Source organism: Lentilactobacillus diolivorans DSM 14421, assembly GCF_001434255.1.
GTDB classification, from domain to species: Bacteria; Bacillota; Bacilli; order Lactobacillales; family Lactobacillaceae; genus Lentilactobacillus; species Lentilactobacillus diolivorans.
Window position 1 is genome coordinate 1 of the sequence record NZ_AZEY01000098.1, and the last position, 115343, is coordinate 115343.

105 protein-coding genes and 1 pseudogene (1 of these 106 running past the window's edge) are annotated in these 115343 nt (G+C 40.3%); 62 read left to right on the plus strand and 44 right to left on the minus strand.

Going from position 1 to position 115343, the window contains the following annotated elements:
* Window positions 1–124 precede the first annotated feature (124 nt).
* Window positions 125–655 carry an HdeD family acid-resistance protein gene (locus FC85_RS11810; protein WP_057865870.1) on the minus strand — a complete coding sequence of 177 codons (531 nt, stop codon included), beginning with the start codon at window positions 653–655 and terminating at the stop codon, window positions 125–127.
* 346 nt (window positions 656–1001) lie between these two features.
* Window positions 1002–2750, minus strand: coding sequence for an MFS transporter (locus tag FC85_RS11815; RefSeq protein ID WP_057865744.1), 1749 nt, complete (start codon window positions 2748–2750; stop codon window positions 1002–1004).
* A gap of 219 nt (window positions 2751–2969) precedes the next feature.
* On the opposite strand from FC85_RS11815, the gene FC85_RS11820 reads away from it, so the two are divergent.
* The 5 genes from FC85_RS11820 to FC85_RS11840 all read left to right on the plus strand — a co-directional run bounded on the left by FC85_RS11820 (window position 2970) and on the right by FC85_RS11840 (window position 6968).
* Window positions 2970–3533, plus strand: a complete 564-nt coding sequence (locus FC85_RS11820; protein ID WP_057865745.1) for a TetR/AcrR family transcriptional regulator — start codon at window positions 2970–2972, stop codon at window positions 3531–3533.
* A gap of 26 nt (window positions 3534–3559) precedes the next feature.
* Entirely contained in the window at window positions 3560–4312 is a 753-nt protein-coding gene (sfsA, locus tag FC85_RS11825; RefSeq protein ID WP_057865746.1) for a DNA/RNA nuclease SfsA, read from the plus strand.
* 34 nt (window positions 4313–4346) lie between these two features.
* Complete coding sequence (locus FC85_RS11830; protein ID WP_057865747.1) at window positions 4347–5381, plus strand: SDR family NAD(P)-dependent oxidoreductase; 1035 nt, start codon at window positions 4347–4349, stop codon at window positions 5379–5381.
* Between the two features lie 222 nt (window positions 5382–5603).
* Window positions 5604–6293: a glycerophosphodiester phosphodiesterase gene (locus FC85_RS11835; RefSeq protein ID WP_057865748.1), complete on the plus strand. Its 690-nt coding sequence runs from the start codon at window positions 5604–5606 to the stop codon at window positions 6291–6293.
* 144 nt (window positions 6294–6437) lie between these two features.
* The gene (locus tag FC85_RS11840; RefSeq protein ID WP_057865749.1) at window positions 6438–6968 is read left to right on the plus strand and encodes a hypothetical protein; all 531 of its coding nucleotides are present in this window, start codon (window positions 6438–6440) and stop codon (window positions 6966–6968) included.
* 184 nt (window positions 6969–7152) lie between these two features.
* On the opposite strand, the gene FC85_RS11845 is transcribed toward FC85_RS11840, so the two are convergent.
* Window positions 7153–8511: a hypothetical protein gene (locus FC85_RS11845; RefSeq protein ID WP_057865750.1), complete on the minus strand. Its 1359-nt coding sequence runs from the start codon at window positions 8509–8511 to the stop codon at window positions 7153–7155.
* 1050 nt (window positions 8512–9561) lie between these two features.
* Between FC85_RS11845 and cas9 the strand changes: the two genes are divergently transcribed.
* A complete protein-coding gene (cas9, locus tag FC85_RS11850) occupies window positions 9562–13692 on the plus strand; it encodes a type II CRISPR RNA-guided endonuclease Cas9 (RefSeq protein ID WP_057865751.1) in 4131 nt (1376 codons plus the stop codon).
* A 572-nt stretch (window positions 13693–14264) separates the two neighbouring features.
* Here the strand turns inward: cas9 and FC85_RS11855 are convergent.
* Window positions 14265–14696, minus strand: a complete 432-nt coding sequence (locus tag FC85_RS11855; protein WP_057865752.1) for a hypothetical protein — start codon at window positions 14694–14696, stop codon at window positions 14265–14267.
* Between the two features lie 492 nt (window positions 14697–15188).
* Between FC85_RS11855 and FC85_RS11865 the strand changes: the two genes are divergently transcribed.
* The 8 genes from FC85_RS11865 to FC85_RS11900 all read left to right on the plus strand — a co-directional run bounded on the left by FC85_RS11865 (window position 15189) and on the right by FC85_RS11900 (window position 23431).
* A complete protein-coding gene (locus FC85_RS11865; RefSeq protein WP_057865754.1) occupies window positions 15189–16277 on the plus strand; it encodes an ABC transporter ATP-binding protein in 1089 nt (362 codons plus the stop codon).
* The gene (locus tag FC85_RS11870; RefSeq protein ID WP_057865755.1) at window positions 16270–17220 is read left to right on the plus strand and encodes a carbohydrate ABC transporter permease; all 951 of its coding nucleotides are present in this window, start codon (window positions 16270–16272) and stop codon (window positions 17218–17220) included. Before FC85_RS11865 ends, FC85_RS11870 begins: the two co-directional genes overlap by 8 nt.
* Window positions 17220–18050, plus strand: a complete 831-nt coding sequence (locus FC85_RS11875; protein ID WP_057865756.1) for a carbohydrate ABC transporter permease — start codon at window positions 17220–17222, stop codon at window positions 18048–18050. The genes FC85_RS11870 and FC85_RS11875 overlap by 1 nt, the downstream gene beginning before the upstream one ends.
* A complete protein-coding gene (locus FC85_RS11880; protein ID WP_057865757.1) occupies window positions 18047–19414 on the plus strand; it encodes an extracellular solute-binding protein in 1368 nt (455 codons plus the stop codon). The genes FC85_RS11875 and FC85_RS11880 overlap by 4 nt, the downstream gene beginning before the upstream one ends.
* A 226-nt stretch (window positions 19415–19640) precedes the next feature.
* Window positions 19641–20351: a glycerophosphodiester phosphodiesterase family protein gene (locus tag FC85_RS11885; protein WP_057865758.1), complete on the plus strand. Its 711-nt coding sequence runs from the start codon at window positions 19641–19643 to the stop codon at window positions 20349–20351.
* 431 nt (window positions 20352–20782) lie between these two features.
* Window positions 20783–21169 carry an HsmA family protein gene (locus tag FC85_RS11890; protein WP_057865759.1) on the plus strand — a complete coding sequence of 129 codons (387 nt, stop codon included), beginning with the start codon at window positions 20783–20785 and terminating at the stop codon, window positions 21167–21169.
* A gap of 47 nt (window positions 21170–21216) precedes the next feature.
* Complete coding sequence (locus tag FC85_RS11895) at window positions 21217–22695, plus strand: MFS transporter (protein ID WP_057865760.1); 1479 nt, start codon at window positions 21217–21219, stop codon at window positions 22693–22695.
* Window positions 22696–22705: 10 nt separating this feature from the next.
* Complete coding sequence (locus FC85_RS11900) at window positions 22706–23431, plus strand: helveticin J family class III bacteriocin (RefSeq protein ID WP_263862684.1); 726 nt, start codon at window positions 22706–22708, stop codon at window positions 23429–23431.
* A 313-nt stretch (window positions 23432–23744) separates the two neighbouring features.
* On the opposite strand, the gene FC85_RS11905 is transcribed toward FC85_RS11900, so the two are convergent.
* Window positions 23745–24494: a hypothetical protein gene (locus tag FC85_RS11905; protein ID WP_057865762.1), complete on the minus strand. Its 750-nt coding sequence runs from the start codon at window positions 24492–24494 to the stop codon at window positions 23745–23747.
* Between the two features lie 248 nt (window positions 24495–24742).
* Entirely contained in the window at window positions 24743–25282 is a 540-nt protein-coding gene (locus FC85_RS11910) for a hypothetical protein (RefSeq protein ID WP_057865763.1), read from the minus strand.
* A gap of 136 nt (window positions 25283–25418) precedes the next feature.
* Here FC85_RS11910 and FC85_RS11915 point away from each other — a divergent pair, with 136 nt between their 5' ends.
* Window positions 25419–26054, plus strand: a complete 636-nt coding sequence (locus FC85_RS11915) for an NAD(P)H-binding protein (protein ID WP_057865764.1) — start codon at window positions 25419–25421, stop codon at window positions 26052–26054.
* Between the two features lie 258 nt (window positions 26055–26312).
* Here the strand turns inward: FC85_RS11915 and FC85_RS15565 are convergent, their stop codons facing one another.
* Together FC85_RS15565 and FC85_RS11930 are read right to left on the minus strand one after the other, a co-directional pair.
* On the minus strand, window positions 26313–27083 hold the full coding sequence (locus FC85_RS15565; RefSeq protein ID WP_083485132.1) for an ABC transporter permease: 771 nt from the start codon (window positions 27081–27083) through the stop codon (window positions 26313–26315).
* Window positions 27080–28003, minus strand: coding sequence for an ABC transporter ATP-binding protein (locus tag FC85_RS11930; RefSeq protein WP_057865765.1), 924 nt, complete (start codon window positions 28001–28003; stop codon window positions 27080–27082). The genes FC85_RS15565 and FC85_RS11930 overlap by 4 nt, the downstream gene beginning before the upstream one ends.
* A 134-nt stretch (window positions 28004–28137) precedes the next feature.
* On the opposite strand from FC85_RS11930, the gene FC85_RS11935 reads away from it, so the two are divergent.
* The 4 genes from FC85_RS11935 (at window position 28138) to FC85_RS11950 (ending at window position 32208) form a co-directional block, all read left to right on the plus strand.
* Window positions 28138–28815, plus strand: a complete 678-nt coding sequence (locus tag FC85_RS11935) for a response regulator transcription factor (RefSeq protein WP_057865766.1) — start codon at window positions 28138–28140, stop codon at window positions 28813–28815.
* Window positions 28816–28829: 14 nt separating this feature from the next.
* On the plus strand, window positions 28830–29720 hold the full coding sequence (locus FC85_RS11940) for a sensor histidine kinase (RefSeq protein ID WP_057865767.1): 891 nt from the start codon (window positions 28830–28832) through the stop codon (window positions 29718–29720).
* A 68-nt stretch (window positions 29721–29788) separates the two neighbouring features.
* Complete coding sequence (locus tag FC85_RS11945; protein WP_057865768.1) at window positions 29789–30658, plus strand: ATP-binding cassette domain-containing protein; 870 nt, start codon at window positions 29789–29791, stop codon at window positions 30656–30658.
* Window positions 30655–32208, plus strand: coding sequence for a hypothetical protein (locus tag FC85_RS11950; RefSeq protein WP_057865769.1), 1554 nt, complete (start codon window positions 30655–30657; stop codon window positions 32206–32208). The genes FC85_RS11945 and FC85_RS11950 overlap by 4 nt, the downstream gene beginning before the upstream one ends.
* 82 nt (window positions 32209–32290) lie before the next feature.
* On the opposite strand, the gene FC85_RS11955 is transcribed toward FC85_RS11950, so the two are convergent.
* Entirely contained in the window at window positions 32291–32683 is a 393-nt protein-coding gene (locus FC85_RS11955; RefSeq protein WP_057865770.1) for a hypothetical protein, read from the minus strand.
* Window positions 32684–33480: 797 nt separating this feature from the next.
* Between FC85_RS11955 and FC85_RS11965 the strand changes: the two genes are divergently transcribed.
* The 4 genes from FC85_RS11965 (at window position 33481) to FC85_RS11975 (ending at window position 35855) form a co-directional block, all read left to right on the plus strand.
* On the plus strand, window positions 33481–34071 hold the full coding sequence (locus FC85_RS11965; protein WP_057865772.1) for a hypothetical protein: 591 nt from the start codon (window positions 33481–33483) through the stop codon (window positions 34069–34071).
* Between the two features lie 77 nt (window positions 34072–34148).
* Window positions 34149–34481 carry a hypothetical protein gene (locus FC85_RS11970; protein WP_057865773.1) on the plus strand — a complete coding sequence of 111 codons (333 nt, stop codon included), beginning with the start codon at window positions 34149–34151 and terminating at the stop codon, window positions 34479–34481.
* A gap of 24 nt (window positions 34482–34505) precedes the next feature.
* Entirely contained in the window at window positions 34506–34667 is a 162-nt protein-coding gene (locus FC85_RS16280) for a S24 family peptidase (protein ID WP_225427569.1), read from the plus strand.
* Window positions 34668–34892: 225 nt separating this feature from the next.
* Entirely contained in the window at window positions 34893–35855 is a 963-nt protein-coding gene (locus FC85_RS11975) for a helveticin J family class III bacteriocin (RefSeq protein WP_057865774.1), read from the plus strand.
* A 46-nt stretch (window positions 35856–35901) separates the two neighbouring features.
* Here the strand turns inward: FC85_RS11975 and FC85_RS11980 are convergent, their stop codons facing one another.
* The 4 genes from FC85_RS11980 to FC85_RS11995 all read right to left on the minus strand — a co-directional run bounded on the left by FC85_RS11980 (window position 35902) and on the right by FC85_RS11995 (window position 39896).
* A complete protein-coding gene (locus FC85_RS11980) occupies window positions 35902–36750 on the minus strand; it encodes a D-alanyl-D-alanine carboxypeptidase (RefSeq protein ID WP_225427570.1) in 849 nt (282 codons plus the stop codon).
* Between the two features lie 447 nt (window positions 36751–37197).
* Window positions 37198–38016, minus strand: a complete 819-nt coding sequence (locus FC85_RS11985) for a hypothetical protein (protein ID WP_057865775.1) — start codon at window positions 38014–38016, stop codon at window positions 37198–37200.
* Between the two features lie 124 nt (window positions 38017–38140).
* On the minus strand, window positions 38141–38962 hold the full coding sequence (locus FC85_RS11990) for a hypothetical protein (protein ID WP_057865776.1): 822 nt from the start codon (window positions 38960–38962) through the stop codon (window positions 38141–38143).
* Between the two features lie 91 nt (window positions 38963–39053).
* Window positions 39054–39896 carry a hypothetical protein gene (locus FC85_RS11995; RefSeq protein WP_057865777.1) on the minus strand — a complete coding sequence of 281 codons (843 nt, stop codon included), beginning with the start codon at window positions 39894–39896 and terminating at the stop codon, window positions 39054–39056.
* A 549-nt stretch (window positions 39897–40445) separates the two neighbouring features.
* Here FC85_RS11995 and FC85_RS12000 point away from each other — a divergent pair.
* Entirely contained in the window at window positions 40446–41111 is a 666-nt protein-coding gene (locus tag FC85_RS12000; RefSeq protein WP_057865778.1) for a hypothetical protein, read from the plus strand.
* A gap of 47 nt (window positions 41112–41158) precedes the next feature.
* The gene (locus FC85_RS12005) at window positions 41159–41821 is read left to right on the plus strand and encodes a hypothetical protein (RefSeq protein WP_057865779.1); all 663 of its coding nucleotides are present in this window, start codon (window positions 41159–41161) and stop codon (window positions 41819–41821) included.
* Window positions 41822–42143: 322 nt separating this feature from the next.
* Here FC85_RS12005 and FC85_RS12010 read toward each other — a convergent pair whose 3' ends face one another.
* Together FC85_RS12010 and FC85_RS12015 are read right to left on the minus strand one after the other, a co-directional pair.
* Complete coding sequence (locus tag FC85_RS12010; protein WP_057865780.1) at window positions 42144–43307, minus strand: ABC transporter permease; 1164 nt, start codon at window positions 43305–43307, stop codon at window positions 42144–42146.
* The gene (locus FC85_RS12015; protein WP_225427571.1) at window positions 43304–43942 is read right to left on the minus strand and encodes an ATP-binding cassette domain-containing protein; all 639 of its coding nucleotides are present in this window, start codon (window positions 43940–43942) and stop codon (window positions 43304–43306) included. Before FC85_RS12015 ends, FC85_RS12010 begins: the two co-directional genes overlap by 4 nt.
* A gap of 279 nt (window positions 43943–44221) precedes the next feature.
* Here FC85_RS12015 and FC85_RS12020 point away from each other — a divergent pair, with 279 nt between their 5' ends.
* Window positions 44222–44539 carry an SdpI family protein gene (locus tag FC85_RS12020; RefSeq protein ID WP_057865781.1) on the plus strand — a complete coding sequence of 106 codons (318 nt, stop codon included), beginning with the start codon at window positions 44222–44224 and terminating at the stop codon, window positions 44537–44539.
* A 169-nt stretch (window positions 44540–44708) separates the two neighbouring features.
* Here the strand turns inward: FC85_RS12020 and FC85_RS12025 are convergent, their stop codons facing one another.
* Complete coding sequence (locus FC85_RS12025) at window positions 44709–45557, minus strand: aldo/keto reductase (RefSeq protein WP_057865782.1); 849 nt, start codon at window positions 45555–45557, stop codon at window positions 44709–44711.
* Between the two features lie 94 nt (window positions 45558–45651).
* Window positions 45652–45933, minus strand: a complete 282-nt coding sequence (locus FC85_RS12030; RefSeq protein ID WP_057865783.1) for a hypothetical protein — start codon at window positions 45931–45933, stop codon at window positions 45652–45654.
* A gap of 142 nt (window positions 45934–46075) precedes the next feature.
* Here FC85_RS12030 and FC85_RS12035 point away from each other — a divergent pair, with 142 nt between their 5' ends.
* From FC85_RS12035 to FC85_RS12055, 5 genes are all read left to right on the plus strand, one after another.
* Entirely contained in the window at window positions 46076–46345 is a 270-nt protein-coding gene (locus tag FC85_RS12035) for a hypothetical protein (protein WP_057865784.1), read from the plus strand.
* 9 nt (window positions 46346–46354) lie between these two features.
* Window positions 46355–46858 (plus strand): hypothetical protein, encoded by a 504-nt coding sequence (locus tag FC85_RS12040; protein ID WP_057865785.1) that lies wholly within the window; start codon window positions 46355–46357, stop codon window positions 46856–46858.
* Window positions 46859–47295: 437 nt separating this feature from the next.
* Window positions 47296–48267: a ferrochelatase gene (hemH, locus tag FC85_RS12045; protein ID WP_057865786.1), complete on the plus strand. Its 972-nt coding sequence runs from the start codon at window positions 47296–47298 to the stop codon at window positions 48265–48267.
* Window positions 48251–49573, plus strand: coding sequence for an Nramp family divalent metal transporter (locus FC85_RS12050; protein ID WP_057865787.1), 1323 nt, complete (start codon window positions 48251–48253; stop codon window positions 49571–49573). Before hemH ends, FC85_RS12050 begins: the two co-directional genes overlap by 17 nt.
* 50 nt (window positions 49574–49623) lie before the next feature.
* A complete protein-coding gene (locus FC85_RS12055; protein WP_057865788.1) occupies window positions 49624–50385 on the plus strand; it encodes a flavodoxin family protein in 762 nt (253 codons plus the stop codon).
* Here FC85_RS12055 and FC85_RS12060 read toward each other — a convergent pair.
* The 4 genes from FC85_RS12060 to FC85_RS12075 all read right to left on the minus strand — a co-directional run bounded on the left by FC85_RS12060 (window position 50382) and on the right by FC85_RS12075 (window position 54187).
* The gene (locus FC85_RS12060; RefSeq protein ID WP_057865789.1) at window positions 50382–51221 is read right to left on the minus strand and encodes an aminoglycoside 6-adenylyltransferase; all 840 of its coding nucleotides are present in this window, start codon (window positions 51219–51221) and stop codon (window positions 50382–50384) included. The genes FC85_RS12055 and FC85_RS12060 overlap by 4 nt on opposite strands.
* Window positions 51222–51272: 51 nt before the next feature.
* The gene (locus tag FC85_RS12065) at window positions 51273–52709 is read right to left on the minus strand and encodes a hypothetical protein (protein ID WP_057865790.1); all 1437 of its coding nucleotides are present in this window, start codon (window positions 52707–52709) and stop codon (window positions 51273–51275) included.
* Window positions 52710–52813: 104 nt separating this feature from the next.
* Window positions 52814–53287 (minus strand): hypothetical protein, encoded by a 474-nt coding sequence (locus FC85_RS12070; protein ID WP_057865791.1) that lies wholly within the window; start codon window positions 53285–53287, stop codon window positions 52814–52816.
* A 12-nt stretch (window positions 53288–53299) separates the two neighbouring features.
* Window positions 53300–54187 carry a hypothetical protein gene (locus FC85_RS12075; protein WP_057865792.1) on the minus strand — a complete coding sequence of 296 codons (888 nt, stop codon included), beginning with the start codon at window positions 54185–54187 and terminating at the stop codon, window positions 53300–53302.
* A gap of 180 nt (window positions 54188–54367) precedes the next feature.
* Between FC85_RS12075 and FC85_RS12080 the strand changes: the two genes are divergently transcribed.
* Window positions 54368–55291, plus strand: coding sequence for a nucleoside hydrolase (locus FC85_RS12080; RefSeq protein WP_057865793.1), 924 nt, complete (start codon window positions 54368–54370; stop codon window positions 55289–55291).
* A gap of 368 nt (window positions 55292–55659) precedes the next feature.
* On the opposite strand, the gene FC85_RS12085 is transcribed toward FC85_RS12080, so the two are convergent.
* On the minus strand, window positions 55660–56409 hold the full coding sequence (locus tag FC85_RS12085) for an exodeoxyribonuclease III (RefSeq protein WP_057865794.1): 750 nt from the start codon (window positions 56407–56409) through the stop codon (window positions 55660–55662).
* The gene (locus FC85_RS12090) at window positions 56406–56891 is read right to left on the minus strand and encodes a hypothetical protein (RefSeq protein WP_057865795.1); all 486 of its coding nucleotides are present in this window, start codon (window positions 56889–56891) and stop codon (window positions 56406–56408) included. The genes FC85_RS12085 and FC85_RS12090 overlap by 4 nt, the downstream gene beginning before the upstream one ends.
* Before the next feature lie 183 nt (window positions 56892–57074).
* Here FC85_RS12090 and FC85_RS12095 point away from each other — a divergent pair, with 183 nt between their 5' ends.
* Window positions 57075–58268, plus strand: a complete 1194-nt coding sequence (locus FC85_RS12095; RefSeq protein WP_057865796.1) for an oxidoreductase — start codon at window positions 57075–57077, stop codon at window positions 58266–58268.
* A 228-nt stretch (window positions 58269–58496) separates the two neighbouring features.
* Here the strand turns inward: FC85_RS12095 and FC85_RS12100 are convergent, their stop codons facing one another.
* The 5 genes and pseudogenes from FC85_RS12100 to FC85_RS12125 all read right to left on the minus strand — a co-directional run bounded on the left by FC85_RS12100 (window position 58497) and on the right by FC85_RS12125 (window position 65523).
* Window positions 58497–59180 carry a GTP pyrophosphokinase gene (locus FC85_RS12100; protein WP_057865797.1) on the minus strand — a complete coding sequence of 228 codons (684 nt, stop codon included), beginning with the start codon at window positions 59178–59180 and terminating at the stop codon, window positions 58497–58499.
* A gap of 186 nt (window positions 59181–59366) precedes the next feature.
* Window positions 59367–60323: a hypothetical protein gene (locus FC85_RS12105; protein ID WP_057865798.1), complete on the minus strand. Its 957-nt coding sequence runs from the start codon at window positions 60321–60323 to the stop codon at window positions 59367–59369.
* A 9-nt stretch (window positions 60324–60332) separates the two neighbouring features.
* On the minus strand, window positions 60333–62222 hold the full coding sequence (locus tag FC85_RS12110) for an ABC transporter ATP-binding protein (RefSeq protein ID WP_057865799.1): 1890 nt from the start codon (window positions 62220–62222) through the stop codon (window positions 60333–60335).
* Window positions 62222–63953: pseudogene (locus tag FC85_RS12115) on the minus strand (ABC transporter ATP-binding protein). Before FC85_RS12115 ends, FC85_RS12110 begins: the two are co-directional and overlap by 1 nt.
* Window positions 63954–64605: 652 nt before the next feature.
* On the minus strand, window positions 64606–65523 hold the full coding sequence (locus tag FC85_RS12125) for an aldo/keto reductase (protein ID WP_057865801.1): 918 nt from the start codon (window positions 65521–65523) through the stop codon (window positions 64606–64608).
* A gap of 184 nt (window positions 65524–65707) precedes the next feature.
* Between FC85_RS12125 and FC85_RS12130 the strand changes: the two genes are divergently transcribed.
* Entirely contained in the window at window positions 65708–66037 is a 330-nt protein-coding gene (locus FC85_RS12130) for a hypothetical protein (protein WP_057865802.1), read from the plus strand.
* 107 nt (window positions 66038–66144) lie between these two features.
* On the opposite strand, the gene FC85_RS12135 is transcribed toward FC85_RS12130, so the two are convergent.
* Entirely contained in the window at window positions 66145–66624 is a 480-nt protein-coding gene (locus FC85_RS12135; protein ID WP_057865803.1) for a Dps family protein, read from the minus strand.
* A gap of 197 nt (window positions 66625–66821) precedes the next feature.
* On the opposite strand from FC85_RS12135, the gene FC85_RS12140 reads away from it, so the two are divergent.
* Together FC85_RS12140 and FC85_RS12150 are read left to right on the plus strand one after the other, a co-directional pair.
* A complete protein-coding gene (locus FC85_RS12140) occupies window positions 66822–67259 on the plus strand; it encodes a hypothetical protein (protein WP_057865804.1) in 438 nt (145 codons plus the stop codon).
* Window positions 67260–67705: 446 nt separating this feature from the next.
* Window positions 67706–68086, plus strand: coding sequence for a hypothetical protein (locus tag FC85_RS12150; protein ID WP_225427572.1), 381 nt, complete (start codon window positions 67706–67708; stop codon window positions 68084–68086).
* A 147-nt stretch (window positions 68087–68233) separates the two neighbouring features.
* On the opposite strand, the gene FC85_RS12155 is transcribed toward FC85_RS12150, so the two are convergent.
* The 3 genes from FC85_RS12155 to gltB form a co-directional block, all read right to left on the minus strand.
* Window positions 68234–69568 (minus strand): MFS transporter, encoded by a 1335-nt coding sequence (locus FC85_RS12155; protein ID WP_057865806.1) that lies wholly within the window; start codon window positions 69566–69568, stop codon window positions 68234–68236.
* A gap of 183 nt (window positions 69569–69751) precedes the next feature.
* The gene (locus FC85_RS12160) at window positions 69752–71188 is read right to left on the minus strand and encodes a glutamate synthase subunit beta (protein ID WP_057865807.1); all 1437 of its coding nucleotides are present in this window, start codon (window positions 71186–71188) and stop codon (window positions 69752–69754) included.
* Window positions 71189–71193: 5 nt separating this feature from the next.
* Window positions 71194–75654, minus strand: coding sequence for a glutamate synthase large subunit (gene gltB, locus FC85_RS12165; protein ID WP_057865808.1), 4461 nt, complete (start codon window positions 75652–75654; stop codon window positions 71194–71196).
* A 524-nt stretch (window positions 75655–76178) separates the two neighbouring features.
* On the opposite strand from gltB, the gene sufC reads away from it, so the two are divergent.
* The 10 genes from sufC to FC85_RS12220 all read left to right on the plus strand — a co-directional run bounded on the left by sufC (window position 76179) and on the right by FC85_RS12220 (window position 85381).
* Window positions 76179–76997, plus strand: a complete 819-nt coding sequence (sufC, locus tag FC85_RS12170; protein WP_057865809.1) for a Fe-S cluster assembly ATPase SufC — start codon at window positions 76179–76181, stop codon at window positions 76995–76997.
* A gap of 1 nt (window position 76998) precedes the next feature.
* Complete coding sequence (gene sufD, locus FC85_RS12175; protein ID WP_057865810.1) at window positions 76999–78291, plus strand: Fe-S cluster assembly protein SufD; 1293 nt, start codon at window positions 76999–77001, stop codon at window positions 78289–78291.
* A complete protein-coding gene (locus FC85_RS12180) occupies window positions 78272–79510 on the plus strand; it encodes a cysteine desulfurase (RefSeq protein WP_057865811.1) in 1239 nt (412 codons plus the stop codon). The genes sufD and FC85_RS12180 overlap by 20 nt, the downstream gene beginning before the upstream one ends.
* Window positions 79497–79952, plus strand: a complete 456-nt coding sequence (gene sufU, locus FC85_RS12185; RefSeq protein WP_057865812.1) for a Fe-S cluster assembly sulfur transfer protein SufU — start codon at window positions 79497–79499, stop codon at window positions 79950–79952. Before FC85_RS12180 ends, sufU begins: the two co-directional genes overlap by 14 nt.
* A complete protein-coding gene (gene sufB / locus FC85_RS12190; protein WP_057865813.1) occupies window positions 79945–81348 on the plus strand; it encodes a Fe-S cluster assembly protein SufB in 1404 nt (467 codons plus the stop codon). The genes sufU and sufB overlap by 8 nt, the downstream gene beginning before the upstream one ends.
* Before the next feature lie 448 nt (window positions 81349–81796).
* Complete coding sequence (locus tag FC85_RS12195) at window positions 81797–82117, plus strand: metal-sulfur cluster assembly factor (RefSeq protein WP_057865814.1); 321 nt, start codon at window positions 81797–81799, stop codon at window positions 82115–82117.
* On the plus strand, window positions 82114–83400 hold the full coding sequence (locus tag FC85_RS12200) for an NRAMP family divalent metal transporter (protein ID WP_225427573.1): 1287 nt from the start codon (window positions 82114–82116) through the stop codon (window positions 83398–83400). Before FC85_RS12195 ends, FC85_RS12200 begins: the two co-directional genes overlap by 4 nt.
* Window positions 83401–83964: 564 nt before the next feature.
* Window positions 83965–84270 carry a hypothetical protein gene (locus FC85_RS12210; protein WP_057865816.1) on the plus strand — a complete coding sequence of 102 codons (306 nt, stop codon included), beginning with the start codon at window positions 83965–83967 and terminating at the stop codon, window positions 84268–84270.
* A 43-nt stretch (window positions 84271–84313) separates the two neighbouring features.
* The gene (locus FC85_RS12215; RefSeq protein WP_057865817.1) at window positions 84314–84745 is read left to right on the plus strand and encodes a hypothetical protein; all 432 of its coding nucleotides are present in this window, start codon (window positions 84314–84316) and stop codon (window positions 84743–84745) included.
* 279 nt (window positions 84746–85024) lie between these two features.
* A complete protein-coding gene (locus tag FC85_RS12220; protein WP_057865818.1) occupies window positions 85025–85381 on the plus strand; it encodes a hypothetical protein in 357 nt (118 codons plus the stop codon).
* A gap of 90 nt (window positions 85382–85471) precedes the next feature.
* Here the strand turns inward: FC85_RS12220 and FC85_RS12225 are convergent, their stop codons facing one another.
* A complete protein-coding gene (locus tag FC85_RS12225) occupies window positions 85472–86152 on the minus strand; it encodes a YjjG family noncanonical pyrimidine nucleotidase (protein WP_057865819.1) in 681 nt (226 codons plus the stop codon).
* 4 nt (window positions 86153–86156) lie between these two features.
* Window positions 86157–86585: a MarR family winged helix-turn-helix transcriptional regulator gene (locus FC85_RS12230; RefSeq protein ID WP_057865820.1), complete on the minus strand. Its 429-nt coding sequence runs from the start codon at window positions 86583–86585 to the stop codon at window positions 86157–86159.
* 312 nt (window positions 86586–86897) lie between these two features.
* On the opposite strand from FC85_RS12230, the gene alsS reads away from it, so the two are divergent.
* The 3 genes from alsS (at window position 86898) to FC85_RS12245 (ending at window position 91569) form a co-directional block, all read left to right on the plus strand.
* The gene (gene alsS, locus FC85_RS12235; RefSeq protein ID WP_057865821.1) at window positions 86898–88574 is read left to right on the plus strand and encodes an acetolactate synthase AlsS; all 1677 of its coding nucleotides are present in this window, start codon (window positions 86898–86900) and stop codon (window positions 88572–88574) included.
* Window positions 88575–88593: 19 nt separating this feature from the next.
* Window positions 88594–89304: an acetolactate decarboxylase gene (gene budA / locus FC85_RS12240; protein ID WP_057865822.1), complete on the plus strand. Its 711-nt coding sequence runs from the start codon at window positions 88594–88596 to the stop codon at window positions 89302–89304.
* Window positions 89305–90177: 873 nt separating this feature from the next.
* Window positions 90178–91569, plus strand: coding sequence for a sugar porter family MFS transporter (locus tag FC85_RS12245; RefSeq protein ID WP_057865823.1), 1392 nt, complete (start codon window positions 90178–90180; stop codon window positions 91567–91569).
* 148 nt (window positions 91570–91717) lie between these two features.
* Here the strand turns inward: FC85_RS12245 and FC85_RS12250 are convergent, their stop codons facing one another.
* Window positions 91718–93646 (minus strand): S53 family peptidase, encoded by a 1929-nt coding sequence (locus FC85_RS12250; protein WP_057865824.1) that lies wholly within the window; start codon window positions 93644–93646, stop codon window positions 91718–91720.
* A gap of 219 nt (window positions 93647–93865) precedes the next feature.
* On the opposite strand from FC85_RS12250, the gene FC85_RS12255 reads away from it, so the two are divergent.
* A complete protein-coding gene (locus FC85_RS12255) occupies window positions 93866–94696 on the plus strand; it encodes a C40 family peptidase (protein ID WP_057865825.1) in 831 nt (276 codons plus the stop codon).
* A 321-nt stretch (window positions 94697–95017) separates the two neighbouring features.
* On the opposite strand, the gene FC85_RS12260 is transcribed toward FC85_RS12255, so the two are convergent.
* Complete coding sequence (locus tag FC85_RS12260) at window positions 95018–95311, minus strand: hypothetical protein (RefSeq protein ID WP_057865826.1); 294 nt, start codon at window positions 95309–95311, stop codon at window positions 95018–95020.
* Between the two features lie 443 nt (window positions 95312–95754).
* Window positions 95755–96441: a type 1 glutamine amidotransferase domain-containing protein gene (locus tag FC85_RS12265; protein WP_057865827.1), complete on the minus strand. Its 687-nt coding sequence runs from the start codon at window positions 96439–96441 to the stop codon at window positions 95755–95757.
* 341 nt (window positions 96442–96782) lie between these two features.
* Here FC85_RS12265 and FC85_RS12270 point away from each other — a divergent pair, with 341 nt between their 5' ends.
* The gene (locus FC85_RS12270; RefSeq protein ID WP_057865828.1) at window positions 96783–97700 is read left to right on the plus strand and encodes an ABC transporter ATP-binding protein; all 918 of its coding nucleotides are present in this window, start codon (window positions 96783–96785) and stop codon (window positions 97698–97700) included.
* A gap of 6 nt (window positions 97701–97706) precedes the next feature.
* Window positions 97707–98480 carry an ABC transporter permease gene (locus FC85_RS12275; RefSeq protein ID WP_057865829.1) on the plus strand — a complete coding sequence of 258 codons (774 nt, stop codon included), beginning with the start codon at window positions 97707–97709 and terminating at the stop codon, window positions 98478–98480.
* A gap of 184 nt (window positions 98481–98664) precedes the next feature.
* On the opposite strand, the gene FC85_RS12280 is transcribed toward FC85_RS12275, so the two are convergent.
* A complete protein-coding gene (locus FC85_RS12280; protein WP_057865830.1) occupies window positions 98665–99195 on the minus strand; it encodes a hypothetical protein in 531 nt (176 codons plus the stop codon).
* A 310-nt stretch (window positions 99196–99505) separates the two neighbouring features.
* On the opposite strand from FC85_RS12280, the gene FC85_RS12285 reads away from it, so the two are divergent.
* On the plus strand, window positions 99506–99844 hold the full coding sequence (locus FC85_RS12285; protein ID WP_057865831.1) for a hypothetical protein: 339 nt from the start codon (window positions 99506–99508) through the stop codon (window positions 99842–99844).
* Window positions 99841–100272 (plus strand): SufD family Fe-S cluster assembly protein, encoded by a 432-nt coding sequence (locus FC85_RS12290; protein ID WP_057865832.1) that lies wholly within the window; start codon window positions 99841–99843, stop codon window positions 100270–100272. Before FC85_RS12285 ends, FC85_RS12290 begins: the two co-directional genes overlap by 4 nt.
* A 132-nt stretch (window positions 100273–100404) precedes the next feature.
* Here the strand turns inward: FC85_RS12290 and FC85_RS12295 are convergent, their stop codons facing one another.
* Window positions 100405–102108, minus strand: a complete 1704-nt coding sequence (locus FC85_RS12295) for an MFS transporter (protein ID WP_057865833.1) — start codon at window positions 102106–102108, stop codon at window positions 100405–100407.
* A gap of 140 nt (window positions 102109–102248) precedes the next feature.
* Here FC85_RS12295 and FC85_RS12300 point away from each other — a divergent pair, with 140 nt between their 5' ends.
* The 4 genes from FC85_RS12300 (at window position 102249) to FC85_RS12315 (ending at window position 105656) form a co-directional block, all read left to right on the plus strand.
* Window positions 102249–102758 (plus strand): TetR/AcrR family transcriptional regulator, encoded by a 510-nt coding sequence (locus tag FC85_RS12300; protein ID WP_057865834.1) that lies wholly within the window; start codon window positions 102249–102251, stop codon window positions 102756–102758.
* A 163-nt stretch (window positions 102759–102921) separates the two neighbouring features.
* Entirely contained in the window at window positions 102922–103371 is a 450-nt protein-coding gene (locus tag FC85_RS12305; RefSeq protein ID WP_057865835.1) for a DUF3290 domain-containing protein, read from the plus strand.
* Window positions 103371–104003, plus strand: a complete 633-nt coding sequence (locus FC85_RS12310; RefSeq protein WP_057865836.1) for a DUF421 domain-containing protein — start codon at window positions 103371–103373, stop codon at window positions 104001–104003. The genes FC85_RS12305 and FC85_RS12310 overlap by 1 nt, the downstream gene beginning before the upstream one ends.
* 480 nt (window positions 104004–104483) lie before the next feature.
* Complete coding sequence (locus FC85_RS12315) at window positions 104484–105656, plus strand: aminotransferase class I/II-fold pyridoxal phosphate-dependent enzyme (RefSeq protein ID WP_057865837.1); 1173 nt, start codon at window positions 104484–104486, stop codon at window positions 105654–105656.
* A 505-nt stretch (window positions 105657–106161) separates the two neighbouring features.
* On the opposite strand, the gene FC85_RS12320 is transcribed toward FC85_RS12315, so the two are convergent.
* From FC85_RS12320 to FC85_RS12345, 5 genes are all read right to left on the minus strand, one after another.
* Entirely contained in the window at window positions 106162–106920 is a 759-nt protein-coding gene (locus tag FC85_RS12320) for a hypothetical protein (protein ID WP_057865838.1), read from the minus strand.
* A gap of 308 nt (window positions 106921–107228) precedes the next feature.
* On the minus strand, window positions 107229–107546 hold the full coding sequence (locus FC85_RS12325) for a type II toxin-antitoxin system RelB/DinJ family antitoxin (protein ID WP_225427583.1): 318 nt from the start codon (window positions 107544–107546) through the stop codon (window positions 107229–107231).
* Window positions 107547–107673: 127 nt separating this feature from the next.
* Complete coding sequence (locus FC85_RS12330; protein ID WP_057865840.1) at window positions 107674–107949, minus strand: hypothetical protein; 276 nt, start codon at window positions 107947–107949, stop codon at window positions 107674–107676.
* 791 nt (window positions 107950–108740) lie between these two features.
* On the minus strand, window positions 108741–110075 hold the full coding sequence (locus tag FC85_RS12340) for a hypothetical protein (protein ID WP_057865842.1): 1335 nt from the start codon (window positions 110073–110075) through the stop codon (window positions 108741–108743).
* A 206-nt stretch (window positions 110076–110281) separates the two neighbouring features.
* Window positions 110282–111712: a DHA2 family efflux MFS transporter permease subunit gene (locus FC85_RS12345; RefSeq protein WP_057865843.1), complete on the minus strand. Its 1431-nt coding sequence runs from the start codon at window positions 111710–111712 to the stop codon at window positions 110282–110284.
* Window positions 111713–112350: 638 nt separating this feature from the next.
* Between FC85_RS12345 and FC85_RS12350 the strand changes: the two genes are divergently transcribed.
* The 4 genes from FC85_RS12350 to FC85_RS12360 all read left to right on the plus strand — a co-directional run.
* Window positions 112351–112923, plus strand: a complete 573-nt coding sequence (locus FC85_RS12350; protein ID WP_057865875.1) for a TetR/AcrR family transcriptional regulator — start codon at window positions 112351–112353, stop codon at window positions 112921–112923.
* Between the two features lie 108 nt (window positions 112924–113031).
* Window positions 113032–113163, plus strand: coding sequence for a hypothetical protein (locus tag FC85_RS16210; RefSeq protein WP_263862676.1), 132 nt, complete (start codon window positions 113032–113034; stop codon window positions 113161–113163).
* 14 nt (window positions 113164–113177) lie between these two features.
* Complete coding sequence (locus tag FC85_RS12355; RefSeq protein WP_057865844.1) at window positions 113178–114872, plus strand: oleate hydratase; 1695 nt, start codon at window positions 113178–113180, stop codon at window positions 114870–114872.
* A gap of 404 nt (window positions 114873–115276) precedes the next feature.
* On the plus strand, window positions 115277–115343 hold the 5' portion of the coding sequence (locus FC85_RS12360) for an MFS transporter (protein WP_057865845.1). Its footprint extends 1367 nt past the window's final position; only the first 67 of its 1434 coding nucleotides appear in the window; it begins with the start codon at window positions 115277–115279; the stop codon falls past the right edge of the window.

Here is a 115343-nt window from a genome sequence, read left to right on the forward strand (position 1 = left end):
CGAAATGATTAGAACTTTAATATTTGAATTCACCAACAACAGTTGACGAACAACCATTTTTATCGGCTTCTAACTGGATCTAATCTTAGATTGTTTTGATATAGAACCGATTCAATGGCAAAAATTACTTCCGCCATTCCCAAGCCATAACCATTTCCATGATTGCCATTACGACCATGGTGCCACCAAACAATCGCAAAACGACCAAGATGGTAATGTATGGGTTAAATGCTAAGATCGCGCCAACGACAGCAAGTAAAACACCATAAATGATAAATGGGATTGGTGATACATTTACAAATTGACGATTACGAATTGACTGGACGATCCGGGTAATGCCCAAGACCATTAAAGTGATTCCCAAGACGATCGGCAAGAATGCCAACAATGGTTTAGCTAAAATCATAATAATTGTGGCGATGATCAGTTGAAGAATGCCAACCGGTAAACCGAATCCGGGATCATCAATCCGGTTGCGTTGCCACAGATAACCAATGATATTGATCACACCGAACGCGGCCACAAATGAAGCTAATGTGATAATAAAAATATCCAACGTTGCGTCCGGTTCAAATAGGAAGAACAATCCAAAAATGATGTAAAGCAAGCTTTTAATCCAAACATATTTTCGAATTTGGTTAATGAATTTGTTCAAACCAAGCACCCCCAATTTAAATTGCAAATCAGCCACGTCATCATTTGGAAAGGCTGTTTTACAACTTCCAATTTTAATGGTAGTTGGTAATTCGTGAGCATTAACCAACTGCTGTATCATCTTAATTTTACGAGAAAAAATGGTAAAACAACAGTCTTTTGTTTCTGATTGGTACTTTTTTCAGAAAGCCATCAGGAAGGGACACAGCCAATCTTTGAAATATCGGCAGTTTTATCAAGGATTCATAGTCGGGTCATTGATAAAGTTGCCGATACTAAGGGGGCATCAGCTTAATTGGAGAAGAAAATCTAAAATTGATTATAATCTCTAACTTGCGTCAAAATAGCTATTTTAGAACTTCCCTACTGAACTTAAACATTGGAATAACTAATAGTGATAGGAATGGTAACCATATCATGCTGCCGTAAACCTTTAAAAAGGCATGATTTAATTGTTGCTTTAAATGATGTTTAATTTGATTAATGACGAGTTGGATTTGCCCGTTCAAATTGATTGCCTTTTTATGAACCTGCTGCTGCACCGCCTGTGAAACAGCTGTCTTTAACTGATGCTTAACTGACAGAGGGACTTTGGATACCGGCACTTTTATTTTCTGGCTCACTATTTGTAGTTTGTGGTGATAGACTTTCTGAGATAAACGCTGGATTGTTTCCCGTGAAACGTGAATGGAATTGAATTTGACACTATGGTTACTTTCAGCCACGTTGGTATTCTTAGGATTCAACTTTTTCTGCAATCGGTGTTGAACTGCTGCTTTACTTTTAGCTGGTAGGGATAACGCTGTCACTTGCCCTTCGCTATAAGTAAGTGTTTTTTGTTTGGCAGAATCGATATTATTTGAAAGGATCGTCATAAAGACAGCAATTGCCAAAACCATCCCAACTTGACGAAGGACGTTGGCGACACTTTGGGAGTCGGTCAATTTACTGCCATGAAAGTCGGCAACGGCTAAAATATTTGCGGTTGCGGCGACTAATCCGTAACCAATGCCCAACATAATGGCGGCAATAATCAGGTCAGTGTAATGATGATCGATATTCATTGTTGCCAACAGATAGTAGCTGCTGCCGATTAAGATAAATCCCAGACTAATTAAGACTTTATTGTTGATTTTTTTCACAAATAAAGAAGTGATGATCACCGATATCATGACAGCAATTGAATAGGGGGTAATTAGTAAGGCCGCGTGCAGCTCACTCTCACCATGTACCCGGGTTAAAAATGTGGGAATGATAATGGCCATACCACCCAGAAAAAAATTGCACAGAACTAATGAAATGCCGGCACCGTCAAAATTACGACTTTCAAACAGGGACATATTAATCATCGGCGATTTTAGTCGCTGTTCAAGTAAAATAAAGAGGATCAGCGAACAACCAGCCGTTATAAATAGTCCAAGAATACCAGTAGAATGCCATCCCCAACTATTTCCTTTGATCAGTCCCAGAGAAAGTGAGAACAGCATAATGATACTTAAACCGGCACCAAACCAATCGATTGATAGGGTATCTTTTGATTCATTTCGCATTGATAATGCCAGCGGGTAAAGCAGCAGATCCAAAACAACTAATGGGACGTTAATGAAAAAAACCCAACGCCAACCCCAGTATTGTGAGACAAATCCGCCGATACTTGGTCCCAACGCAACTGCCAGTCCCTGAACACCCGCTAATGCTGCCACGATTTTGTGCCGATTTTGCTGATTACTAATTTCGAGACCAATTACCATACTGGTCGGGATGATATTTGCTGCCCCGATGCTTTGAATCGTTCGCGCGATTAACATCAATACAAGATTGGTTGAAGCTCCGGTTAAAAGCGAACCAATCCCAAAGATAATTAAACCCATAAATACGAATTTATTTCTGCCGATTTTTTCGGCAAGTCGGCCAAATGGGATAATAAACGTCGCAAATACAATGGTGTAAATATTTAAAGTCCACGATAAGTTTGTTAGGCTAACCTTGAACGCCGTTTGAATTTCCGGCAGGACGATCGTCATAATAGACACATCCATCATGCACAGCAAGTTACCGAGTAACAGGATGGGAAGTACATATTTAATTTGTTTCATCAATATCCTCCTAGAGGCATTTGCAAACAAAGTTGATTGAAATGCCACCTTTCTAGGCAATGATAATTGCGCAATATCATCTGTCACACAAATGGCCGTTTGCTACACATGTGACAGATCACCTGCTTTTTAGTATACTAACCCTAAGAGAAAAAACCAGCCTTTAACGACAAGTGCTACATATAGCTGAAGACGTGACAGGAAGGACAATGAATTTAAATGAATGGAAAAGAACGGATGGCGGAACAGTCACGAACATGGCTAATGGACGCCTTTTTTGAGCTATTGCAGACGAAACCTTATGAAATGATCACGGTAAAGGATATTTCTGAACGGGCACAATTATCAAGGCGAACTTTTTATCGTGCATTTAAGGATAAGAATGATTTATTAAACGTTTATGGCGATGGATTAATTCGGGATTATATTGCAGCCCTTCAATCGGTTACAGCCGATAAGTTGAACTTTGAACGGGTGTTAAAGCTCTTTTTTAACTTTTGGTGGATCAAGCGAGATCGGGTGCGTATTTTAATTCATCAAAACTTATTCATGAATTTATTGAATCGGATGAATCCGGAAGCACCGCGATTATACGATTTATTTGATGCTCCTTGGCATATTGAGGGCAGCCAACAGGAAATTGCCTATATTATGAGCTTTTCGGTCGGTGGGTTCTGGAACGTGTTGAATACATGGCTGGCTAAAGATGATGATCAAGCACAATCACCGGCGTTGGTAGCGGACTCACTCGTTCAAGCTTTAAATAAGCTTTCACGTTCGTAAGGATCTTTTTAAGAAGGGGATAAAATATGCGATATCCGAATAGTCATCTTGCGAGATTCATCGATCGGCCCAACCGATTTATTTCCCATTGTCGCTTAATTGAAACAGGGGAGGTTGTGACCGTTCATGTTAAAAACACCGGTCGGACAACAATTCTGCAGCCCAATGTAACAACAGCGCTGGTTAAAAGCGATAATCCGGCCCGAAAAACCCAATATGATTTAGTGGCCGCAAAAAAATATGATCAGTTTTGGATTAATGTTGATTCGCAGGCGCCCAACAAAATTGTTAAAACCGGTTTGGGAAATAATGTGATTCAATTACCCGGTATTCAACAAATTACCCAAGTGACTCCTGAGGTTACTTTTCTGGATTCCAGATTAGACTTTTCAGGAATTGGCGATCACAGCAAAAAGTTTTTCTTGGAAGTGAAAGGTGTTACATTGGAAAACCGTGGTATTGCGGCGTTTCCAGACGTACCAACAACACGGGGATTAAAACACGTGAAAACTTTACAAAAAGCCCTTGACAAAGGGTACCTGTCCTATCTATTATTTATTATTCAGATGGAGAAAATCACTGCTATGACAATTGACACAGATATTTTCGAACCCCTCGCTGTTGAGATTTCCAAGGCTCAAAAAAGAGGGGTTCACGTTTTAGCTTATGATTGCCAGGTGACCCAAGATTCATTGAATTTGGATCAGCCGGTGCCATTTGATTTAAATCAAAAATTCGTGAGTGATGGGTTGCCATCCTCGATTAAAAAACGACAGTAAACATTAGAGTAACAACTAAAGAGGTAATCAATTAATGCTTCAAACATCAAAACAAACACCAATCAAGAGTCCATTTAACAATGCCACAACGGCTGAGAAAGTGATGAAGGGAATTGATTTAAGAGGCAAGAATGTCATTGTGACCGGTGGATACAGTGGAATTGGACTAAGAACAACTGAAGCTTTAGCTAATGCTGGCGCGCATGTCATTGTTCCGGCAAGGACGATTTCAAAAGCGCAGCCGGTTACTGAACGGATTCGCAATGCTGAACTCGGGGTTCTTGATTTGATGGATCCGGCATCCATTGACCGATTTGCCGAAGGATTTTTAAATTCTGGTCGACCGTTGGATCTGTTGATCGAATGTGCCGGGATTATGTTTCCACCATTAAACCGTGATCGGCGTGGTAATGAGTCTCAATTTTCAACTAATTATTTAGGCCATTTTCAATTAACGGCTAAGTTGTATCCGGCTTTAAAGAAGGCACAAAATGCACGAGTGATTGTCATGTCTTCACGTGCGCAAAGTTGGAATGGTGTTGATTTTGCTGATCCCAATTTTAATGGGCGTCAATATGATCCTAAGGTGGCTTATGCCCAATCTAAAGTCGCAGATGCGTTATTTGCCGTTGAATTGAATAAACGGGCTGAGACAGACGGCGTTCAAGCCTTTGCTGTTCACCCGGGATTAGTTCCCGGAACCGGCTTGGGACGTTATACAACGCATAATGGGGCAGTTCGACAGGCAGTATCATTTGTATTAAATGGGATGCATATGACCCACTTAGTCAATGCCCAGCATGTGATTCATGCTAAACTGCAGCATCAAGATGAATATGATTATTTCAAAACAGCTGATCAGGGAGCCGCAAGTACGCTTTGGGCAGCCACGAGTCCGTTGTTAACTAATAGGGGCGGCGTATTCATTGAAGATTGTAATATTAGCCAAGAGGTGTCGGCTGACAGTGATTCCAAATATGGTGTCCGACCTTGGTCGATTGATCCACAGGCTGCTGAAAGGTTATGGGGAATTGGCGAAAAATTAACGGGATGCCGATTTTTGGACTAGTTATTGAAACTGGTATCAAAATAGGTTAAAAAATCCCACGGAGCGCAATCAATTTGTTACAATCATTTCACAAAGAATGACAATTCAGTACCAAATGATCTGACCCCCTTGAAATTCAATTTTGACATGCTAACATAAGCGATAATGCATTAGTGTGAGTGCATCATAGTTTGAGTTGATCGCACATTTACAGGTTTGTTGGAAGGAAGCAACATACAAATAATGATAAACAAAACATTGATCTTCGGCCATCGTGGCTATCCTCAGAAGTTTCCAGAAAACTCATTAGACGGCTTTGCGTATGCCATTAATCACGGAATTGATGGCTTGGAATTTGATGTTCATTTGACTAAGGACAATGTTCCAGTTATTATGCACGATGAAAAGATTGACCGAACCACCAATGGAACTGGCGAAATTCGTTCGTATACTTTCAAAGCTTTACGAACTTTTCAGCTTAGTGATGGTCAAACAATCCCAACCTTAAAAGAATTACTTGATCTTGCTGAAAATAAGCCGGTTCATTTAAACTTGGAATTTAAGACAAATGAAATTCACTATCCCAATATTGAACAGATTGTCCTTGATATGGTGAAAAATTACGATTTGGTTTATCCTGTGATCTACTCATCATTTAACTTGGATTCACTCAAGGTGGCTTATAAAATTGATCCAACGCAGCAGTATTGCTTACTTGCTGATCACGATATTAAGAATCCACGTGATCTAATGGCTAAGGAACATTTGGCCGGGTTGCATTTGAGCCATTATCAACCTTTGAGAAACGTTAAAGAACGGATTTGGACCGTTGATGATCCCAAGAAACAGAAAGCTTTGTTAAGCCAAAATGTTGCCGGTATTTTTACCGATGACTTTGAATCTGCTGAACAGGTGGCAAGTTCATTGGCTTAGCTGTTTAACCGATTAATATTTAAGTATTGTTTGAAGTAAAATAGTTGGTGTCGTTTCTGGCACTGGCTATTTTTTATGTTGCGGTAGAAGAGCTTGTTGTTTGACGTATAATAAAAATATCTTTTGGATATCTGGAGGGGTATTATGAAAAAACTGATAATCTCGTTATTATGTTTTGGTGGATTACTATTTGGTGGTGTAATAAATCCGCAGTCATCACACGCAGCCGCTTATTCTTTAAAAGTTTTTCCAAAGGTATTGCGGCATACTTGGTATCACTATGATGGTCATGGCAGGTATGATCAAATTACATTTGGTTATAAGCATTATCGAATGCATAATTTCTATGAAAAGTGGGATGTTTATAACGGCAAAATCCATTATCGTAATTTGAAGGCAACGCGAATTAGTCATCACCCTAATTGGACTTTTGCAACGCCGGTTTACTACCACCGGATGCATTGGACTAACATATATGGGTGGAACCAAAGTGCTGGCGATGGCGATTATTATGGTGTTAAGATTCGCCGCTATCATGGACACCGTGTCCGAGTAATGAGCGAGGCTGGTGGGGCAGATATTTGGACAGATTCCCATTATTATGCAACCAGAAAAGTTGCCAAGGCATTGGGGAATAAACATTTTCCAGGTGTTTTATACTATCCTAAAATTTAGGTCATGATAAGTTGATAAAAAAATAGAGAGTGGGACGAAAGGCGGTTACGCGGCAGGAAGTTGCCTTTTGGCGCACGGTTCCACTCGGTAATAATCGTGATTACACAAAACGGGACTGGGACAAAATCGCTTTTGTCCCAGCCCCTATCACTATTTAGTAAGTATTTAAAAGGAGATTATTCTTTTATTTGCTTGCTGATGCGTTAGCAGTCTTGGTGCTTGAAGATGTTGATGCTGGTGTTTTAGCAGGTGTCGTTGTGGGTGTCTTGACTGAAGATTGTTGCTTATCAACGACTTTGCCCTTGGCATCATAATAGGCTTTTGCATAAGCAACTTGGGCAACCGTATTTGTACTATAATCCGGATTATAGGCTTTACCAGCCGCAAAATCTTTCGTTGCTTGAGCTTGAGCCTTATTGGTGATAAAGGTATTGTCAAGGTTAGTACCCTTGGCATCATAATAAGTTTGCGCATAGACGGTTTGACCTAAAGTGTCATTACTATAATTAGGGTTGTACTCCTTACCGTTTTGATAGTCGGTTTGGGCTTGTGTAGTGGCGTCATCAATGACTTTGCCCTTGGCGTTATAGTAAGCTTCCGCATAAGCAACTTGGGCAACTGTATTTGTACTGTAAGTCGGATCATAGGCTTTGCCAGCCGCAAAATCCTGTGCTGCTTGGGTTTGGGCCCGATCGGTAATGAAGTCGTTGTCAAGATCACTACCCTTGGCACCATAATAAGTTTGTGCATAAACGGTTTGACCGACACTGTTGTTGCTATAATTAGGATTGTAGCTCTTACCGTTTTGATAATCTGTTTGGGCTTGTTTAATCGCTGCATCAACGACTTTACCCTTAGCGGCATAGTAAGCTTGGGCATATGCTACTTGTGCTGCACTGTCGCTACTGTAATTAGCGTTGTAATCCTTCCCGGCAGCGAAATCCTTTTCTGCCTGAGACTTGGCAATTGTAGCCGGATCAGTTGGTGTTACCGGAGTAGTCGGTGTTGAACTGGAACTACTGGATGACCCAGGTGTTGTAGCTGTAGAATTATTTGAGGCTGCCGGAGTCGATGAATTGTTATCTGAGGAGCTGGAGCTTGTTGGGGTGGAACTTGATGTTGGCGTTGTTGTGGTGGTTTGGGTTGATGTTGTTGCGGTTACCTTAGCCTTGTTGATTTTGCCAAACCTGACGTTCTTTTTATTCACCCAACCAGAGATTGATTTTGCATTAACATGTGCTTTAACGTAATAATAGATGGTGCCACCCTTTACCTCCATGTGGCGGTATGTATAGAAAGTGGTATGTTTATAGTTGTTCATATTGTGAACTTTCTTAACTTTTTTTGCAGTCTTATATGGATGATTTAACAGGACAGATTTGTTGTTTTTGTAGTGAACAGCATATTTCTTGGCGGTTGGTTTATTCCATAATACATAATGAGAATAGGAAGTTGTTTTGGCAGAAGCGGTTGCAGCGCCAAAACCTCCCAGCATCGTTAAAGCAGCTAATGATGATAGTGCAAGTTGATTGATTCTTTTCATAAAAGATCCCTCCAGATAGTTATTATTTCGGTGTTTCCCTCAATAAGACGGATAAAATAAAATTGACTTTTAGTTAAGTCAACAAGTTGAAACATACTTTTGACTATCATCTTCTTTCCTATTTTTATTAATAGTTATCAAAAAAGCCAGGCCAAAGAAATTGATGACAAACCACCCTAAGTAGGGCAAGATGGATTTAGGAATGCAATTATCCATTGCTGAATTCATCTCTCAGCTTTAATGACTAATAGTTTGACAGGTAATTCATTCTCTTAAGAAGCGGACGATGCTTATCTAACAGCTTAATTTTCCGTTTAAGCAGACCAATTCCGTTAACGGTTTTGATTGATGTCTCACCGTCTCTCAAAACATAATCTGAATTGGTAAAGCTAACCTGTCTTTTTTATCATTTGAGTATCCTTAACGTATTGAGTTTAAATTATCAATAAAAGGAGTGAAAGACAATTTTTATTGATTAAAAAATAAATTTGGTTATCTATGATAATAGTCTGAGGCTTAAGCCGGATGTTGAGGGGAACCAAATCCCTCGTGTATGTTTCCAGAATTTTAGCATCAAGTGGTCTTTATGATGCCACTTGTTTAAATACCAAGTACCATCGGGATTTTCACCGCTAATTTTTCAATCGTTTTCAGAATAGTGATACCTAACGATGAACAGTTTAGGTTGATGACCGACTGCTAAAAAATTTTTCTCGAAACGCCTTGGTTAGCGGACTATTTGTGTCCATTTTGATAACCAGCAACGTCAACAGCGTCGATTTATGATTTGAAGCCATTGTGTGTTTTGCTTTTCATTTGGTGTTATTCAAATATCTTTTAATGGGACAGATGTTTTAGTTTCACGGTCACGCTTTTCCTGAATTTGGTCATTGTTGATAATAGCTAAATCAATCCTGAGGGCAAAGCAGCGTATGGCTATTGATCGCATAACCTTTTTGAGGCGGATTCTTTTTCACAATATCCCACAATTTTCGACAGGTAAACTAAAGGTCTTTGATACAGTTTCAATAGTATTACAAAAAGGAGTGAATGACAACGAAAAATCGAGAAAAAAATAATAAATTTCATAAAGCTTCGCCGTTATATACTCTTGGACTTGATATCGGCACTACTTCTGTTGGGTTCACTGCTATTGATGAAGCGCAGCGACCTATGCGTGCAAAAGGGAAGACAGTGATTGGTGTGCGGCTCTTTCAAGAAGGTCAGTCAGCCGTTGGTCGAAAGAATTTCCGAACGACCCGCCGGCGATTGAAACGACGCCGGCGACGTCTCAACTTACTTAAGCAGTTTTTTAGTGCACCTTTGAGAAAAATTGATCCTACTTTTTTTAAGCGTTTGAAAGCTTCAAGTTTATCGCCTGCAGATAAGCGGCGATATTTGGCACCGGGGTTGTTTCCAAATGGTGGCGACATCAAGTTTTATCAAAAATATCCGACAATTTATCACTTGAGACTGGCACTGATGACTGAAAAGCGGCCATTTGACCTTCGCGAAGTGTATTTAGCGATTCATCATATTGTCAAATATCGTGGAAACTTTTTAAATCCACTACCGGTTTCAGCTTTTAGAGGTCGAAACCAGCGTTTTGAAGATCAGTTTTCTGAATTAAATCAGCTATACAAATCGTTAGAGGGCGAGTCGCCATTTCAATTTGATGAAAAAATTTTTTCCGAGTTGGACAAGCAACTTTTAGTTAATGACGGTCGAAAAATCGATCGCCAAAAACAACTAGCAAAAAGGGTGTTCATAAAGACAAATGAAAAAAGGATTGATTCCCATCATCAAAAAATTGCGTCAGCGTTTTCAAAGGCTGTTTTCGGCTATAAGTTTCGGCCGGATGTGCTCTTAAATAGTGATCCTAATGAATCAATTGACGAATTTATTAAATTTGGAGATGAAGATTTTGATGATAAACTGGTCATCTTACGCGAGTCACTTAATGCCACGCAAAAAGAAATTTTGGCTGTCACCCAACGAATTTATTCGCAGATCATCCTTAATGAAATAGTCCCAAGTCGGGAAACTTTATCTGAAGCAATGGTTAGTCGTTATCAAAAACACCATTCTGACTTGCAATTGCTGACTGAGGCCTGCAAAAAGATGACCAAAGCTAAGGCGGCGCGGATTCAAGCAGCCTATACCGACTACATTGGTAAAGGGGACGGACATAAGCTAGTTCACGATCAGTTTGTTGCACTTATTAAAAAGAACTTGGACCCGTCGGAAGAAGGGCGGGATTTGGCAGAACGGTTGGCTCAGGATGACTTTATGCCATTGCAACGAACGCCTTTAAATCGGGTTATTCCGCATCAGCTGCAACAGGAAGAATTGGACCGGATTATTGAAAATCAGGGCGAGTACTATCCTTTTCTAAAAACGTTAAATCCCAATCGTTCACGAGCTGGGGTTGCCAACTATCAGTTGGACGAGTTGGTGAGTTTTCGCATTCCGTATTATGTTGGTCCGTTGATCACGGCAACTGATCAGCTGCATACTTCCGGAGCCAAATTTGCGTGGATGACGCGTCGGGCTGCCGGAGAAATCACGCCGTGGAACTTTGATCAAAAAGTTGATCGGCTTGCTTCAGCAAATCAGTTTATTCGTCAAAATATGCCTAAGGATAATCATTTGCTTGAGGCTGACGTTTTACCGGCCAATAGTTTGACTTATCAACGGTACCTGGTTTTGGATGAGTTGAATGCTGTTAAGGTAAACCATAAGTCATTGACGGTTTCACAAAAGCAGCGCATCTTTAATGACTTGTTTAAAAGGCAAAGAACAGTGACGGTTCTAAATCTTCAAAATTATTTAAAGTCGATTGAAAAGCTGCCGACACTTCCGGTAATTACCGGAGTCTCTGATAGTGAGCGTTTTAAAACAACCTTATCAACCTATCTTGATTTTAAAAACATTTTTGGTGGTAAAGTGGATGATTCCTCCCAGAAAGAGAAATTTGAAAAGATTATTTTATATGCGACTATTTTTGAAGATCATGCTGTTTATAAAGCCAAGTTGGATCAGATCGATTGGCTAGGGCAACAGCAAAAAACGGATCTTCTTTCTAAGAATTATCAAGGGTGGGGACAACTTTCTGAAAAGCTCTTATTAGGATTAAAAAATCAAGCCGGTCAATCAATTCTGGATGAACTTTGGCAAACAAATAAACGGTTTCGGGAAATAATGAATGAAGCTCATTTTGCGAAACAAATCATGGCATCCAATGCGGCCCTATTGAGAAAAAAAGGGCTTGATGATGTTTTATCCACCGCGTTTCTATCACCCCAAAATAAGAAAGCAATTCGGCAGACGGTCGAAGTTGTTGACGACATTGTGAAGGCAATCGGGTGCCCACCTCAGAAAATATCGTTGCATTTTTCCAAAGCACCTGCCGATGCAATTCGACATGAGCGGGATAATGCCAATATCATTCTTCGAACATATCGAAATTTACCTGCCAAAATGGTGGATGACCAATTAAAAGCTGAATTACAGGCAACGGCGGAAAAGCATCAGGTGTTGTCGGACAAGTTGTACCTGTACTTTACTCAGCTTGGCCGGGACTTATACACTGGTGAAATGCTTAAAATGAGTGAGTTGGAAAATGATATGATTGATCATATTATGCCCCAAACGTTTGCTTACGATGATTCGGTTAATAACCGTGTGTTGGTGTCTCAAAACCATTCGTCACAATTGGGGAAGACGTCTGGCGAAAAATCTGATGCCAAGATGATTCGGTTTTGGCAAGTGCTGCGCGACAATAAATTGATTAGCGAACAGAAGTATCAAAATCTAACTTTGGACTCTGATCATTTATCTAAGTCGACCCGTGAACAATTGTTGAATCGCTACCTGGTCGAAAAGAATCCGATTACGCAGTGGGTTGCCAGTGTCTTAACCGAAAAGTATGGTGATAATGGGACTCGGGTTTTAACAATTAATCCAAGAATGGTTTATCAAATGCGACGCCAATTTAATTTGGTTAATTTGCCTGAAGTTAATGATTATGATCACGGTCTTGATGCTTATTTGGCGGCGTTTATTGGAAACTATGTGGATCGCCGATATCCGCGGTTGCGATCCTACTTTGTCTATGGTGATTTTAGTTCATCCAAAGAGATTGTTTTTAGACTCAATCGGTTCAACTTTTTGTTTGACTTAGGGCAGGCTGAACCGAATGAGTTGACGGATTGGGAAACCGGTGAAATGATTTGGGATAAGGCAGCGGCAAACAGTGTGTTGCGTGACGTATACCAATATAAATTCATGTTGATCTCTCAGGCGGTATACTCTCGGCAGGGTGCGATGTTTAATCAAACAATTTATCCGGCAAGTCAAGCTGCTGGACGACAGTTGATTCCCGTTAAGAAAAATCGGGCAACCAAGCTTTATGGTGGCTACAGTGGTAATGTTGATGCATATCTGGCTATTGTGCGCTTGGGTGGTCCAAAATCCGATCAGTACAGAGTAGTTGGGATTCCAACGAGAATGGTGGGCCGCTTGCAAAGCGCGATGAAACAAGGGGCCGATACTTATGCCAATACGTTGCATAAAATCCTTCAGCCGCAGTTTACCAAGCGAAAGAAAAATCGTCAGACAGGTTATTATGAAGAAACAACTGAACCCTTTGCGGTTATTCTGGATAAAGTTTATTATCGGCAGTTGATTATTGATGGTCAGCAGAAGTTCATGCTGGGAAGTTCCACCTATCAATTTAATGCCAAGCAACTGGTACTGTCTTCAAGGGCGCGACAAATATTGAGTGGTGAAGAACGGTTAACCGATGAAAATGGCAGTCAGGATTTGATTGATGTTTATGATGAAATTTTAACCAAAATCGATCGTTATTTTGAATTGTATGATCAACGACACTTCAGGCAATCGCTGCATGACGGCAGGAAGCAATTCATTTCTTTGCCAATTCACAATGTTTATCGTGCCAACCGGCTGATTGAACACGGAAAGTACGAAACATTATCTCAGATTTTGAATGGTCTCCATGCTAACACGATGATGACCAATTTACGTTATCTGGGGATTTCGTCTCCATTTGGTAAATTTCAGTCGCCCAATGGGATTAAACTATCCAAGGATGCGGTCTTGGTTTACCAATCACCAAGTGGCTTGTTTGAAAGAAGAGTTCGCTTGCGAGATCTTTAATGGTGGTGCTATTGAAGCCTTTGATTGAACATGTAGGCATGATAAAATAAGAAGTAGACCTTTTCGACAGAGAAATGATTCAAAAGTTTTGCCCTGTCGAGGAGTGAGTTTTAGCGTTAAGTCAGATTAATGAGGATAAACTTACTTCAATAAACAGTGGTCCTTAGCGTCACGGTTTATTAAAGGTTAGAATCAGAGGCTGGGACAATGTCATTTGTTCCAGCCTCTATTCGTGTAAACACGATTGTTACCGAGCAAAAACGCGGGACAAAAGGCAACTTCCGGCCGTGTAACCGAATTATCCAAATATTCAAGTTCAGAATATTCGAATAATCCGGTTACACTCTGGAAGTTAAGCACCTTTTGTCCCGCTCTGGTTCGTTATGTAGGCCCATATAATGGGTCAGAAAGTTAAACTCGATAAAACTATCTTGCTTGATTTTAAGTTGTTAAGTCAGATTAATAAGGACAAGCCTCAGCTAAATATTAAGCTAAAATGTTACGGAATTCAAGCAAAGTTGGGCCGGCAATCAGGAACTTTCTGTTTAAGTCTGGGTCAAATTAGAGTGTATTTATTTAAACGAGTGCCGGGTTTTATCAATTGTTAATTGAATTAATAAGATGAGTGGCCCCAAAAGTGCCTTTAATAGGCTGGTTGCTAACGTGAGGACAATGCCCAATTGATCATCGCGGCGTTTAATATCTTCAAACATGAGTTCATTATGTATTTTTTCACGATTGGTTAAGTAATGGTGTTGATACTGACTTTGATGATTTTCTGCTTTTAGCTTTTTTAGTGAGGCTTGGCCGAGTGACACGTTTTTGACAAAGAAATGTTGAGATGTGACTAATTTTATTTGGGAAATGGCTGATAAGAGCAGCCAAATGTTAAACCAGTTTAAGGTTGGCCGAAATCGGTATCGACAATCCAGGCTAACAAAAATGAACAAAATCAAAATGATTCCTAATTGCCAAAATAAGTAAAGGTAGTTTTTGATTCTCATTTAAATTTGTTCTCCTTCCTTTATTCAATGAGGAACTAATAGTGAAGTTTTCTGTAGCTGATCGAAAGTAGTGACTTAAATAACATGGGTCATCAACTTTGGTAAAATATTTTTGCTTTCATTATAAAAGATATTTTTCAGAAATAAATAGTAATCGGTAAAATAACGATCCACTTAGTAGCAGCGATTATCCCCAGTTAAAACGAGAAATGAAAGCTAGTTTTCGAGCTGTGTAAGCGTGTCGATGGCGGATAGTGGAATGGCGCGATATTCCTCAGCCAAAACGTGCAAAGTAACCGCAGCTTCCGGCCATATAAGCCCCACAAACAATATTCCCAAACCAGGAATATTGTTTGTGGGGCTTATATTCTGGAAGCTAACCGCGGTTCTTTGCACTCTTTTTACATTAGTTTTACATTCCTTCAACCAACAATTTACATTCACCTGCAACAATGAAAATGTACTTAAATAAAACAAGTTGAGGTGAGATATTTGTCAATTACATTAAGAAATATCCGTAAAGATTACGACCAAAACACCGAAGTTCTCAAAGATGTCTCGGTTAAAGTTGAAACGGGAGAGTTCTTCGTTATTGTTGGCCCTTCTGGTTGTGGTAAGAGTACGTTACTTCGAATGATTGCAGGTTTAACACCGATTACTGGTGGTGAAGTTCAAATTGACGATCAAGTTGTTAATGAGTTGCCTCCAAAAGCACGAAAGTTAACAATGGTTTTTCAAAATTATGCTTTGTACCCATTTCTAAGTGTTTGGGATAACGTTGCGTTTGGTTTAAAAGCACGAAAGCTCGACAGTGCTGATATTAAGCAACGGGTTGATAATGCACTGAAGATGGTTAGTTTAACAAAGTTGCGAAAACGAAAGCCTCGTGAATTATCCGGTGGGCAGCGTCAACGAGTGGCATTGGCTCGGGCAGTTGCCAGTGATGCCAAGATTTGCCTGATGGATGAACCATTATCTAACTTGGATGCCCAGCTGCGAATTAAAATGCGTCAGGAAATTTATGCTTTGCAACGGAAACTGGGTTTAACTTTGATTTATGTCACCCATGACCAGGTTGAGGCAATGACGATGGCCGACCACATTATGGTGTTGCATGACAAACATGTTCAACAGATTGGTACGCCATCAGAAATTTATCAGACACCGGCAAATGACTTTGTTGCCAAATTCTTCGGGACACCACAAATTAATATTTTGCCGGCTAAACGATCTGCCGATAATGATCATATCTTAAATGTTTCCTCTGATTTGGAAATTGCCCTTAATCAACCAGTGCCTGCTGAGAACCTTAAAATTGGTGTTCGTCCCGACGACTTTAAAATTGAACGGGCTGATGGTGTCAGTTCAAATGCGGTTGTGAAAAATACTGAGTTCTTGGGGAATGAAACGATTGTTTATGCCACGATGAATAGCGGGAGCGACATTCACGTTGTCGTTGACGGTCAGGTTGCCTTTAGAAGCTACGAACCGGTGAAAGTAACGGCTAGTTCAAAATTGCTGTTCTTTGATCAAAATGGTAACCGGATTAACTTAGCAAAGGAGGCCTTGGTACATGCTTAAATCACCAGCATCCAGTCAAACAAAACCACTGGCAGTTAACCAAACAAAGCAGAGAACAAAAACGACCTTTGCTTTAAACGCGAAGGATAAGTATTACGCTTGGATATTTTTGGGTCCATCATTATTAATTTTAAGCGTCTTTATTTTCTATCCAATGATCAAGACGTTGTATCTGAGCTTATTCTTAACCAATACGGTTGGCAAACCAACTGTTTTTGTTGGCTTGTCAAATTACATTAGTTTGCTGACATCAGCTGATTATTTATCAAGTTTAGGGGTCACAATGGTTTACGTTTTCGCGGTTACAATTTTAACCATTGCGATCGGATTAGTTTTGGCTAATTACGCTAGTAAAGAGTTAGCTGGAATTGGGATTTTTAGAACATTATTCTCGGCAACCATGGGTGTTTCAGTATCTGTTGCCGCCATCTTCTGGCTATTTATTTTCAATCCGTCGACTGGTTTCCTATCACTAATCAGTACGTGGCTGCATTTACCACAAATCGGTTGGTTGACTGATCCGACGGCTGCAATGATTGCCGTTACGATTACAACTGTTTGGATGAATTTAGGATTTACTTTTTTGATTTTACTTGGTGCGATTCAATCCGTCCCAACCACTTTGTATGAAGCCGCCAACGTTGAGGGTGCTTCCCCGCGGTATCAATTTTTACATATCACGATTCCAATGATTTCCCCAACGCTGTTTTTCGTGTCAATCATCACTTTAATTGAAGCCTTTAAGAGCTTTGGCCTGATTGATTTGATGACGAAAGGCGGTCCAACCAATGCAACAAATATGTTGGTTTACCGAATTTACAAAGATGCCTTTTACAGTGGGAACTTTGCCCAGGCCAGTGCCGAATCAATTATCCTGACAGCGATTATTGCATTGTTTACGTGGTTGCAATTTAAAATCTTGGAAAAGCGGGTGAACTACTAATGAATATTGTTGCGAAGCCGAAGTTGTCTCACACTATTTTGAATTATATTTTGTTGATTGTCTTGGCAGCTGTTGTTTTAGGACCTTTTCTGATTGGTCTATGGACCAGTTTTCTGCCAACGATGGATATTGCGAAAGGGAACTTTTTAAGCTTGCATCTTTCCCTTCAAAATTATATTGATGCATTTACCCAAACACCGATTATCCGGTATCTTGGTAACAGTTTGTTTATTTCAGTGGCAACAATGATCGCGCAACTGATCTTCTGTTCAATGAGTGCTTATGCCTTTGTCTTTCTGAAATTTAAGTATCGTAATTTTCTGTTTGGTCTGTTCTTGGCTACCATGATGCTGCCATTTGAAGCTGAAATTATTCCCAACTTTACAACTGTTAAAGCATTAGGGTTACTAAACACTTACTCAGTTATGATTATTCCGTTTTTAACATCGGCTTTTGGAACGTTTATGTTACGACAGTCATTTCTTCAAATGCCGGCTGAGTTAAAAGAAGCCGCTGATATCGAGGGTCTTGGCCACTTCCAATTCTATTGGAAAATTGCGTTGCCGTATAACAAAATAAGTCTGTTGACGTTGGGTGCATACAGCTTCCTGGGTGCTTGGAATCAGTATCTCTGGCCAATGTTAACCACCTTTAGTAATGCTTATCGACCAGTTCAAAATGGGTTACGTCAACTTCAATCCGAAGAAACATTTAATGATTGGGGCATGATTCAAGCAACCGCTGCGATTGTGGTTATTCCAACATTGATTGTCTTGTTTGTTGGCCAACATTACTTCAAGTCAGGAATGAATGAAGGTGCCGTCAAATGATTAAAAATTGGATTACCTTTATTAAAAAGCATTGGTTTCCGGTTGTTGCAGCCGTTGTTATTGTTTTAGGGGTTGTGGTTGTTGGATCTGCTAGAAATGCTACCACTGCCAAAGCCGGTCGAACCCCAATTGTCTTCTGGCATGAAATGGGCGGCCCGGCTGAGCAGGCATTGGATAAAATGGTTGATTCATTTAACAAGTCACAAGATAAATATGAAGTCATTCCTCAATATGAGGGCGTCTACGATGAAGCAGTTCAAAAGATTATTCAGAGTCACGGTACCAGCGCGTCACCAGCGGTCTTTCAATCGTTTGATATCTCGACCGCGCAAATGATGCACAGTAAATATACAACACCGGTTCAAAAGTTTATGAATGAAGATAAGAGTTTTGATGCAAGTAAGATTTCACCGGTTGCCCGTTCATTTTACTCAAATAAAGGCCAACAATTGGCGTTACCATTCAATACATCGCAACCGGTCCTGTACTATAATGCCACGCTATTAAAGAAATATAAGATTACACCACCATCCAAGTCACCCAGTTATAGTGACGTCACTCGGGTGGCTGAACAGCTGTATAAACGTTCCCATCATCAGGTTAAGGGAATGACGATAGAAATTTATGGTTGGTTGATGGAAGAGGCGCTTGCCAACGCTCATACATCATTAATTAATCACGGGGATGGTCATGCAGGAAACCCAACCAAAATCAATTTAAAAAATCCAACAACGGTTAAATTCTTAAAGTGGATCCGAACGAACATCAAGTCTGGTGATTTCGTCAACTACGGTTCCGGTGCGAGCGCTGAAACCAACGAAATCGCGGCCTTCTTAGCTGGTAAATTAGGGATTTTTGTTCAGTCTTCTGCTTATATTGGGCAGTTGACGACTGGTAATAAAGATAAACTGGGAATTTCCTACTTCCCACATCCCGATGGTGTCAAGGCTAATGGTGTCGGAATTGGGGGTGCTGCTCTTTGGATTTCAAATGATAAACCGAAGAAGGTTCAAAAGGGTGCCTATGAATTTATGAAGTTTGCCTTAAATGCAAAGAACCAAGCTAATTGGCAGGCGGCAACCGGCTACTTGGCATTGAATAAGGACTCACAGAAGCAGGCGGCTTTGAAGAAGCTCTATGCAAAGCAACCTGAAGCACGGGTTCCGGGTGAGCAATTGGCCAGTGCCAAGCCAAACGATACAAACTCCGGTATTTTAATGGAGGGGATGCAGCTAACAAGAGAGTTGGAACAAACCGCAATGGAATCTGTTTATGAGGGCGGCAGTATTAACAAGGCGTTAACAACGGCGAGCCAGTCGATGAATGCCAGTTTGAAGACGACGAATAGGGCGGACAAAAAATAGAGTGGTCCAGAAATCGGTTAGATCCCAGAGTATAAGGCAACCAGCCGAATATTCTGGTCCTGAATATTTGGCTGGTTGCCTTATACGGCCGGGATCTGATTTCTTGACCACGTTTCGGCCAAATAACGCACAGAACCCCCCGTACCAAATTATGTTAGTACCCAATTAACTTCACAAACCGTTTTGTTGACTTAATTTTGAATGAGTTTTAAAGGAGAAAGAGATTATGACAAATAAAACATTGATTTTCGGTCATCGCGGTTACCCGTTTAAGTTTCCAGAAAATTCATTAGATGGTTTTGAATATGCGATTGATCATGGTGCTGATGGATTGGAGTTTGATGTTCATTTAACCAAAGACAATGTGCCTGTTATTATGCACGATGAGAAGATTAATCGGACAACCAACGGAAAGGGAAAGATTCAAGCATATACTTACGCGGAATTGCAACAATTTCACCTAAGTGATGATGAAAAAATCCCGGCTTTGAAGGAATTGCTTGCGCTTGCCAGTCAAAAGCCAATTCATCTTAATCTTGAATTTAAAACCAACAAGATTCACTATCCAAATATTGAACGAATTGTCCTTGATATGGTCAAAGAATTTGATTTGGTTTACCCGGTTATCTATTCATCGTTTAACCTGGATTCGTTGAAGATCGCTAATAAAATTGATGCAACCCAGCAGTATTGTCTGCTTTCGGACCATCAAATTGACCATCCGCGTGAATTGATGATTAAAGATCATCTGGCTGGATTTCATTTGAGTCACTATCAACCGCTTCGAAATGTCAAAGAGCGGATCTGGACGATTGATGATCCAGTTAAGCAGCGAAATTTGTTTGCCATGCACGTTGCTGGGATTATTACCGATAATTTCGAAATGGCTAAACAGGTTGAAGCCAGCTTGGGTGCGGTTGTTCAACAGCGTGTGTAATTAATTATTGTGAATCACTAGGTAGTTCCAATCAAGAAATAGTAATAACATCCTCCAATATTTCTCGATAAATATGAAGCCAGAGCGGGACAAAAGGTGTTTAACTTCCAAAGTGTAATTGGATTATCCGAATATTCTGAACTTGAATATTTGGATAATTTAGTTACACGACCGGAAGTTGCCTTTTGTCCCGCGTTTTCGCTCGGTAACAATTGTGTTTGCACGAACAGAGGATGGGATAAATGACTATTGTCCCATCCTCGCTCTTTTGGATACCCTGAAATTACAGAGGCGTTAATGAAGTGGTCTCATTTTTAGTGACACAGTGTCATTTTTGTGATATGCTTTCTAAGATGAATTAGTGACACAGTGTCATACCACTGGGTATATCCAACCACCCTCATTGTGATTATAAAATTGGAGGAATAGTCATGACTATCAAATTAATTTTCGCGATCGTTACAATTACTTTGGCACTTGTTTTTTACACAATTGGTGTGTTTTCGGAGCGGCACTCTGGATCGTTAAGGATCAAACACATTGTGATGTTTGGCCTTGGACTGGTCTTTGATACAACTGGGACGACAATTATGTCTGCAATTGCTAAGAACGAAGTGGCGGCATCCAATTTCTCTCTGCATCAAGTAACGGGGATGGCCGCAATTATTTTGATGGCGTTTCACTTCTTATGGGCGATCTATGTTCTAATGAAAGGGACTGAAAAAGCCAAAAGTAGGTTTCATAAATTCAGCTTGGTAGTTTGGCTATTTTGGTTGATTCCATATATTGTGGGAATGGTTATTGGAATTGGCGTGTAAATTGAAAAATTTTCATTATTAAATTGTTCCGAGAAAGGAATTGTTTCATGGGAAAAAGGAATTCAACATTCGCGATGATCATCTTGATTATTGGCGTGTTTATGTCGGCTTTGGATAACGGCATTATTGCCAGCGCGCTTTCAACAATCAATTATTCATTTCAAGTTAGTGAGGTTCAAGGAACGTGGGGAATTACCGGCTATACGCTGGGGATGGCGATTTCCACCCCGATTATTGGCAAGTTGGCCGATAAATTTGGTCGGCGAAAATTATTCCTGATTGAAATTAGTATTTTTGCGCTTGGATCATTACTAGTGGCACTGAGTTCGTCATTCATTCTCTTTTTAGCTGCCAGATTAATTCAGTCAGTTGGTGGCGGTGGGATTTTTATCATTGCTTCCAGTCATGTATTATCGACATATCCAAAGGACAAGCAGGGTGGCTTACTTGGTGCACTGGGCGCAGTTAATGGGATTGCTTCAGTAGTAGGTCCCAATCTTGGGAGTTTGATTTTAAATCTGACCGGTCGCTGGAATTGGCTCTTTTTAATTAATCTGCCGATTGCACTATTTGTGGTTATTAGCGGTTATTTGGCAATTCCTGAGACGAAAGCCAGTAATATCAAAACAATTGATTTTAAAGGATTGGTTCTATTAAGCCTGGGTATTTTAAGCTTTATGTTGGCCATTACCAACTTACAAAGTAATGCTTTAGTTGGTAGCTTGTTAAAAATCCAGGCTTGGGGTTTGTTTGGGTTAGGCATTATTCTGTTTATTATGTTCATTCGAGTTGAAAAACGGGTTTCAGATCGGGTGGATCCCTTTCTGCCTTACCAGTTATTACGCAGCCAAGGATTTGTTTTAACACTATTAATGGGCCTTTTGTCTGGGGCGTTAATCGGAATCTTTGTCTTCATCCCAAGTTTCGTTGAACAGCGTTATGGGATTTCAGCTGATAATAGTGGGATTTGGATGAGTGGTATCGGATTAGGTTCGATTGTTGGTGCAGCGGTTGGGGGATCATTGACCTCTAAACTTGGCTCAACCAAAACGATTGTTATTTCCGGATCTTTATCGACAGTCGGCTTTGCCCTAATTGCTTATTTAAGTCCCAATCCGCTTTGGTTTATCGTGTCCTCGACAATTGCCGGAATTGGCTTTGGGATGTTAATGGGAGCGCCATTGTCCGTATTGATGGCTGAAGTTGCCAGTAAAAAGGATAACGGGGTTGCCCTTGGAACTTTGTCCGTTAGTCGGCAAGTCGGCATTACGATTGCCCCCATCATTTACGCAACGATTATTCAAAGCGGATTCAGCAGCATTCAAATGAACACGTCCATTGAACAGTATTACCGAGGCCTTCAGCGAATGACAGGCAGCAATCAACACCAACTATTAAAGGTTTTTTTCGCAACAGCTCAGCAGGCATACCAACAGATGTTTTGGCTGGCAATCATTGCTTCGGTTGTGATTGCGCTGGTTGGCTGGTATTTGATGAGGCGGAAACATAGATTGTTAAGTTCATGATGCTCCTGATATTTATTACAATAACGAAGCCTTGGATCGGTTTATTGCGATTCAAGGCTTTGTTGGTTCAACGTATGTTTACGCACTTCAATTATTTAACAGTAATAGGGATGTTGTAATCTCACGTGTTCGTAAAGATTCTGTCACGAATACGTATGATCTTGATTTTACTAATGCAGCATCCATGTATTTAAAGAATTTTGGTCATGGTCAAACATTTGAATATTTCAAGCATGCGAATAAGGATTATTGGTGGGTTGTAACTAAAGGTGATAATACTGAAGAAAATTGGGGAAGCCAGATTGCGCGAATCCAGTTTAGTCCAAACACTTATGACACAACGCCGTATGATGGTAATACTAGTGTTACACGGCTATCTAGTGTCAGCAGTGCGACTAAGAATGGCAAGCCCTATGGTAAGATTCTTCGGGTAGAAGCAGCCTTATCTTCAACCAATGCGCCCGTATCAGGCAGTAGCACTAATAGACTATTACTCATCGCTGGTGTAGATACCAATTACAATGCTCATTTTACGTTATATGATAACGATAAAGTTAATGATGCGTTGGATAACGTTGATGCAACGCATGGATTTGTTTCTTGTGGAACATTAACGTCGGCACTTGTTAGTGATCCTTACAAAAAGATTGATGATGTCCGTAGTAAACTAACGAGTAAATCAATTCAAGGATTTGATATTTCAGATGGACGCGCGGTTTATATTTCAAGCGGATAAGCAAAAAGTGAAACACATAGCAAAGACGATACTCCAGGAATTGCAAAATATTATTGGGGAAATAAATTTGTTTCAAAGCTTTTAAATAATACCAATTGGTCAAGCAAGAATGTTGAAACAGAAGGAATCCAGATTTCGAATGATCTTTATGTGGGAATTTCTTATCATGATACTTTGGCTACTAAAACTCTTGAAAACAGGTTATACGTAACCGCAAAAGCTTCTTGGTAAAACAGACTATAATTTATTAAGTTAAATTTATAAAGGATCCTAAGACAAAATTCCGTGTGAATTTTGCCTTAAGACCCTTTTTTTAGTTTTCAGGTGGTAATAAAAAGATAATGCCATATCCATACAGCGAACTATTTTTAGAGTATACATCTGCTGCAATTTTCCATCCAGAGAAATCTTTCATGGTATAGCCTTCAAACCCTGTTGCATTCTTAAATCCTGCAGGTATTGCTCTTTGGATGTATTGCCTGTAGGACATTTGGCCTGATTCGAGTTGTTTAATTTGAGCTTTAGTACCATCGATTGAACTCATTTTTAATTCATCAAGTTGTGATCCTAATTTTTTCCGTAAATATTCGCCCTGTTCATCTGGTGTTCCATTCATATCGTCTAAGGTTTTTTGTAACTTGGGATCGTGAATTGTCCCTGGAAACGCGTCGATAACTTGTTTCTGTAAAGGTAAGCTGGTTTCGGCAAAGTTGTATCTTCTTAGATATCCTCGCCAAATATAGCCCTTAACTGTTTGTGCACTATTTGATACGTAATAAAAGATACCGATTTTCTTTCCGTTAGTCATTTTGAAACTTTTCGAAACAGACCAAACGGTTTTAGGATAATTTTTGAGGTTATGAAGCTTTTTAGTAAGATTACGATTCCAGATATATGCATTTCGTTGTGTTTTCGCCTGAAACTTTGGCATGCTTGTAGAATAGTTTTTTGATTTAATAATGCGGTAAGCAGCTCGAGTAGTATCGGGATTGGTGGTGAAATTTATGCAACTAATGAGCAAGCCAAGAATACCGATAAAAAACATTTTTTTCATTATCTTCATTGTCAAAACATCTCCCTATTACTTATAAACTAATTGTTTAAACACAACTCTTTATGGTTCCAGAAAGTTCACAAATCCATACCCATTATATTTACTACGCTTATTTGACAACCATACAGCAACTTTCCAATTTTCAAAATTATTGAGGGAATATGCTTCGCTGCGAAAATCAGGAGATTGTTTAATTGTTTGTGGCAGTGATCTTTGAAGATAAGCGTTAAACGAGATCCTTTTGTCTTGTAAGTCGATTAAAGCAGCTTTACTTCCCGTAATCCCGGTAACCTTATATTTGTTAAATTCAGTACCAAGTTTATCTCGCATATATTCATTACGTTCATCGAGATTTCCAGATAATCCATCAATATTTTTTGAAGATGGGCATCATAAATTGTTCCAGGTAGCGAATTTAAAACTTCTTGCTTGCGTATCAAATTTCTTTGCCTTGATAAATAGCCACGCCAGACTAATCCTGTAATAGTTTTACCGGGATTCTCGATTCGATAGAAAATGCCAGTCCTTTTTCCATTGGTCATTTTGTAGCTTTTGGTGACATACCAATTTGCATTGGGACTATTTTTCATGTTATAGCGCTTTTGGGTTAAATTGTTATTCCAAACATAGACAGGTTTAATTGACGCGCGACTGCGGTAAGTCGGCAGGATGTTTGCATAACTTTTGGACTTGATGGTGTGATAGGGAACATTATTAGCACTTGCACTTTTTGGTAATGCAGCCCCTGATAGGCTGACGCAAACGACTAACATTAAAAATAACACCCATTTTTTCATTTGAATATTCCTTCTCTTCACTCGATTATACTAAAAAGGCCCATTTAATGTTTATTGCGAATGTGTCAATGAATTTTTTGACTTAAAGTGCACTTTAAGTAGTAAACTACATAAAGTTAAGAAAGGAATGAAGATATTGACAAATGGATTAATTTTAGGCGCCCATGGCCAAATTGCACAACTTGTCCGGCAAAGATTGCTAACCGAAACTGATGTTCATCTTACTTTATATTTAAGAAATTCGGATCGGATTAAAAAGACTAATCCGCAAAGAGAGACAATAATTGATGGGGATGTTAATGATTATCATAGGTTGACAACCGCGATGAAAAGCCAAGACATTGTTTATGCTAATTTAGGTGGTCGATTTGAACCAATGGCCAAAAACATTGTTAAAGCAATGACGGCAAATAACATTAATAGATTGATCTATGTTACCGGGTTGGGGCTTTATCATGAGGTACCTAATCCATTTGGTCAGTGGGTTGAAGACTCAGTTGGCCACGATGTGATGACAGACACCCGCCGTGCTGCCCAGATAATCGAGGAATCGAAAATTAATGCCACGATTATTCGCGCAGCTTACATGGACAATAACGATGAGATCGATTATGAATTAACTGAGAGAGGGACTCCCTTCAAAGGCACCGTTATATCACGAAAAAGTATCGCGGACTTGATCGTAAAAGTGATTAAGAATCCGAAATTGTACGAAAATAGTAGTTTGGGAATTGCCAAGCCGGGTACGAATGGTGATCGACCAATGTTTTAAATAATTTACTTTTTTGGTGACAATCAGCAATCGTGATTACACTAAAGGGGGATGGGACAAAAGTAATCTTGTCCCAGTCCCTATTTGTGTAATCACGATTATTACCGAGTCGAAGTCCCTCAGAGTATGAACGGCCTTTAGCTTCATCTCCAGTGTAACGAAAAAGATCCAGTCAGGAGCTGATTTTTATCAGTTTCTAACTGGATCTAATCTTAGATTGTTTAAAATTGATAATTTCCAACCCTCTTGTTCAGTCTTCTACAATTCCTTTCGCTTAATAATGGTTAATGCTAGTCCAAAACAAACAGCTAGAATTGCGAAGCTTGTCCAGATGTACGGTTGAAATTGATTAACTGTAATTTCTTTTAAACTGATTTTAACGGTAACACTAAAGAAATCGATGTATTTTAACCAGTTCCATTTAGTGATCATACTAAGAATTGAGATAAGCATCGGAAAGGCAACGATAAAAATCGCACTTCCAATCAATGAACTGGTTAACATGAGAATCACAATTGCCATACTGAAAACGACGCCGATAAAGAACGTCACGATGACTGCGGTTAATAAGGTTGTACTAAAAAGATTTCCCCAGCTGGTGCCAATTTTGCGGCCCAATGCGATACCGGTTAGAATGCCTGCAAGATAAAATGCAATGACTTGAATGAAAATATCTAAAAGCATTGTTACGAATTTAGCGATAATGAATCCTGAACGGGAAATTCCTGAAACAAGGGTGTTTTTATAAGTTTGCTGGCTAAATTCATAACCGATTACCATGACGAAAATACTAATGAAGGCATACATTAACACGCTGGAAGAAATGGTTAGTCCTCGAGTCCCAGATAATAAGGTCCATTGCATATTGGCCAGCCGGCCTAAGAAGTCCGCGGGTGCGCTAACCATAATCCCGCCAACGTTTTTAGAATAAACGGTGATCACACTAAAGAGGATGACTAAGATTAGCAACAAGTAATGGCCAAAAGTGTGAGTTTGTCGATAAAAATCAGCTCTTAATTGATTAATCATTGTTGGTTGCCTCCTTGATGCTGCAATAAGTTGGTATAGTATTGCTCCAATGAGCCTTCCTGCCGTGTGATATTGGTAACCGCAACGCCGTTTGTGACCAGTGTTTGATTAAGCTTGGCCGTATCAATTGAAAAATTGTGAATCAGGATTTGATGATCGTTGAGGACCGTAAATGAACCGATATTGTCATTATCCAATAGTTGGGCAGCCAGCTTAACATCGCTAACCCCCAAGAGAATGCCGGATTCATTTTCCTTATCTAAAGTTTCTTTGGTAACCTCTTTAATAAATTTACCGTGATGGATAAACCCAAATTTTGTTGAGACTTGATACAGTTCGGTTAAAATATGACTGGAAATTAGAATTGTGGTGTTTCGTTCTTGATTAAGCTGTTTTAATAACTTTCGAAACGCAACGATTCCTGATGGATCCAAGCCGTTAATTGGTTCATCCAAAATCAAAAAATCTGGTTGTGGTAAGAGTGCCAAGGCAAGCCCAAGTCGTTGACGTTGTCCCAATGACAGATGGCTGGCTTTGGTTTTTTGTTTGGCTGATAGGCCGACGAAATCAATCGTTTGATCAATCAGGTGCTTATCTTGAATACCATGTTGGATCGCGGTTAATTTGAGATTTTGGCGAACAGTTAATTTTTTAAACGCAGCTGGTGTTTCAATAACCGCACCGACGTGTTTAAGTGCCTGTTGATAATGAGTGGCTGATTCACCGAGTAACGTGATCTTGCCATCAGCCAGCGGTGACAGGTGGGTAATGAGGCGCATCAGAGTTGTTTTTCCAGCGCCGTTTTCACCGATTAGTCCATAGATATCGCCACGGTTAATCGAAAACGTGACGTCATTTAATGCTTGAAAATGACCAAAATGTTTACTGACGTGGTCGACCGTCAAAATTGTGGTGGTCATGTTGCTCATCTCCTTTTCATGATTAACAATACATGGCAATCCTTAAGTACCGACATAAGTAAACCTTAATTAAACCTAAATTGTGGCCGCTGGCTTGACGCGGTACACTTAACTTATATAAGGAGGGTTTGGTTATGGCAGCTGCAACCATTTTAATTGTTGAAGATCATGAGGATATTCGGACTTTATTAAGGGATGTTTTGGCTCCCGACTACACGATTGTTGAGGCTGTCGATGGGGTTAGTGCGCTTTCCAAATTTCATGACTCTCAGCCGGACTTGGTAATTTTGGATCTCATGCTACCGGGAATTATGGGGGAGAGTGTCCTTAAAACACTCCGCAAGACGTCGCAAGTTCCCGTTCTGGTTTTAACGGCGATTCAAGATAAACAAAAAATCGTTGAGCTGCTGGAAAATGGGGCTAATGATTATTTAACCAAACCGTTTGATATTGATGAGTTGATTGCCCGCGTCAAGGTTCAATTACGAGCCAATCAACCTTCCCAGCCGCAAGCTAAAATGCTTACTTATGGCAAAGTCTCGCTTAACCAGGAAACCCATCAAATCTTGGTGGCCGATCACGAACTGGTTTTACCTAAGAAAGAGTTCGCACTTCTACAAATTTTAATGACCCATCCCCACCAGGTTTTTCAAAAAGCACAACTTTATGAAACCGTCTGGGGTGAGCCCTATATTAATGCTGAAAATACTTTAAATGTCCATCTCAGTAATTTACGAACAAAAATTAGTGCTTTGTCGATTGATTCCCAATATGTCAACTCTATTTGGGGCATCGGCGTCCGATTTGATTAGGGGGGATAACGACGATGGTAGTAGTATTTCTAAGTATGCTTTGTTTGCTGTTGGCTGGTGTTTTGCTGTTAATTGTTATCGACATTCGACGGGTAACCAAAGAGTTAATTTACATTAATGAGCATACGACAAATGGGTTTGTGACGGCCAACACAAATTTTCCCTTAATTCGAAAACTAATCAGTGCCAGTAACCTTAGTCTCAAGGTTAGTCGAAAGTTGCAGCAGGCTCAGGCTCATCAGGAAAATCAGATTCGAAAGATGTTAACTAATTTAACCCATGATATTAAGACGCCATTAACCGTTTCAATGGGTTATGTTCAATTGATGGTTAAATCAGCAACGCAAGCACAACAACCACGGCTAAAGCGGATTGAACGCAACTTGGATTCAGTGAATTACTATCTTCGGTATTTAATGGACTTTAATCTTATGCAGGAAAAAAGTACCACCCTTAAGGTTAAGCAGGTGAATGTTTCGCATCTGTTGGAAAACGAATTGTTCAACTATTATGATGAATTTACTAAACAATCGTTGGAAATGACACCAGTTATTGAACCGGATGTGATGTTACAGACTGATGCAACCTTGCTAATTCGAGTTTGCCAAAATCTAATTGGCAATATTTTAAAGTATGGTCAAAAGCAGGCCCAGGTAACTTTGGCACCCATTGATGATACCCATATTAAAATTGAATTTGCGAATCGGGGAAACCAACTGCCCAAAGATCCAGCCCAGTTATTAAATCGGTTCTACACTGCCGATCAATCGCGATCGGATCAAAGCGTTGGCTTGGGGTTCAGTATTGTTCAATCATTGGTGACAACGCTGGGTGGTCGATTACACTTATCAACAGAAGATGGCTGGTTTCGGGTGGCGGTGATTTTGAAACCATTGAAGGATTGAATGTGGGGAAGTGATTTCATTAATTTTTATGCCAATTAAATGTATTTAGAGGGAAGGAATAAGTTGTTTTGGAACTAATCATAAAAAACTTACAAATGAATTTTAAAAATAAAGTTGCGTTGAAGGATGTCTCAATGAAACTAGAATCAGGCAGTGTTATCGGGTTAATTGGGCCTAATGGTGCTGGGAAGTCAACGTTGTTAAAAATCCTTTCAACAACACTGTTACCCTCTTCTGGCAGCGTGTCACTTAATGGTATTGACATTGTCAAGCATCCTAATCAAATGCGACGTGTCTTGGGATATTTACCTCAGCAAGTTCCATCCTATCCACAGTTAACGGCTTTTGAATATTTGGAATATATTGCTTCTTTAAAGGGATTACCTAAAAAACAGGTAACTTCCCAGATTAGAGGTTTATTGGAAAGATTCAGTCTGAACACAACCGGAAAACGGCGACTAAAAGATTTTTCGGGCGGCATGTTGCAGCGGGTTGGCATTATTGCAACATTGCTGGGTGACCCGAAAGTCATCATTGTTGATGAGCCCACCGTTGGTCTGGATCCGATTCAACGGGTTGTTTTAAGAGATGTCCTAAGCGAATTAGCCAAGAATCGGATTGTCGTAATGTCAACCCATATTATTTCAGACGTTGAAGCCGTTTCCTCAAATTTGGTCATGTTAAATCACGGTCGGTTGGCTTTTCAGGGAACCACGGATACGTTACTGGCAAGTGCCGCAGGTAAGGTTTGGGAGTACGTTGTTCCAACTAATCAAGCACCCAAAAATCTAACTGGTATTAGTTCTTTAGTTCAAAGATCGGATGGTGTTCATATCAGAATGGTTGCGGATACGCCACCCAGTAAAACAGCTAAAGAAGTTTCGCCTAATTTGGAAGATGCCAGTTTAGCTATTTTGGAAGGTTCGATGAAAAAGTGATTCGAGTATTTAAAGCGAGTTTGTTCGAAAGAACTCGAAGTAAGTCGTTTTGGATGTTAGTAATAGCTGTCTTATTTATTTCGGTTATCTGTACGCCGCAACACCACGCGTCTATTCAGGTTTTAGCCATTGACCCGGGAACGTTCAAACAGGATGACAATCCGTCGTGGATTCCGATGGGTGCTGCGCTTATATTGGGGCTTTTTCAACCGATATTCGGATATGCATTTATTAAGAATGCAATTGGTATGGATCAAATTTATGGCGTTTATCAATTGATTAACACGATGGACTTTCACAGTTTCCGATATGCTTGGGGGAAGTTTGCGGCCAACTTTACGATTCTCTTAGCTTTTTGGATAACGACCGTTATTGGTACGTTTGGGATGCTATTGATCAGATTTCCTGGTAAGTGGTTACCTGTTTGGCAGTTTGCCGGACCATTCTTAGTCCTGTTACCGGGAATGGCATTTATTGCGGTATTTTCGATGGTTATTGATTCATTTCCAGCTTTGCAGAAATCTGCGGGGACCGTGTTGGGGACGTTTGGCTTATTAATTTTATACGCATTTAGTTTTATTCGCCAAGCCACTTGGTTAAGGCTATTTGATGTGTCTGGAACCTCTTATCTTGGTAAAACGATTTCTCAATCAGTTGCGACTGCTGCTGATGGTAAGACACTAAAAAGTTTAATGATCTTTGCAAATATGAATGATCAAGCACATATAGGAACCAAGGAACTGCTTATTTTACCTATTAAATTAAAAGAAATCGATTTACTGTTCATGCTTGGTGAACTTGTCTTAATCGGTTTAATGGTTATCTTAGTGGCTGGGTTAGTTAAACGAAGAAAAGGGTTTGCCGATAGTCGGTTAATGAGGGATTTAAGGGCGCGTTCTAATACAAGCCCTGAAGTAGTGGTACCAACTCGAGAGAGTAATCAATTCAACTTTGTACCGATTAAAACTAGTCATTTTAACTACATGCATCATATTGGTCTTGAATTCAATCGAGTTAGGAAATCAGTTTCTAAAAAAGTTCAGTTTTTCATAGTAGTTGTGTGGATAATTAGCTGGTTGGTTTCCGTTTTGGCCGAAAGAAATATGATGGTTCCCTTAATTTTCTTATTGTCGATTCCGTTACTTTCAGAACTTGGAGTTGCTTCACAATCGAATCATTTATTTAATTGGCTTAAGACGATTCCTAAAGGTCAAAGACATCAAATAAATGCTGAAAGTGTTGCTGGCATTCTTGTTTTGATTGGTTTGACAATTCCAATTTTTGTGAAGTTACCGGAAGATTCTTTGCTGTTAATTGCATTTGAAATGGTGATTGTCTTGTTAGCTCAGTTACTGGGTTTGTTAACGAAAAATAGTCGATTGTTAACTGTTTTGGCAGCCCTTTTCTGGTTCGTTTATTTAAATGGGATGACAGCCATTTTACCGATTGGAAAGCCAGGAGCATTCTTCATGACAACTTTTTATGGTGGATTAGCAATTGTTATGTGGTTTTGTCTTCAAGGTGTTGTTTTGAAAAAATTCGAGAAATGATTGTATTAAAAACGTTTCTTCAAAATTTGACTAAGTAATCCCAATATCCTTTCAGATTTGAAGGGATATTGGGATTATTTAGTCAACTGGTTTGTTTTCGGTGCAAATACCAAGTTGCCAGTCGATAGGCGATACAAAATATGGTCAGAAAGCAACCAACTTCACAAATAATATCGGTAACGTGCCAAATTGCCAAGAAGATACTTGGCAGGGCAGTTGGAAATAAGAATTGGGGAATAAAAAAAGTCACACAGCCGGCAATTAAGCTCGCAGAATCTTCCTTGGTGAATATTTCAGTCGGTTTCCTAAATCTGGTAAAGGAGAAAATTGATCGTGAAAAGTGAATCCCGATGACGTTACCGCAACTGGCCAAAACTAGCAACAGTAATTTGAGTCCGATGGTGGTTGCGGTAAACAAAGAAAGGTAGACAGCACATGCAATGCCTAAACCATCAAAAATTGAGAGCCATTTCATTTTTGATTTGGAAGATCACCTTTCGTTAATTTGGAAGTGACTTGATCTTTTAGGAGTGCTGATGGTTTTTAATACCATGATAAATGGTTTCAACCAGAAATGTTGTGATATGCAGCGAAATATAGACACTCGCGATCAAGCCGAAGATAGCGAGCAAAAAATTGTTTTGATATATTAAGCCCAAGATTCCTACGATTAAATCAATCGATGTTACTGGTCCCAAAAAATGTTCCAAAAATTGAAACCATTTTGAATATTTTGAAAGAAATGCTTTATAACGTTGCCGATTCAACTCGTATCCTTCTTATGTTAAATAATGGGATCAGCCTTATTTTGTGAATGATGGATATAGATTTGATTTCTAATTGGTTATAACTAACCATTTCAAGTTATCATGGCTGCTTTTTAATGTCAATATTGTCAGCGACGAAAAAAATGGATTAGACTTTTGTGAATTAAATCAATGATTTCTCTTTTTTACTGATTTATCGGTTCACAATGTAATCGGCGAACACGCTGCAATAATGATTGTGGCTGCTAAATATGTTCGACTAAAGGTTTTGTTGAATTATTGGTCTTTATCGTAGCTGATATAGGCCCCTTGAAATCCGACAGTGGGTTATGTATAATTTACCCCAAGAAAAATCTTATAATAATATACATAAATTCATTGATTCGGGCTATTCAATGACCGATTCATTATGGTGAACTTTCGATTAGTGTTTAAGAAAGCGCGCTTAATAATTTATAGTAGCGAGTAGTTTTGTGGAAACTTAATAAGACGAGGGAGATATTCGATGTTAGATCGGTTGGTCAAAGTAAGGAATCAATTAAGAACTCAACATCCCGTTGCGACTATTTGGTTGATATTTATGCTTGTGGATGGGGGTAATTTGTTAATGCAACTTGCTGCTCATCGCAATGGTAGGGATTTGGTTAGCCGTTTTATCTCTCAAGGAATTATTATCACGGTTGGTGCGTGCTTAATATGGGTTTGGATAAATCGGAAAGGTGGCCGTATTTATTTGGTAAATAACATGGTAAAAGGCATTGCGCAGCATCCCATCATCACTGTGTGGTTTGTATTTATGATTGGAAACAGCATTCCGTCGCTAATTCAATGGTCAATTGACGGGTTTATTTTCCAAGAAGCAGTCGTGACCGTTGCCATGTATTTGATGTGGGTCTGGGCCAATCGAAAAGAATTACTCCGGAATAAATTTAGTATCTCTGCCTTAATGCTTCTGTTTGGCATTTTACTGGTTGGAATTGCCCTTCACGTGATCGCCGGTAAATATGTCATATTAACTTATTTGATTGCCGGCTGTTGCTGGTTAGGATCATTTAGTCTAGCAGTTAAAGAAATGAGAAAAAATTCAAATGCATAGAAATCGTCAGTCCGATGACTTCCATCTGTAATTGCTGGAATAATAAGCTTTGATATTGAAGGAGTGATTCTGGGCAAATGAAAGAATTAACATATTATGTCCAACCAAATGAGCAAAGTCCCTTGTTTAAAGCTTTCCAGACGCTAATCTCTTTAAGAAAAGAAGGGCGTTTAAAGAAATCATTAGCGGGATATCACTTATCTATCGTGAAAATTGGCGCAGATATGGATATTCCGAAAGTGACTAATAAACAGCTATTGGATCTGCTTAAGAATCATAGAAATGATGCGCTACCGATCGTCACATTAGACGACCGAATCATCAAAATTGGTGGATTTTTAACACCGAGTGAAATTTCACAACGGTTTGAAGGCTTATCGTTACAAATAAACGATGATAGTGATCGATAACTATACGCTAAAAATGGCTAAATTGTGATTGCTTATGTCGACGGTCGCAGTTACATTAAACAATTCGAACATACGGAACGAACCTGCCAACTAATTAGCTTAAATCGAAAGTATGCCCCCATTGAGGTTCAAGATAATCCCAGTTTTCAAATTAAGGGTATTGTAATCGGCACCCTTAGTAATTAGACAGGTTATTTAAAAGCCCCCACATCAGGAAATTCTTGATGAGGGGGCTTTTTTCTATCCAAATTGTCAATACTCTGGCGTTAAGTGGTCGTAGGGATGACGCACTATTTAGCTGAAATGACGATATGCTATAAGCGTCAAATCGATTTGATACAGAAAATCTTTTAATTCCGGAGTTAGAAGATTTAAATCAAAAAACATTAAATTTAGAAAAAGGTAATTATTATGGCAGAAGCCACAAAAAGATTTGAATTAAAAATGCCGGGTAACCAAGTGGTACAAAAATTTTATTTAGATTCTGACAACACGGCATACGCTTTACAAATGTACGGGAACAGCGGAAAGGATATGAAGTTGTGCTACGGAACTATTGATCCTAACCAAGCAGTTATTGACTTTACCAAACCTGGCTTTACACAAATAAACTTGTATAATTTTGGGCATGGTCAAACTTTTGAGCCATTCACTGATTCAGCTGGTAATAAGTGGGCTTGGGTGGCAACTTATGCTAGCTCAACCGAAAAAGACAACTTGGGTGCTTCCTGGGCAAGTCGCATTGGCGTTATTAAGCTTGATGGTCAAGCTAAGAATGCCAGTGATGTGCCAGCAATTACGTATTTAAACTATTTGGGTACTGGGAAAACCAAAAATATGAGTATGCATAGAGTTGATGCAGCTTTGTCCAGTGACAAAACCCGCTTAGCGATCTGGACACAAGCCGCTGGTGACACACAAACTACAAACAAACAAATTACGGCTTTGAATGCTCAGCCGCTGTTTGAGGCATTGCAGTCAGGCAATGTTAATGCTAAGACAGACCCAAGGATGGTTAAGGGCGGTAGCTTTTACGTCTCTAGTCGGAACATTACAAAATATGTTTATCCGCAAAAATCTTGGCAAGGAATGGAACTATCTGATAAACGATCACCAGAAAATGGCGGTTACAATTGGTTGTATTTCACCAGTGGACAAGCAGTCAAAGGTTCAAAACCAATGATTATTCGCGCACCCTGGAATGTTTTTAGTGCCACTCCTGTCGAACGTGTCATGACCTTTTCGGATCTATCCGGAGCGGTAGAAATCGAGGCACCACAATTGACTGGTAACGATATTCTGTTTGGGATTGAGCAAGGCCCATCTGGTCATAAAACCCATTATATTTACAGCGTTAAAAAATCTATTTTTTAGATAAAAAAGCCCTTCCTGAGTAAGGAAGGGGTACATATTATTTGCTTTATTTGGGAATTCCAAGCTGAATGGCACACGCTTGATAATCTACCATGTCGCGAAAGCCTGGCAGAGTGACTGGATATCGGTACTGATTAGCTAAGTTAAAGCCTCTTTGGTCATCATAAGAGTCCGCATAGCCGACAATGTCTAAGCCAATGTCGTAATCAGACATACTATTTCTTTTATTCTGATCATACCCCAACTCCGTAAGCCGTTGGTCAATTAAGTTAATAGCTTTAGAGGGCGCCATACGTTCATATTCACTAACGGACCACTTACCAGTTTGTTTATTTAAATCCAGCTCTTTAGTATTTGTAAAACTATTTAGTAGATAAGCGTTTTGAGGCTGAGTGAGGTACAGGCTCTTAGACAGATTTAGATTAATTTTAGAATTAGGAAACAGCTTAGCAACCATTCGAGTTAACTTTAGCGCTTTATTGCTATTTAGGTCGTTAAGGTAGGCCTGTTGGCTATTAAAGAGAACCGGCAACTTAATAATGCTTTTTTTGAAATAACCGTACCAGGCAATCCCTTTAACTTTTTTATTGTATGCCGAATATAACTTGTAATACACTTCGTTTTTGCCTTTAACGGGTTTCACAAATGCCTTGGAAACCAACCAGACAGTGTTAGGATAGTTTTTTAAATTATGAATTCGTTTGGTTTGGGTATTATTCCAAATATAAGCTTTCTGACTTTTGGTGCTTGAATAATACGGAATCGGCCCTGTAAATTTGGAGCCATCAAAAGAATAGTTGCTTGGAATGGTGTTGGCAGATACCGAGCCAACACTTGCTAGACTAAGAAAAATAGCCCCTAACAGTAACAGAAATGACAAACTCTTTTTTAGCATATTAAATACCTCCACTACATGCATTATAACAAAAAAGATTACATATTTAGAAAGTCCTGTCCATGAAAAGAAAAGATTCAATATCAGTAACTTAATCGCTAAACCGATCAATAATATCCTCTTCATTTACTTAAAACTGTATCAGTGACCGTTATCATTTGCCAATAACTTTGGCTGAAGTTAAGCATCTATCACGTTTATTGAAGATTGTTTTACCAAGTGCTAGCTCGGATTCAAGCTTTGAGTTGACCCAAAATAGAACCTAAGTGTTGTTGAAATGATCATTAAAGCCCAAAACAGCCAATCATTTTAACAGATTCGTTAAAATAATTGGCTGTTTTGAAGCTATGAATAATTCGGGTAAATATAAGATTCCGTAGAGTATCAAAAAATACTAATTCTACGAGATCTTTTAGTAATTTGCCCCGGAAGTGATTAGATTTTGGATTATTTAGATTTTCCAATGACAATTGTTTGGCCATTAAGACCATCGCTAATTGGCAGATATTTATTTGAGAGGTATATCCCAATGATAAACTTTTGGTGGCGCGTCTCAGCACCATAACCATTCGCGTTTAGAAGCCGTTTGATCTTTACATATCGCTGATTAATTGAGAGATGATCGGAATACATATTCAAAAAGTCATTTAACTTACTTACTTTATCGTATGGTAAAACAACATTACTTATATGATACGTAGCTGAATTTAATCCTAAGCCAGCCTTGGCTAAATCAAGTGAAATGGTACTATTTGGAAATAAGGCCATTACTTTGCGGGTTAGCACTTGCGAGGGGGATAATTTAACATATCGCTGATACTCGTGATTATTATAAAAGTTCAAAATATCGACCGTACTGATGTTTTGAAAATTTGGATTGTGTCCCTGTCTCAAGTAACCATGCCAAACGTAACCGATCGCTTTTACTGGCTTATTGTCGGCAACAACTTGATTCACATGATAATAAACGGATTTTTTACCATGATGTTCAAAGATTGCAACTGCATTTCTGAGCCAAGTCGTATTCGGATAATTTTTTAGATTATGTCTTACTTTACTGTGGTTTGAATTCCAAATGGCAGCTGAATGTTTTGGATTTCTTGCGTAGTATAACGGGCCGTTATGCGTTGTCGTTTCTTTCAGTGTTTTTTGGCTATCATATTTGATACTGACTAACTTATATGAAGAACTTGCAACCGCTGGGGAACCACTGTAAATACCGGTTCCAATAATGATGCCAATTATTAGCCAAAAAAGTTTTTTCATTATTTTTTCTCCATTTCTCTGGATTATAGCGGTTAATATGTTTTAAATGTGGATTTGCGGTTGCTTTTGCTTACCTGTTAGATGAATCGGACGAGAACTAGGATTGTTCGGCTTTCATGTTAAATTATTTTTGTTTTGCAATCACAAATGCCATGTTATTTTGAATTGATGACTTAAAACTAATCGTACTAGGGTACCCGGATTTACCAACCGAAGTCGCCGCACCATCATTGACATAAATACCAACTTGATAGCCCTGATTCATTAATGAAGCTAATTTCCGACTTGTGTATCCTTTGGCAGCAAGCATTTTTCCAACAGTTTTTGCTTTTTGGGCATTAGTAGCAGCAGGTCCCATTAGGAAATCATGAACGATTGTTTTATGGGTTATTAATCCCTCCGTCACAGTGCCGCTTACTTTCCCCAAATCGATCACAGATTGGTAATTAGTGATCTTATTCATAGCAGCTTGTTTAGATAAATTAAGGCTTATGTTAGCATTCGGGATTAATCGTAGCAATGCTCGAGATAATTTTTGGGACTTGTCAGTGTTCAGATAATTGAGATAATCACTATCACGATTAAAACTGTTGATATTTTTAACAACGGCTGGGGTCACGTAACCGTGCCAAACGTAGCCTTTAACCTTGCCACCATAATTACTGATTGCGTAATAGACGCTGTTCTTACGGACAAATGAACGGGTGATATACCAAGTTGTGTACTGGTAGTTTTTCAAATTATGCAATTTCTTGGTAAACCGCGAGTTCCAAATATACGCATTCTTGTTTGTGTCAGTGTAATAAATTGCGGCATCGGCTTTTCCAGAAGTCCAAGTGTACTTGTTAACAGCTGTCCAAGCATGAGAAGTCACCGGGTAGGCACTTACGCTAATCCCCAACGTTAATAAGCCGATAGATAAAAATTGAACGATTCTTTTATTCATTGCGAGTTCTCCTTTGAAGATGCTATTATCTAATATCAAAAAGTTTTGCAAAATAACCAGTTATACAATATGTGATCATGCAATAGTTGATTTATAGCGGTTTAGCTAAATTAATACTCCAGACAAATTCTTCCCATGCCATATTCGGATTAGGGGCATAAATACCAATGACATAGTTACGCATTGCATTTCGTTTGCTGGTTGTGTAACCTTCAGAAGCCAATGTTTGTTTAATTTTGGCAATTCTTTGCTGATTTGTCAATTTCGCCTTGGTCGGGCCCAAATAAGCAGCCGCTTTTTGTAAATTGATTCGGTCCGTGAAGAATTCTTCAAAAGGCTTGTTAGTTGAATCTACATCTGAATTAAACTGGCCGAGGTTTGATAACCTCAGTGAAAGTTTACTGTTTGGAAAGAGTTTTAAAACTGCACGCGCAACAACTTGCGATGGTGATCTCTTAATGTAATTAAGGTAGTCTTGATTATTAGTGAAGCCAACTGTACTTAAATAGTTCAGTTTTTGATAATTACGATTATATCCTTTGGTTAAATAACCATGCCAGACGCGACCATATCTTGAGGAATTGCCTTTGGGGGTCACGATGAATGTTGCATAGTACAGACTTTTATGACCATTATGAAGATAAGTTTGCTTAGTTAAGGCTGAAAGATAGGAATTAGGAAAGTCTTTCAAATTGTAAAGAACCTTGGTGTGTTTCTTGTTCCAAACGGGCACATTCTTGTTCTTATACTGATTTTTAACATGAAGGATGCCGTTATTATTGAATGAATTGAGCGTTTGATAGGTGTTAACATTTTTACTGGTAATTATTTGGTAATTGGTATCACTTTTAGCATGGACTTGATCGTTAGCCAAGCTGACTAAACCAATAATTAGGCTACATATGGATAGAACAATGGTTAAATATTTTTTCATGTTTTCCTCCTAAACAGGTCATCTTCAGTATACTAAACTGAAATACAAAGTAAAAATTATTAAAGTGGTTATTTCTGGAGTTTAAATAGTTAGTTTATGCCAAAAAAATGAAAACGAATTATTCTTTAATTAATCCCGTAATCGTGTATGGAAAGGATGATCGTGGTCAGGTGTTACCGTTATATTTTAATTATTATTTTACCCGCAATTTTAATGGATTTGATTGATCATTACTCTTTATTGGGATCTGCCATGTTACTAAAAATTACCTAGATAGGTATCTGGCAACCGTTGGTATTTGCAGCTACAAGCTGGTTGTTCATTGGAATGACAACATACAATTATAAATACTGCATTATTTTCAGCGATTAAATATTTGGGAAGAAGTATTTGTGGCAAATTAAATAAGTCATGGCTTAGCTTTTGCCTAAAAATTTGGATAATCGGATTAAAAGAATATAAAGGTGGCAGGGGATTACTTGTAACTTGGGAACAGAGAATTACACTGGAGGCGATTTAAGGAATTAAATCTATGAGGAGATTATCGATATGAAACTATCACAAACAGGAATTGTTTTATTATCTGGCTTAGTTTTAGGCGGATTAGGGATGGTTACTCTTGATAATTCGGATGTTTATGCTAAACAGGAAAATGGTTATAGTGTTCACACCGGCTATGATAAGCCCTGGGGTTCCCAGCTAGCTAAGGAAGGCTATGTGTTTAGATTGGAAAACGATCAAAATAACAACGGACTTTGGAGCCAACCGATCGGCAAAAATGGTCATAATTTAATTAGTCGGAAAGCATTTCAGCAAGTCATAAAAAATAAGGTTGATTTTAAGATTTATCGCGTTTGGCAGTATAAAAACGGATTGCAATATAAAATCGTTTCGCGATCGGGTAAATATCGGGGTTGGATTGATAATGCGGGTGTTTACAATAAATATAGTCTCGATAAGCAGTTGCAACCGATCATTGAACAAGAGCAAAAAGTTGTTAACAGCATTAATTCCAAATACCCTTATACAACGCATTACAATAAAGCCGACTTAATGGACTATCGAAACGATTTAGCAAAGGCAAATAAAGAAGCCAGTGGCCTCAGCGGAAATAAAAGGGCAATTGCTTTGAGTTCAGTGAAAGAAGTTAACCGCTATCTTAGAAGTCATAACGCTGACCTGGTACCAACTTTATTGTGGCAGAAAGTGAAATGATACTGGAGGCGAATTAAGGAAGTTAAACTTATAGGGAGATTATCGATATGGAACTATCAAAAACAGGAATTGTTTTATTATCTGGCTTAGTTTTAGGCGGATTAGTTACTCTTGATAATCCGGTTGTTTATGCAAAGCAGGAAACCGGCTATGGTGTTCAAGCTGGCAACATTAATAGAGCACGTGGTTCTCAGTTGGTTAAAGAAGGTTATGTGTTTAGGTTGGATGGTGATAAGCATAATAGTGGGCTTTGGAGTCAACCAACTGGAAATAATAGATCCAGATTAACCGGCCATAAAGAATTACGAAGAATTATCAAGGATCGAATTAACTTTAAGATTTATCGCGTTTGGCAGTATAAAAACGGATTGCAATATAAAATCGTTTCGCAATCGGGTAAATATCAAGGTTGGATTGATAATGCAGGTATTTACAATAAATATAGTCTCGATAAGCAGTTGCAGCCGATTATTAGCCAGGAACAGAAAGTGGTAAACAGTATTAACGCGAAATACGTGGGTGCGGCACATCAACATTATGAAAAGAAGGATTTATTAGCTTATCAGGACGAATTAACCAAGGCGTCTGAATATGCTGGTCGTCTTTCCGGTGATAAACGGTTAGTCGCCTTAAAATCAATCGGCCAAGTTAGGAACTATATTAAAAGTCGAAATTCTAATTCAATTCCAACATTACTATGGCCTGTTTAAAATGATTTTTTCATGAATATGTTTAAAAAATAGAATGAGACAAAGTCGGTTAACTTCCAGAGTACAATTGGATTATCCCAATATTCCGGGTGGCATAGTGGGATAATTCGGTTGTACTCTGGAAGTTGCCTTTTGTCACACGTTTTTTACTTGGTAATAGTTATGATTACAAAAATGGGGCTGGACAAAATCACTTTTGTCGCAACCCCTTTTCTATGGGAAAATAATTGTTTAATTCAGAAGATTGGAAAATAAGTAAGTTGTGGTTGCTGTTTTTTGAGAACGGTATTTTTTCTAAAATAGTTCTGCAAAATATCGCATTTTATTTCTTATATGAATTGGCAATTAGTCCGGTACTATGATAGCGTTGACGAACTCGCAGAACGATATAAGCTGCTGCTATAAATGCAATTGTCCAGGCGAGTAGGGTCACAATTCCATGAGGATAGCTAAACTGAATGTTTCTAGTTTGATGAGCAAGTTGCCCCGAAACCACGTTGGCTCCATTAAAATAACTGGTAGGTAAAAATTGACCTGCCTTGGCGAGTGGTTTGAGAAAGGGGGTTACCAAGCTAGTTCCGATTAAAGCCAAAGTACCAATTAAGATAGTTGGCAATACCTGCTTAGTTAAAGTTGCAATAAAGTAAATGCATGTCACGATAAAACAAGTGCTTAGAATTCGAAGGACAAGAATTGGGAATACCAAAGAGCCCTGAGAAATGTAGATATTGAATGGAAATTTTGGTGTGAAGAACGCGATTGGATAACGCCAGTTTCCAATGCCGGAAATGATAGATGAAGTTAAAAAGCTGGTAATAATTGCGATAATAACAAATAAGATGGCAACTGCGTAGCCGGTTGAGATACTTTGGATCATATTGTTTTGGGTGCTCATTGGTAATAGGTTGTCCTTATCGATATTGTGGCCAAAGCGTTTAGTATATAATAAACCAAAGTTGAAAATAAGTAATAGTGGAATTAACACGGACGAGATAACCTGATCGACAAAAATAGAAAATGAAATGCCGGTTGTGGGGCTGGTTCGTGATTGTTCGGGAAGGTTTAATTTAAACAGATAATGACATCGATAAGTTTCACTCATTAAAAAGTTCACCAAGGTCCGATCAATCACTTTATCATTACTTGCGGCCGGCAACTGCCAGTTATTATATTTAATTTGAGATTGATAAGCAGCTCGCCATTTCTTAGTTTTGGCCAGGTTCTGTACGCGGTGATTCATTCGGCGATCTTTTTTTATTAACCGAATATCATCCTGATTAGCTTTAGTTTTATCTGAAGCGCTGCGGTTGATTTGTTGCGTATCAAATGTGATTTGTCTTCCTGAGTTAGAAGCCAAAGTTTGATCGTTTTGATTTCGCAAGTTGAAAGCCAAGCAAGCGATTATAATAATGACGATAATGGAAACTGAAATAATAAATAGTTTTGATTTAATGACTTTTTTTAATAAAAAAGTTGCATAACTCATTTACTTACCTCCTTCATCACTTGATCCTTCAATTCGAGAATGTGATCGACGATTGGTGTCATGTCAGATCGGTAGTGAGAAGAGATAATAATGCATTTTTGCTTCTGTTTTGCGGTTGTCTGTAACTTGCTATAAAGGAGCTTACGGCTATTTTCGTCGAGACCATTACTTATTTCATCCATGACTAAATAATCTGCATTGCTAATAAAATACATAGCGATTAATACATGTTGCTTCATACCCAGGGAATATTTTTTAATCGGAACTTTAATATACTCGGTCATCCCCCAATCCGAAATGATGTCGGTTATCTTTTGGTTGGAATGCCATTGTTGCTTCACAAATTTGAGATAATCTAATCCCGATAAATTGCCATCAAACCAGTCTGAGGATTCGTAGAAAAAGACACGACGTTTACCCTGGTTAAATGGTTGATTATCGAAATAGACTTCACCTTGTTCCCGCTTAACTAAATTGGTAATGGTTCTAAAAAAAGTTGTTTTTCCGGTACCATTAGTCGCAACGATCAAATAAATCTGTCCTTGTTTAAATTGATAGCTAAATTCTCTGAGGATTGGGTGACGCATTTTAATAGATAATTTGTTGACAGTTAAAATTCTATCAGCCTCTTTCATAGATTGATTTCATAACAATACAGTTTGCTTATTTCCCATTTCAAGCTACCATTTTCTTATAAACGTGTCAATGAGGCAACTATAAGCAACAAATCCCGTTTGTCAGTGGCTAATTTGGTGATTGACGGGCTGTTGGCAAGATATGCGCTATGATTTCAAAATTATTGAATTCTCTAAATACTAGACCTACACTCTTAGTAAGATCCCAATTCACTGAGGTTTCAAATAAAAATCCGGGATTTGATTGTTTCAGATTACCAATGAAAGCGAGTGATCATCATGAATGGATTGGCATCAAGTGTTGGGATTCTAATTGTATTAGTTGTAGTTTGTTTATTCTATGTAATGGATCCTGATAAAAAGCGATCTAACTTTATTGGTTATCGAACTAAGCTGAGTAGGTCCTCTGAAGCGAACTGGCGATTATCGCAAAAGCTGTTTTATATCTTGGCAATATCCTGCCAGTTGGTTTTGGTGCTTGCCAACGTCCTGATCGACATTTCTGCTTCCCTTAATTTCTGGATATTACTGGGCTATATGCTAATTGTGGTTGCGATTATTCAATCGATTTTACATAATAAACAGAAACGCTCGTAAGATGATTGCTAAAAATAGTCAAGAATTGAAAGTCCACATCATGAAATATAAAAGGCACCACTTTCTAGTTGATAACGATGAGGTTACCAAATAAAAAGTGATGCTTATTTAGATCTTTCAGTTTATATCGAAGAAACTTTCAATCAACAAAAAATTGTGACTGATCTCGTTATTCAAATTCTTCATATTCATTAGGATCCTGACCATCAATTCTGCCATCCGGCTTACTTAACGAATTAATCGATTTGATTTCATCAGGTGTTAGTTCGAAATCAAAGAGGTCGAGATTGGCTCGTTGATGATTTAAGTTGCGTGACTTTGGAATTGGGACAATGCCACGTTGATTGTGCCATCTTAAAATAATTTGGCCGACATTTTTATTGTACTTTTTGGCAAGGTCTTTAATGATCGGTTCCTTCAAAGCGGCACTTCCGCGACCTAATGGACTCCAAGCTTCAGTGACAATCCCACGTTTCTTATCTTCAGCCAACATGCGCTCTTGAACCCAATAAGGGTGGATTTCAAGTTGGTTGACGGCTGGTGTCACGCCAGTCTCTTCAATCAGTCGATCCAAGTGTTTCGGTTCAAAATTAGAAACACCAATTGATCGAATGAACCCCCGTTTTTTCGCATCAATCATGGCTTGAAATGCCTCAACATAGTGATTGCGTTTAGGTAGGGGCCAGTGAATGAGGTAGAGGTCAAAGTAATCTAAGCCCATCCGATATAGTGATTCTTGGATAGCCATGGTTGCATCATCATATTTATGATATTTGCCAGGTAGTTTAGTTGTCACGATAAACCGCGAACGAGGAATTCCGGATTGACGAATTGCTTCGCCAACCAATCCTTCGTTATCGTAGTTAGTGGCGGTATCTAAGGCGCGGTAACCGTCTTTAATTGCGGCGAGGATCTGTTGGAGACCGTCGCCGCCACGGATTTGATAAGTTCCCAAGCCGATTGCCGGTAGTTTATAGCCATCATTTAAAATTAAATTTGGAACTGTTCCATTTGCCATTTAATTGATAACCTCCATTTGGTGTTAGATAATATAACGTGTTCTTTTACCGTAACGCGATTTTTCTTGATTTTCAAATGATATGTTCGCAAAATTATTTTTTAGAATTATCGGTTTGATCATCCGATGGTTTTGCAACGACTTTTCGGACAGTGATGTACCAGCCAACCTGCATTGATTGGTTTGGATTAATATATTCCACGCTTAATTCGTATTGTTTAGCATGAGGACTGCGGGTTTGCAGCATATTTTTAACTTCAAGCGCATCAGAACGGCTTTCAAAACGAAAATTACTATTGGTACTATATGCGCTGTGCGTGCTGGGGTCTTTATACTCATGATTGAAGAAATCTAGGTACTCCTTGGAGTTATTCAAGGTATCACATCCTTCCTCATTCTCTATTGTAACCAACCATGGCGGTAAATTCATCGTTATGACTTAATTTTAAGTTGTTTTGATTTTGAAAAGCCTATAGGATAATAGTTAAGTTAATGATAGCACTAAGGAGTTGACTAATATGAAAAATGAACTGCCGAAAAGCGGCATTGTTCGTCGCAAAATTAATGAACACTATCTAATTTATGATGGTGATAATCATGAGGCCGTTCAAGCGTTTGTGAAACCGTTTGACAGCCATGTTACCAAAAAGAAGAATAAGATGCAGATTGTGACTAGTCGGGGGGCCACTGCGGTTGAGCCTGGCGAAGTAATTATCAAGGGGTTTGAAAATCGAATTGAAATATTTAGTCAAAGTGAATTTGAAGAGACCTATCAGCTTACGGATTAGAGGTAGTTTATGAGTAGACGGCAAAAAGTTCAATTATGTTACTGGTTAACATTTATTGTTGGGATGGCACTGGCGCTTTACATTAATAGTCGGGAAGTATTGCGGATTGCACCCCATACGACAAATGCAGTGCCATTATCCAGATCATTGATTGGGACAATGTTAGTGAGTGATTTTGGTGAATTATTAATAGTTAGTATCTTTTTTGGCTGGCTGGCAACCAGGTTTCTTACAAGGGGTCTACTGCATCAGGATAAAACAATGTGGGCAAGCCTGGTTTTAATGATCATGATGACGGTTATGTTAATGACGCTGGTTGTCTATCAGACTGCCATGCCGTCATGGTTGGACATCCCTTGGACGCTATGTTTGTTTGGTGGGCCGATTTTGATTCTGATCAACGCTTTGAAAGTGGATGCAACGATGATCGATCAACATTACCTTGTTGGAATCATGGTGGGTATTGGATACATATTGATGATGCTGACTGGTTTGAATACGTCGACGATGTGAGGTTATGGGGTGTTGTTGGCGGGTGGTTGAAGGACTTTATCATTAAGCTAAAACGTGGTGCGAGAGGCAGCTTCCAGCCCTGGAAAATATTTTCCCAGAGTAGATTTAGAAGTGGCTACTTAGCTGAAATGTGGATTCAGAAGCAACTCCCGGCCATATAAGTGAATCAAGAAGTTGAGGGGTTAACTATGTTGAAATCTTGAAATTAGTAAGTCCCCCAGAGCAGATGGATTTGGTACTTAGTCTAAAACGTGGTCTAATGAGCAGCTTCCGGCCATATAAGGCACTTAACCCAATATTCCTGCTCTTGGAATATTGGGTTAAGTGCCTTATATTCTGGAAGCTAAGCGCTCATTAGACCACTCTCTTGTAATTACCCCCACAACCCCCTAAAATAAAACTTATAACGTTATTCGAATTAGGGGGAGATGCGTTTCATGGCACATAATGGGTTATTACTGGTTAATTTGGGGTCACCGGTTTCACCGACCAACAAAGATGTCCGCGCCTACTTGAAGGAATTCTTAAGTGATCAAAACGTTGTCGAGTTACCCAAATGGTTTTGGCAGCCACTTTTACGGGGGATCATTTTGCCTGCCCGGACTTGGCGTTCCGCGACCTTTTATCAACATATGTGGACGAAAGCCGGCTCGCCATTAATTGTTTACACGCAGATTTTACGAGATAAAGTTCAGAAAATCTTGCCTGACTGGGACATTCAAATGGCAATGACATACGGGCAGCCGGATATTTCTGAAACCTTACATAAGATGGCTGCCCACGATGATGAAATCGTTGTGTTACCACTGTTTCCGCAATATACCCAGAGTACTCATGATTCAATTTTCCAGCAAGTGCGTGCTTCCGGCGTAAAAACAAAATTGATTAAGAGTTTCTATCAAGAGCCCCGTTATTTGAAATTACTGGCCAGCGGGGTTGATCGCTGTTATCCCCAAAAGAAATATGATGCAGTTTTATTCAGTTATCATGGGATTCCAACTTCAATGGTTAAAAAGGGCGATCCTTATCGGAAGGAGTGTTTGGCAACTACCGCTGGAGCCACTCAATATTTGAAGTTGCCGCATGAAAAGGTTCGAACCGTTTTTCAATCTAAATTTGGCCCAATGCCATGGCTAAAACCGTATTTAAAAAATACTTTAATGGAATTAGCCGAAATGGGGAAACGAAACGTTCTGATTGTTACACCGTCGTTTGTGGAAGATTGTTTGGAAACGATTGAAGAGAATAACGTTCAGAATTATCAGCAGTTCCGGGCAACCGGTGGTCAAATTTTTGATGCGGTTCCACCGATGAATGCAAACGATGACTTTTGCCAATTTGTTGCCGATCTTAGCATGAAACAAATCAATCCCGATCGGGGGAAGGCTGATCATGACACCAAATACTAAAAAGAGTCTCGATGAAATTAACCAAAGTGTTGCTGTTCCCAGCGTTTATGAAACCTCGTTTTTCCAAAAGTTTCTAGCTTATAGTGGTCCCGGTGCCTTGGTTGCTGTCGGGTATATGGATCCTGGTAACTGGTTGACGTCACTTTCCGGCGGAAGTAAATACCGTTATGCGTTATTATCGGTTTTGCTGATGTCAATCTTGGTTGCGATGTTCATGCAAACGCTGGCGATTAAATTAGGGGTTGTTGCCAGATTGGATTTGGCACAGGCGATCGCACAAAAGATTCCCAGAGGCGGTCGATACGTGCTTTGGATCATTAACGAAATTGCAATGATGGCCACTGATATGACTGGTGTGGTTGGCACAGCCATTGCGCTCAAATTATTGTTTAGGATACCATTAGTTTACGGAATTCTGTTTACGATTTTTGATGTCTTGTTAGTCCTGCTGTTTTTACGGTTTGGGATTCGGCGGATTGAATTTATTGTGTTGTTCTCGATATTGACCGTTGGCATTATATTTGGTATTGAAGTTTTTCGAGCCTGCCCCAGTGTACCAGCCATTTTTAAGGGATTGGTCCCCACTCCCGGGATTATCACAAATCACGAGATGCTGATTATGAGCCTCGGAATTGTCGGCGCGACGATCATGCCGCATAACGTATATTTACATTCTTCCTTGGCCCAGAGCCGCCGATACGATTATCATAACCCCAAGCAGGTCGATGAAGCGCTGCGTTTCGCGAAATGGGATTCCAACGTCCATTTAATTGCGGCATTTCTGATTAACGCGTTGCTGTTGGTATTGGGCGGAACCTTATTTTTTCAGAAAAATAGCAACTTGTCAGCCTTCCAAGATGTGTATAATGGTTTGAAAAATACGGCAATCGTTGGCAATCTGGCAAGCCCGTTAATGAGTACGCTATTTGCGTTTGCCTTATTAATTACGGGAATGATTTCATCAATCACGAGTACCTTGGCCGGCCAAATTGTTATGGAAGGGTATTTGAATATTCGATTACCGTTGTGGGAGCGCCGTTTGCTAACCCGATTTGTAACGTTGATTCCGATTTTGATAATTGGTTATTTGGTTGGTTTTAGTGATCAGTCGTTTGAACAAATGATTGTTTTTGCTCAGATCGCGTTGTCAATTGCACTGCCGTTTACCTTGTTTCCAATGGTTGCTTTGACCAGTAATCGTGACTTGATGGGTCGGCACACGAATAATCTGTTCATCACAGTTCTTGGGTACGCGTTAACAGCTGTGATTACGGTATTGAATCTGCAGTTTATGTTTAGCATTTGAAGACTTTTTAGTTTAAATGAAATCAATTTTCAATCAGGGGGGATTGGCTTTTGAAAGTTTTGGGAATTCTTGGTGCCCATCGTCGAAACGGGATTACTGAGAAAATGCTTGAAACGGTTTTAGCGGGTGTCAAAGCACCCAATGAAACTGAAACGATCTATTTAGAAGATTATTCATTTAAGCCGGATCAAGGGGATCAACATGATTCAGTATTGGATGAATTAGAACAAAAAATGCTTGATAGTGATGTATGGGTTATCGCGGCACCGACTTATTGGGGTGGTTTGGCCGGTAAAATGAAGGACTTTTTTGACTGTATGCGTGAGCGATTGGTCCGAATTGATCATCTCGGTGGCACTCACCCTGACCGGTTTGCTGATAAGCATTACGTCAGTATCACGGATTGTTATACCGGCGCGTTCGAAAATTGGGTAACCGGAGTCACCGATCAGTCATTTCGAACGATCGATAAAGTGATGTCCGCGGCAGGAGTGATTAAACTACATGAACTGGTTTTAACCAATACTTACGGGATGAAGGCATTACCGGAAAATAAAAAACAGACCTGCCTCAAATGGGGACAGCGTCTGAATTCAGTGAAGAAGCGAGATGACAGTACATTGAAACGGTATATCGAATTATTCTTTATGATTGCATTTATGGCATTATTAACGATGGGCATTCAAGTTGGGTTGAAAATGCTGCCAACGGAACACTTTTGGTTAAGCTATCTTTCATTTGTCGTTATTTTTTATGTGCTGTTGGGATTTATTCTTCATTTCTTTACAGTCGTGAAACATCGTCGGCGTTAATCTGGTAATTCCTGCAACCACGAGAGAAGCTGAGATTCAGCTTGTGAAACATAGGCTGGAATTTGTAATGCTTTTAGGGTTGATAAGGAACTAAGGGTTACCCTCATTAACTGGATCTCATCCAAGAGACTCGCTTTGGTTTGAGCCAAGGTGTCTTGGCGATAAGTTTTAAAAAGGTCAATTTGTTGCTGGTTTGATAAGCAGTTCGCTAAGAATTTATAATTAGCGCCCGCGTCAAACTGGCCTTTTCTTTTGATTGAAACGCGCCAAGCCAATATTTTCAGTAATTGGGGTCGAACCGTTTGATTGTTGGTTTCATTGGCATAAATGAGGTTATGGCGGGCCAGGCCCTTGACGACATTTCCGGCTGTCCAATAAAATTCATTAAGGGAATTTTCAAAATCCGATTGGGTTGGAATACCGATAAAGTGAGTTTTGGCACTGGTTTGCCTCGGTGTTACCTGCTGACCCCGCCGCCAAACGATGGTGTTGAGCGAGTCGGCTCTTAAATAGGTTGGCAAGTCGGAAAGAGGGGCGATCTTTAAGTCAATGCGCTGGTGATGGTCAAACCGGACCAGGTAAGTGTTCCATGGCTTGGTTGCCTTGCCGAATAAATGGTTGTTGGCAAAGTGCTGCCAAATCGTGGGCGTCCCAAACTTTGGCCACCAGTCCTGAAAACGAAACCGTTGTAGATCCGTGGAAAAGTAAGTGACATCAATATCCTGCCAAGGGTCACTGTGAATCTTGGCGTTATTAATTGAGCCTTCCGTACCAACGGCTTCGATGAAATCGTGATCTTTGGCATATTGAATTAATTTAGTGAGGGTTGGATGCATTACGATCATCTCTTTTAAGGTTGATTGATTAATTGGGATACTTGCCGGAAGTTAACTTGGGGTTTGTTTAGCTTCTTCGATTATTTCTTGAATGTTATCCCGGGTGCTCATGAGTTGCTCTTGCATAGCTGATCGGTATGGATACTTCTTTTGCAGCCAGCTAATCCAAGTTAAGGCTTGATGGGGATTGGCAACTTTTGCAAAATAGATAAGTTTGTCTCCGACCCGTTTATAGGCCGCTTTGTTGGCATAATGATCGTTAATAATTAAATAGTCGTAATAAGATTGGCTTATTTCTTCAGGAAATTGCTGGTAGAGGACAGGTGTATATTGATAAATTAAATAACTGGTATCGGCAATGACGGCTAATAGTTTAGCGTATTCGTGTTCGATGTTAAGAACGAATGCGTTATTTTCGGTTGTTAGTTGTTGTTGGCAATCTTTCAGTAGATCGGAGCGGATCCTTTGCCATTTGTTTTGTCTAATGTAAAGCTGTTTTAATGGTTGATAAGCATCCGTGTTATTGGTTAATAGCCGTCTTCTAAGAATTTTCTCCAGATCTTGATCTTGATGAGTTGTTGAATAAATTTGAATGAGTTGTTTTTGCCAAATATCTTTCCATGACATGTTACGCCAGTCACCCTCTTGGCATAGCTTTGCCGCGAGTTGATAATCTTTATCATTCAGAGCGAACTTAACGCGTTCTAAACGGACGTTTGAATCATCCAAATTTTTGTCAAGAAGTGCTCTTGCTTGATCAATTCTTCCGAAATGGTGTTTTAGTCGGGCTTTAATAATTATTTCCATTGCTTGGGCATCAGGAAGATCGTTTCCGATATAACCGTCATAACCACCATCACTGATTCTAGCGATTGAATTCGTCATTGTTTGGGTGACGATTGTTAACATCGATTCTGGAATTAATGGGATAATACTGCTGATAATTTTGTAACGGGTCTTTTCTTTTCCATCCCAAATTTTACGATTGAATATCTTCAGTGTTTCCTGAATCATGTTTTGTTTGGTGGAGGCGTTAACCTGATCTTTAATTTGTTGAACCAAAGCGGTTAATTTCTTAAGTGCCGTATTAATCGTGGTTTTAAAGGTGTCATCAAATGGAAGGATAGTTGATTGAATTTTTCCCGCATTCAGCAAAACGAAAAGGATTCCGTGAAAAGCGTAAGCATAGTAACCTTGTTGGCCGCGTCGTGTAAAGCGTTGCAGGTCAGCAAGCAGCAACTCGTTAACAACAATAACAGTACTGTTGCTCCAAAGGCCTTCATCATTAACATGCTTTTTGATCGTTGTTTTAATTGTCTGTTTGATATCGTTAAATTCTGCTTTAAAGTCTAGTTTTCCCGATTGCGCGGTCAACTCATAGTATAAGGAAGGTGTGATCTGAGCGGCACTGACTGCAAAATCTTGTAACTGTTTTTTTGACAACTGAGAAACGAATTGTGTTAACGCTGTTTGCTGTTTTTTATCCATTGTGAATGCCTCTTTTTAGACTTTCTCTAAGTTCAATATCACATAGTAAACAGATTTAGTTGTGCCGGGATAACGGAATGCAGATGCTACAGTTTGAGTTAAAGTTAACGCAAAAATTCATTCAAAACAACTGATAACTCTTCAATCATGGCTCGTCTTCTGGGATACATCATAATGAGCTTATTAATCCAAGCCTTCGCTAGATCAATGCTGCCAAAATCAGCATATTCACGAATCTTATTAGCAAGTCGACGATAACCATTTCGATTAGTTTCGGGTTTATTAAGGACAACAACATGATAATATAAGCTGCTAATTTCACCAGGATATCTTGGGTAAAGTGACCGGGCAAAGGCGACATCTAAGATACGTGGCTTGATTCTGATTAATGTCATTAATTTATCAATTTCATGTTCATTATCCAAGATGGATGAATATTCCCATGGTGTGAGTCGATTTTCGCATTTCTTTAGTAATTTCGGATATTTCTTTTTCCAAGAGCCATCCTCTGTGATGAGCTTTTTTAGCGATTGATATGCAGATAGATCGTGGTTATCCAAAAGCCTTTTTTCAAACATGTCTTGGAGCTTTTATCGTTGGTTGGTCATTTTATATATTTTGATGAGGTAGTTTTTCCAAGAATCGTTTCTTTTAGAGTCATCAGCGTCAAGGCAGTATTGTGCGGCTAATTCGAAATCTTTTTCTTCAATTGCCAAATCAATACGCATTTTGCGAATGTCGTTAATTTGAATGTGTTTTTCCATGTATGCTTTTGCTTGTTGCAAGTGATTAAGTTGGAGGAGAATTTTCGTGTTTAAAATGCAACTTTTGCTGACATAGTAACTGTTGGGGTCTGAATTATGAACCGATGAGTATTTGGTAGTCTTTTGAATAACATCGAATGATTTATCTGTAATTATTGGTAGCATACTGGCCAGAGCATTAAAACAATACTCATACCAGTCATTAAATTTTTGGCCGTTAAACGTTTTAATGATTTGACGAGTATAATCGATCTTTTTGTCTTCGGACTTATTTAAAACTGTATCACTAAATTCGACAAGCGCGTTGTCTACCATTGAAAAAAGATAGTCTAGAGAGTTTGAATCATCAAATGCTGTTGTTAACATGCTACCACCTGCCTGATAAATAAGAAGAAACCCATTTAATGCATGCTGATGGTAACCTTGTTTCAAACGATGTCGATATTTGTCTATAATCGGCCACAGCTTGTTGCAAATTACTTGACATTCTTTATCGGAAATAAAATTATTTAATTCAGTATTATTCAGTATTGATCCGATTTCTTCTTTTGTTTTAGCAAGCTCATAGTCCGTATTCAGTTCACCGAATTGAGCTGTGAAGTCTTTATAAAAATCGGTATCTAACTGGCATCGGTGGATAATAAACTGACGCAGATCATTGGTAGAAGTTTTTGTAACGAGTTTAATAATCGAATTTGTTTGATTGTTTTTCATAGACGTTCTCCGTTAAATCAAAGATGTGAGGGGATTTGACGTATTAAATAAGTTTCAATAGTCATTTCTTTGTCAAGAGGATACCACATCAATCTTTACTGTGCGACCTGATTCTTAATCTAATGGACGCCGCGCCCTTATTCAGGTATCATCAAGTTAAACTAATTAGGGGTGTTTAGCTTGCAAAACGTTTATTTTGATCATGATGGCAATGTTGACGATTTAGTATCACTGTTGCTTCTGTTACAAATGCCGGACGTTCATTTAACTGGTGTGGGTGTTATCGATGCAGATGGTTTTATTGAGGGATCAGTACCGGCTTCCCAGAAAATCATTGCGAAATTTGGGCATGATTCGAAGGTTCGGGTGGCTGCTTCAAACTCACGTGCCGTTCACCAATTTCCTAAAGAATGGCGCTTAAGTTCATTTTCATTCGATGCCTTTCCGATTTTAAATGAAGGTGATCCTGAATTAGCGCCTCAGGCTGATAAACCGGCTCACCTTGATATGATTGAAAAATTAAAACAGGAACCTGAAAAAACGGTATTGGTAATGACCGGGCCATTGACAGATCTAGCTCGCGCGCTGGAAGTTGATCCAAGCATCGTTGATCATATTGAACGATTATATTGGATGGGTGGGACCATGCGAACGACTGGAAACGTCATTGAGCCCAAACATGATGGCACTGCTGAATGGAATGCTTATTGGGATGCCGAAGCGGTTAAAACCGTTTTTGATGCCAAAATTGATATTCAAATGGTTGGTTTGGAAAGTACCAATCAAGTTCCATTGAATGCCGATGTTCAACAGCACTGGGCCGACTTGCGACGTTATCCGATGATGGATTTGATTGGTCAAGGCTATGCATTGGTATCATCATATGAAGCAAACTCCACGTATTATTTGTGGGATGTTTTGACAACGGTTGCCAGCCAGTATCCAGAGATTGTTGAAACAAAAGATATTCGCGGTGACGTGATTGTTTCCGGCGAAGGTGCCGGTCGAACCTTTGAAACGGCTGATGGCCGCCCAATTAATTTGGTAACTAAAGTCAAGGCTGATAAGTTCTTTGATAAATTGGATGACCTGTTAACAAAATAGCGTTTTTTAAGGTTTGAGTCGTTAAATCTGAAATTATTGAAAAGAGTGAAACGGAGTGTCTTTTGGCTTAAGTGGCTTCGATTCATTCTTTTTGTGATAGATACAAATTGTTTGACCGGTGTGTGTCTTGGTTGCTACTAATCTGAAACGTGGTTTAGCAAGCAGCTCCCGGAAGATGAATATTTTAATTGGCTTGAACAAAATATCATTTGGACCGAATTCTTCTAGTCTAATCACAATAATTACCGAGTGGAGACGTGGGAAGAAAGGCAACTTCCGGCCGTATAGTCGGGTTAGCTCAATATTCAAACCCGGAATATTAAGCTAACCCGACTACACTCTGGAAGTTAACCGCCTTTCGTCCCACTTTACTTTAATTCCAACATCACCGGACAATGATCCGACCCATAAATATCGGTTAAGATATCAGCTGATTTAATTTGATCCTTCAAATCATTTGAAACGACAAAATAGTCAATCCGCCAGCCCGCGTTGTGTTCTCTTGCATGGGAGCGATAACTCCACCATGAATATTTGACTTCGTCGGGATGTAGAAATCTGAAAGTGTCAATGAAGCCGTTATTTAATAATTCCGTGAAGTCTTCACGTTCTTCATCCGAGAAACCGGGGTTATGGTGGTTGGTTGCGTCATTTTTTAAATCAATGGGTTGGTGAGCAACATTCAAGTCACCACAAAAGATAACCGATTTGTTTGTTTTAAGCTGGTTGATATAATTTAAAAAGGCTCGGTTATACGCGCGTTTAAAGGCTAGTCGCTTTAACTTTGGCTGCGAATTTGGCGTATAGCTGACAATGACGTAGTAGTTATCGTATTCCAATGTAATGGTTCGGCCTTCATGATCAAGTTCATCGACGCCAAGCCCGTTGGTAACATGAAGGGGTTCTTGTTTCGTGAAAATAGCGGTTCCGGAGTACCCCTTTTTGTCAGCGTAATTCCAATACTGGTGGTAGCCGGGAAGATCGACTTTAATTTGTCCGGGTTGAAGCTTGGTCTCGCCAATACAAAAGATATCAGCGTCTAAATTTTTGAACGTTGTCATAAAGTCGTGTCTAATCGCGGCTCGTAAGCCATTAACATTCCATGCAATTAATTTCATTTACTCGAATCCTCTTTTACTAGTTTTATTAATTTCGCGCGATTCCCTTTAACACTAAAGGGGAGCTGGTTGAGTTGATCAAAGATGACTTGGACCAACTGTTTGATTTGATCAGGTTGGGCACTACGATTCAAAAAATCACTTACCGCTTGGTCGTAGTTGTTTTTATGCGCTAAATTCAACTTTTTCCAATTAATATCCTTAAATGCGGCTAATAATTCCTTTGAATGATTTGGAAGGACAAGTTTACCCTGCTTAATGAGGACTGCGACAATTGGGTAGCCGGCATAGTGCTGCCAATAAGTCGCGTTGTCATTGGATGAATACAAATCGTCTGAAATCCTGACGGTGTAGCGTTTTGAGTAGTTTGATGAGGTTACCAATGCGTCTGTGTCCCGCATTGTGATCCGATTATCTGCGATTGCACTCAGAGCTTCATAAACTTTAGCAATGGGTGTTTGCTTTCTTGTGGTGTCAGTCATTAAATCCCTCCCGAAAACTCATCTACGTCTAATTTACCGCAACAGGGTGGATTGTGCTACTTTTCCAAGCTTTGTTTCACGTGAAACATTAAAAGGGGAGTTGTTGAAAGTGACTCTTCCAGCTAAAATTGAATCAAACTTAACGTTAATTTGGTCATCATTTAAAATGGAGGTGCCTTTTAGATGAGTTATTTACAAGTTGGAAAATCGTTAACGTTGCCCTGTGGGATGACGGTTAAAAACCGCTTCTTTAAGTCGGCGATGAGCGAAACTTTTGCGGACAACGATCATCAGCCCAACGCGCTTCACGTTAACTTATATCGAAAATGGGCGAACGGTGGTGCTGGTATCGTTGTGACCGGCAATGTGATGGTTGATCATCATGCGATGGCCGAGCCAGGAAATGTTGTGATTGAAGACGACCGCAGCTTGCCAATTTTAAAAAAGTGGGCGGAGGCGGGCACTCAAAATAATACCCAGCTTTGGCTGCAATTAAATCATCCTGGAAAACAATCACCACGAATTTTTTCAGAACAGCCGGTTGCACCGAGTGCCATTCCGATTAGTGGTCAGAATCACCATGCATTTAATCAGCCGCGGGAATTGCGAACGGCTGAAGTTAAAGAATTAGTTGCAAAATTTGTGCGGGCGGCCGAGATTGCGCAGTCCGCCGGATTTACGGGCGTTCAAATTCACGGTGCGTTTGGTTACCTGGTTAATCAGTTTCTCTCACGTAAGGACAATCGTCGAACGGATGAATATGGTGGGTCATTGGAAAACCGGATGCACTTTTTGGTTGAAATTTATGAGGGTATTCGTGAAAGTTGCGGGCCGCAATTTGCAATTTCTCTAAAATTGAGCGTTACTGATTTAGATCTGGATGGTTTTTCAGAAGCAGATTCAATTCAGGTAGCGAAAAAGATGGCTGCTCTGGGAATTGATTTGATTGAGATAGCAGGAGATAATTATGAGAATTCGGAATTGGGCTTTTCAGGTTATGCCCACATGCTGAATCAATTGGTTAATGTTCCAATTGTGCTAAGTGGTGGTTTTCGTCGGGTGTCAACGATGGAGGAAGCACTTGGCCGAAACGATGCGGCTTTAATTGGTATTTGTACGCCAATGCTGGTGATTCCGGACTTACCAAACCAAGTTTTAAACGATCAGTACCGTGCATTTGACCTACCATTAACAACTGGAAATAAACATCTCGATGCCAAATTGATGTCAGCAATGGTGACCAGCTATTGTGAAGAACAGGCGAAACGGCTTGCCGAGAATAAGCAACCTCAGGTTTATTCAAACGGATGGCGGGCGTTGGCTGCCAGTGTGGCGTTGCACGGACCAAAGGGGCTGGTGCCCAGAAGAAAGGTGTGAGAACAGTCTGAGTTGGAATGCGGTGGACGTTTGAAGACCTATCTTTTCGAAATTATTAATTTGTCTATTTATAGACAAACCGAAGTGGTTATCACTTGAATCTTGGCTGCCACTAAGTTATTATAAGTGTAGGTATTAGACAAATGTCCAACTATTGACATAAGTATACAAAACAAACAACAGCACCGGTTGACGGGTCCCCTCCCATTAACCGGTGCTGTTGTTTGTTTATTGCAGGTCTTTGAAAATCTCTTGCATGCGACTCTCAATATCATACAATTCGGTGGCGTATTTCTGGAGATTACCAGTGTGCTCTTTAACTTTTTTAGGATCGACATTGGTTTTATAGCGCAGCTTGTGCTCCAAGCTGGCCCACATATCCATCCCGATTGTCCGAATCTGAACTTCCACGGGGACGTCTTCAACACCAGTTGACTGAAAAACCGGTATCGAAACAACAATGTGTAGGCTACGATAACCACTGGGTTTGGGATTCTTAATATAGTCTTTTCGCCTAATTAGAGTAACATCGGATTGATCAATTAGGGCTTCCTCAATTCGATAAATATCATCGATGTAGTTGGTAATGACCCGGATTCCGGCAATGTCATAAATATGATTCCGGACATTTTCAATGGTCAGATCAAGCCCTTTGCGATCTAATTTACCGATTAGACTACCAATTGATTTCATTCGTTCTTCCATGTGGTGAATTGGATTATGATCATAATTCATTGAATACTCATCATCCAGATTTTCCAGCTTGGTTCCAATCTCGTTGGCCCCGGAATGGCACAATTGGAAAATTTTGACTAGCGCTTTAAAATCATCAATTCTACTTTTCTGCTGTGATTGTTTTAATTGCTGCTCAATTTGTTTGACGTTTAAAAAATTATTTCGCTCTAATATCATAAAGAGACTCCTTTGGTGGTTAGTGTTTTGTCAATACTATTAGGATAACTTTATTTTAGCAGAGTAAGTGATTTTCCCAAAAATAGTTATGAGTTCTTAGTAAAAACCTCCTTTGACTCATGGATTTTGAAAGAGTATCAAAATCATGAGCCAAAGGAGGTTTTTAGTTAAATCAGGATGGGTCACTTACTTGGTGATATAAATATATAACGTGGTTGTTGAATAACCAATTCTAAAGTCAACACCATTTGAATGGAGTGCCTTGGTGGTTGTTTTAGTGGTTTTCTTTGATTTGGCCTGCTTTTGGAAATCTTTCATAATCTGTTTTGCGTCAGCACCAACGCTGTTGGCTAAAATAGAGAACGAGAGGCCAAAGTTCTTAGCCCGGACTTTGTCTTTCATCGCGGCAACCGGTACCAGCATTGCGATTCCGGTTACCTGTTGACGATCTTGATTCATTCGGATGGTGACGTCTTTAGTGGTCACTAAATTATGAATACCGTCTTTGGACTTTGTGGGTAATAATTGATTGGCAACTTTGGATTTAGCATCCTTCATCGCTGCTTCAACCATCTGCTGAGTTTGCTTCATCGCAGTGGCCTGCTGTTTTAAGGCAGCAGCCTTTTTAGCTTGAGCTTGCAAAGTTGCGGCCGCAGAAGTATCACCCTTGGCCAACTTTTTTCTAGCCACGGCAACTGCCTGCTGAATCGCAACTTGCTCGCGTTTCAGCTTGGTGCCTTGAGTTTGCAAGGCAGCAGCTCTTTTTTGATCAGCTTTTGAAAGGGCGGTCGCAATCGTTGCTTGATTATAGGCGCGTTGCAGTTTTGGATAAGTTGTTAGGGAATTTACTTTGCCAACTTTAACTGTTTGTTTGACACCACCAGCTGATAAGACGACCCGTTGTGATTGGGTGGTTGCTGGAATCGTCAGCGCGAAGCTACCGTTGTTGGTTGATTCGGTTTTTGCCGAGCCGTTGTTAATCCGATAACTAATTTGTTTGTGGCTGCTCTGTCCCTTGATGATGGCTGCCAGACCATCAGGCTTGAGCTGGTGGCTTTTTACCGATAAAGTCGGTCGACCACAACCAGCCAAGCCCAAAAGAAGTAGGGCAACGATCGAAGCAATCCTAATTAATTTTTTCACGGTGTCCTCCTAACTAAACGAGACATTGTCTGAGAATTGACTGTTGTAAAGATCAGCGTAGAATCCATTTTTAGCCAGTAGTTCATTATGGGTACCAGTTTCAACCACCGAACCGTTATTCATCACAATGATGTTGTCAGCGTTTTGAATGGTTGATAATCGGTGCGCCACAACAAAACTGGTCCGATTCTTCAGTAGTTCGCTCATGGCGTGCTGAATTTGAACTTCGGTTCGCGTATCAACTGAGCTGGTGGCTTCATCAAGAATCAAAATTTCCGGATCAGCCACAAAGGCTCTGGCAATTGTGACTAACTGACGTTGACCTTGAGAAATATTGGAGGCGGCCTCGTTTAAAACGGTGTCGTAACCGTTGGGCAATTTTCTGACAAATTCGTCTACGTGGGCGGCCTTGGCGGCTTCGATAATATCATCGTGGGTGGCCTTTTCACGGCCATACTTAATATTATCGTAAATTGTTCCGGTAAACAGCCAAGTATCTTGTAAAACCATGGCAAAATGTGATCGGAGATCTTCACGGTCAATGTCTCTGGTATCAACACCCTTTAAGCGAATGGCACCACCTTTTACATCATAGAAACGTTCCAATAAATTAATGATGGTTGTTTTACCCGCTCCGGTTGGGCCAACAATGGCAACCTGCTGACCAGGTTTAACCGTTAAGTTATAATCGGTCATTAATAAATCTTGATCCTCATAGCCAAATTGAACGTGTTCCAATGAAATAACGTCATCGGTTTCTTTGACTTCACGATTGGCCTTGGTGTTCTTCATTTCTTCTTCGTCAATCACTTCAAAGACCCGTTCAGCAGAGGCAATTGTTGATTGAATCGTGTTCATGAGGTTTGCCAATTGAGAAATAGGTTGTGAAAATTGATTGGTGTATTGCAGAAAGGCTTGAACATTTCCCAGTGTTACCGTTCCGTTAGCCACCTGAATACCACCAATTACGGCTACAAACACATAACCAATGTTATTCATGAAGATCATAAGCGGCATGATAATGCCCGAAATGAACTGGGCCTTCCAAGCGGCTTGATAATATTTATCGTTTTGATCTTCAAACTTCTCGATCGTATCGGCTTCTTTACGGAAGCTCTTGAGCACTTGCTGGCCGGCATAGTTTTCTTCCACTTGATTGTTTAACAGGCCAAGACTTTTTTGCTGGGCCGCAAAGAACCTTTGTGATTTGGGAGCAACAATTCCCACAACAATTAAGCTCAGCGGGATAGTCACAAAGGCAATTAAGGTTAATTTCCAACTAATCGAAAACATCATCCAAAGGGTTCCAATAAAAGTCACAAAACTGGTTACCGCTTGGGTCAGACTTTGCTGAAGCGTGCTGGCTATATTATCCATATCATTAACTGCTCGGCTCATAATGTCACCGTTACTATGAGTGTCGTAGTATCTAATTGGCACAACCCGCATTTTCTGTTTCATTTGACGACGCAAACGATAAACGGTTCGCTGAGAGATCAGGGTCATGATGAATTGCTGCAGATAACTGAAGATAGCGGCAGCTAAGTACATGATGGCAACCACGATGATAATGTGGACAATTTTGTCGAAATTAATGGGTAAATTACCAATGTTGAAACCAGCCTTTTGTTCGGCAGTTCCCTTCATAACTCCCTTATAAATTTCGGTCGTTGCCTGCCCAAGTATTTTAGGGGTTCGAATTTGGAAGATCACACTGGTAATTGCAAAAATCAGGACTAAGATTAAGCCAACAATTCGGTCTGACATATAGTGCATGAGACGGGCAGTCGTGCCCCAGAAATTCTTTGGCTTTTCAACGACACCTTGATAACCACCAGGACCTCCCCGACGACCACCTGGGCCAGCTGTTGACTGGTTTTCAGATTTATCTTCTGCCATTATTTGTCAGCCTCCTTCCTGATTTGAGATTTGATGATTTCTTGATAAACTTTGTTAGTCTTTCGTAATTCGTCGTGAGTACCTTTACCAACTAATTTCCCATTATCCAGGACAAGGATGAGGTCGGCATCAGCAACGGTTGCAATTCGCTGGGCAACGATAATGGTGATACTTTTTTGAATATGGGGATCGTTTCGCAATTCACCCCGTAGTTCAGCATCAGTTTTAAAATCAAGGGCTGAGAAAGAATCATCAAAAATATAAACGATCGCTTGTTTGACCAATGCTCTGGCAATCGCCAGTCGTTGCCGCTGGCCGCCTGAGAAGTTGCCGCCGCCTTGTTCAACGTGTAAATCCAACCCTTCTGGATCTTCGGCAACAAAGTCCTTGGCGCGGGCTAACTCTAAAGCGTGCCAGATCTCATCATCTGTGGCGTCATCTTTTCCGTATCTCATGTTGTCATGTTCCGGTGAATAGAGTTGCTTTTTGGGGAACCAGAGAAACGGCTTTTCGAAGTTGATCTAATGACATATCAGCAACGTTGGTGTTATCCAATTTGATAGCACCATCTTCAACGTCGTAAAAACGGGGAATCAGGTTGATTAATGATGTTTTTCCAGACCCCGTCCCACCGATAATGGCAACTGTCTGGCCACTTTTTGCTTGAAAATCAATATCGTTTAGCGCGGGCATTTCAGCTTTTCGATATCGATACGTGACATGATCAAAAGAAAGGGTGTGGGTTGTGGCATCAGGATTGATTTTCTCAGGGGTATCAGCCACTTTAAGTGCGGAATGTAAGTTTAAGACTTCTTGAATTCGTTTAGCGGATGCTTGAGCTCTGGGAATGAAAACAAAGACCATTGACATCATCATAAAGCTCATTAGAATCTGCATGGCGTAAGTCATAAAGGCAATTAAGTTACCAACCTGCATTGATTGGGTGCCAATTAATTTTGCCCCGAACCAGATAATGGCGATATTGGTCCCGCTCATAATCATGGTCATGACCGGAAAGGCAAGCGCCATTAAAACGTTGACGTTAATGGCATTTTTGGTATAGTCTTGGTTGGCATCTTCAAATCGATCCTGTTCAAACTGATCTTGTCGGAAGGCTCGGATGACTCGAACACCAGTTAAACCCTCACGAAAAATCCGGTTGATTCTATCAGTCTTTGTCTGCATTGCCCGAAACATGGGAACGGCAAAGTAAAGTAGAAAACCGATAAAGAGCGCCATAATTGGTAGGACAACCAGGAAGACAGTTGTTAATTGATGATCCTTGTTGTAGGCCAGAAAGCTCGCACCAATCAGCATGATCGGTGCCATTAACATCATTCGTAACATGATGATCCCAACGTTTTGAATTTGGACCACGTCATTGGTAGTTCGAGTGATCAAAGAAGACGTTTCGATCTGATCATATTCATCATTTGAGAAATTGATGACCTTGTGGTAAATGTCGGTTCGCAAATTTTTCCCAAGCATCTGAGAGGTTCGGGCAGCGAGAAAAACGTTGCAGATCGCCGCGGCAATGCTGATCAGAGAAAAGCCAACCATTTGAATCCCGATTTTCCAAATGTAGCCAATGTCACCGGTGGCAACCCCGTTATTAACAATGTTGGAAGTTAAACTGGGCAAGGTTAAATTGGCAGTCACTTGAATGGCCATAAAAAAGACAGCCCCGAGGACTGCGAGATAGGATATTCGGCCCTTAGCAATTTTTAGCAATGCAGAAAGCTCCTTTCGATTTTCCTTCATTTTTAGAAACCCTATAATGAAGAAAATTTGTTAAACAATAAGCTAGTTTACTACCAAAATGGGAAAAAGAAAATCATTTTGGTACAAAGAGTGCGAAAAGCCGCGTTTAGCTTCCAGAATATAAGAGCCTTACCCCAATATCCCCGAACCTGGGATATTGGGGTAAGGCTCTTATATGGCCGGAAGCTGCGGCTTTTCGCACGTTTAGGCTCGGTAAAATTGGTGACTTTTGTAAAGAATGGGCAACCAAGTAATTTTATATGGCCGGAAGTTGCGGCTTTTCGCACGTTTAGGCTCGGTAAATTGGTGACTTCTGTAAAGAATGGGCAGCCAAGTAATTTTATATCCCCGGAAGCTGCGGCTTTTCGCATGTTTAAACTAGGTAATATTGATGATTGCTGGCATGAACAAGTAATTAAGGGATTCATATGGCCAAAAACTACGGCGATACACTTATTTGAACTTAGTAACCTTGAGGAAGTTGGCACGAATCTAGAAAACAGGCACCTAATATAACCAATATTTATCCTAATTCAATGAGGCTCATTTTTCCGTAAAAAAACGCCCATTAGTCGCAACCAATCTGCAACTGATGGGCGAATGTTTAGTTTCTGATTCAATATTAGAATTCTGAAAATAAGCTGTCGATTTGTTCAAATTCAGCTTTGCTTAATTGAACATCTAAGGCCTTGACGTTACTTTTAACTTGATCAGCAATTCGAGCGCCGGGAATGACAACACTAATGTCTGGGTCGGCGATGTACCAGGCAAGAATTGCTTGAGCAACTGTGGCTGAGTGTTTGTCGGCAATTTGCTTCACTTGATCAAGGGCCTTCATGATCTTGGTATATTGATCGGCGGAAAATTGGCTGAACTTCCCTTGGTCGCCTTGGGTATATTTACCGGTCAACAAGCCTGAAGCAAGTGGAAAGTATGGGACAAATGAAATCTGGTTTTGCTTTAAGTATGGGAATAATGCTTTTTCAGCATGTCGATGAGTTAGGCTGTAATTGTCTTCAACAATATCGACTTGGCCATCAGCGTTAGCTTCTCTGATTTGGTCCAAGGAAAAGTTGGAAACACCAATCGCCTTAATCTTACCAGCCTTCTTTTCCTCGGCTAAAGCGGCGACGGCTTCGGCTTTAGGTGTTTTATCATCTGGAAAATGAATGTAGAAAATATCGATATAGTCAGTTTGCAGACGATTTAACGCATCGTCAACCGATTTTTTCAAAAATGCCGGATCGTTATTGGGCTCTAAGTGATTATTGGGATCCTGGGCAGCCTTTGAAGCAATCACAAATTTTGAACGATCATAGTTTTGAGTTACTTCGCCAATAATTTCCTCGGAACGACCAAGTCCGTACATATACGCAGTGTCAAGTAACGAGATGCCGCTATCTAAGGCTGCTTTAACAACTTGTTTACCGTTCTCATCTTTTAAGCCATCAAACAAATTGTGACCACCAACTTTGTTAGTTCCCAGACCAAGTGGGGTGGTTGTGACATCACTTTTGCCAATTTTAACTGATTCTGCCATTGAGAAATTCCTCCTTATTTTTAATAAGTGTAACTAAGGTCATTTTAGCAGAGATGTCAATTAAGAAAAAAATAATTTAGTGGTTAAGAATTACCTTACAGTTATGGTTAATGAGATTGCGAATCGTTAAATAGTATGGCATAACAGATATAGAATAAGTAACGGGAAGGGAAGTGAAGCAGCAGTGAACTCTAGAAAAGGTAAATTGAAGAAGTGGTTATGGTCGTTAGGAATTCTTGTTGGGATTTTGATCTTGGCGGTCCTATCACTATCATTATCGCCTCAGGGGGCAGTTCGACTCAGAGCTTTGGTTGATGGTCATCCGATGGTGGCACTGACCTGCCGTCCCTATCACGATAAAGATGAAGGTTGCTATATTAATGCAACGGTTTATGATATTTCTACCAAAGATCAATATCTTTCAGTAGATGGTAGCTTTTACGTTAATATGTACCGGATTCATCACGCTACTTTTCTGTATTTTGCAACCGCGCAACCGGATATTTTAAAGTGATCTGCCCTTATTAAGCCTGTATCTGGTTGGTTTTCCATGGTTAAATACGATAAATAAAAATGAAGCCACGTTAAGTTCCTTCGGTGGCTTCATATCCATAAATTTAGTTATTCATCGTACGGCCCTTTTCCCAGGTAAGCATTGATCATCCAAATATTCTTATCAGTTTCGTCCTTGAAGCCGTTTAACATATCCTGAGTTGGAAAGTCTTTCTCAGCGTCAGTGATTTCGATACCCTTTTGATATTGATCGCGCAAATATTTGAATTGATCGGACAACCGTTGCATAAAATCACGCATGGTTAATTGATCCCAAGTGACCTTATCATCGGGCAGGCCGGTGTTATCAATGAACTCATGGGTGGTTGAAAAAGGGGAACCGTTGATGGCAATGAGCCGCTCGGCAGCTTGATCAAGTTGGTCAGCCAGCTGATCATTATAATCGTCCATTAAGGGATGTAGTCTAAAGAAATTCTCGCCACGCATATACCAGTGGGTTTGCTGAATATTAACCTGTAATTGGCTTAAATCTGCGACCAACTGATTCAACTGAGCACGAGTCTTTGGAAAATCGTATTGTTCTGCCATTTAAATAGCCTCCTATACTGTTATAAACGAATTCGCTTACATTACTAGTGTATCGGTTCTCCCTGGTGGATAGCAAGTGAAGTGATTTGCTTTACTGATAAGTATTTGAACAGAAAACATTCAAGGATAATTGGAACTTCAAGTTATAAAAACTATTACTGGCACAAATATGATTAGTGAAGGGAGTGCGAAGATCGATGAAGAAGGTTTTAACCAGTGTATTATTTCTTGTTGTGATGTTTTTAATAATAGGTATATGTCAATGGTCTTATACAGATTCTGCATATGCTAGCACATGGCATAAGTATAGTTCAAATATATTTGGAGTTGCAAAAAGGCAGCGAATACTAAAATATGCTGGAGCAAATTGGGGACAGTATGATGACTATGATCAAAAAGTGTATTTCAAGGATAATAAAGCAACGCAGTACAAGTATAGTAGGAAGACTCGAGTGATGCTTATTAGATATGTTAATAAATCAAAGCGCCTCATGTCAGAATATAATTATCGTAAGTTAATTTTTACACACGGCTATAAAGAGCCAATTATTAAGTATTATTACAAACTTGGACAAGAAAAGTATAGCTATTTGTACACTGTAAAGTTTTGGATGATTCATCCTATTCGTTTTTAGAAAGATAGATACATTGGTCAATATAGTACTAGTGATAGACTGTATTGGCTAATATATAGTGGATTTGTGTTTGGGGTGATAATTATTTTTACTTTCGATGTTTTACACGATTTATTACTAACTTGTTTAGAGAGTATCCCGGTGAAAAGAAAATCGAAATAAATAACGCAAAGGAAATTATTCCCCAGAATAAAATTTGATTTCTCCTAACAGTAAACCAAGCAAGTATTATAACTAAGATTACACTGCACCAAGAAAGATTGCTTATTAGTTTAGCCAATTTCTTATTATCCATTTGATTTCTTCCTTCCCAAATTAGTGAGGATAACTATAATATAAGTATAACTCCAGGGGTGTAAACAAAGATTTCACGGGGGATGTCAGCAACGGTTATAAAAAAGTGGTTTAATATATATCTTTCGCTGGTAATAGCAGTAGTTTTTGGAATGTTGTTTTTCACCCAAGTTAATACTAACGTGGAAGCAAGTTGGCGACACTTTAATGAAGGTGTTTTGGGTTATGCAAGCAGGCGAAAGGTATTAAAATATAGTCCCAGTGGCTGGGGAAATTTTGAAGCTGGGTATAAGAATGATTATTTTAAAAGTAATCGATATACACAGTATGTTTATTCAAAGAAAAGTCGAACAATGATCATCAGGTATAAGAATCGTGATAAAACCCTCAATGTTAAGTATAATTTCAGAAAAATAATCCTAAGACATGGTCATAAAACACCAACTTTTACTTACTACTACAAGGTTGGAAAGGATCGGTGGACCTATTGTTATACAATTAAGTATTGGCTTGATAAACCAACAAGATTTTGAAGAATACAAAGGTGTTCAATTAATATCTTTCACATCGTTCTTTATAAATTAACGGCTGAATTTTAGACACTTAAAAATAAACGTGGTAAACATCCAATAAATCTAGTCAGGATGTTTACCACGTTTATTTTTAGTGGATACTTTTAGCTACATCACATGTTCCTCTGGTTCGGTTTCACCAGTAGCTTTAGTCTCTTCGGTAGTGGTATCATTCAACGCTGAATGTTTAGATGTTTCCAACATTCGGACATAAACCAGGAAGCTGACAAAGGCAGCTGCTGAAACGTAATAGAAGAACCAATCTTCGTGACCGATGTGCTTTAACCAAAGGGCCACGTACTCAACGGTGCCGCCAAAGATTGCCACGGTTAAGCCGTAAGGAAAGCCCACTCCCAAAGCCCGGATTTCAGTTGGAAATAATTCGGCCTTAACAATTGCATTGATTGACGTGTAACCACTAACGATTAAGAGGCCACCCAACATAAGCAGGAACGCTGCAATTGGGCTGTCGAAGAATTGTAAGCCCATGAAAATTGGAACCGTCAATAGCGTACCGCCAATCCCGAACCAGTAGAGCAATGGTTTACGACCGATTTTATCGGAAATATGGCCAAATAATGGTTGAACTGACATAAAGATCAGCAGTGCCAAGAAATTAATCATGGTAACCAGCTTGGGTGCTAATCCTAATGAATTAATCATGTATTTCTGCATATAGGTTGTATACGTATAGAAGGCAATGGTACCACCAAAGGTTAGTCCCATAACCGTTAATACTTGATTAGGGTACTTTGCCAATTCACGCAGTGTGCCACGAGCAGAAGTCTTTTTCGCTGTGCTTTTAAATTGATTTGTTTCATCCATTGAAAGTCGCAGGTACAAGACGATCAGCGCACCGACCGCACCGATGGCAAACGGAATTCGCCAACCAAACGCGCGAAGTTGTGCGTCGGTGAAAACAAGTTGCAAGACGATTTGAACGACCAATGCCAGAAGCTGGCCACTAATCAATGTGACATATTGAAAGGAAGCGTAGTAGCCACGTCGGTTGGCCGTTGCCATTTCAGACAAATAAGTTGCAGAAATCCCATATTCGCCGCCCAGTGAAAGACCCTGGACCAAACGAATCAGAATTAATAAAATTGGTGAAAAGATGCCCACCATTCCATAAGTCGGAATCAAAGCAATCAGTAAAGAACCACCGGCCATGATACTGACTGATAACGTTAAGGCGGAGCGGCGCCCATGCTGGTCAGCATACTTCCCCATGATGAAACTACCAAATGGTCGCATCAAGAAACCGACTGCGAAAACGGCGGCGGTACTCAATAATTCAACCGTCTGATCACCATCTGGAAAGAAAGAATTTGCAAAATAGATTGCAAATGATGCATAAATATACCAATCAAACCATTCAATCATGTTACCTAAAGATCCTTTAATAATATTGCTCGTAATTCGTTTTTGACTTAACGATTGCATGTTAGCTACCTCCCTGTGGCGATCGAAACGGACATTATGATGTGAACATATCTAATTAGATTCATATTATAATTTAATATTTAGTAAAATACAACGTTACTTGTCATTAAAGGTAACATGAATAATCATTCGAATCGCCGTAAGTAGCTAACCCCATTGCGTTTTTAGCTTTCAAAACTTTTTTCAAATTGTTTCAGTATTTGCTAATATTTTCAGAGAAGCGTCAACTTTTTCAGCACACATCCTGCCTTCATGGATTCCCCAAATCACTAAACTTTGGCCACGGCGACAATCGCCCGCCAGGAAAATTTGGCCGTCATTGGTTGCGTAACTGTGAGCCTTTTTTATCACGCCAAATTCGTCAAACAACCACTGCTCTGCACCGGTAAATCCCATGGCTAAAAGGACCAGATCAGCCTTAATTTGTTTTTGAGTGCCGGCAATTGGCTTGTAGTGGTCAACTGTGCTCATTTCGGCTTCCTGGACGTGACCGTTTTTGCCAAAGAAGGCCGTTGCGGTGGCATCATACGTGGTGACGTCACCAAATAAAGTGCGGGCCTCTTTTTGACCGTAACCATTCTTTTGAACCATTGGCCATTCCGGCCACTGATTCTCTGGGCGTCGTTCATGAGGTAGGGCGGGATTGATTTCCAACTGGGTAATCCCGGCACATCCCTGACGAATCACAGTGCCGATGCAGTCATTTCCCGTATCACCACCACCGAGAACCAAAACGTGTTTGCCCTTTAGTTTAGTTGTTGCATGAACGCCGTCATTAATAACTGATTGGGTTGCCAGTCTTAAATAATCAACGGCTTGATAAATACCATCTAATTGACGGCCAGAAACGTCGATGTCACGGGCTTGACGGGCTCCCGTACAGATAACAATTCGATCAAATTGTTCTTTCAGATCTGCAGCTGAAATATCGGTGCCCACCTCGGTGTTGGCAACTAATTCAATGCCGACTTTTCGTAGGGTATTGATCCGGCGTTCAACAATTTCCTTAGGCAGTTTCATGTTGGGAATGCCGTACATGAGTAATCCGCCGAATCGGTCGTCCCGCTCGAAAATGGTAACGGAGTGGCCAAGCTGATTAAGTCGCCAAGCAGCTGAAATGCCGGCCGGACCACTGCCGATAACAGCAATCTTTTTACCGGTTCGATGGAGTGGTTTGCCTGAGTCAACGACCCAACCGTTTTTGAACGCCTGCTCGATAATGAACTTTTCATTGTTACGAATTGTGATCCCGGGGCCATTTAACGCTTGAACACAGGAAACTTCACAGGGAGCTGGGCATACACGACCCGTCATTTCCGGTAAATAATTGGTTTTGGTAAGTCGTTCAAAGGCCTGTTGATCCCGTTGCTGATAGACCAGATCATTCCACTCGGGAATCAAGTTGTCATTGGGGCAGCCACTGACTGCCCGGCCGCCGCTATAAAAAATGCCGTGATGACAGAAGGGAATCCCGCAATTCATACAGCGGGCCGCTTGCTGACGGCGATCAGTATCGCCTAAATTCAATTCCATCACGTTGAAATCTTTAATCCGCTGCATAATTGGCCGCATTGGATTGTCTTTACGTGGATATTTTAAAAAACCTTTTGGGTCTGCCATTTTGCTCACTCCTTTGTTGCGGTATAAAATGCTTTTTCAATAACAGCCTCTTTATCGATTCCCGGTTGCGTGTATTTAGCGATCAGATCTCGCATCTTATGGAAATCGCGTGGATAGACTTTAACAAACTTTTGTTTTTCACTGTCCCAGTTATCCAGGATTTCTTTGGCAGTTTCCGAATGGGTGTAGTCGTAATGTTTTTTAAGCAGATCCTTTAGGATGCTGTCATCGCCAGTTTCTCCCAGTTTGTAGAGGTCGACCAGTTCTTCATTACATTTTTGCCTGAAGTCATGGGTCCAGTCATAAACGTAGGCAACCCCACCAGACATGCCGGCTGCGAAGTTGCGACCTGTCCGGCCTAGAATAACCGCGACACCGCCGGTCATGTATTCGCAGCCATTGTTACCAATACCTTCAACAACGACCTTGGCACCTGAGTTACGGACACAGAAACGTTCACCTGCGCGACCATTGAAGTAGGCTTCACCACCGGTGGCACCAAAACAGGCAACGTTACCGATAATTGGTGAGTGCGTATATAAGACTCTGGCCTGGCGAGGCGATGTGACGATTAATCGACCACCTGATAATCCTTTACCAACGTAATCGTTTGCTTCACCGACTAATTGGATTTCCATTCCTTGAGTAATAAAGGCGCCAAAGCTTTGGCCGGCTGTCCCACGATAGTGAAATTTCATCGCACCGGGTTTAAGGCCGTAGTTGCCAAAGTGAGCCCCAATCCAACCGCCCATTCTGGTACCGACTGCCCGCATGGTGTTATTGATCGGCAGGCTGACAGTTGTTGAATTACCGTTTTGCAAGCTTGTTTTGGCGAACTGGTCAAGATCCGGCCAGTTGTATTTTGGCTTAAATGGATTGGTGACTTTTCGCTCAATTGGAATGGTTTTATTGATAATTCGGTCGTAGTTCAGGGTTTTAGCCTTACCTGCCGGTACATATCGTGGTTGGAGGTGCTCACCATGACCAACCATTTCGTCGATTGTCCGGTAACCCAAAGCGGCCATTTGTTCACGCAAATCCTGAGCTAAGAAATGCATCATATTGATGATATAGTCGGGCTTGCCCGCATATAGTTTCCGTAATGCCGGATTTTGGCTGGTGATGCCAACTGGGCAAGTGTTTAGGTTACATTTCCGCATCATGATGCAGCCAATTGAGACCATCGTTAGGGTGCCAAAACTAAATTCTTCAGCACCGAGCATGATGGCTACCGCAATATCCCGGCCGGTTAGCAGTTTGCCGTCAACTTCCAGAGTTGTTCGTTGTCGTAAGTGATTGAGGGCCAATGTTTGGTGCGCATCTGCCAAGCCCATTTCCCAAGGTAGGCCACAATCTCGGGTTGAATTTCGGGGTGCCGCACCGGTTCCGCCATCGTAGCCGGCGATGACAACCGTATTTGCCCCAGCCTTAACCACACCTGCGGCGACGGTTCCCACACCTGTCGATGATACTAGTTTGACGTTAATTTTGGCATACGGATTGACCTGCTTGAGATCATAAATAAGTTGGGCTAAATCCTCAATTGAGTAAATATCATGATGAGGCGGTGGTGAAATTAATTGAACCCCGGCAATTGAACCTCGGATACTGGCAACCCACGGATAAGCCTTCCCGGCTGGCAGCTGACCGCCTTCACCAGGCTTGGCACCTTGGGCCATTTTAATTTGAATTTCTTCGGCGCTCATCAAGTATTCCGTGTTGACGCCAAAGCGGGCTGTCGAGACCTGTTTGATTTTGCTATTGCGATCCAAACCGTCGGCCCCGACTTTAAACCGTCGCCGGTCCTCGCCACCCTCACCAGTGTTGCTGCGGGCGCCAAGTTTGTTCATCGCGATCGCAATCGTTTCGTGGGCTTCTTGCGAAAGAGCACCAAAGCTCATCGCGCCGGCTTTAAACCGCTTGACGATGGTACTGACCGGCTCGACTTCACTCAAAGGAACCGGTTGTTTGCCCGTCGCCTTGATGTCCCACATTGAGCGAAGGGTAACCGGATTTTCAGATGCCTCCTGATTCATTTGGGCGGCGTATTTTTGATAGTCATGGTAGCTGCCAACGCGGACAGCCTTTTGGAATTGATAAATTGATTTTGGATTATATAGGTGATGTTCACCGTCAACTTTGTATTGGAAACTACCACCGGATTGAAGGTCATCAATGGCATGATTACCATAGGCCGACTGATATTTTTGTTCGTATTCGGCTTCAATTTGATTGAGGTTAATTCCCTCGATTCGGCTTGGTGTGCCAGTGAAATACTGGTTAATGACGTTATCAGCCAAACCAACGGCTTCAAACAGTTGGGCACCCTTATAACCGGCGACTGTCGAAATCCCCATCCGGCTCATAATTTTGATAATGCCTTTGGTGGAAGCTTTGCAATAGCTGTCAAGTTGTTTGCCATAGCCGCGTTCTGTAAGGGTTGCAAAAGCACCATAGGGATGAATGGCAGCTGCGCCATAACCAACCAGGCAGGCAAAATGGTGAATTTCACACGCTTCGGCAGTATCAACCACAATTGAGGCGTCGGTTCCCTTTCCTTGGCGAACCAAGTAGTTATTAAGGCCGGCAACTGCCAAAAGAACGGGAATTGTCATCTGATTTTTGGTTACTGGCCGATCGGATAGAATTAAAATTGTTGCGCCATCGTCGATCGCATTTTCAGCTTGTTTAAATAACCGTTCGAGAACGTGAGCGAGTCGGTCCGGCGTTTCTGTCAATTCATAGGCTAATGAAAGTTTGACAACCTTGAGAGCGGGTAAGTCCAAACTTGTTATTTTTGCATACTGCTGATCATCAAGAATGGGACTGCTGATCTTTAGTTTTTGACAGTTTTTAGCAACATCTTTGGTGACATCAGCATCCCGGCCGAGGAATAGGGTCGTGCTAATGACGATCTTTTCACGTAAAGGATCAATTGGCGGATTGGTAACTTGAGCAAAGGACTGTTTAAAGTAAGTAAAAAGGGATTCTGATTTATGACTTAAGACGGCTAGTGGGGAATCAAATCCCATTGCCACGACTGGTTCACCACCATTTTCAGCCATCGGGATTAAGGCTGTTTCAATGACTTCGTGAGTATAACCATTTCGCCGCCAAAGCTTTTCCAATTGATCACCGGCAACTTTTTCTTCCGGCTTGACATCTGGCAAATGATCTAAAGTGAGCCGATTAGCAGCGAGCCATTGTTGATACGGATGGGCTTTGGCATATTGATGTTTTAAATCAGCTGACTTATAAATATGACCGTTACTGGTATCAACCAGCAGCATTTCCGCCGGGGCTAGAATGCCCTTATCAACAATATCTTGGGGAGCGATGTCGACCACGCCCGATTCTGAAGCGACGACCAATTGATTATTTTTGGTTAACGTGTAACGGGAAGGCCGCAAGCCGTTTCGATCCAGAAAAGCGCCAACTTGGATCCCGTCGGTAAAACAGAGTGCTGCCGGGCCGTCCCATGGTGCCATAAATGACGTATTGTATTCATCAAAGGCCCGCTGGTTGTCAGGCATGTCGGTGCCCTTACCGGATGCCTCGGGAATCATCATCATTAATGATTGTGGGATGCTGCGGCCATGACGGTACAGATACTCCATGCAGTTTTCCAGCTTGGCCGAGTCGGAGTCGTCTTCATCATAAATTTCGATTTGATGACTGGTCATCCAATTTTCAGCACCCTTTAGCGTATTAATTTCGCCGTTATGAGCGAGAAATCTGAACGGTTGGGCCCGATCCCAGCTTGGAAATGTGTTGGTTGAAAATCGGGAATGGATTAAACAAATGGCGCTCTTCATTTCGGGATCATGTAAGTCCGGATAGAAGTGGGCAACCTGATAAGCGTGTAGCATACCCTTGTAAATCAGCGTTCGGCTGGATAATGAGCAAATATACATGGCTTGTCGATCGAACGTTTTTTCTAAAGAACGGCGGAGTTCATACAACCGATCTTCAAAATCCTGACCGGATTGCATGTCAACAGACCGCTGTAAAATGACTTGGACAAAGCCCGGCATTGATTTTTGAGCGGCTGGGCCACAACTTTCGTAAACAAAGGGAACCGATCGGCAAAAAAGGACGGTAAATCCAGCTGCTTCAATTCGTTCTGTGACGGCTTTTAACATCGCTGCCTTTTTATCCGGTTCATGTGGCAGGAATAATTGAGCTACCGCGTAATCACCGGCTTTAGGTAATGAAATGTCATTTTTAGCCAGTTCATTGCGAAAGAAGGCATCCGGCATTGCCATTAAAATTCCTGCACCATCACCGGTATCCGGCTCAGCACCAGTTCCACCACGATGGTTCATTCGTTGTAACATCGTCAGGGCCTTTTCAACAAGTTCGTGGCTTGGTTGGCCGTCAACCTGAGTGATAAAGCCCATTCCACAAGCGTCGTGTTCAAATTTAGGATCATACATTAATTTTTCTGAGTGTGCTAAATGACTCATGAGGTCACCTACTTTCAAAAGTTTAGATTAAAAAAGGCAAATATATTTATCATGATATTCTCATTTTGTGACAAAGCAATGTTTTTTTGTATTTTTTTCAGGGAAAAGCAGGAGAAGCTAATCAAAATTGGTTGAATTTTCTGGATGAAACAAGGTATTAGGAAATATTTTTATTGATTTTAATAATTGAAAAAATTATGAATAAATATCCGACTGGAAAATCAAAAAACGATTTTGGTCTATTTTATAGTTTTCCTTTTGTTAAGGGGATTGTCGATTGTTTTGTTAAGATTGGTTGAACGTTATGATTTAGTCGATATCCTGAATTTTCCTAAGAAGTTTTCTTATATTATTAGAGTTTGCCATTGCATCGTGATGTTAATGGGGGTAAAGTAAAAATAATTTTTTAGAGTGTTCTGGAAGCCAACCGGCTGATATTTGGTTTTACTGATCAGCTTGTAAGGATTGTGTCTTCCAGTGATGAATGATTGTTAGAACGTCACCATCAGAAAGGAACGAACATTATGGCAACTTTAAAAGTAACGGACCTACACGTCAGCGTAACTGATGAAGAGGCCAAAACGAGCAAGGAAATTCTTAAAGGGGTAAATTTAACCATGAATACCGGGGAAACTCACGCAATCATGGGCCCCAACGGAACCGGTAAATCAACCTTGTCGGAAACCATTATGGGAAATCCCCATTATCAGGTCACCCAAGGCAATATCATGCTGGACGGTGTCAGCCTGCTTGGAAAAACTGTTGACGCTCGGGCTCGGGCCGGGTTGTTTTTAGCCATGCAGTATCCAGCAGAAATCAAAGGCATTACCAACATGGAATTTATGCGGGCAGCGGTAAACGCAACCCGACCGGCGGATGATCCAATTTCAGTTCGGGCATTCTTAAAAGAGCTGGATAAGAACCTTGAAGTCCTTAATATGTCGGATGATATGGCCGAACGCTACTTAAATGAAGGATTCTCTGGCGGTGAAAAAAAGCGAAATGAAATTCTTCAATTGATGATGATTAAGCCGAAATTTGCTATTTTGGATGAAATCGATTCTGGTTTGGATATTGATGCGTTACAAGTGGTGGCCAAAGGCGTTAATCAAATGCAGAGCCCGGATTTTGGCGTTCTGATGATTACCCACTATCAACGGCTGCTTAACTACATTCACCCCGATCAGGTTCATGTCATGATGGGTGGTCGAATTGTTAAGACTGGGGATGCAACGCTGGCAACGGAACTCGAAGCCAAGGGATACGCTGGTTTGCGCGATGAACTTGGGTTGGATGTTGATTTGGTTGATGAGGATGTGACTACCGGAAACGGGGGTCGATAAGATGGTTAAATCAATGACGTTGACGATGAATCCAGCCCTATTGGAAAATGCTAAACTGGCTAATGAACCAAGATGGTTAAGCGATCTTCGTCAACAAGCCTGGCAGAAAATCGCAACGCTTCCGATGCCAATTTTTGCAAAGATTAATTATCATCACTGGCCACTGTTGGATTTTGCTTCGGAATCAGTGGTTAACGTCACAGTTCCCGAAAGTGTGCAGTCCCAGCTGGCAAGTTATCAATTTGCCAGTGTTGGCCAAGTGGTTGCAAAGATTGCTCTAGATGAGGATTTGATGGCGAAGGGCGTGATCTTGTGCGATTTGCAGACAGCGATCCGTCAGCATAGTGACCTGGTAGCCAATTACTTTTTCAAGCAAGCCATTCAGTTTGATGAGAATCGACTAACGGCCATTAACGCCGCGTTGGTTAATGGCGGTGCATTTCTTTACGTTCCGGCAAATGTAGAAGTTACTGAACCAATCAATTTACTGCAAGTTCAAGATAGCCGACAGTCAACGAATTTTGTGAATCACACGTTAATTGTTGCTGGAGCAAACAGTCGGTTTAAAGTTCTTCAGCGATCCCAGACAGTTGGTGAGGTTGCCAATCCAGCTCATACTATGGTAGAGATCGTTGCCGAGGCCGGCAGTTACGTCAAATTTTCAGCGTTGGATTCGTTTGCGAAACAAACGCACGCTTACATTAATCGGCGTGGTTATTTAGCAAATGATGCCCGCATTGATTGGGCAGTCGGTGTGATGAACGATGGTAATACGATTGCCGATTTTGATTCTAATTTAGTTGGTAACGGTTCCCATACGGAAATGCAGACTGTGGCCATTTCAACGGATCAACAAACTCAGGGCATTGACACGCAGGTGACCAATTATGGTCGTCATTCCGAGGGTAATATCCTGCAACGTGGGATTTTGCTTGGAAAATCAGCATTGGTTTTTAACGGTATTGGCAAGATTATCAAGGGTGCCCATGGCGCGAAGGCGCAACAGGAGAATCGGGTATTGATGCTATCCCCCAAAGCCCGGGGTGATGCCAACCCAATTTTGCTGATTGACGAAAATGACGTGATTGCCGGCCATGCTGCCAGTGTTGGTCGAATTAACCAAGACCAGTTATATTATTTGATGAGTCGCGGGTTGACAAAGGAAATGGCGCAGCGGTTGGTTGCTCGAGGCTTTCTCGGCGTTGTTCTGCGTGATATTCCAGTCGCTGAGGTTCGAAGTCAGTTAGTTGATATGATTGAAAGGAAGCTTGCAAATGGACAGGGGACTGAATAATTCAAGGGATGATTTCCCGATTTTAGACCAACAGGTAAATGATGAACCGCTGGTTTATCTGGATAACGCCGCGACAACCCAAAAACCAATGCAAGTTCTAAATGCGATCATGCACTATTACGAAACTGATAATGCAAATGTTCATCGTGGCGTGCACACGTTGGCAGAACGCGCAACTGAAAGCTATGAGGCGGCGCGCGATAAGGTGGCTGAGTTTATTAATGCAGCTAGTCGAAAATCAATTATCTACACGCGATCAACGACCGAAAGTTTAAATTGGATTGCCGCCAGTTTTGGTAATCAGGTTGTCCGGGAAGGCGATGAAATTGTGATTTCCCAGTTGGAACATCACAGTAATATTGTTCCTTGGCAGCAGGTGGCGCAGAAGCAACACGCTGTCTTGAAATATATTGATTTAACGCCGGACGGTCAGCTGGATATGGATAGTGCCCGCAAGCAAATTACTGATAAGACAAAAATTGTTTCAATTGCCCATGCCGCAAATGTGGTTGGGGTGGTAAATCCCATTAAGCAGTTAGCCCGATTGGCCCATCAGCACGGTGCTTATATGATTGCTGACGGCGCTCAGGCTGCACCACATATGAAAGTCGATGTCCAAGATCTTGATGTGGATTTTTATGCTTTTTCCGGGCATAAACTACTGGCACCAACCGGGATTGGCGTTCTATATGGCAAGGAAGAGTTATTAAATGCCATGGCACCGGCTCAATTTGGCGGTGAGATGATCGATTTTGTTCACCATCAAACTGCCTCATGGAAGCAATTGCCTTGGAAGTTTGAGGCCGGGACACCCAATATTAGCGGTGCAATTGCCCTGGGTAGTGCGATTGATTACTTAAATCAATTGGGGATGGCTAACATCCAAGCCTATGAACATGAATTAGTGGCAGCAACGTTGCCAAGACTGTTGAAAATTGAAGGTCTGACGGTTTATGGCCCTCACGATCCCAATCAGCATACCGGCGTGATTGCGTTTAATCTGGATGGGCTACATCCACATGATTTGGCAACCGGGTTGGATATGGAAGGCATCGCGGTTCGGGCCGGCCACCATTGTGCACAGCCATTAATGACCTATTTAAACGTTAACGCGACTGCCCGAGCAAGCTTTTATTTTTACAATACGTTTGAAGATGCCGATAGATTAGTTAGTGGTATTCAAGCAGTAAAGGAGTTTTTCGCCGATGGGATTAGCTAAATTAAATCAGTTATATCGGGAGGTTATTTTGGACCATGCCCAGAATCCCCGGCACCACGGCGATTTAACCAAAGCGTCCGGAACACTGACATTAAGGAATCCGACTTGTGGTGATGTGATCAACGTGAGTGTGTTGATCCGAGATAACCAAATTGCCGACGTGACATTTTCCGGAACCGGCTGCACGATTTCACAAGCTTCGGCGAGTTTGATGACGACAGTTTTAATTCACCAGCCGGTTGATCAGGCCCGACAATTAATTCTGGCATTCTCGCATTTAATTACGGGACAACCAATTAGTGAGCAACTCGAAGAGCAGCTTGGGGATGCCGTCTTGGTTGGTTCCGTTGCGGAATTTCCGACCCGAATCAAATGTGCGGCACTGGCTTGGCACGCGTTGGATAATCTACTTGCCCAGAAAGGAGTTGGCAATCATGACTGATGTTTCAGAAATTGTTAAGGATACTGATTATGAATATGGTTTTCATGATGATGTCAAGCCGGTTTATTCGACCGGTAAAGGCTTAACAGAGGCGATCGTTCGTGAAATTTCTGCCGAAAAGCATGAACCTAAATGGATGCTGGATTACCGACTAGCAGCTTATCGGACTTATTTAAAGATGGCCGAGCCGGATTTTGGCCCCGACCTAACCAAATTGGATCTGGATAATATGACCTATTACCAAAAGGCAACCGATAAAAAGTATCGGGACTGGGATGATGTTCCAGAGAAAATTAAGACCACTTTTGATCGATTAGGGGTCCCAGAAGCCGAAAGAAAGTATTTAGCCGGTTCTTCCGCCCAGTATGAATCGGAAGTGGTTTATCACAATATGATGGACCAATTCGAAAAGCTGGGAATTATCTTTACGGATACGGATACGGCGCTGCAGAAGTATCCTAAACTATTTAAAAAGTGGTTTGGTAAATTAGTTAAGCCGACTAATAATAAATATGCCGCGCTAAATTCGGCGGTTTGGTCTGGTGGGACTTTTATTTATGTTCCAAAGGGGGTCACGGTTACCACGCCAATTCAGGCCTATTTCCGGCTAAATGCTGAAAAGTCTGGCCAATTTGAACGTACTTTAATTATTGTCGATGAAGGGGCTCATGTGGAATACGTTGAGGGATGTACCGCGCCAACCTACAAGAGTGATAGTTTGCACGCGGCGGTCGTTGAGGTAAATGTATTGCCTCACGCGTATTGTCGGTATACCACCATTCAAAATTGGTCCAACAATGTTTATAGCTTGGAAACTAAACGTGCCCAAGCTTTGGAAGGTGCCATTATGGAATGGGTCGATGGTAATTTGGGGTCTAAAATTACGATGAAATACCCCTCTGTTTATTTGAACGGTGAGGGCGCCCGGGGAACGATGCTGTCGATCGCGGTGGCCGGAAAGAATATTGATTCGGATACGGGTGCTCAAATGATTCATAACGCGCCAAATACGTCTTCGTCTGTTATTTCAAAATCAATTGCCAAGGACGGTGGGGCGGTGGATTACCGTGGCAAGATTAAATTCGGTCGTCATTCGGATGGTTCATTTGCGCATGTGGAATGTGACACGATTATTATGGATGACCAATCGTCCAGCGATACAATTCCGTATAATGAAATTTTGAATAATAACGTTTCGATGGAGCATGAGGCAAAGGTTTCAAAAATTTCTGAGGAGCAACTCTATTATCTAATGAGCAGGGGAATCCCGGAGGCCAAGGCAACGGAAATGATTATTATGAGCTTTGTGGAACCTTTTACAAAGGAGTTGCCAATGGAGTATGCGGTGGAATTGAACCGGTTGATTAGCTTTGAGATGGAGGGGAGCATTGGATAGTAGACAGAGTGCGCCAACAAGCGGTTAGATCCCAGAATATAAGCACCCTAAACCCAATATTTCGGGTTTGAATATTGGGTTTAGGGTGCTTATATGGCCGGGATCTGCTTGTTGGCACACGTTTCAGCTAGATAGCAGTGATAAATTCCGGTTCTGAATAGTAGGCTTAACTGCCTTATATGGCCGGGATCTGCTTGTTGGCACACGTTTCGGCTAGATAGCAGTGATAAATTCCGGTTCTGAATAGTAGGCTTAACTGCCTTATATGGCCGGGATCTGCCTTCTTTCACACGTTTCAGCTAGGTAGCAGGGATAAAAAAATATTCCGGGTTAAAATATTGGGCCTAGGGTGTTTATATGGCCGGGATCTGCCGTCCTTCACAGTTTTTGATTGAGCAGAAACTGTTTCATAAATTGTATAACTATCAGTCACGCTAAGAGAAAGGAAATGATCAAAATGGCTGAACAACGCGCCTTCAAAGAACAAGCCATGATGGCATTGGAAAATGTGGTCGATCCAGAATTGGCGGTCGATATTGTTAATTTGGGATTGATTTATAACGTTGAACTAGACGATCAAGGATTATGTACAGTGACGATGACATTAACAATCGCGGGATGCCCACTGACCGATTATCTATATGAAGCGATCAATGAAGAATTAATGGGATTTGATCAGGTTGACAAAGTTAAAATTAATTTGGTGTGGGAACCAGCATGGTCGATTGATAAAATGTCCCGAGAAGCGAGATTGGAGCTTGGCGTATGAAAGAAAAAGAGCTTTTGATGGATCCGGCAGCTACTAATTCAAACATTGCTGAAAAAGTGGGCCATTGGTTAAAAATCTGGGGACCTGGGTTAATTGTGATGCTGGCTGATACTGATGCGGGTTGTTTAATTACAGCGGCACAGTCTGGTGCTCAGTGGGGTTACGCAATGGTATTACCCCAAGTTCTGCTGATCCCTATTTTATATATGGCTCAAGAAATGACTGTTCGCCTGGGAATTGTGACTGGTAAAGGTCATGGTGAGCTTATCCGGGAGAATTTTGGTAAAGGTTGGGCTTGGTTATCGGCCGGAACGTTAGCCGTTTCATCAATTGGCGCGTTATTGACCGAGTTTGTCGGGGTCGCCGGCGTTGGTGAATTGTTTGGCATTTCTAAATGGATTACGATTCCAATTGCAACGGTTTTACTGATTGGGATTGCTTTTAGCGGCAGTTATCGGCGGACAGAACGGGCCGGCGTTATTATTGGCTTGGCTGAACTGGCTTTTATTGGAGCAGTTTTCCTAATCCATCCCAACACCTCTGACATGATCCAAGGTCTATTCACGGTTCCGTGGCAACATTCTTCATACATATATTTGGTTGCGGCAAATGTTGGAGCGGTCGTTATGCCGTGGATGATTTTTTACCAACAGAGTGCCGTAGTTGATAAACAGTTAACGACTGATTCAATTAAAAAAGAGAAACATGATACGTTAGTTGGTACGTTTATGACCCAAGGCATTATGATCCTCTTTGTGGTCGTTTTTGCAGCGACAGTTGGCAGCCACGGCAATCACGCACCGCTTAACACGGTCGGTGATTTGGCATCTGCCTTGAGCCCATTTATGGGTGTTTTCAATTCTAAATTATTAGTTGGTGTCAGCCTGTTAGGTGGTTCGTTAGTGGCAGCATTAGTGGTTGCATTAGCCGGAACATGGGGAATTACCGAAGTTTTAAACTGGAAACATAGTTTAAATGAACCGTTCGATAGGAAAAACATGGGCTTTTACATCATTTATTGTTTAGCACATATTGTTGGTGCTGTCCTTGTATTGGCAAATGTTCAATTAGTTGCAATGGCAGTGGCTGTTGAAGTAATGAATGCGTTATTGTTGCCGATTGTGTTGGGATTGCTGCTGATGCTGGAAGCGAAGGCGCTGCCGAAGAAGTATCAAATGCATGGATTTTATAAGTACTTGGTGACAAGTCTTTGCTTAGTGGTATGGCGTTTGGTCTGTATATGGTGGGGCCAACGACAGGGTTATGGTGAATGTAGCAGTTGAAAGTAGCTGGGACATAAGTCAAAAATTTCATCTCAATTCAAAATAAAGATCCTGTCAATCAGCTTTTCTATGAACTGGTTGAAAGGATCTTTTTGAAAATGCTTTTTTTCGGACATTTGTCCCAACCGCTTTAGTTTTATAAGTTGAAATAAGGAAATATAGTCCAAAAGTCAGATTACTCCAAAAATATGGGTAAAAATTGGACTATACTTTGAAATAGAAATGTTATTAAGTTGGGGTGTGATTTATGATGAAACTGAAAAAAAGGATAATGTTTGTTTCGTGGTTAATCTCACTAATTATAGTTGGAGGTGGCGTTTATCTTTTGGCCCAGATTGATCATACAGGCATAACGAGTTCTGCGTTTGCGTTATTGATCATATTTATTTTGCCATCTTTTAGAGTTGGACATCCAATGAACAGCAAATGTTATCAAATATTAGTTAAGAGAACTGGAAGACGGTTCTTCAAATACTGGATTTTAAAACTAATCAGTTTTTCCGTGATAACACTGTAATTATCATATAAGGCAATATAAATCTTGATATGTAAATTTGAAAGAAGATGGTCATTAAATTATTTAAACTTTCAGGTATTATATGGGTTGTCTTTATCATTTTTGCAGCGACAATCTCTGTTTCTAAAAATGAATCTGTTCGTTTGCGGATTGCGATGGATGGTCATCCGGTAATTGCTTTGAAATATAATCCTACGCGGAGTCCGTTTCTTAGCCAGCAAATGAATGCCGATATTTACATGATTGCTTATAAGTATAATTATGATCACTTAGGAATGGCGCACGTTGTTTTGTTTAAAATTAAAACAATTTTTATCTTCCATAATGCGACCAGCACCTACCGATATGCTTAATTATTTGCAGCTGAATCAGCCTGAGTAAGGGGGATAAAGGCTAATGAAAAAGATCTTATTAAGAGTGTTCTTTTTAACTATTGGTATGTATACATTATTACTATTCACATCATCGTTGACAACTCATGCAGCAATTTGGCATCGATATAATCCAAGCCTTTTAGGTGTTGCAAGAGACCAGCGGATTCTTAAATATGCAGGGGCTAATTGGGGGCAGTACGAAGGCTATGATCAAAAAAGGTATTTTAAGGATTCCAATACCACTTGTTATCGTTATGATGCACGAAGACGACTCATGGTTATTCGGTACGTCAACCATGATAAACGACTGAAGGTGAACTATAATTATCGAAAATTGGTGTTTAGACATGGCCAAAAAACCCCAATTATTGCATATTACTACAGACTTGGACATCAAGCGTTTGCCTATCTTTACACGATAAAGTTTTGGATGATTCACCCAATTCGATTTTGAACCTGAAATTTTCCTGGTGAACGAGTTATTTTACGATAACATAGAAAATTTTGATATTTCAAAAAGAAGGAGCCATATATCATTATTTAAATCGATAAGCTGTCGATAGTGATTTATGGTATCGCAAAAGAAAAAATAACATATTTTGGTGTCATGTTGGAGCAACCTTGGTTTCCGGGCTACTTGATGTCCTTTCTTAGTTCTTGATATATTTCAAGTTATCTTGGTTTGTCATAGACGATGACTATAAATAGTTAAAATGAAGGTGACGGAAGAGCAATGTTCAGAAGAAAGAACCGGAACAGAAGTTTTAATGGTGTTTCCTCGGATGATAACCTTAAAAGGTTTGGAAATATTTTAGCAAAAATAACCGGGGTTATTGTTTTGATATTCCTTTTAATCTCAGTCTCTCCCACAAATGCCATTAGAATGACAATGATGTTAACAGGTGCCGGCCCTGTGCAAGCCATAAAAAGTACACCAACCCATTGTGAAGAGGGGAGCTATAATGCAGGAGCCGATATGTATGGCCTTCCCGAAAAACAGGCATACACCTTTGATGTTGATAAGATTCAATACTTTAGAGTTTATACGTTTCTTATTTTTCACTTTGCTTTTCCCACACCAGTGTATTAGTTGATTTAATAAACGAAAAAAGAGACCTAACTGCCCGCGTAATTGCGTACAAGTAGGTCTTTTTAAAATTACAAGTATCCTTAAAATTTATTAGACAATGTTTTCTAATTCCATTAAACCGGCAATTTCATAAGTGGGATTTATCAGGGTCGAATTTTGCTGATGAGCTGGATTGAACCACACTGAATCAAGGCCATAATTGGCGGCACCAAGAATGTCTGAGGTTAATGAATCACCGACAACTAATGATTGCTGCTTATCAAAATGATCAATACTTTCAGCTACGTAGTCAAAGAATTGAGGTTCGGGTTTAGGATGGCCAACTGTTTCTGAGACAAACATTTTTGTGATATATTTTGTCATTCTGGATTCACGAAGTCGGCGTTTTTGAGTCGCTGCGATTCCGTTGGTTACAATATAGAGTTGATGGTGATGACTCAAATCGTTTAGCAATTGGACAGCGTTTGGGATTGGATCATGACCTGCCGATAAAAATTGGCGATATTGTTTCTCATAGGCCACGCCATCAACATCCAAACCGTATTGGCTGAAGAATATTTGGAATCGGGTATTCAGTAATGTCTCTCGTGAAATCTCGCCACGCTCTAAACGGCGCCAAAGCCCTTCATTCATTTGATGATAGTTTTGATAGGCTTTGGAAGTTAGTGGTCGATTGATTTGGTTAAACAGTTTTTGAATGGCCTGATGTTCTGATGCCTGAAAGTTAAGCAGGGTATCGTCAACATCGAATAAAAGGGTCGGATAGTTCACAAAATCACTCCTTGTCGTCACTAGTAATGACTTTGACTACTTTTTCGATGGCTGCAACTAAAGGACTGTCTGGTGAAATACCAGTTTCGGAAAAACGGGATTGCCACCATTCTTTACGAATATCATTGATAATGGGAACAATTTTCTTACCGGTACCGGTTAAATTTAAATTAATTGCCTTACCGGTGCCGGAAGTCTTGGTGAGGTAGTCTAATTGCTCCATCTTTTTTATTTCTCGGGTTGCCAGACCCTTATCAATAACCAGCGATTTAGCAACCTGATTTTGGTTAATGTCTGGATGATCGCGGACAGTTAACAAAATACAGGCAGCAGTTGGATTTAGATGATGTTTTTTGAATTGTTTCCCAGTATCTTTGTAGTATTGACGATGTAAAATCGAAATATCTTGTGCCAGGTAACCGATATCTTTCAATGTAAAAGTCCTTTCAAATTAGTGTTTAAAAATAAGGGAATAAAATCGATCATTATTGACACTTTGTAAGCTGTGTAAATTTCTTTCAAAGTGGGAATCTGTCGAAACTTCAGTTAATTTAAACAATTCTAGAATAATATATCAGCACGGTTAGCGCTTTCATTGCGATACCACCGCTGAATTTGTTGAAAATTATTTATTACTTACTTGATAAAGTCTACTGTTTTTTTGTTGACAATTCAACATAACGTGTCTATTATTTTGGTAAAGATTAAGTTGAATTGTCAACATAGAAAAGATGAGGTGCTTGATATGAGTAATGAAAAACGTGGATCCCAAGCTTTAATTCAAACGATGATTAACCAGGGTGTTAAATATGTTTTTGGTATTCCGGGTGCTAAGGTTGACCAATTATTTGAGGATTTAACATATAGTGATGATCCCAGAACGCCCAAGCTAATTGTGGCGCGTCATGAACAAAATGCCGCCTTTATTGCGGCGGGAATTGGGCGATTGACTGGTAAACCGGGAGTGGTTGCCACCACATCGGGACCAGGGGTTTCCAACCTTGTAACGGGTTTAATTACGGCTACCACTGAGGCTGATCCCGTAGTCGCTTTGGGAGGCCAAGTGCCTCGTGACGATCTTGCACGATTAACTCATCAAAGTATTCCCAGTAAGGAACTAATGGCTAACGCAACTAAGAGCAGTGTTGAAGTTCAGGATGCAAATAATTTATCAGAAGCATTTGCCAACGCTTATCAATCAGCCATTTCACCCAAAGCAGGGGCTGCCTTCATCTCATTACCTGCTGATGTATTGAGCGATAAGGTAGATCGGCCTGAGGTAAAGCCGTTGACGAAACATGAAAATGGTCGGGCTGCAGATGCAACTCTTGATCAAATTATTGAGTTGTTGAAACACGCGAAGTTACCGGTTATCTTGGCCGGCATGCGGGCTTCAACACCGGAAAACACGGCTGCAATTCGCAGTTTGCTTAAGAAGTTTCCGTTACCGGTTGTTGAAACTTATCAGGGTGCGGGGATTATCTCTCATGAGCTTGAAGATGATTTCTTTGGCCGGGTGGGCCTCTTTAGAAACCAAATTGGTGATACACTCCTCAAACGAAGCGATTTAGTTGTTTCGATTGGTTACGATCCGGTTGAGTATGAAGCCCGTAATTGGAATGTTGATCGAACTGGTAAAGTGGTTAATATTGACGATGTTGCCCCCGAAATTAGTAAAGATTATCAACCGGATGTAATTGTGGTTGCAGATATTGCGGGTAGTCTGGATGCTTTGGCCGACCGCTTACCTGGCGAATTCAAATTATCAGCAGATACTTCCAAAACGTTGGATAATTTACGACAGGAATTTGATTCTGAAAACAAAGTACCAACCGATGTCAAACCGGGAACGGTTCATCCATTGGCAATCGTCCGGGCACTTCAGGAACGGGTTGACGATGATACGACTGTTACGGTTGATGTTGGTAGTCATTATATTTGGATGGCAAGGCATTTCCGGATTTATGAACCACGTCATTTGCTATTCAGCAATGGAATGCAAACCTTAGGTGTTTCTTTACCATGGGCGATTGCAGCAGCATTGGTTCGGCCCGGCAAGCCTGTCGTTTCCGTTTCCGGTGATGGGGGTTTCCTGTTTTCGGGTCAGGAATTGGAAACCGCAGTGCGTCTTAATCTAAATATTGTGCAGTTGATCTGGAACGACGGTTACTACGACATGGTTAAATTTCAAGAAATTGCCAAGTACGGGAAACCAGCCGGTGTTCAATTTGGTCCGGTTGACTACGTTAAATACGCCGAAAGTTTTGGTGCTCGTGGCTTGCGGGTAACCAGTCCGGATGATCTTGGTACAACCTTGGATCAAGCATTTAAGACAAAGGGTCCGGTAATTGTTGACATTCCAGTCGATTATAGTGATAACATTAAGTTAAAGTCAGCTTTATTGAAAGATATTTTAAACTAAACGATAAGGAAGTCTTACGATGGCAAAACACACAACTTTATATCAACATGGCACGCTGGCCTTACTAGTACCAGGCTTGTTAACCGGGACGATTACGATGGCCGATTTACTGAAGCACGGTGATACGGGAATTGGAACCGGTGATGGCCTCGACGGTGAGCTTATTATTTTGGATGGTAAGCCGTATCAAGTCGATCATAGCGGCAAGGTGAATGTTGTCCCAAAGTCGTTTACGCTGCCATTTGCTAATAGTCATTTTGCAAGATATGCGCCACTTGCCGAATTAGAAAATGTTGATCAGGATGAATTGGATAAGCAAATGCTCTCGTTAAGTCGAGCGGCCAATACCTTCTTTTCTGTTGAAGTGAAGGGGACGTTCGCTAATATCAAAACACGGGCAGTCGAAAAGTCGACGCCGCCTTACGATACATTGGCTAAAACTGCGGAGAATCAAAGCATTTTTACTCGCGATCAAATTGACGGCACACTATTAGGCTACTACTCGCCACAACTGTTCGATGGTGCGGCTGTTGCCGGTTTTCATGAACACTTCTTATCAGACGACCATTCTTTCGGTGGTCATGTCTTGGGCTTTCATTTAGTCAAGGGTGAAGTCACCTACCAGCTATTTGATACGCTTGAACAACATTTACCAGTCAATAACAAAGCCTATATGGCCCATGATTTTTCGAAAGATGATATTCTTGGAAGCATTCATAAAGCTGAGTAACAATAGCTAAGCAGTTTTAAACTAAAGGGGGCTGGGACAAAAGTAATTTTGTCCCAGTCTCTATTTGTGTAATCACGATTATTACCAGGTAAAAACGCGGGACAAAAGGCAACTTTCGGTCGTGTAACCGAATTATCCAAATATTCAAGATCAGAATATCTCGCTGAACTTGTTACTTAGTTAAAACATGGGCCAGCAAGCAGACCCCGGCCATACAAGCCTCCTAACTTGACATTCCAAAATCGGGAATATCAAGTTAGGAGGCTTATATTCTGGGGTCTAACCGCTTACCGGCCCACTCTGTTTTGTGTTGCAAAGCTGCCAACCTTAACGGACAGGTGGTGATCTGTTTTGTAGTTAGCTATTCTTGTTCATCCGTTAAATTTTTTCACAGAATTTTCATGATTTTTCCAAACCTATTTGCTATCTTTATCATTACTGATAATAGATAATCTTATTGGAAAATAGATTTGGAGGTGAAGTCAATAGAGAATGATATTAATTAATAAACACTAAACAATACTAAAATTTATTCTAATATTAGTAAAATAATGTTGGTCGATCAATCCGCGGTATATTAGGCTTTAAATTCGATAATAAAATTTATTTGTCGGATAACAAATCTTTACAGTTGATTTATACGGATGAATACGTTAATATAACTTTCTGTAAGCGTTACAAGATTCGTTATTTTTCAATTTATTTTATTTAAAAAGTCTTGTAAGCGCTGCTATTAAAGAGTTCTTAACTGACTGTTCAGAATTTGTAGTTTTGTAGATTTATACGATTTGTTATGTAACCCCTTTCAACCCTATGAAATGGGAAGCCAATAACTTCAGTCGTATGACACTGAGTTTTATAAGGAGAGAGAGAATGGATAAAGCTGCTGTTACAGAAAAGAAGATTTCAAGCAAGTTTATTTACTTCTTCGGTTCATTCGGAGGAATCTTGTTTGGTTATGATATTGGTGTGATGACAGGTGCGCTACCGTTTTTGCAAATTGATTGGGGCCTTCAAAACCAAGCGGGGATTGTTGGCTGGATTACGTCATCAGTTATGTTAGGTGCGATTTTTGGTGGAGCGATTGCCGGCCAGTTATCGGATAAACTTGGCCGTCGTAAAATGATTTTAATTTCTGCCATTATTTTTGCCCTTGGCTCCTTACTTTCAGGAATTTCTCCAAATAACCAAGGTGAATATTACTTAATTGCTGTTCGTGTCTTTCTTGGACTGGCTGTTGGGGCTGCTTCTGCGTTAGTGCCGGCCTATATGTCTGAGATGGCGCCCGCTAAAGCGCGTGGCAGTCTATCCGGATTGAATCAGACGATGATTGTGAGTGGGATGCTTCTATCTTATATCATTGATTTCTTACTTAAAGATTTACCGGAAAACTGGGCATGGCGATTAATGTTGGGTCTTGCCGCTGTCCCTGCCATTATCTTATTCTTTGGGGTTTATAAACTACCCGAATCACCACGGTTCCTTGTTAAATCAGGTCGTGAAGATGATGCTCGAAAAGTTTTAAGCTATATTCGTCAAAACGAAAATGAAATTAATACTGAATTAGATCAAATCAAGAAAACTGCTAACGAAGAAAAAAGTGTTTCCAAAGCAACATCATGGGCCACGGTCTTTAGTGGTAAATATCGTTACTTGGCTATTGCCGGAATTGGGGTTGCTGCTTTCCAACAATTCCAAGGTGCCAACGCAATCTTCTACTATATTCCGTTGATTGTTGAAAAGGCAACTGGTAAAGCTGCAAGTTCTGCTTTAATGTGGCCAATTATTCAAGGGGCAATCTTAGTCATTGGGTCACTGGTTTACATTGCGATTGCTGAGAAATTTAATCGTCGGACGCTGTTAATTATGGGTGGTACAGTAATGGGATTATCATTCTTGTTACCAACAGTTATTAACATGTTGATGCCAAATGCCAGCCCGATGATGATCGTGATTTTCCTTAGTATCTATGTTGCTGCCTATTCATTTACTTGGGCACCATTGACTTGGGTACTGGTAGGTGAGGTCTTCCCGTTAGCTATTCGAGGCCGTGCATCCGGTGCCGCTTCATCAGCTAACTGGATCGGATCATTTGCTGTTGGGTTGTTGTTCCCAATTATGACCGCACATATGCCACAGGATGCTGTATTTGCAATCTTTGGAGTGATCTGTCTCTTAGGTGTTTGGTTCATTCTTAAGGCCGTTCCCGAAACAAAGGGCCGTTCACTTGAGGAAATTGAGGAACAAGGAACTAGAAACAAATAAACTTAGTCGTTCATAGGTAAGCTTCCAATTAAAGAGTGAGGCAAAAAAACGCTTAGCTTCCACTCGGCAATAATCATGATGATACAAAACAGGACTGGACAAAATTACTTTTGTCTCAGCCCTGTTTTTGTGAGTTGAATTCTATAATTTATTTATATTCTTCGAATAATTTTTCAAAATTAACCGTCCCTAATCCTGAAGCTTGATTATAGACAGTGCCAGGCTGTCCGGTATAATACATGTTATTGTTATCAACCGTACTGTTTAAAGGATTAAACGGGGAATCTTGTGTTGTTGCCAATTGATAGATTTGTGCATTTAAGAATCCCATACGTGTATTTCGACCACTGTTTAAATCAGCAATTGCTCCTGCCATTTGTGGTCCAACAATACTGGTACCTGCTCTTAAAACCCAAGGGCTCCGTCTTTTTTCCTTTTGATATACAATATAAGGCGTCAAAACATCTGCATTAGCAGAGATATCTGGAAAGTTTCTTCCTTGACCCGTACCCGAAATAAGCGGTGCATTAAAGATTGGATAATTGTATTTTGTAAGTAATTTTCGAGCATTAAATGTATTCACACCAGGAACGCTTTGTTGATAGCTCGGTGTTGCATATGATTCGGAAAATCCGCCACCATCACCGACCGTGAGTCTAAGTCTAATCATAGGATTCTTTTTTACTAATTCAGGTTTACTTTGTAAAGGTTTCATGAGGCTTGATCCCCATGCCCGTTCAGTTTTGTTACTAATGTTTCCGAATTCTGAATATCCTAGCGTGGATCCCTTGTAAGAATAAGGTAACGTTGTGCCGCCACAACTTGTCAGCCAAGGGTTGGTAGTAACAATATCATTAGAATGCTGACTATATCCTAAGGTCGCATAATTTTTCTTGATTCGTTTCACATAATAATTTCCCGCGCCCGTATCACCGCTACCAACAAATGTCGAGATTCCTTGAAGATCACCTTGCGCAAATGTTAAGCTAAGAATTTTTAGATAGGCTTTAGGAAGCATTCCATACTTTTCCATTAAAGCATTAGTTTTGCTACTTTGAAGTCCCCAACTCATAGATAGAGAGCTGACTTTATTTTCATCATAAGCAGTGTTAAATAAACTTACAGTATTAAGAAGGCTTGGTACTGCACTTTTTTCGCGATACATTCGAATATTGGCTTGTGGTGCAACCGATCCTGCATATTCAACATCCATGGTAGCTTCCATACTGTCGTTTGAAACCATCTTTGGATTAAAGAAACTTCCTTGGACATTTTTTACCGTAAAACGATCTGGGGAAAGACCGGCGTGCTCATGCTTCCAAAAATGAAACACATTGCTTCTATGGATTTCCTCAAAAGAAACGATACCAACAGTGTTTCCTTTACCGTTAAAACCTCTTTCAAGCAATGAATTTAGATGATAAGTTTTTGTGAAGCGATTCGTATAACCACCCATCTTATGAACCAGAGAACTTGTTTTAGTTAACTGATCTGTATTAGGAAAGACATTATTATGACTATGGTCAGTCATTCCCACGATTGCTAATAAGCTGTTAGAAAGACTTTTAGGAAATTTGGGTCTCACTTTTCCGAATTGAAGTGGATTATGGTGATACTTAGCAGAATTTAAATTTGTTTTGAAAAGTTTACCGATTGTACCGGCTTTTCCGGACACAAAAATAACCCGTTTATTCTTTGATATGGTAGTTTTTAAACCATGTTTTTTCAAAAAAGATGTCCAGTCACTTATGACTGAATTTGATTGCCCGAATTTATTGCCGATTTCAGTTGGCGTCAGATAGTGCTTAAATTGACCATTCCCAGGAGTATTGACATCAAGTGATTCTTGGAAATATTGATGCTCGTGTTTAGGCTTTAAGAAAACATCAAAGGTAGTTTCTTGATCTGATTTGATTTTTGATGGTCGTTGTAGTTTCGATTTAGTTAAAATCTCATTAACTTGTGTATTATTTAACTGTTTTGCCTTTGCATTTACTTGAACATTGTTCATAATAATTCCGGTAATTACAGTTGAAATTGCCAGTATCGATAGCCAAAAACGCTTCATCTTATTCATATCCCACTCCCCCATTCTCCTATAATTCGTTTTCAGTATACATCAAATCAAATAATTTCTATAAAAGATACTCGTCATAAATCAATTCAATTAAAGGGCAATTCTGTATATACCTATTACTATTGTCTAAGAAATAAATAAGATCCATCCGAAGTAATCTCTCAATCCCGTTCAACATGTTACAACTGAGCCAGTAAAAACTATTCGGGGGATATCTTGATGAAACATCGTAAACTTATTTTTGGAGGTCTGGGAATCGCTGCACTTATCGGGATTGGATTGGTTTTTGTCAAAGCGACTTGGAGTCCCAACGAGGTACCAACTTCTGTCACCGAGGTTAAACAAACTGTGGCGCCAAATCACATTTACCAATCATATCGATTCCCATATAAACTAACTATTTCGACCCCAAAAGCCAAACTATACACTGCGCCTGCCGGAACTAAGGGGTCGCAATACTTGGGAACAGTCGGCACCAAACATCTCCAGAACCACATTACGGGTCGGATAAGAGATGATTTGAATCATAATCAGCGCGCTGGTTATATCAAGTTTAAGCAGGATGGTCACACCTATTGGATTAGCGCACAGCAAACGCGATTTCGCGGTTTAAATGCACTCAAAGGACATAACAAATCAATTGAAACAGCCATTAACGCCGGTCTAAAACTTGTTGGTCATTCTAAATACGACTATGGCGGCGGTCGAAATTCAGCCGATATCCGTCATCATCGCTTTGACTGCTCATCATTTGTGAGATATTGCTACGGTAAGGCTGGCATCACACTTGGAAATCTGGATAGCGTAACGACTTTTACGCTGGTTACAATGGGCAAGCCGGTTGGTTTTAATCATATGAAACGCGGCGATTTGTTCTTCTTCACAAATGCAAAGGGCCAAGTGAACTCACACGTTGCCATTTATTTAGGCGATCATTTATTCTTGCATGATCATGGTCAATCAGATACCGGTGGTGTCGGCATTACCTCGCTTAATGCACCCAGCTGGCGAAAAGAAACAAACGGAACGGTTAGACGAATTGTTAATTAGTCAATACTCATTTATGTCTCCTTCACTCGGAAAGAATGTTTTAATTAATCTAATTTGGGTTATAAAGAAGAGGCTGAGGCAAAAATAATTTTGTCCCAGTCCTGTTTTGTGTAATCACGATTATTACCGAGTGGAAACGTGCGCCAAAAGGCAACTTCCTGCCGCGTAACCGAATTATCCAAACATTCAAGCCCGGAATATTCGGATAATCCAATTACGCTCTGGAAGTTAACCGCCTTTCGTCCCACTCTCTTTGTTTATTATTGGGCTAAATGGGGACAAGACCTTTTTGCCTATCCGTAAGCCGACAATCATTTTTTATTAGCTTCTTTTTTGGAAAAACATGAAAACCTCAAACAGAAATAGGACGCCTACAAGAATCCCAATTACGCCAATAATTAGTGCATAGCCAAAGTTATGAAAGGGAGAAATTAGAAAAATAACGCCCAATCCATTCGAAGCCAATCCGATAAGCGTTAGTAAAACTTCCAAACCGATTTTCAATGGCTGACTCTCGGTTACGTGAACCCACTTTGATAAAAGTAACCATGTGATACCGCCGAGAAGAATCACTAAAATTAATAAATAGAGCGTGAAATCACTCCAGATTTGCATGATAGGCCTCCTGTGGTTATTATAGCAAATCCTGGACGTTTTCCTTGATGATCGGAAATCCGTGTTGAGGGTAAATGTACAAAAAGTGTCAGTAACGTTTGGCCATATAAGGTACTTAGTCCCAGATATCCTCTGTGGTTAATGTTTTGGGTTACAGAGATTAAACGTGTAAAAGAGCCGCAACTTCCGGCCAGATATCCCAATATGGTTAATGTTTTGGGCTACCCAGCCAAAATGAGCAAAAGAGCCACAACCCTCGGCCATATAAGCTACTTAGTCCCAGCTGTCCTCTGTGGTTAATGTTTTGGGTTACCGAGACTAAACGTGCAAAAGAGCCGCAACTTCCGGCCATATAAGCTCCTCAAACTAATATCCCCCAAAAACGGGAATATTAGTTTGAGGAGCTTATATTCTGGAAGCTACCCGCGGCTTTTTGCACTCTCCTACTTCAGCAACGCCTTAATCACCGCTTCGCCCACACCCGTTGCCGAATTTGGGTTTTGGCCCGTAATTAGTTTGCCGTCCGTTACCACATTGGGTTGGAACGGATCACTCTTTGAAAAATCCGCTCCCGATTTTTTTAACTCATCCTCTGGTAGAAACGCGACATCATTAGTTAAGCCGTTTAGTGCCTCTTCGTCATTTGTAAAGCTGGTTAGTTTTTTGCCATGGACGAATCGTTTGCCGTCAGTTGTTCGCATTGCCAGCAATCCTGAAACGCCCACACAATTTGCAGATAAAACGCCGCCCCTTTCGTAGATTGATGACGCAATCTTTGCCAAGTCCTTATTTTCAGGAAAATCATACATTGCACCGTGACCACCTGCGTAGTAGATGACTTGATAGTCGTCCGGATTGACATCAGCTGGCTTCAGCGAATTTGCCAAGTGGACGTTTCTGGTCTTATCGTCCAGATAGAAGTTCCAATCAATAGAATCCATATCATCTGGTGCTAAACTTAAAGGATCTATGGGGACGTAACCGCCATTTGGGCTGACATAGTCAACATCGATTTCATTTTCTTTCATCACATTATCGAAGTGGGCTGCCTCGTGAAACCATAAGCCGGTGGCTCGGTCCATTTCACCAAATTTGGGATGATTTGTGACGACAATTAATGCTTTCGTCATATATTGCATTACCTCACTTTGAATTCGTAGGTCTAACATTGTCCGTGGGAGATAATAACCCTATTGACGAAATTAAGCAAATCTTAACTCTGAGTTCGCATAAATGTTATGAATAATATAGAAAGTTTCTGATTTTTGAGGTCAGGATAAACGATGTCTCAAAGCGCAATTCCAGTAAGAAATGCCATGTCGCTATTGTCTGGAAGCGGTTTAGTATGTTATTATCAGTGCAACTTGTACATATTAGTTATGGTTAACTTAGCTAAATAAAATAATGGCAAGTGATGACTTTTTGCGTATATAAGTATTGTAACCTTACCATCGTCCATAAGGAGGAAAACATGGCAGATACAGATACAATTTTGCAAGTTGAGCATCTTAATAAGAGTTTTGGCTCTAAAAAAGTATTACAAGATGTTTCATTTACAGTTCAACGCGGACACATTGTTGGATTAGTAGGTCCTAACGGTGCCGGTAAATCAACAATCATGAAAGCTATTTTGGGCTTATTCAATTATTCAAGTGGTCATATCAGCATTGATGGTGAAGCTGTTTCACCAACTAGCCACAAAGCAATGGATAAAGTCGGGGCATTAATTGAATATCCAGGGATTTATCCGTTTTTAACCGGGTATCAGCATTTGAAATTATTTTCAAAAGATGGGACGCCTAAAGCTCAGATCATGGATATTGTTGATAAGATGAAAATGGGCGGTTACATTAATCGAAAGGCAAAGACCTATTCGCTGGGAATGAAACAAAAGCTGGGGATTGCGTTGGCATTGGTTAATCGGCCGGACTTAGTTATCCTTGATGAACCAATGAACGGATTAGATCCACAAGCCAACAAGGACTTGCGGACAATTATTCTTGATTTGGCCAAACAAGGAACGACATTCTTAATTTCAAGTCATATTTTGAGTGAACTGGAAAAGTTGGTTGATGATTTAGTCGTGATTGATAAGGGCCAGATTGTTTATCAAGAAAGTATGGCAGCTTTGGAAAACGGCAGCGCTAAGTTATTGATTTTAAAGACATCCAACGATTCGAAGGCTAAAGATATTTTAACGCAAAATGGTTACGAACTTAGTCAATCTGATCAAGTTGCAGTGGTGGAAAAAGCAGATACGAAGATGCCTGATATTATCAAACTATTATCAGCTAGTGACATTGATATCGATGATGTTCAGCATGTTCACAGCGACTTGGAAACTTCATTATTGAAACTGTTGCAAAACGATAAAGTAAAGGAGTCGTAGGCTGAAATGATAACTTTAATTAAAGAAGAGAGCTTTAAATTACTGCATAAACGAAGTACGCCGGCAATTACAATTATTTTGTTGGTCCTTATGACCGCCTTTGGCGTACTTGCTAAGTCTTATCCGAAGTTTTATTCGCCACGGACATTATTCGTGCAATCATTTACTGGTGATTCTTGGGTGGTTTTATTTATGATTGCGGCATGTAGTTCAATTATTGCCATGGAATTTCAATATGGGACGATTAAAGAGGTGCTTTATCGGAAATATTATCGTGGCCAAATTTTAGTTAGTAAATGGTTAACAATGCTGATTTATTCGATTTATCTCTTTGCCTTAGTGTTCGTTTATTCACTGATTTTGAAATTCGTTTTGTTTAACAATACGTTTGATCTTGGCAGGAAATACGGAGCTGAACATAGTGTCTTTACGTCATTTTCTTATACCTTAATTGGTGATTTTGTGGGTTTGTGGCTGATTTTAAGTTTGGTTTTGTTACTTGCTAATATCTTCAAGAGTTCGGCTGCTGCGATTTCGGTCGGAATTATCGGGTATTTTGCCCTTGGAGTTATTGCTGGTCTCATGACGTTAGCCATTCAAAAATGGAACTGGTTAAAATGGAATCCATTGAATATGATGAATTTGTCAGGTCAAATGAACACCCCATCAATGTCTAAGGTGACGATGTTGTCGACACCCGAATTGGCATGGGGAAGTTTGGCTTACACGGCGATCTTCTTGGCAATTAGTTACGTTGTCTTTAAGCGTCGCAGTGTTTAGTTATTTGATCATCTTGTGAATCATTATTGAGTACTATTTAGAAAAGCGGGGCTGAGACAAAAGAAATTTTGTCCGGCCCCGTTTTGAGTTATCATGATTATTACTTAGTGGAACGTGAGGAAAAGAACAGCCCCCCTACACTCTGTTTTGATATTCGGGAACATTTATTAAATCTAGAATTCAGTTATGAACGATCACTGACCGAGTTAGATCGAGTCTTAAAAATAAGGTAAACCGTATACAGAACCAGCCAAATCAAAATATTGGTCAGTGTTCCCCCACCAAATAAACTAATTCCGGTAAGATTGAAAATCTGACTCGCAAATGATCCGATATAAGCGGCCACGATATAACCACCGTCAGCGATCAGGATTAATTTGAAGTTAGTCATATTGATGGCATCCAGAGTGGGCTGTTTACGAAAATCATCCGTCAATCGAAACAACCCAAGGGCAACTCCAAACCGGGCTGCCAGGGTGATCAGTAGTATTAACCAAAAGAAGATAATCTCCCACAGGGAAGCGTCTGTCATACCAGCGTCGATTAGTTGTTGCATCATGAACGAGTGAATGGTTGGAATGGACATTAATAGGAAACCAAAGATGGAAATGAAGGTAAACAAGACAAGTCGGATTCCGAGAATAATAGAAAAAACAGCAGCAATGCCATAAAGAATGTTCAGAGATTGGTTCGAGCGTTTAGCTGAAATCATCATAAGTCACTCCCTTCTTGTCGTTATTTTATGCCATTCGTTACTCTGCATAAAGAAATAACCACTTTTATATTTGAGGATAAAAGTTGAGAAGCCGATTTTGATATGTGCAGAATTTTCTTCGTTTATTTGAATAAAATCGAACTGATAATTCATGATTTGGAGAAAGCGACTTTCTGTTGCACCCACAATATATTGTGCCATAAATGTACATAACACATATATATTGTATTTCAAGGCTTTCTTTTATTCTTTTATGAGATAAACTAAAGGGTAGTGAAATCGAATAAATAAGCAGAAAGCGGTGGGCGAAATGGCTTCAGCAACATCATTATCAGAGGAACGAATAGCAAGGTTACCAAAATATGCCGGTGTTAAAGTTGCCACATCCCTATTTGATTGGCATCAGCTTGGTGAGACTTCCTGGAATTGGAATGTTAATCCAGCCGCCATGCAGGAATTAGCGTCTGTTGGTGGCCGGATTCCGTCATTCTCCGGTCATTTGTCAGATAAGACAATTCTCAAGTTGTTGGCCGCTCAAATGGAAAAAAGTAATCGGCGTTCGGCTTTATTGGCTCATTATCAACAGGCAATTAATTGCATTGCAGTGCAGTGCTTGTTCCTGATAATGTCCGGTTGCATCACAAGTTGAACTTAACTATTGATGCGGATAGCAGCCACCCGGAAGCTTTAACAGTAGTCACGGTGATGGGAAGCAATAGTAGGCTCAGTTTAAATCAAGACATTGAAGTGAGTGGCATGGCGAACTGTGTCAGTGTCATTGTTGATGGTACGGTCGGCACGAGTAGTCAGTTAAATGCGACGACGATTGTCAGAAGTCACCAGCAGGTTGATATGACAATTGTCGCCAATCAAGAATTATCAGCCAAAGCATCCAATAATTGGTCAGTCATGGCAGCCACAAAGGGTGCGTTATTAGGAGATGTTAAAGTTAACTTGAACCAAACGGGCAGTCGAGCTGAACTGAGTACATTGGGAATCAGTGAAGATCAAGAGGTTGGTCTACCGACAGAAGTGAACCATTTGGCACCGCATACGGTTAGCAAGGTAAATGTTTAGACGATCTAATCAGACCATTTATTTGTGATATTCTGTGGAGCGAAGAAAAAATGGAAAAGGCGAGACGGTGATAGATGGGGGATTTCCCCCACCTGTCACTGTCTCGCTTTTTTTTATTTCAAAATGTGATGATTATTTAAGATAGTTCCGTTTTCGTTCAAATAAGAGACTGGCAAGTGCTGCAATAACAGCAAATGGAAGTGCCGTTTTATACAGTTTCATAAAGGCGTTTGTCATGTTTTGCTTAGTGTTGGACTTGATTACTTTTGCAATTGCGCTAATTTGAAGATTTTGTTTTGCGACCGTCTTTTTGACAAGTTTTGCAATTTTGGTGTGAATCAAGGCTTTTTGTTTTTTTGGCATCATTTTAGCATTTGGAATTTTGGCAATGGCTTGTTGATAATTGGATTGAATGAGTTGGCTGGTCTTTTTAGGCGTGATGCCCTGAGCACTATTTGAATCAGTTGTCTTACCATTGTCTGAGATGGCTTTTTTGACGTTAGCTGCGACATCGGTTTTTGCTTTGGTAGATAGCTGAGTGGTCTCAATTTGGGTGTTGGCTTGAGTGATGGACTGACTTCTTGCAGTAGCCAAGTTCGCGGTTAGAGCAGAAACAAAGATGGCGACTGCAAGTAACGTGCCAACTTGGCGAAACACGCCAAGGACGCTTTGGGAGGCGGAAAGGAGTTTTCCAGTAAAATTTGAAGCGCCCAAAACAACGAGGGGACCGGCGATAATGCCAAAACCACCACCAATTAACACTAGACTAATTATTGTTTGACCATAGTTTGCCGGATTGATAACTGAAAGGACAATGTAGCCGATGATTATTTGAAGAAAGCCTACCGAAACTAGTAACCGAGGCCCAATTTTATCGTTTAATAAACCGCCAATTGGTGAAAAAATAAAAATCATGAGTGATGTTGGCGTAATCATAAAGGCAGCAATAAGCTCTGATTTATTAAGAATATTCGTGAAAAAAGTGGGCATGATGACCAAGACCGCGACTAAGAAAATTTCTGTTAAAACGGTGACAAGAGAAGCGCCGGTGAATTGACGGCTTTTGAATAGCGTTAATGGGACCATCGGATCTTTGGTAAAATGTTCAGCGACAATAAAACCAATCAGAGAAATAACAGCCGCTATAAATAATCCAACGATAATATGGCTGGACCATCCCCAGTCATTGCCTTTAACTAAGGCCAAAGTTAAGCTGAATAATGTGCCCATTGAAAATAACATGCCCCAGAGATCGATCTTGGCCTTAAATTGGTGTTCGTTTTTTAACGGTAGTAGGACAACACATAGAATTAGAACGATTAAAATGAGTGGCAGGTTGATCAGGAAGACGTAGCGCCAACCCAGATATTGAGTGACAACACCACCAATGGTCGGGCCAAAGGCTGAGGCGAATCCTTGGGTTACACCCAGTGCGGCTAGAATGCCTGTTCGATGTTTCACGTCGGCTGTTGAAATACCGATAGTCATGCTTGCGGGAAAGATAATTGCAGCGCCCAGACTTTGGATACCTCGACCGGTGATTAAGAATCCGGCACGATTAGCTGATCCGGATAGTAGAGATCCCAGTGCGAAAAGAATTAAACCAAATACGTACATCTTATTTCGTCCCACAATGTCGGCAATTCGACCAAATGGAATAGTAAAAACCGCAAATGTGATTGTGTAGATATTTAAAGCCCATGATAAGTTCCCCAAGTTTACCTTGAGGTCGCTCTGAATGGCTGGCAACGCAATATTCATAACAGTTGTATCCAGCATACATAAGAAGATACCGATCATCATGGAAAAGATAATGAGTTTTTGTTTTTTGTGCATAAGATTTTCTCCCTGTAAAGTAAGTATGGTTAAGCGGAGAATGACGTTATCTGTCTTTGACCCTCGCTTGCTTTCATACATTAACATGCTGTATCCTTATCAGAAATAAATAGGTTACAAAAGGGAGGGAATTGTAAACCATGTCTCCACACGAAGTTAAAGAACAAAAACTAACAGCGACATTTAAGGCATTAATAAAGTTACTAAAATCAAAGCGGTTTGAGGATATTTCAATCACGGAGTTGACTCGAACGGCCGGTGTATCGCGGACTTATTACTATCGTAATTTTAAAACATTGGATGATGTGATATCAGCTTATGAAATGCTGAGGATTATTCAGTATCTTCGGCAGTTACCAAATAATCCCGTAAAATTAACTTTCGAGACGATGATGACCCACTATTTTCAATTAGTTGCCGATGATGCGGATGATCAGCTTACTTTAATTGCTGCTGGTAAGGAACAAGTGATTATTAAGGCGTTTAATACGTCTTATCATTATTTGCAAAAAGATAATGTTGAGCAAATTGATGAATATGACTATGATTTCCTATCCGGAGCGGTTGTTAATGTTTCAATTCACTGGTTGAAAAATGGCATGGTTGAATCGGCCGAACTAATGGGGAAAAAGATTCGGCAGTTCCTGTAGTTGCTAATTCTCTTATTAAAAATAGAAGAGTTAGCCGTTACTTATCAGCTGTCGTTGACCTGATTTTTGAGTATAATAAATTGTGCTAAACGTTTTCGGCTTATTTAGAGTGACCATTAGCCATTGTTTTGACAGATCAACCGAGGGGAGTTTGATTATTACCATGACCTTTTACACCTATAATTATTTGCACGCGACTCAGCACACTTGGCAGTACGCGCGGGTAATTGTGATCAGTATTTTAGTCGTTATCTTTATTCTATTCATGCTTCATTATCTACGAAACAAAATGGATATTAAATATAAAGACCTAAGTGTGATTATCGCAACGTTGCTTTTATTAATTTTGGGGATGCAGTATGACGATTACAGCAACATCAAGTCATCGTCGCAGCAGACCGGCCAGATGACAACTTTAGTTAAGGAAGTTGCCAAACGGTTGGATGTCCAGACAGATGAAGTAAGCGTGAATGCCACGTCTCAAAATCAAAACTTGTTGGTAAAGACGCCAAAGGGGTACTATCGAGTTGATTTTAATACTGATGGCAGCCAGTTTGTTCTTGAAAAGGTGGATTTACACCAGGCAAATAATATTCAAGTGGAGGATAAATAATGTTTACATATTCAGATGTCACAATGAAGTTAATTGTTGGATTTGCATTTATCACCGTCCTGATTAACTTGACCGGAAAGGGAAATCTCGCGCCAACTTCGGCAATGGACCAGCTGCAAAACTATGTCCTTGGTGGCATTATCGGTGGTGTGCTCTATAACCCGGCAATTACAATGGCCCAATTTGTGGTTGTTTTGCTGCTTTGGTCATTGTTGATTTTGGTGACTCGCTATTTAAAAACTCATATTCACTGGTTTGGCAAGTTTGTTGAAGGTGAGCCGATTACAATTGTTCGAAACGGCGAACTGTTGGTTGAAAATTGTTTAAGAGCTAATTTATCAGCCAAGGATGTTGATTTTAAATTGCGAACGGCTGGTGTTTATGACTTTTCAGAGGTTAAACGGGCAATTGTGGAACAAAACGGTTCGCTAACAGTTTTGCGTCATGGTGACGGTAGTATTCGCTACCCGGTCATTGTCGACGGTCAGATTGATCCCGATGTCCTTGATATTATGGAAAAAGACGAAGACTGGTTGATGAGGATGTTGAAGCAACAGGGAATCGATAATGTTAAGGATGTCTATATGGCAACTTACCGGGATAATAAGATGACAATTGTGAGTTATAAATAAAGATTCGTTTGGATAAGCATTGCCAATTAAGCCATTTTAAGCGGTCATCAACAATAGATAAAAAATCAGACCCTCAATTTAGAATCCTGAAGTTTACTAAGCTGACTTTCCGTTACATTTCTTCAAAGTTCCACATGAAACATTGCTTGAATCAGTTATTTTTCAATGGATTAGCTTATTTTTCCAAACTAACAGGCTGATCCCTTTTTGCTTGACCGGCTTGTTATAAAATCTAACACTACGAAAATTTGAAGTTGAAGTGAGACCTAAGAAAAACTGTATGAATAAACAATGAAAGCGATAGAAATGATTGAGTATTGACGTGAAGATGTCATAAACGTATTTTTATGCAAATTTTCTTGGTTGAACACATTGACTTCTCATCATTTTGTTATATGATTAAGTTTAACTTTTAGCAAGATCGTTGGAAGTCAATTCGGTGTTGATTTATCAACAAACTAAACTCTCGGAGGTAGTAAAATGGAATTAGATGAAATTAATCCAAACGTGTTAAATGTCAAACCATCTGCCATGCGAAAATTTGATCATGATATTAGTTCAGATCCTCAAATCGTTAAGTTAACGCTGGGCGAACCAAACTTTAATGTTCCAGAGCATATTAAAAAAGCAGCTCATGAGGCCATTGATAAAAACGAATCTCATTATGCGTACTATTGGGGTGTTGAAGAGCTTCGCGAAGCAGCATCTAATTACTACCGAGATAAATTTGGCTACCATTACACGAAGGATCAAATTGTGGTTACGGTTGGCGCAACTGAAGCTTTATCGTCAACGGTTAAGACTTTGTTTAAACCTGGCGATGCTGTTATTTTACCAACGCCGGCTTACCCACTCTATAACGCGCTATTAACATTAAACGATTTAAAGACGATCTTAATTGATACGAGTGATTCTGGATTTGTATTAACCCCGGAAAAAGTGCAACAGGCGATTTCTGATTATCCCGATTACAATATTAAAGGGTTGATTTTGACTGATCCCAACAATCCAACCGGTGTGGCTTACACGCAAGAGCAGATTGAAAATTTGGCACCTGTCTTAAAAGACAATGGTATCTGGGTGATTAGTGATGAAATTTATGGTGAACTGACTTATGGTCAAGCACACTATTCGATTTCGAAGCTATTGCCGGATCAAACCATTGTGATTAATGGTTTATCCAAGTCACACGCAATGACCGGCTGGCGGATTGGTTTTGTTTTTGGCCCAACTGGGTTTATTGATCAAATTGCCAAGGTGCACCAATTTACGGTCACGACACCAACTTCAATTGTTCAATATGCATCGATTGAGGCACTGACAAATGGTCAAAACGATGCGGCAGCGATGAGAAAAGAATATCTGAAGCGGCGGGACTTTGTCGCAAAAGAGATGAAAGAAGCCGGTTTTGATGTTGTCCATCCCGGTGGGGCATTCTACGTCTTTGCCAAGATTCCGGCTGGATTGCATATGGATAGTTGGGATTTTGTGAAGACATTAGCCAAGGAATATCATATCGGCTTAATGCCTGGGGATGCTTTTGGCGATAACGCGTATATCCGAATTAGTTATGCTGCTAGTGATGAAGCATTAAGTACCGCAATGAAAGCCATTAAACAGATGGTAAAAGATAAGACAAAGGAAAAAGTATAGGATTCCAGTCATTATAAAATCAACTTACCTTTAGAAAAAAAGACCGTTGCAGTTGATGTCAGTTTGTGACACTCACTGCAACGGTCTTTTAAAATATTAAAAATTAATGGTGGACGGGTACATGGGACTGTTGATAAGGTACATGTGATGAAACAGGCCTTAGAGATACGTTAATTGGAAAAATGTATTGGGATGGAACCGATTTTGATCAAACCCCTATTCTCAATAATGATTGGACACAGTCGTTAACAGAAATTGAGAATTTGCAAATCTTCGGTGATGAATTGTATATTACGGTGACTCAGCATCAAAGCCCAACGAAAGTTACGTATATCGAGTAGACAAATCTGATTTTTAACTATTACTTTTAGCTTTTAATCCAAAGAAGCCAGAAATGGACTGTTTATCCATTCCTGGCTTCTTTGTTTTGTAATAAAAAAGAATTTCTAAATCGATTTTGTCACAAATAAATACATTTAAATCAAGATAAAACTAATAATGGCGATTAGTTCTTTGGTGGCATTAATATTAATGCACCAGATCCGTAATAGCTGCTTGAGTATGGATAAGCATAGATCCCCATTCGCCAATTTTGTAGATCATTAATTGACTTTCCCAGTTTGGTTTGCAAAGCATTTGTGATTGCGGTTTTTACGTAAGGGCCATAGTTTTGTGGGCTTTGAAGGAGAGGATTGACTGATTGATCATCAAAGATAACCAGTTTGTGTTGTGGCCCTAATACACGGTCTAGCATGTTAGAATATTCGTCGAAATCATCGCCCGTTATATTCTCACCATAGGCGTTGGCTAGTGATTGAAGCTGTTGATCGGATTCTAATCCAGGGAGTTGATTAATAAGTTGTTGCTCTAATTCAGCGGAATTATTTAGGCTGCGAGCAGGGTTCCATCCCTTGGTTAAGTAGCCTCGATAAATATAGCCGTTAACATTACCGATACTAGATACACGATAGAATATTTTACGTTTTGTGCCTTGTCTTAGTTCAACACTCTTTTCAAGCCAAAAACTAGTTCGAGGGTAATTTTTTAAATTATGAAGTCGCTTGGTATGATGCAGGTTCCACATGTATACATTACCCTTTTTATTGACATAATATGGCGTGGATAAAGCTGATCGTGAATGAGTGTAATCCCTGGTTTTAATCACCTGCCAGGCAGCCGCATCAGCAGGTTGTTGGTTGGCGATAAATCCTAAGCAACTTGTTAAACCACCTAATGTTAAAGCGATTAAGAATGTTTTTTTCATTTCTATCATCTCAGCTTTCAAATCCATTATATCGCTAATTAAGGTGGTTATTCATTTTGGTTAGCAAAAACCGTTTCCCAGTTAAACGAGAAACGGTTTGGGATTTGATATTAACGATGGCGATTATTTATCTTATTTTAGACGATGATAATTGTGAGAACGTGTTTAAGGCTACGTATATCAATTCTAGTCAAGTTCTCAATCGCCTCTAAGCTTGCCGATCATTCGTTATAATTACTTAGAACCAAAGTTGGTCGTCTTTTGCACCATTTTCTTGGACAAAGGCAACATACAAGGTATCGAACGGCTTAGTAATCATGTCTTGGATCGTTAAACCAATCTTCTATTTTTTGGGGGGTATCTAAACGTTCTACAGGAGTATTTTTTGAAAGCTGCTGGATTTCATAGGCATCTTTATCATCTTGATTCGGTGTTAAGTCAAATGGAATTCCGCCGGTGCTAATGACCTTTCGATAAAAGGCGTTGATCGCTGCGGTGGGAGTTAAACCGACCTTATTAAAGATATCTTCTGCTTGATTGGCAACGGTTTGATTAATACGAATTTGAATGAGCTGATTGGGTTCTTGTTTTTGGGGCTTAGGGTCCATTACGAATATTCCTTTCATCTTTTATTTCCAAGACTATGATGTGTTATTGGTAACAAAATATGTTGCTGGTTTCCTGCCGATATGGAACCAGTTAAGCTGTTTAGAAAACAGTTTGCTCACTGATGATCATACAATACGTAAAGGACTAAATGACCATCACCAAAAGTAATATTAGAAAACAGATTTCAATAAAAGCCACAGAAAGGATACCACCGTCGTCATAAAATTTGCTGAAGACAATGCCACTTATTGTTTTGAAAATGCTGTATAGGAAGATGATGATATAAAGCCCAAGAATCACTCTACTGATCCCTTCGTTGACATCAAAAGCTGAAAGAATGCTAAATGACAAGATACAAAAGAAGTCCAGCAGTCCCCAAAGATAGATATTTTTGGAAGTTGGACGACTGATTTTATTCATAGTGATCTCCTCCAAACTATTCGGTTACTTTTTCTTCAGAATATACCCATTGTGAAATATGTTCAAATAAATAGGTCTATAAATTGTCTATCTATTTGAAGAGGGGTTCTGAGCAATTAACGTTATTGGTCCGTCGAAAGTTATTGATTAACTTTGTCACAATTTAAAGATTTGATAACCTTTTTGCTGAACTTGAATTAGAACCTGATCTATCCTGTAAAAGTTGTTAGACTGTGATTAACGATTGAGAATATTTTGAGATTACAATTGAAGGATAAACAGAAGAGGGGGTTAATAGTCGTGCTTAAAAACGGCGAACATAAAAAGTTGAAACTTACATTAATAACATTATTTGTTATTGCGGCTGGTGTCGTCTTTTTGTTTTTTTACATGGGCTTTAACGTGAAATATGATTTACGTTGTCAAGTTAACTCATACTTGGCAACCCCTACAAAAAGGAATCACAGAATTCTAAAGAAGATATCCGCTAATTGAAGCACCTTTATTTTCTTAAAAAACGCTCCCGGTAACAAAGTTAGCAGCCTTTCAGATGCGAAGGGTGGCGATTTCAACGATGAATACTTTGCCTGTTCAATTAACGATAAACAAACAGATTTAGTGATGACCAAGAAAAATGGATACTGGCATGTGACATCAATTCAAGTATCCAGGTAACAAAAGTTGGAAAGTGATGAAATCAAATCAAAATTAGATCCGGCCAAAAACTGATTAAACAGTCTTAACCGGATCTAATTTTAGATTATTTTTTTACGTATGTTCTATAACAGAAATTATTTGATAAGATTTTCAGCATAGTACAGTTTGATTGTATCGCCGTACTTGGCATTAGCATTGGCTTGCTTAGTTTTATTAGCATCAAATTTCCAACTTGGCGTAACGAGTTGGCCGTTGGCGCTTACTTGATTGCCAGTTAAAGCGGCTAATCTTCCAGTCGTGAAGATGCTGTTATCAAACAACGTTGGTGCAATTGTAGCTTGGGTTGAACTGCTGAAGAGACCCTGTTCAGTTGTGGTTAATTGTGGATATGAATTTTCAACCAGTGCTGAATTTGGAATCGGATTACCTGTGTTTGAATCATAGTATGTCAGTTGTGATGCATACTTTTGAACCGCTTGATCAACATAAACCGAGTAGGTGCTGCCAACGGTAACATTGGTGTAAGGATGACTTGGATCTTGCGTCTTACTTACTGTATAGCCGGTAGGAACGTTCTTATTGGCAACATCTTCAAGTTGAGTGGCATTGGTTAAGATATCAGTTAGTTTAGCACCATTAGTTAGCTTAGCGCCACTTCTCAAGTCACTGTTTTGGATAATCCAGTTGTATGTTTGACCAACCTGTTGACCTGAAGCATTTAAATAATTAATTTGAACGCTATTATCTTTGGTAGGTGTCGTAGTTGGTGTCGTTGGCGTTATCGGTGTTGTACTTGTTGGTGCGGTCAGGCCGCCAGCAAATACCCAACCAGTAACCGCTGAATTGTTGTCATCTGTGACTTGATAATATAACCAACCTTCACGGGTTTTGGTTGCAGCACCGGTAATGGTAAAGGTATCGCCGGTTTTGTAGCCGCTCATATCAGCTGCCTGAGCTTTATACTGGCTCCACTTTGGATTAACCCAGAGTGAATTCTTGGCGGCGTTCGTTAAAGTATATCCCTTGGTGATAGTTGGTAGACCAGCTTGGGTCATTGTGTTTGTGGATGAGATACCACCGCCAAAGGTGTTTGTACTTTTGCCGCCGTAGATCCAGCCACGAAGATTACCATTGAAGGAGACAACCTTGTAATAAACAGAACCGCGGTTGGTTGTTGCGACCCGGTATGCCCGGAAATATTGTTGCGAACTATTTGAGCTGCCATATGATGATAAGGTCCCCTTACCAGCAATGACTCGGGCACCACGTAAGGTACCAGCTTTAGTATACAAAGCGTTGGTGCCGTTTGTCGCCACGTTGCGGGTGGTTGGGTCAGTTGTTAATGTTGAGTTCGAATTCACAGTTGCGTAAGTTTTGGCACTAGCGTTGGTTGCGGCAAAACCCGTTGCGGTAACCATGGAGAGTGCGGCCAAGCCAACGTAAAGTGACTTTTTTAAATTAGATTTCATATTCTTTATGCCCCCATATCTGATTTGCGCGATATTTCTATCACAACTCCAATGTAACACCAGGTAGAAACGAAGGCCTAATTTTAACACTGAGTTTAGCCAAATGGGCATTTTCTTGGGATAATCTTAAGAAGTGTGACAGATAAAAATCCGCTGGTCAACGAATTTCATAACTCGTTTAGATCAGCGGATTTTTATCTGATTCATTAAGCGTGGTTTTCTTTAATGGTTAATGACAGGCTAAGCGCCAAAATTGCAAATACTAATGGGAAAATGAGACCGACGTGGACACCGGTTGTAAAAGCAACCTGATGACTGGCGGTACTAGATAATTGTTGACCAAATGCCAGTAAACTAGTCGCGATCGCGGTGGCAATCGCACCAACAATTTGTTGAAAGGTATTCATAATTGTGCTGCCGTCACTGGAAGTTCGTTGATCTAATGCACCGAGGCCAAACGTTTGGGCCGGCGACATCGATAGTGGGACACCGACCATCATAATGATGTGTGCCATGATGACATACCAAACCGGTGATGTCGAAGTGGCGAATAATAAGGCGATGATCCCAATAATGGTGATGCCAAATCCCAATGTGGTTAGTAATCGTGGGCTGACTGTATCAGAAGATCGACCGGCGATCGCGGAAACAATTGCGTTGACGATGCCACCAGGCAGCATGACAATTCCAGTTAACGCAACCGGGATGGCTAATCCATTTTGCCAGAACATTGGTAGAAGGTACATCGATGATAAAATGATCCCGAAGTCCAACATAACCAGAATGGCACCGGTCCGGAACTGTTTGTTGGCAAAAACTTTGAAGTTTAATATTGGCGTGGCTGATTTAACTTGGCGATGAATATACCAGCCAAGTAAAATAACCGCAACAACAAGGGTTCCCAGCACACTGGGGGAAGTCCAGCCGGAGTCGCTGGCCAGGCTGACGCCAGTTACCAGGCCGCCAAATCCCAGTGTTGATAGTAAAATTGAAAAACTGTCAATTTTTGGTTTCGTAATGGTTCCGACGTTTGGCAGATATTTGAAAGCCAAAAAAAAGCCAATTAATAAAAATGGGACGAACAACCAAAAAATCCACTGCCATGAAAGGATTCCTAAGATCATTCCGGCCAAAGTCGGGCCAATGGCTGGGGCAAACATAATGACCAAGCCAATCATCCCCATTGCGGATCCTAATTTATAAGGTGGGAAAATTAAGGTTGCAACTGTGAACATTAACGGTAAAATCAAGCCGGTCGCAATTCCTTGAATCATTCGACCAATTAGCAGCATGCCAAAGCTGGGAGCCAGTGCAGAAATGGTGGCTCCAACCATGAAGTCAATTAAAGCGAATAGAATAATTTGACGAGTCGAGAAAATTCGGCTGAGTAGACTTGATAATGGCAAAACAATTCCAATAATGAGCATGTAGCCAGTAACCAACCATTGGATAGTCCCAATATTGACGTGCAACTGAGTCATTAAGGTTGGCAGGGCGATGTTGAGGGATGTTTCGCTGAGCATTCCCACAAAGCCACCAATCAGCATTCCCAGCATGGCCAGAAACGGGCGGGTAACCGGTTTGGCAGCTTGTTTTGGCTCTGCAGCTTCATCGGCTGTATTTAAAGATTTTTCCATTTAAGTAATGACGCTCCTTTTCTGAAAACAATTCTGTAACGACAATTGATTACATTACCATAGTTGGGAGTTTTTCGTAAGTGTTTTCTGGTATAGAGTGTGACAGCAAGCGGTTAACTCCCAGAATATAAGCCCCTTAATCGAATAATCTGGGTCTGAATATTGGATTAAGGGGCTTATATGGCCGGGATCTGCTTTCTGTCGGCTCTTTCCATGCTTCAACGAGCAGGTAAGGATATTTAGACCACAAAAATCACGAAAACGCTATGGAATCCTTTTTACATTTTGAAATCTTATTTGTAAAACCATTAAATAAGAATGTCGCTCAACCGTGGAAAGAGCCTTTCTGTCACACGTTTCAGCCAAGTAAACAGGCCACCGAACATTCAAAGTTTGAATATTGAGTTAAGGGCTTATATGATTGGGAGATAGTCGTCCTTTGTCACCCATTTCAGCGCTGTAACTTGGGGAACATGGAGATTTCAAAATTAAAAGCTTTGCCGATTAAGGGCTACACGTGGCAGTTTCAATTAATAAAAAATTTGATTGAAAAAATGATTACGCCAAAAAATCCTTTTTATCCTGTCATAATTGCCGGCTATAATATAGGTAAATATCCAACTCAGGGAGGGATGCAGATGGCTAAACAAGCGACGAAATGGAAACTGGCTGAAACGTTAAAAACAATGATGTTAACGACGTCCGTTGACCATATCACGATTGAAATGCTGACAAAAAAGGCGAAGCTGACCCGAAATACGTTTTATTATCATTTTGATGATATCTATTCATTGCTAGAGTGGATTTATAAGCAGGAATTATTGGCAAACATTGAAGCTTATACAAAGATTGAGGATTGGAAAATTGCCTATCGATTGATTCTTGATTACATTGAAGATAACCAACAATTTTGTCTGGAAACATTTCGTTCGGTTGCCCGTGATCTGCTTGAAAACTTTTTGTATTCAGTTGCCCGTGATTTAGTGAAAAAAGTGATTGTTCATTCTCAGTTGACGGTTTCACCCAAGCTTCAAAAGTCGATTACCAATTTCTATGGATGGGCGTTGGTGATGCAAGTTGTTCAGTGGTTGGCCAATGGTTTGAAGGAGCCTAAGGGGGCAGTTGTCTTACGGGCAGAAATTATGCTAACCGGTGGAATCGAAAACGCGATTCAAAATGGTCGTCAATTCCCTGATTTTGGGCAAAGTTAACCAATTGACCATTTATTTTCGATTGGAAACCTTTACAATGATAGGTAGAACAAATTAGTAACATTTAAAACGATGACTGCAAGGCGTCATGTTTGAGGAGGCTTTCCGATGAAACATAAAAAATTAGTTGTTACCGGTGTGGGAGTTATCATGCTGGGCGTTTATTTCTTAAAATCAATTGGCTGGTTTGAAAATGATGCTCATTTATACGATCAGTTTGAAGATTCCGATAATCGATAAGGAGGAGTTCACATATGACAAAAAGTAAAGCCATTATGATTGGTGCCGGTCTGGCAAATATGGCTGCCGCTGTTTACTTAATTCAAGAAGGTCATTGGCAGGGTAATCAAATCACCTTTTATTCAATTGATGATCATGGTTCCAATGATGGTTCGGCTGCCGATGAAGCTGCTGACGAATATTGGAACAAGAATCATCCCTTAGATAATACAAAAGGGTTTATTGCTCGTGGTGGTCGGATGCTTAATTACCGGACATACGTTGATTTGATGGATCTGTTGGATCGGGTACCATCAGCTACTGAACCGGCAATGACGGCCGCTGAAGATACTCGTGATTTTGATGCCCATCACCGGACCTTTGATAAAGCCCGGTTGATGGAAGGCGGCAAGGGCATTATTGACGGCGGTAAGTTGGGTCTCAACAACAAGGATCGTTGGTACCTGACGAAACTAATTCTGATGCCGGATTCTAAGGAAGAAGAACTTGATAACGTCACGATTGCTGATTATTTCAAAGAAGATCAACATATCTTCCAAACTAATTTCTGGTATATGTGGGAAACAACCTTTGCTTTTCGAACTCAGAGTTCAGCTCAAGAGTTACGTCGATATATGCACCAAATGATCTATGAATTTACTCAAATTGAGCATTTGGTTGGGGTTAACCGAACCCGATATAATCAGTATGAGAGTATGATGCTGCCGCTAATTAACTATTTGAAAGAGCAGGGCGTCAATATTGTTTTGAACCGACGAGTAACGGATTTTGAATTTAAGGACACGCCAATGCAGGATCAAATTACTGTTACTGGCTTAAAAATGACAAATACTGAAACAGATGAAGTCGAACATGTCGATGTTGATGATGACACCGCCGTTATCTTCACCAATGGGTCAATTACTGATTCTGCAACGTTAGGTGATTATAATACGCCTGCTGCGGAAAATATGGATTATGGGGCCGCTGCCAGTTTATGGAAGAAAGCAACCGATCGTTTCTACAACTTGGGCAATCCTGATAAGTTCTTCGCGGATCGGGATGCCAGCGAATGGGTTAGTTTCACATTAACCACCAAGAATCATACGTTGTTAAATGAAATTACCCGAATCACAACGCAGGTTCCTGGGAATGCGTTAAATTCGTTCTTATCAACATCTCCAATTACGCCGTTAGGTAACAAGGATGTCAATATGTCGATTGTGGTTCATCATCAACCACATTTTACAACCCAAAAGCCAAATGAATCGGTAATCTGGGGGTATTTCTTGTATCCACGCCGTCGGGGCGAATTTGTTGAAAAACCGTATATTGAAATGACGGGTAAAGAAATGGCCGAGGAGTTAATTGGCCAATTATCCAAGGTTGATCCAGGTCCGGGTAATATTATGGATAAAAAGCAGGAAATTTTGGATAGTATTATCAATAATATTCCGTCATATATGCCATATGCGTCCGCTCTATTTAATAATCGGGCAAAGGCAGATCGCCCGTTGGTCATTCCGGCTCATTCAACAAACCTAGCCTTCACGGGTGAATTTGCGGAACAGCCATATCAAATGGTCTTCACGGAGCAGAGTGCGGTTCGATCCGGTGAAATTGCCGCATATCACTTTGCGGGCATCCCAATGTCTAAGTTAGTGAAAAATCCAAGGTACGATAAGGATCCAAAGACATTAGCGAGAGCAACGCGGAAGATGTTTAGGTAACAGAGTGTGACAGAAAGCGGTTAGATCCCAGAATATAAAGCCCCTCAACCGGATACCCAGAACTTAGGGTATCCGGTTGAGGGGCTTTATATGGCCGGGATCTGCTTTCAGTCACACGTTTTGACTAGGTAAAAAAAGATATCCCAGAACTTGGGGTATCGGGCCGAATGGCTTTATATGGTCGGGATCTGCTTGTGGTCACACGTTTTAGCCGGGTAAAAAAGGATATGCAAAACTAGGAGCACTCAGCCAAGAGTTATCTTCCAAAACATGTCCTTATTCAGCAAAAATTAGTGCTTAATTTTTAAGACTTTCCAATTTAGCCTGAACAAATCGAAACTAATCTTCTCCTAAATCTTCAGTTTCGTGTTATAAATGTGGGTGAAAAGAAGGGGGAGTTCATTATGGCTGAGAGTAGAGGGAAAAATCTTTCTGTGATTGGCGTGCTGGGGATGTTTTCATTTCTAACAG

Coding starts and splice junctions, on each gene's coding strand:
- FC85_RS11815 (WP_057865744.1), bottom strand. CDS start 2,750: ATGAAACAAATTAAATATGTACTTCCCATCCTGTTACTCGGTAACTTG.
- FC85_RS11820 (WP_057865745.1), top strand. CDS start 2,970: ATGAATGGAAAAGAACGGATGGCGGAACAGTCACGAACATGGCTAATG.
- sfsA (WP_057865746.1), top strand. CDS start 3,560: ATGCGATATCCGAATAGTCATCTTGCGAGATTCATCGATCGGCCCAAC.
- FC85_RS11830 (WP_057865747.1), top strand. CDS start 4,347: ATGCTTCAAACATCAAAACAAACACCAATCAAGAGTCCATTTAACAAT.
- FC85_RS11835 (WP_057865748.1), top strand. CDS start 5,604: ATGATAAACAAAACATTGATCTTCGGCCATCGTGGCTATCCTCAGAAG.
- FC85_RS11840 (WP_057865749.1), top strand. CDS start 6,438: ATGAAAAAACTGATAATCTCGTTATTATGTTTTGGTGGATTACTATTT.
- FC85_RS11845 (WP_057865750.1), bottom strand. CDS start 8,511: ATGAAAAGAATCAATCAACTTGCACTATCATCATTAGCTGCTTTAACG.
- cas9 (WP_057865751.1), top strand. CDS start 9,562: ATGACAACGAAAAATCGAGAAAAAAATAATAAATTTCATAAAGCTTCG.
- FC85_RS11855 (WP_057865752.1), bottom strand. CDS start 14,696: ATGAGAATCAAAAACTACCTTTACTTATTTTGGCAATTAGGAATCATT.
- FC85_RS11870 (WP_057865755.1), top strand. CDS start 16,270: ATGCTTAAATCACCAGCATCCAGTCAAACAAAACCACTGGCAGTTAAC.
- FC85_RS11875 (WP_057865756.1), top strand. CDS start 17,220: ATGAATATTGTTGCGAAGCCGAAGTTGTCTCACACTATTTTGAATTAT.
- FC85_RS11880 (WP_057865757.1), top strand. CDS start 18,047: ATGATTAAAAATTGGATTACCTTTATTAAAAAGCATTGGTTTCCGGTT.
- FC85_RS11885 (WP_057865758.1), top strand. CDS start 19,641: ATGACAAATAAAACATTGATTTTCGGTCATCGCGGTTACCCGTTTAAG.
- FC85_RS11890 (WP_057865759.1), top strand. CDS start 20,783: ATGACTATCAAATTAATTTTCGCGATCGTTACAATTACTTTGGCACTT.
- FC85_RS11895 (WP_057865760.1), top strand. CDS start 21,217: ATGGGAAAAAGGAATTCAACATTCGCGATGATCATCTTGATTATTGGC.
- FC85_RS11905 (WP_057865762.1), bottom strand. CDS start 24,494: ATGAAGATAATGAAAAAAATGTTTTTTATCGGTATTCTTGGCTTGCTC.
- FC85_RS11910 (WP_057865763.1), bottom strand. CDS start 25,282: ATGAAAAAATGGGTGTTATTTTTAATGTTAGTCGTTTGCGTCAGCCTA.
- FC85_RS15565 (WP_083485132.1), bottom strand. CDS start 27,083: ATGATTAATCAATTAAGAGCTGATTTTTATCGACAAACTCACACTTTT.
- FC85_RS11930 (WP_057865765.1), bottom strand. CDS start 28,003: ATGACCACCACAATTTTGACGGTCGACCACGTCAGTAAACATTTTGGT.
- FC85_RS11935 (WP_057865766.1), top strand. CDS start 28,138: ATGGCAGCTGCAACCATTTTAATTGTTGAAGATCATGAGGATATTCGG.
- FC85_RS11940 (WP_057865767.1), top strand. CDS start 28,830: ATGGTAGTAGTATTTCTAAGTATGCTTTGTTTGCTGTTGGCTGGTGTT.
- FC85_RS11955 (WP_057865770.1), bottom strand. CDS start 32,683: ATGAAATGGCTCTCAATTTTTGATGGTTTAGGCATTGCATGTGCTGTC.
- FC85_RS11965 (WP_057865772.1), top strand. CDS start 33,481: ATGTTAGATCGGTTGGTCAAAGTAAGGAATCAATTAAGAACTCAACAT.
- FC85_RS11970 (WP_057865773.1), top strand. CDS start 34,149: ATGAAAGAATTAACATATTATGTCCAACCAAATGAGCAAAGTCCCTTG.
- FC85_RS11975 (WP_057865774.1), top strand. CDS start 34,893: ATGGCAGAAGCCACAAAAAGATTTGAATTAAAAATGCCGGGTAACCAA.
- FC85_RS11980 (WP_225427570.1), bottom strand. CDS start 36,750: ATGCTAAAAAAGAGTTTGTCATTTCTGTTACTGTTAGGGGCTATTTTT.
- FC85_RS11985 (WP_057865775.1), bottom strand. CDS start 38,016: ATGAAAAAACTTTTTTGGCTAATAATTGGCATCATTATTGGAACCGGT.
- FC85_RS11990 (WP_057865776.1), bottom strand. CDS start 38,962: ATGAATAAAAGAATCGTTCAATTTTTATCTATCGGCTTATTAACGTTG.
- FC85_RS11995 (WP_057865777.1), bottom strand. CDS start 39,896: ATGAAAAAATATTTAACCATTGTTCTATCCATATGTAGCCTAATTATT.
- FC85_RS12000 (WP_057865778.1), top strand. CDS start 40,446: ATGAAACTATCACAAACAGGAATTGTTTTATTATCTGGCTTAGTTTTA.
- FC85_RS12005 (WP_057865779.1), top strand. CDS start 41,159: ATGGAACTATCAAAAACAGGAATTGTTTTATTATCTGGCTTAGTTTTA.
- FC85_RS12010 (WP_057865780.1), bottom strand. CDS start 43,307: ATGAGTTATGCAACTTTTTTATTAAAAAAAGTCATTAAATCAAAACTA.
- FC85_RS12015 (WP_225427571.1), bottom strand. CDS start 43,942: ATGAAAGAGGCTGATAGAATTTTAACTGTCAACAAATTATCTATTAAA.
- FC85_RS12020 (WP_057865781.1), top strand. CDS start 44,222: ATGAATGGATTGGCATCAAGTGTTGGGATTCTAATTGTATTAGTTGTA.
- FC85_RS12025 (WP_057865782.1), bottom strand. CDS start 45,557: ATGGCAAATGGAACAGTTCCAAATTTAATTTTAAATGATGGCTATAAA.
- FC85_RS12035 (WP_057865784.1), top strand. CDS start 46,076: ATGAAAAATGAACTGCCGAAAAGCGGCATTGTTCGTCGCAAAATTAAT.
- FC85_RS12040 (WP_057865785.1), top strand. CDS start 46,355: ATGAGTAGACGGCAAAAAGTTCAATTATGTTACTGGTTAACATTTATT.
- hemH (WP_057865786.1), top strand. CDS start 47,296: ATGGCACATAATGGGTTATTACTGGTTAATTTGGGGTCACCGGTTTCA.
- FC85_RS12050 (WP_057865787.1), top strand. CDS start 48,251: ATGACACCAAATACTAAAAAGAGTCTCGATGAAATTAACCAAAGTGTT.
- FC85_RS12060 (WP_057865789.1), bottom strand. CDS start 51,221: ATGCATCCAACCCTCACTAAATTAATTCAATATGCCAAAGATCACGAT.
- FC85_RS12065 (WP_057865790.1), bottom strand. CDS start 52,709: ATGGATAAAAAACAGCAAACAGCGTTAACACAATTCGTTTCTCAGTTG.
- FC85_RS12070 (WP_057865791.1), bottom strand. CDS start 53,287: ATGTTTGAAAAAAGGCTTTTGGATAACCACGATCTATCTGCATATCAA.
- FC85_RS12075 (WP_057865792.1), bottom strand. CDS start 54,187: ATGAAAAACAATCAAACAAATTCGATTATTAAACTCGTTACAAAAACT.
- FC85_RS12085 (WP_057865794.1), bottom strand. CDS start 56,409: ATGAAATTAATTGCATGGAATGTTAATGGCTTACGAGCCGCGATTAGA.
- FC85_RS12090 (WP_057865795.1), bottom strand. CDS start 56,891: ATGACTGACACCACAAGAAAGCAAACACCCATTGCTAAAGTTTATGAA.
- FC85_RS12095 (WP_057865796.1), top strand. CDS start 57,075: ATGAGTTATTTACAAGTTGGAAAATCGTTAACGTTGCCCTGTGGGATG.
- FC85_RS12100 (WP_057865797.1), bottom strand. CDS start 59,180: ATGATATTAGAGCGAAATAATTTTTTAAACGTCAAACAAATTGAGCAG.
- FC85_RS12110 (WP_057865799.1), bottom strand. CDS start 62,222: ATGGCAGAAGATAAATCTGAAAACCAGTCAACAGCTGGCCCAGGTGGT.
- FC85_RS12125 (WP_057865801.1), bottom strand. CDS start 65,523: ATGGCAGAATCAGTTAAAATTGGCAAAAGTGATGTCACAACCACCCCA.
- FC85_RS12135 (WP_057865803.1), bottom strand. CDS start 66,624: ATGGCAGAACAATACGATTTTCCAAAGACTCGTGCTCAGTTGAATCAG.
- FC85_RS12140 (WP_057865804.1), top strand. CDS start 66,822: ATGAAGAAGGTTTTAACCAGTGTATTATTTCTTGTTGTGATGTTTTTA.
- FC85_RS12150 (WP_225427572.1), top strand. CDS start 67,706: ATGTTGTTTTTCACCCAAGTTAATACTAACGTGGAAGCAAGTTGGCGA.
- FC85_RS12155 (WP_057865806.1), bottom strand. CDS start 69,568: ATGCAATCGTTAAGTCAAAAACGAATTACGAGCAATATTATTAAAGGA.
- FC85_RS12160 (WP_057865807.1), bottom strand. CDS start 71,188: ATGGCAGACCCAAAAGGTTTTTTAAAATATCCACGTAAAGACAATCCA.
- gltB (WP_057865808.1), bottom strand. CDS start 75,654: ATGAGTCATTTAGCACACTCAGAAAAATTAATGTATGATCCTAAATTT.
- sufC (WP_057865809.1), top strand. CDS start 76,179: ATGGCAACTTTAAAAGTAACGGACCTACACGTCAGCGTAACTGATGAA.
- sufD (WP_057865810.1), top strand. CDS start 76,999: ATGGTTAAATCAATGACGTTGACGATGAATCCAGCCCTATTGGAAAAT.
- FC85_RS12180 (WP_057865811.1), top strand. CDS start 78,272: ATGGACAGGGGACTGAATAATTCAAGGGATGATTTCCCGATTTTAGAC.
- sufU (WP_057865812.1), top strand. CDS start 79,497: ATGGGATTAGCTAAATTAAATCAGTTATATCGGGAGGTTATTTTGGAC.
- sufB (WP_057865813.1), top strand. CDS start 79,945: ATGACTGATGTTTCAGAAATTGTTAAGGATACTGATTATGAATATGGT.
- FC85_RS12195 (WP_057865814.1), top strand. CDS start 81,797: ATGATCAAAATGGCTGAACAACGCGCCTTCAAAGAACAAGCCATGATG.
- FC85_RS12200 (WP_225427573.1), top strand. CDS start 82,114: ATGAAAGAAAAAGAGCTTTTGATGGATCCGGCAGCTACTAATTCAAAC.
- FC85_RS12210 (WP_057865816.1), top strand. CDS start 83,965: ATGGTCATTAAATTATTTAAACTTTCAGGTATTATATGGGTTGTCTTT.
- FC85_RS12215 (WP_057865817.1), top strand. CDS start 84,314: ATGAAAAAGATCTTATTAAGAGTGTTCTTTTTAACTATTGGTATGTAT.
- FC85_RS12220 (WP_057865818.1), top strand. CDS start 85,025: ATGTTCAGAAGAAAGAACCGGAACAGAAGTTTTAATGGTGTTTCCTCG.
- alsS (WP_057865821.1), top strand. CDS start 86,898: ATGAGTAATGAAAAACGTGGATCCCAAGCTTTAATTCAAACGATGATT.
- budA (WP_057865822.1), top strand. CDS start 88,594: ATGGCAAAACACACAACTTTATATCAACATGGCACGCTGGCCTTACTA.
- FC85_RS12245 (WP_057865823.1), top strand. CDS start 90,178: ATGGATAAAGCTGCTGTTACAGAAAAGAAGATTTCAAGCAAGTTTATT.
- FC85_RS12250 (WP_057865824.1), bottom strand. CDS start 93,646: ATGAATAAGATGAAGCGTTTTTGGCTATCGATACTGGCAATTTCAACT.
- FC85_RS12255 (WP_057865825.1), top strand. CDS start 93,866: ATGAAACATCGTAAACTTATTTTTGGAGGTCTGGGAATCGCTGCACTT.
- FC85_RS12260 (WP_057865826.1), bottom strand. CDS start 95,311: ATGCAAATCTGGAGTGATTTCACGCTCTATTTATTAATTTTAGTGATT.
- FC85_RS12265 (WP_057865827.1), bottom strand. CDS start 96,441: ATGACGAAAGCATTAATTGTCGTCACAAATCATCCCAAATTTGGTGAA.
- FC85_RS12270 (WP_057865828.1), top strand. CDS start 96,783: ATGGCAGATACAGATACAATTTTGCAAGTTGAGCATCTTAATAAGAGT.
- FC85_RS12275 (WP_057865829.1), top strand. CDS start 97,707: ATGATAACTTTAATTAAAGAAGAGAGCTTTAAATTACTGCATAAACGA.
- FC85_RS12280 (WP_057865830.1), bottom strand. CDS start 99,195: ATGATGATTTCAGCTAAACGCTCGAACCAATCTCTGAACATTCTTTAT.
- FC85_RS12285 (WP_057865831.1), top strand. CDS start 99,506: ATGGCTTCAGCAACATCATTATCAGAGGAACGAATAGCAAGGTTACCA.
- FC85_RS12295 (WP_057865833.1), bottom strand. CDS start 102,108: ATGCACAAAAAACAAAAACTCATTATCTTTTCCATGATGATCGGTATC.
- FC85_RS12300 (WP_057865834.1), top strand. CDS start 102,249: ATGTCTCCACACGAAGTTAAAGAACAAAAACTAACAGCGACATTTAAG.
- FC85_RS12305 (WP_057865835.1), top strand. CDS start 102,922: ATGACCTTTTACACCTATAATTATTTGCACGCGACTCAGCACACTTGG.
- FC85_RS12310 (WP_057865836.1), top strand. CDS start 103,371: ATGTTTACATATTCAGATGTCACAATGAAGTTAATTGTTGGATTTGCA.
- FC85_RS12315 (WP_057865837.1), top strand. CDS start 104,484: ATGGAATTAGATGAAATTAATCCAAACGTGTTAAATGTCAAACCATCT.
- FC85_RS12320 (WP_057865838.1), bottom strand. CDS start 106,920: ATGAAAAAAACATTCTTAATCGCTTTAACATTAGGTGGTTTAACAAGT.
- FC85_RS12325 (WP_225427583.1), bottom strand. CDS start 107,546: ATGAAAGGAATATTCGTAATGGACCCTAAGCCCCAAAAACAAGAACCC.
- FC85_RS12330 (WP_057865840.1), bottom strand. CDS start 107,949: ATGAATAAAATCAGTCGTCCAACTTCCAAAAATATCTATCTTTGGGGA.
- FC85_RS12340 (WP_057865842.1), bottom strand. CDS start 110,075: ATGAAATCTAATTTAAAAAAGTCACTTTACGTTGGCTTGGCCGCACTC.
- FC85_RS12345 (WP_057865843.1), bottom strand. CDS start 111,712: ATGGAAAAATCTTTAAATACAGCCGATGAAGCTGCAGAGCCAAAACAA.
- FC85_RS12350 (WP_057865875.1), top strand. CDS start 112,351: ATGGCTAAACAAGCGACGAAATGGAAACTGGCTGAAACGTTAAAAACA.
- FC85_RS16210 (WP_263862676.1), top strand. CDS start 113,032: ATGAAACATAAAAAATTAGTTGTTACCGGTGTGGGAGTTATCATGCTG.
- FC85_RS12355 (WP_057865844.1), top strand. CDS start 113,178: ATGACAAAAAGTAAAGCCATTATGATTGGTGCCGGTCTGGCAAATATG.